The organism is Streptomyces sp. NBRC 110035 (genome assembly GCF_000829695.1).
Taxonomy (GTDB): domain Bacteria; phylum Actinomycetota; class Actinomycetes; order Streptomycetales; family Streptomycetaceae; genus Streptomyces.
Genome location: NZ_BBNN01000016.1, coordinates 228,926 through 341,951, shown reverse-complemented (window position 1 = coordinate 341,951; position 113,026 = coordinate 228,926). Strand labels below are relative to the sequence as shown.

103 protein-coding genes and 7 pseudogenes (2 of these 110 cut by a window edge) are annotated in these 113,026 nt (G+C 72.6%); 33 read left to right on the top strand and 77 right to left on the bottom strand.

All coding sequences use genetic code 11. The features are described from left to right. The 7 genes from ccrA to pssA all read left to right on the top strand — a co-directional run. A protein-coding gene (ccrA, locus tag TU30_RS04090; protein WP_042164829.1) for a crotonyl-CoA carboxylase/reductase crosses the window boundary here: on the top strand, positions 1–427 show its end. Its footprint begins 917 nt before the window's first position; the window shows 427 of its 1,344 coding nt (coding positions 918–1,344); its start codon lies beyond the left edge, outside the window; it ends in the stop codon at positions 425–427. An 8-nt stretch (positions 428–435) separates the two neighbouring features. Next, positions 436–2,487 (top strand): protein meaA, encoded by a 2,052-nt coding sequence (locus TU30_RS04085; RefSeq protein WP_042164573.1) that lies wholly within the window; start codon positions 436–438, stop codon positions 2,485–2,487. Then, complete coding sequence (locus TU30_RS04080; protein ID WP_042164571.1) at positions 2,484–3,458, top strand: CoA ester lyase; 975 nt, start codon at positions 2,484–2,486, stop codon at positions 3,456–3,458. Before TU30_RS04085 ends, TU30_RS04080 begins: the two co-directional genes overlap by 4 nt. Before the next feature lie 5 nt (positions 3,459–3,463). Beyond that, a complete protein-coding gene (locus TU30_RS04075; protein WP_042164568.1) occupies positions 3,464–4,033 on the top strand; it encodes a MaoC family dehydratase in 570 nt (189 codons plus the stop codon). A gap of 3 nt (positions 4,034–4,036) precedes the next feature. After that, positions 4,037–5,251 carry an acyl-CoA dehydrogenase family protein gene (locus TU30_RS04070; protein WP_042164566.1) on the top strand — a complete coding sequence of 405 codons (1,215 nt, stop codon included), beginning with the start codon at positions 4,037–4,039 and terminating at the stop codon, positions 5,249–5,251. A gap of 172 nt (positions 5,252–5,423) precedes the next feature. Next, positions 5,424–6,080 carry a phosphatidylserine decarboxylase gene (locus TU30_RS04065; RefSeq protein ID WP_042164564.1) on the top strand — a complete coding sequence of 219 codons (657 nt, stop codon included), beginning with the start codon at positions 5,424–5,426 and terminating at the stop codon, positions 6,078–6,080. A 25-nt stretch (positions 6,081–6,105) separates the two neighbouring features. Next, positions 6,106–6,921: a CDP-diacylglycerol--serine O-phosphatidyltransferase gene (gene pssA, locus TU30_RS04060; RefSeq protein ID WP_042164561.1), complete on the top strand. Its 816-nt coding sequence runs from the start codon at positions 6,106–6,108 to the stop codon at positions 6,919–6,921. 609 nt (positions 6,922–7,530) lie between these two features. Here pssA and TU30_RS04055 read toward each other — a convergent pair. Further along, positions 7,531–8,727, bottom strand: coding sequence for a glycerate kinase (locus tag TU30_RS04055; protein WP_370626551.1), 1,197 nt, complete (start codon positions 8,725–8,727; stop codon positions 7,531–7,533). A gap of 62 nt (positions 8,728–8,789) precedes the next feature. Then, positions 8,790–8,921 (bottom strand): hypothetical protein, encoded by a 132-nt coding sequence (locus TU30_RS37940; protein ID WP_256082243.1) that lies wholly within the window; start codon positions 8,919–8,921, stop codon positions 8,790–8,792. Between the two features lie 987 nt (positions 8,922–9,908). On the opposite strand from TU30_RS37940, the gene TU30_RS04045 reads away from it, so the two are divergent. Next, complete coding sequence (locus TU30_RS04045) at positions 9,909–10,742, top strand: MHYT domain-containing protein (RefSeq protein ID WP_042164554.1); 834 nt, start codon at positions 9,909–9,911, stop codon at positions 10,740–10,742. Here the strand turns inward: TU30_RS04045 and TU30_RS04040 are convergent. The 3 genes and pseudogenes from TU30_RS04040 to TU30_RS04030 all read right to left on the bottom strand — a co-directional run bounded on the left by TU30_RS04040 (position 10,721) and on the right by TU30_RS04030 (position 14,818). Continuing rightward, positions 10,721–11,259 (bottom strand): annotated as a pseudogene (locus TU30_RS04040) (methylated-DNA--[protein]-cysteine S-methyltransferase). The gene TU30_RS04045 and the pseudogene TU30_RS04040 overlap by 22 nt on opposite strands. A 6-nt stretch (positions 11,260–11,265) precedes the next feature. Next, positions 11,266–12,786 (bottom strand): AlkA N-terminal domain-containing protein, encoded by a 1,521-nt coding sequence (locus tag TU30_RS04035; RefSeq protein ID WP_078878093.1) that lies wholly within the window; start codon positions 12,784–12,786, stop codon positions 11,266–11,268. A gap of 55 nt (positions 12,787–12,841) precedes the next feature. Beyond that, positions 12,842–14,818: a heavy metal translocating P-type ATPase gene (locus tag TU30_RS04030; protein ID WP_176726142.1), complete on the bottom strand. Its 1,977-nt coding sequence runs from the start codon at positions 14,816–14,818 to the stop codon at positions 12,842–12,844. Positions 14,819–14,890: 72 nt separating this feature from the next. On the opposite strand from TU30_RS04030, the gene TU30_RS04025 reads away from it, so the two are divergent. Beyond that, entirely contained in the window at positions 14,891–15,253 is a 363-nt protein-coding gene (locus TU30_RS04025) for a metalloregulator ArsR/SmtB family transcription factor (protein WP_042164551.1), read from the top strand. A gap of 211 nt (positions 15,254–15,464) precedes the next feature. On the opposite strand, the gene TU30_RS04020 is transcribed toward TU30_RS04025, so the two are convergent. Then, a complete protein-coding gene (locus tag TU30_RS04020) occupies positions 15,465–16,124 on the bottom strand; it encodes a ScbR family autoregulator-binding transcription factor (RefSeq protein ID WP_267889324.1) in 660 nt (219 codons plus the stop codon). A gap of 558 nt (positions 16,125–16,682) precedes the next feature. Between TU30_RS04020 and TU30_RS04015 the strand changes: the two genes are divergently transcribed. Then, complete coding sequence (locus tag TU30_RS04015; protein ID WP_042164549.1) at positions 16,683–17,363, top strand: HAD family phosphatase; 681 nt, start codon at positions 16,683–16,685, stop codon at positions 17,361–17,363. 32 nt (positions 17,364–17,395) lie between these two features. Here the strand turns inward: TU30_RS04015 and dhaL are convergent, their stop codons facing one another. From dhaL to TU30_RS03985, 6 genes and pseudogenes are all read right to left on the bottom strand, one after another. Further along, positions 17,396–18,073 carry a dihydroxyacetone kinase subunit DhaL gene (dhaL, locus tag TU30_RS04010; RefSeq protein ID WP_042164548.1) on the bottom strand — a complete coding sequence of 226 codons (678 nt, stop codon included), beginning with the start codon at positions 18,071–18,073 and terminating at the stop codon, positions 17,396–17,398. Positions 18,074–18,135: 62 nt separating this feature from the next. After that, a complete protein-coding gene (locus TU30_RS04005) occupies positions 18,136–19,134 on the bottom strand; it encodes a dihydroxyacetone kinase subunit DhaK (protein ID WP_042164545.1) in 999 nt (332 codons plus the stop codon). 246 nt (positions 19,135–19,380) lie between these two features. Further along, positions 19,381–19,890 (bottom strand): O-acetyl-ADP-ribose deacetylase, encoded by a 510-nt coding sequence (locus tag TU30_RS04000; protein ID WP_042164543.1) that lies wholly within the window; start codon positions 19,888–19,890, stop codon positions 19,381–19,383. Then, the gene (locus tag TU30_RS03995) at positions 19,887–21,296 is read right to left on the bottom strand and encodes an NAD(P)/FAD-dependent oxidoreductase (protein WP_042164542.1); all 1,410 of its coding nucleotides are present in this window, start codon (positions 21,294–21,296) and stop codon (positions 19,887–19,889) included. Before TU30_RS03995 ends, TU30_RS04000 begins: the two co-directional genes overlap by 4 nt. A 181-nt stretch (positions 21,297–21,477) precedes the next feature. Beyond that, entirely contained in the window at positions 21,478–22,323 is an 846-nt protein-coding gene (locus tag TU30_RS03990; protein ID WP_042164821.1) for an inositol monophosphatase family protein, read from the bottom strand. A 91-nt stretch (positions 22,324–22,414) separates the two neighbouring features. Continuing rightward, positions 22,415–23,173, bottom strand: a pseudogene (locus TU30_RS03985) (gamma-glutamyltransferase); the annotation flags it as partial. A gap of 737 nt (positions 23,174–23,910) precedes the next feature. On the opposite strand from TU30_RS03985, the gene TU30_RS03980 reads away from it, so the two are divergent. The 3 genes from TU30_RS03980 (at position 23,911) to TU30_RS03970 (ending at position 26,465) form a co-directional block, all read left to right on the top strand. After that, complete coding sequence (locus TU30_RS03980; RefSeq protein WP_078878092.1) at positions 23,911–24,330, top strand: peptidase inhibitor family I36 protein; 420 nt, start codon at positions 23,911–23,913, stop codon at positions 24,328–24,330. Between the two features lie 465 nt (positions 24,331–24,795). Next, positions 24,796–24,933 (top strand): hypothetical protein, encoded by a 138-nt coding sequence (locus TU30_RS35900; RefSeq protein WP_158719299.1) that lies wholly within the window; start codon positions 24,796–24,798, stop codon positions 24,931–24,933. Positions 24,934–25,433: 500 nt separating this feature from the next. Next, a complete protein-coding gene (locus tag TU30_RS03970) occupies positions 25,434–26,465 on the top strand; it encodes an SDR family oxidoreductase (protein WP_042164536.1) in 1,032 nt (343 codons plus the stop codon). 76 nt (positions 26,466–26,541) lie between these two features. On the opposite strand, the gene TU30_RS03965 is transcribed toward TU30_RS03970, so the two are convergent. The 10 genes and pseudogenes from TU30_RS03965 to TU30_RS33615 form a co-directional block, all read right to left on the bottom strand. Beyond that, complete coding sequence (locus TU30_RS03965; RefSeq protein WP_042164534.1) at positions 26,542–26,826, bottom strand: gas vesicle protein K; 285 nt, start codon at positions 26,824–26,826, stop codon at positions 26,542–26,544. A 1-nt stretch (position 26,827) separates the two neighbouring features. Continuing rightward, a complete protein-coding gene (locus TU30_RS03960) occupies positions 26,828–27,010 on the bottom strand; it encodes a gas vesicle protein (protein ID WP_003972471.1) in 183 nt (60 codons plus the stop codon). Beyond that, positions 27,007–27,799, bottom strand: a pseudogene (locus TU30_RS03955) (GvpL/GvpF family gas vesicle protein). The gene TU30_RS03960 and the pseudogene TU30_RS03955 overlap by 4 nt, the downstream one beginning before the upstream one ends. Then, entirely contained in the window at positions 27,796–28,122 is a 327-nt protein-coding gene (locus TU30_RS03950) for a gas vesicle protein (RefSeq protein WP_042164529.1), read from the bottom strand. Before TU30_RS03950 ends, TU30_RS03955 begins: the two are co-directional and overlap by 4 nt. Continuing rightward, positions 28,119–29,279, bottom strand: coding sequence for an SRPBCC family protein (locus tag TU30_RS03945; RefSeq protein ID WP_042164526.1), 1,161 nt, complete (start codon positions 29,277–29,279; stop codon positions 28,119–28,121). The genes TU30_RS03950 and TU30_RS03945 overlap by 4 nt, the downstream gene beginning before the upstream one ends. Beyond that, on the bottom strand, positions 29,276–29,887 hold the full coding sequence (locus tag TU30_RS03940; RefSeq protein WP_042164523.1) for a hypothetical protein: 612 nt from the start codon (positions 29,885–29,887) through the stop codon (positions 29,276–29,278). Before TU30_RS03940 ends, TU30_RS03945 begins: the two co-directional genes overlap by 4 nt. Next, positions 29,884–30,147: a gas vesicle protein GvpG gene (locus TU30_RS03935; protein ID WP_042164520.1), complete on the bottom strand. Its 264-nt coding sequence runs from the start codon at positions 30,145–30,147 to the stop codon at positions 29,884–29,886. The genes TU30_RS03940 and TU30_RS03935 overlap by 4 nt, the downstream gene beginning before the upstream one ends. A gap of 4 nt (positions 30,148–30,151) precedes the next feature. Continuing rightward, on the bottom strand, positions 30,152–30,940 hold the full coding sequence (locus TU30_RS03930) for a GvpL/GvpF family gas vesicle protein (protein WP_042164518.1): 789 nt from the start codon (positions 30,938–30,940) through the stop codon (positions 30,152–30,154). Beyond that, positions 30,937–31,374 (bottom strand): gas vesicle structural protein GvpA, encoded by a 438-nt coding sequence (locus TU30_RS03925; RefSeq protein WP_042164515.1) that lies wholly within the window; start codon positions 31,372–31,374, stop codon positions 30,937–30,939. The genes TU30_RS03930 and TU30_RS03925 overlap by 4 nt, the downstream gene beginning before the upstream one ends. A gap of 169 nt (positions 31,375–31,543) precedes the next feature. After that, the gene (locus tag TU30_RS33615; protein ID WP_078878108.1) at positions 31,544–31,954 is read right to left on the bottom strand and encodes a gas vesicle protein; all 411 of its coding nucleotides are present in this window, start codon (positions 31,952–31,954) and stop codon (positions 31,544–31,546) included. A gap of 504 nt (positions 31,955–32,458) precedes the next feature. Between TU30_RS33615 and TU30_RS03915 the strand changes: the two genes are divergently transcribed. Then, positions 32,459–32,824 carry a hypothetical protein gene (locus TU30_RS03915; RefSeq protein ID WP_042164814.1) on the top strand — a complete coding sequence of 122 codons (366 nt, stop codon included), beginning with the start codon at positions 32,459–32,461 and terminating at the stop codon, positions 32,822–32,824. A gap of 75 nt (positions 32,825–32,899) precedes the next feature. Here the strand turns inward: TU30_RS03915 and TU30_RS03910 are convergent, their stop codons facing one another. From TU30_RS03910 to aztB, 11 genes and pseudogenes are all read right to left on the bottom strand, one after another. Then, positions 32,900–33,331 carry a hypothetical protein gene (locus TU30_RS03910; RefSeq protein WP_042164509.1) on the bottom strand — a complete coding sequence of 144 codons (432 nt, stop codon included), beginning with the start codon at positions 33,329–33,331 and terminating at the stop codon, positions 32,900–32,902. A gap of 88 nt (positions 33,332–33,419) precedes the next feature. Beyond that, positions 33,420–34,310, bottom strand: a complete 891-nt coding sequence (locus TU30_RS03905; protein WP_042164507.1) for a glucose 1-dehydrogenase — start codon at positions 34,308–34,310, stop codon at positions 33,420–33,422. Positions 34,311–34,406: 96 nt separating this feature from the next. After that, on the bottom strand, positions 34,407–35,009 hold the full coding sequence (locus TU30_RS03900; protein ID WP_042164505.1) for a flavodoxin family protein: 603 nt from the start codon (positions 35,007–35,009) through the stop codon (positions 34,407–34,409). A 163-nt stretch (positions 35,010–35,172) separates the two neighbouring features. Then, a pseudogene (locus TU30_RS38190) lies at positions 35,173–35,451 on the bottom strand (SRPBCC family protein); the annotation flags it as partial. A gap of 264 nt (positions 35,452–35,715) precedes the next feature. Beyond that, a complete protein-coding gene (locus tag TU30_RS03890) occupies positions 35,716–36,747 on the bottom strand; it encodes an iron-containing redox enzyme family protein (RefSeq protein ID WP_234307763.1) in 1,032 nt (343 codons plus the stop codon). Then, positions 36,744–37,052 carry a CDGSH iron-sulfur domain-containing protein gene (locus TU30_RS33605; protein ID WP_176726140.1) on the bottom strand — a complete coding sequence of 103 codons (309 nt, stop codon included), beginning with the start codon at positions 37,050–37,052 and terminating at the stop codon, positions 36,744–36,746. Before TU30_RS33605 ends, TU30_RS03890 begins: the two co-directional genes overlap by 4 nt. Before the next feature lie 13 nt (positions 37,053–37,065). After that, positions 37,066–37,752 carry a HemK2/MTQ2 family protein methyltransferase gene (locus TU30_RS03880; RefSeq protein WP_042164498.1) on the bottom strand — a complete coding sequence of 229 codons (687 nt, stop codon included), beginning with the start codon at positions 37,750–37,752 and terminating at the stop codon, positions 37,066–37,068. 218 nt (positions 37,753–37,970) lie between these two features. Next, positions 37,971–39,182, bottom strand: a complete 1,212-nt coding sequence (aztD, locus tag TU30_RS03875) for a zinc metallochaperone AztD (RefSeq protein ID WP_042164496.1) — start codon at positions 39,180–39,182, stop codon at positions 37,971–37,973. Between the two features lie 75 nt (positions 39,183–39,257). Then, a complete protein-coding gene (aztC, locus tag TU30_RS03870; RefSeq protein WP_042164495.1) occupies positions 39,258–40,214 on the bottom strand; it encodes a zinc ABC transporter substrate-binding protein AztC in 957 nt (318 codons plus the stop codon). After that, a complete protein-coding gene (locus tag TU30_RS03865; protein WP_042164494.1) occupies positions 40,211–41,470 on the bottom strand; it encodes a hypothetical protein in 1,260 nt (419 codons plus the stop codon). The genes aztC and TU30_RS03865 overlap by 4 nt, the downstream gene beginning before the upstream one ends. 43 nt (positions 41,471–41,513) lie before the next feature. Next, positions 41,514–42,359, bottom strand: a complete 846-nt coding sequence (gene aztB / locus TU30_RS03860) for a zinc ABC transporter permease AztB (protein ID WP_042164493.1) — start codon at positions 42,357–42,359, stop codon at positions 41,514–41,516. Positions 42,360–42,374: 15 nt separating this feature from the next. On the opposite strand from aztB, the gene aztA reads away from it, so the two are divergent. The 3 genes from aztA (at position 42,375) to TU30_RS03845 (ending at position 45,073) form a co-directional block, all read left to right on the top strand. Beyond that, on the top strand, positions 42,375–43,115 hold the full coding sequence (gene aztA, locus TU30_RS03855) for a zinc ABC transporter ATP-binding protein AztA (RefSeq protein WP_042164491.1): 741 nt from the start codon (positions 42,375–42,377) through the stop codon (positions 43,113–43,115). A gap of 229 nt (positions 43,116–43,344) precedes the next feature. Then, complete coding sequence (locus tag TU30_RS03850) at positions 43,345–44,160, top strand: SAM-dependent methyltransferase (protein ID WP_042164488.1); 816 nt, start codon at positions 43,345–43,347, stop codon at positions 44,158–44,160. A gap of 247 nt (positions 44,161–44,407) precedes the next feature. Further along, positions 44,408–45,073, top strand: coding sequence for a hypothetical protein (locus TU30_RS03845; protein ID WP_042164806.1), 666 nt, complete (start codon positions 44,408–44,410; stop codon positions 45,071–45,073). 40 nt (positions 45,074–45,113) lie between these two features. Here the strand turns inward: TU30_RS03845 and TU30_RS03840 are convergent, their stop codons facing one another. The 6 genes and pseudogenes from TU30_RS03840 to TU30_RS36850 all read right to left on the bottom strand — a co-directional run bounded on the left by TU30_RS03840 (position 45,114) and on the right by TU30_RS36850 (position 51,935). Further along, positions 45,114–46,136, bottom strand: coding sequence for a TIGR03842 family LLM class F420-dependent oxidoreductase (locus TU30_RS03840; RefSeq protein WP_042164485.1), 1,023 nt, complete (start codon positions 46,134–46,136; stop codon positions 45,114–45,116). An 11-nt stretch (positions 46,137–46,147) separates the two neighbouring features. Next, on the bottom strand, positions 46,148–47,563 hold the full coding sequence (gene hydA / locus TU30_RS03835; RefSeq protein WP_042164482.1) for a dihydropyrimidinase: 1,416 nt from the start codon (positions 47,561–47,563) through the stop codon (positions 46,148–46,150). Positions 47,564–47,716: 153 nt separating this feature from the next. After that, positions 47,717–49,003: an aspartate aminotransferase family protein gene (locus TU30_RS03830; protein ID WP_042164480.1), complete on the bottom strand. Its 1,287-nt coding sequence runs from the start codon at positions 49,001–49,003 to the stop codon at positions 47,717–47,719. After that, positions 49,000–49,842, bottom strand: a complete 843-nt coding sequence (locus TU30_RS03825) for a nitrilase-related carbon-nitrogen hydrolase (RefSeq protein WP_042164478.1) — start codon at positions 49,840–49,842, stop codon at positions 49,000–49,002. The genes TU30_RS03830 and TU30_RS03825 overlap by 4 nt, the downstream gene beginning before the upstream one ends. Before the next feature lie 186 nt (positions 49,843–50,028). Next, positions 50,029–51,477 carry a hypothetical protein gene (locus tag TU30_RS03820; protein WP_042164476.1) on the bottom strand — a complete coding sequence of 483 codons (1,449 nt, stop codon included), beginning with the start codon at positions 51,475–51,477 and terminating at the stop codon, positions 50,029–50,031. A gap of 180 nt (positions 51,478–51,657) precedes the next feature. Beyond that, positions 51,658–51,935: pseudogene (locus TU30_RS36850) on the bottom strand (XRE family transcriptional regulator). Positions 51,936–52,298: 363 nt separating this feature from the next. Here TU30_RS36850 and TU30_RS03810 point away from each other — a divergent pair. Continuing rightward, positions 52,299–54,920, top strand: a complete 2,622-nt coding sequence (locus tag TU30_RS03810; RefSeq protein WP_078878089.1) for an ATP-dependent Clp protease ATP-binding subunit — start codon at positions 52,299–52,301, stop codon at positions 54,918–54,920. A 67-nt stretch (positions 54,921–54,987) separates the two neighbouring features. On the opposite strand, the gene ggt is transcribed toward TU30_RS03810, so the two are convergent. Next, on the bottom strand, positions 54,988–56,814 hold the full coding sequence (gene ggt / locus TU30_RS03805; RefSeq protein WP_042164473.1) for a gamma-glutamyltransferase: 1,827 nt from the start codon (positions 56,812–56,814) through the stop codon (positions 54,988–54,990). Positions 56,815–56,979: 165 nt separating this feature from the next. Between ggt and TU30_RS03800 the strand changes: the two genes are divergently transcribed. After that, a complete protein-coding gene (locus TU30_RS03800) occupies positions 56,980–57,774 on the top strand; it encodes a hypothetical protein (RefSeq protein WP_042164471.1) in 795 nt (264 codons plus the stop codon). A gap of 420 nt (positions 57,775–58,194) precedes the next feature. Here TU30_RS03800 and TU30_RS03795 read toward each other — a convergent pair whose 3' ends face one another. The 4 genes from TU30_RS03795 to TU30_RS03780 form a co-directional block, all read right to left on the bottom strand. Continuing rightward, on the bottom strand, positions 58,195–58,605 hold the full coding sequence (locus TU30_RS03795) for a DUF6278 family protein (RefSeq protein WP_042164469.1): 411 nt from the start codon (positions 58,603–58,605) through the stop codon (positions 58,195–58,197). Between the two features lie 72 nt (positions 58,606–58,677). Further along, positions 58,678–59,457: an exodeoxyribonuclease III gene (locus tag TU30_RS03790; RefSeq protein WP_042164467.1), complete on the bottom strand. Its 780-nt coding sequence runs from the start codon at positions 59,455–59,457 to the stop codon at positions 58,678–58,680. 63 nt (positions 59,458–59,520) lie between these two features. Next, positions 59,521–60,156 carry an MBL fold metallo-hydrolase gene (locus tag TU30_RS03785; RefSeq protein ID WP_042164465.1) on the bottom strand — a complete coding sequence of 212 codons (636 nt, stop codon included), beginning with the start codon at positions 60,154–60,156 and terminating at the stop codon, positions 59,521–59,523. A gap of 49 nt (positions 60,157–60,205) precedes the next feature. Next, positions 60,206–61,504, bottom strand: a complete 1,299-nt coding sequence (locus TU30_RS03780; protein WP_042164463.1) for an alpha/beta fold hydrolase — start codon at positions 61,502–61,504, stop codon at positions 60,206–60,208. 313 nt (positions 61,505–61,817) lie between these two features. On the opposite strand from TU30_RS03780, the gene TU30_RS36375 reads away from it, so the two are divergent. Beyond that, the gene (locus tag TU30_RS36375; protein ID WP_042164461.1) at positions 61,818–61,976 is read left to right on the top strand and encodes a hypothetical protein; all 159 of its coding nucleotides are present in this window, start codon (positions 61,818–61,820) and stop codon (positions 61,974–61,976) included. A 50-nt stretch (positions 61,977–62,026) separates the two neighbouring features. After that, positions 62,027–62,500: a winged helix-turn-helix domain-containing protein gene (locus tag TU30_RS03770; RefSeq protein ID WP_107068364.1), complete on the top strand. Its 474-nt coding sequence runs from the start codon at positions 62,027–62,029 to the stop codon at positions 62,498–62,500. A 98-nt stretch (positions 62,501–62,598) separates the two neighbouring features. Here the strand turns inward: TU30_RS03770 and TU30_RS36835 are convergent, their stop codons facing one another. Both TU30_RS36835 and TU30_RS38185 read right to left on the bottom strand, forming a co-directional pair. Next, on the bottom strand, positions 62,599–62,718 hold the full coding sequence (locus tag TU30_RS36835; RefSeq protein WP_234307762.1) for an IS3 family transposase: 120 nt from the start codon (positions 62,716–62,718) through the stop codon (positions 62,599–62,601). Positions 62,719–62,856: 138 nt separating this feature from the next. Next, positions 62,857–63,003 (bottom strand): annotated as a pseudogene (locus tag TU30_RS38185) (IS3 family transposase); the annotation flags it as partial. Between the two features lie 186 nt (positions 63,004–63,189). Here TU30_RS38185 and TU30_RS03755 point away from each other — a divergent pair. Then, on the top strand, positions 63,190–63,528 hold the full coding sequence (locus TU30_RS03755; protein WP_234307761.1) for a hypothetical protein: 339 nt from the start codon (positions 63,190–63,192) through the stop codon (positions 63,526–63,528). Between the two features lie 31 nt (positions 63,529–63,559). Here TU30_RS03755 and TU30_RS36370 read toward each other — a convergent pair whose 3' ends face one another. Together TU30_RS36370 and TU30_RS03745 are read right to left on the bottom strand one after the other, a co-directional pair. Next, complete coding sequence (locus TU30_RS36370; protein WP_042164458.1) at positions 63,560–63,922, bottom strand: hypothetical protein; 363 nt, start codon at positions 63,920–63,922, stop codon at positions 63,560–63,562. 89 nt (positions 63,923–64,011) lie between these two features. Next, a complete protein-coding gene (locus TU30_RS03745; RefSeq protein WP_042164455.1) occupies positions 64,012–65,025 on the bottom strand; it encodes a LacI family DNA-binding transcriptional regulator in 1,014 nt (337 codons plus the stop codon). A gap of 372 nt (positions 65,026–65,397) precedes the next feature. On the opposite strand from TU30_RS03745, the gene TU30_RS03740 reads away from it, so the two are divergent. Continuing rightward, positions 65,398–66,363: a glycoside hydrolase family 6 protein gene (locus TU30_RS03740; protein WP_042164453.1), complete on the top strand. Its 966-nt coding sequence runs from the start codon at positions 65,398–65,400 to the stop codon at positions 66,361–66,363. A 362-nt stretch (positions 66,364–66,725) separates the two neighbouring features. On the opposite strand, the gene TU30_RS03735 is transcribed toward TU30_RS03740, so the two are convergent. The 17 genes from TU30_RS03735 to TU30_RS03650 form a co-directional block, all read right to left on the bottom strand. Next, positions 66,726–67,373 (bottom strand): hypothetical protein, encoded by a 648-nt coding sequence (locus TU30_RS03735; RefSeq protein ID WP_234307760.1) that lies wholly within the window; start codon positions 67,371–67,373, stop codon positions 66,726–66,728. An 81-nt stretch (positions 67,374–67,454) separates the two neighbouring features. Next, complete coding sequence (locus tag TU30_RS03730) at positions 67,455–67,760, bottom strand: hypothetical protein (RefSeq protein WP_042164450.1); 306 nt, start codon at positions 67,758–67,760, stop codon at positions 67,455–67,457. A 28-nt stretch (positions 67,761–67,788) separates the two neighbouring features. Beyond that, positions 67,789–69,996, bottom strand: a complete 2,208-nt coding sequence (locus tag TU30_RS03725) for a glycoside hydrolase domain-containing protein (RefSeq protein WP_042164448.1) — start codon at positions 69,994–69,996, stop codon at positions 67,789–67,791. Between the two features lie 749 nt (positions 69,997–70,745). Beyond that, positions 70,746–71,627, bottom strand: a complete 882-nt coding sequence (locus tag TU30_RS03715) for an endo alpha-1,4 polygalactosaminidase (RefSeq protein WP_042164441.1) — start codon at positions 71,625–71,627, stop codon at positions 70,746–70,748. Next, complete coding sequence (locus TU30_RS03710; RefSeq protein WP_042164792.1) at positions 71,624–72,298, bottom strand: spherulation-specific family 4 protein; 675 nt, start codon at positions 72,296–72,298, stop codon at positions 71,624–71,626. The genes TU30_RS03715 and TU30_RS03710 overlap by 4 nt, the downstream gene beginning before the upstream one ends. Beyond that, positions 72,295–73,293, bottom strand: coding sequence for an NAD(P)-dependent oxidoreductase (locus TU30_RS03705; RefSeq protein ID WP_042164439.1), 999 nt, complete (start codon positions 73,291–73,293; stop codon positions 72,295–72,297). The genes TU30_RS03710 and TU30_RS03705 overlap by 4 nt, the downstream gene beginning before the upstream one ends. A 6-nt stretch (positions 73,294–73,299) precedes the next feature. Continuing rightward, complete coding sequence (locus TU30_RS03700) at positions 73,300–74,013, bottom strand: sugar phosphate nucleotidyltransferase (protein ID WP_042164436.1); 714 nt, start codon at positions 74,011–74,013, stop codon at positions 73,300–73,302. A 121-nt stretch (positions 74,014–74,134) separates the two neighbouring features. Beyond that, positions 74,135–75,136 (bottom strand): GDP-mannose 4,6-dehydratase, encoded by a 1,002-nt coding sequence (locus TU30_RS03695; RefSeq protein ID WP_042164435.1) that lies wholly within the window; start codon positions 75,134–75,136, stop codon positions 74,135–74,137. An 88-nt stretch (positions 75,137–75,224) separates the two neighbouring features. Further along, positions 75,225–76,637, bottom strand: coding sequence for a hypothetical protein (locus TU30_RS03690; protein WP_042164430.1), 1,413 nt, complete (start codon positions 76,635–76,637; stop codon positions 75,225–75,227). After that, positions 76,634–78,229, bottom strand: a complete 1,596-nt coding sequence (gene pelF / locus TU30_RS03685) for a GT4 family glycosyltransferase PelF (RefSeq protein WP_042164427.1) — start codon at positions 78,227–78,229, stop codon at positions 76,634–76,636. The genes TU30_RS03690 and pelF overlap by 4 nt, the downstream gene beginning before the upstream one ends. Positions 78,230–78,348: 119 nt before the next feature. Next, positions 78,349–80,499: a DUF4402 domain-containing protein gene (locus TU30_RS03680; protein ID WP_042164424.1), complete on the bottom strand. Its 2,151-nt coding sequence runs from the start codon at positions 80,497–80,499 to the stop codon at positions 78,349–78,351. A 426-nt stretch (positions 80,500–80,925) separates the two neighbouring features. Continuing rightward, positions 80,926–81,450, bottom strand: coding sequence for a hypothetical protein (locus TU30_RS03675; RefSeq protein ID WP_042164419.1), 525 nt, complete (start codon positions 81,448–81,450; stop codon positions 80,926–80,928). 351 nt (positions 81,451–81,801) lie between these two features. After that, a complete protein-coding gene (locus tag TU30_RS03670) occupies positions 81,802–84,051 on the bottom strand; it encodes an SWIM zinc finger family protein (RefSeq protein ID WP_042164416.1) in 2,250 nt (749 codons plus the stop codon). Further along, positions 84,048–87,092, bottom strand: coding sequence for a DEAD/DEAH box helicase (locus tag TU30_RS03665; protein ID WP_234307759.1), 3,045 nt, complete (start codon positions 87,090–87,092; stop codon positions 84,048–84,050). The genes TU30_RS03670 and TU30_RS03665 overlap by 4 nt, the downstream gene beginning before the upstream one ends. Before the next feature lie 162 nt (positions 87,093–87,254). Next, the gene (locus TU30_RS03660) at positions 87,255–87,833 is read right to left on the bottom strand and encodes a hypothetical protein (protein WP_042164413.1); all 579 of its coding nucleotides are present in this window, start codon (positions 87,831–87,833) and stop codon (positions 87,255–87,257) included. After that, on the bottom strand, positions 87,830–89,005 hold the full coding sequence (locus tag TU30_RS03655) for an ROK family glucokinase (RefSeq protein ID WP_042164410.1): 1,176 nt from the start codon (positions 89,003–89,005) through the stop codon (positions 87,830–87,832). The genes TU30_RS03660 and TU30_RS03655 overlap by 4 nt, the downstream gene beginning before the upstream one ends. 303 nt (positions 89,006–89,308) lie before the next feature. Then, entirely contained in the window at positions 89,309–90,046 is a 738-nt protein-coding gene (locus TU30_RS03650) for a GntR family transcriptional regulator (protein ID WP_176726145.1), read from the bottom strand. Positions 90,047–90,174: 128 nt separating this feature from the next. On the opposite strand from TU30_RS03650, the gene TU30_RS03645 reads away from it, so the two are divergent. Continuing rightward, positions 90,175–91,197: a Gfo/Idh/MocA family oxidoreductase gene (locus tag TU30_RS03645; protein ID WP_042164405.1), complete on the top strand. Its 1,023-nt coding sequence runs from the start codon at positions 90,175–90,177 to the stop codon at positions 91,195–91,197. 316 nt (positions 91,198–91,513) lie between these two features. On the opposite strand, the gene TU30_RS03640 is transcribed toward TU30_RS03645, so the two are convergent. Both TU30_RS03640 and TU30_RS03635 read right to left on the bottom strand, forming a co-directional pair. Beyond that, positions 91,514–92,200, bottom strand: a complete 687-nt coding sequence (locus TU30_RS03640; protein WP_042164404.1) for a response regulator transcription factor — start codon at positions 92,198–92,200, stop codon at positions 91,514–91,516. Between the two features lie 73 nt (positions 92,201–92,273). Beyond that, positions 92,274–93,578: a histidine kinase gene (locus tag TU30_RS03635; RefSeq protein WP_042164788.1), complete on the bottom strand. Its 1,305-nt coding sequence runs from the start codon at positions 93,576–93,578 to the stop codon at positions 92,274–92,276. A gap of 182 nt (positions 93,579–93,760) precedes the next feature. Here TU30_RS03635 and TU30_RS03630 point away from each other — a divergent pair, with 182 nt between their 5' ends. After that, positions 93,761–93,961, top strand: coding sequence for a hypothetical protein (locus TU30_RS03630; protein WP_042164784.1), 201 nt, complete (start codon positions 93,761–93,763; stop codon positions 93,959–93,961). A gap of 237 nt (positions 93,962–94,198) precedes the next feature. Here TU30_RS03630 and alc read toward each other — a convergent pair whose 3' ends face one another. Both alc and allB read right to left on the bottom strand, forming a co-directional pair. Then, positions 94,199–95,356, bottom strand: a complete 1,158-nt coding sequence (alc, locus tag TU30_RS03625; RefSeq protein WP_042164403.1) for an allantoicase — start codon at positions 95,354–95,356, stop codon at positions 94,199–94,201. 203 nt (positions 95,357–95,559) lie between these two features. Continuing rightward, on the bottom strand, positions 95,560–96,900 hold the full coding sequence (allB, locus tag TU30_RS03620) for an allantoinase AllB (RefSeq protein WP_042164782.1): 1,341 nt from the start codon (positions 96,898–96,900) through the stop codon (positions 95,560–95,562). Positions 96,901–97,169: 269 nt separating this feature from the next. On the opposite strand from allB, the gene TU30_RS03615 reads away from it, so the two are divergent. Beyond that, positions 97,170–97,976, top strand: coding sequence for an IclR family transcriptional regulator (locus tag TU30_RS03615; protein ID WP_042164401.1), 807 nt, complete (start codon positions 97,170–97,172; stop codon positions 97,974–97,976). 84 nt (positions 97,977–98,060) lie between these two features. Here the strand turns inward: TU30_RS03615 and TU30_RS03610 are convergent, their stop codons facing one another. Beyond that, positions 98,061–98,321 (bottom strand): DUF5955 family protein, encoded by a 261-nt coding sequence (locus TU30_RS03610; RefSeq protein ID WP_176726139.1) that lies wholly within the window; start codon positions 98,319–98,321, stop codon positions 98,061–98,063. Between the two features lie 376 nt (positions 98,322–98,697). Between TU30_RS03610 and TU30_RS03605 the strand changes: the two genes are divergently transcribed. Further along, positions 98,698–99,351, top strand: coding sequence for an NTP transferase domain-containing protein (locus tag TU30_RS03605; RefSeq protein WP_042164397.1), 654 nt, complete (start codon positions 98,698–98,700; stop codon positions 99,349–99,351). A gap of 193 nt (positions 99,352–99,544) precedes the next feature. Then, positions 99,545–101,170, top strand: coding sequence for a malate synthase A (aceB, locus tag TU30_RS03600; protein WP_042164395.1), 1,626 nt, complete (start codon positions 99,545–99,547; stop codon positions 101,168–101,170). 75 nt (positions 101,171–101,245) lie between these two features. Here aceB and TU30_RS03595 read toward each other — a convergent pair whose 3' ends face one another. From TU30_RS03595 to TU30_RS03585, 3 genes are all read right to left on the bottom strand, one after another. Then, positions 101,246–102,157: a HipA family kinase gene (locus tag TU30_RS03595; RefSeq protein ID WP_042164394.1), complete on the bottom strand. Its 912-nt coding sequence runs from the start codon at positions 102,155–102,157 to the stop codon at positions 101,246–101,248. A gap of 146 nt (positions 102,158–102,303) precedes the next feature. Next, on the bottom strand, positions 102,304–103,329 hold the full coding sequence (locus tag TU30_RS03590) for a hemolysin family protein (protein ID WP_042164392.1): 1,026 nt from the start codon (positions 103,327–103,329) through the stop codon (positions 102,304–102,306). Continuing rightward, positions 103,326–104,660: a hemolysin family protein gene (locus TU30_RS03585; protein ID WP_042164390.1), complete on the bottom strand. Its 1,335-nt coding sequence runs from the start codon at positions 104,658–104,660 to the stop codon at positions 103,326–103,328. The genes TU30_RS03590 and TU30_RS03585 overlap by 4 nt, the downstream gene beginning before the upstream one ends. Positions 104,661–105,065: 405 nt before the next feature. Between TU30_RS03585 and TU30_RS03580 the strand changes: the two genes are divergently transcribed. Beyond that, a complete protein-coding gene (locus tag TU30_RS03580; RefSeq protein ID WP_042164389.1) occupies positions 105,066–105,284 on the top strand; it encodes a hypothetical protein in 219 nt (72 codons plus the stop codon). A 94-nt stretch (positions 105,285–105,378) separates the two neighbouring features. Here TU30_RS03580 and TU30_RS03575 read toward each other — a convergent pair whose 3' ends face one another. The 3 genes and pseudogenes from TU30_RS03575 to TU30_RS03570 all read right to left on the bottom strand — a co-directional run bounded on the left by TU30_RS03575 (position 105,379) and on the right by TU30_RS03570 (position 107,911). After that, positions 105,379–105,945 carry a DUF4383 domain-containing protein gene (locus tag TU30_RS03575; protein WP_042164387.1) on the bottom strand — a complete coding sequence of 189 codons (567 nt, stop codon included), beginning with the start codon at positions 105,943–105,945 and terminating at the stop codon, positions 105,379–105,381. Between the two features lie 159 nt (positions 105,946–106,104). Continuing rightward, a pseudogene (locus TU30_RS36830) lies at positions 106,105–106,215 on the bottom strand (PPOX class F420-dependent oxidoreductase); the annotation flags it as partial. 64 nt (positions 106,216–106,279) lie between these two features. Beyond that, positions 106,280–107,911 (bottom strand): IucA/IucC family protein, encoded by a 1,632-nt coding sequence (locus TU30_RS03570; RefSeq protein WP_042164385.1) that lies wholly within the window; start codon positions 107,909–107,911, stop codon positions 106,280–106,282. Between the two features lie 106 nt (positions 107,912–108,017). Between TU30_RS03570 and TU30_RS03565 the strand changes: the two genes are divergently transcribed. The 3 genes from TU30_RS03565 to TU30_RS03555 are packed head-to-tail and all read left to right on the top strand — an operon-like array spanning position 108,018 to position 111,727. Then, the gene (locus TU30_RS03565; protein ID WP_078878086.1) at positions 108,018–109,598 is read left to right on the top strand and encodes an IucA/IucC family protein; all 1,581 of its coding nucleotides are present in this window, start codon (positions 108,018–108,020) and stop codon (positions 109,596–109,598) included. 9 nt (positions 109,599–109,607) lie between these two features. Continuing rightward, positions 109,608–110,891, top strand: coding sequence for a VWA domain-containing protein (locus TU30_RS03560; RefSeq protein WP_042164384.1), 1,284 nt, complete (start codon positions 109,608–109,610; stop codon positions 110,889–110,891). After that, positions 110,891–111,727 (top strand): hypothetical protein, encoded by an 837-nt coding sequence (locus TU30_RS03555; RefSeq protein ID WP_042164382.1) that lies wholly within the window; start codon positions 110,891–110,893, stop codon positions 111,725–111,727. The genes TU30_RS03560 and TU30_RS03555 overlap by 1 nt, the downstream gene beginning before the upstream one ends. 86 nt (positions 111,728–111,813) lie before the next feature. Here TU30_RS03555 and TU30_RS03550 read toward each other — a convergent pair whose 3' ends face one another. Next, entirely contained in the window at positions 111,814–112,509 is a 696-nt protein-coding gene (locus TU30_RS03550) for a helix-turn-helix domain-containing protein (protein WP_042164380.1), read from the bottom strand. 91 nt (positions 112,510–112,600) lie between these two features. Here TU30_RS03550 and TU30_RS03545 point away from each other — a divergent pair, with 91 nt between their 5' ends. Further along, positions 112,601–113,026, top strand: the beginning of a protein-coding gene (locus TU30_RS03545; RefSeq protein ID WP_042164378.1) for a pyridoxal phosphate-dependent aminotransferase. 783 nt of this gene lie beyond the right edge of the window; 426 of the gene's 1,209 nt are visible here — the first part of the coding sequence; its start codon is at positions 112,601–112,603; the stop codon falls past the right edge of the window.

The following is a 113,026-nucleotide window of genomic DNA, read 5'->3' as shown; positions in this document are numbered from 1 at the left end:
ACTCACCGGCGGCGAGGACGTCGACATCGTCTTCGAGCACCCGGGCCGCGAGACCTTCGGCGCCTCGGTGTACGTCACCCGCAAGGGCGGCACCATCGTCACTTGCGCCTCCACCTCGGGCTACCACCACGAGTACGACAACCGCTACCTGTGGATGTCCCTGAAGAAGATCGTCGGCTCGCACTTCGCCAACTACCGCGAGGCCTGGGAGGCCAACCGCCTCGTCGCCAAGGGTAAGATCCACCCCACCCTGTCGAAGGTGTACTCCCTCGAGGACACCGGCCAGGCCGCCTACGACGTGCACCGCAACCTCCACCAGGGCAAGGTCGGCGTGCTGTGTCTGGCCCCCGAGGAGGGCCTGGGCGTCCGCGACCACGTCAAGCGCGCGCGGCACGTGGACGCCATCAACCGCTTCCGGAACATCTGAGGGATCACATGAGTGAGCGTCAGGGCGCGCCGCGGGCGCGAGGGGAACGGGACCGGCCGTGGCTCATGCGGACCTACGCCGGCCACTCCACGGCAGAGGCGTCGAACGAGCTGTACCGGCGCAATCTCGCCAAGGGCCAGACCGGCCTGTCGGTGGCGTTCGACCTGCCCACGCAGACCGGTTACGACCCCGACCACGTCCTCGCCCGCGGTGAGGTCGGCCGGGTCGGGGTACCGGTCTCGCACATCGGCGACATGCGCAGGCTGTTCCAGGACATCCCCCTGGAGCAGATGAACACCTCGATGACGATCAACGCCACCGCCATGTGGCTGCTGGCGCTCTACCAGGTCGTCGCCGAGGAGCAGGGCGCGGACATCACCCGGCTCCAGGGGACGACCCAGAACGACATCGTCAAGGAGTACCTCTCGCGCGGCACGCACGTGTTCCCGCCGGGACCGAGCCTGCGCCTGACGACGGACATGATCGCGTACACCGTCTCCCGCATGCCGAAGTGGAACCCGATCAACATCTGCAGCTACCACCTGCAGGAGGCGGGCGCCACGCCGGTCCAGGAGATCGCGTACGCGATGTCCACGGCGGTCTCGGTGCTCGACGCCGTGCGCGACAGCGGCCAGGTGCCGCCGGAGCGCATGGGCGACGTCGTCGGCCGTATCTCGTTCTTCGTGAACGCGGGCGTCCGCTTCGTCGAGGAGATGTGCAAGATGCGTGCCTTCGGCCGGATCTGGGACCGCGTCACGCGCGAGCGGTACGGCATCGAGGACCCCAGGCACCGACGCTTCCGCTACGGCGTCCAGGTCAACTCCCTCGGCCTGACCGAGGCGCAGCCGGAGAACAACGTCCAGCGGATCGTGCTGGAGATGCTGGCCGTGACCCTCTCCAAGGACGCCCGTGCGCGTGCCGTCCAGCTGCCGGCCTGGAACGAGGCGCTGGGCCTGCCCCGCCCCTGGGACCAGCAGTGGTCGCTGCGCATCCAGCAGGTGCTCGCCTACGAGAGCGACCTGCTGGAGTACGGGGACCTCTTCGAGGGCTCCAAGGTGGTCGAGGCGAAGGTGGAGGAGCTGGTCGAGGCGTCGCTGGCCGAGATGGGGCGGATCGAGGAGATGGGCGGCGCGATGGCCGCCGTCGAATCCGGCTATCTGAAGTCCCAGCTGGTCTCCTCGCACGCCGCACGCCGGGCCCGGATCGAGTCGGGCGAGGAGAAGATCATCGGTGTCAACTCCTTCGAGGGCACCGAGCCCAACCCGCTGACCGCCGACCTCGACACCGCGATCCACACGGTCGACCCGGCGGTCGAGGCCCGGGTCGTGGCGGCGCTGCGGAACTGGCGCGGCACGCGCTACCAGCCGCCGTTCAACCACCCGCGCCCCTGCAAGGCGCTGGAGGCGCTGAAGGAGGCCGCAAAGGGCGACGGCAACCTGATGGAGGCGACCCTGGAGTGCGCCCGCGCGGGGGCCACCACCGGCGAGTGGGCCGGCGCCCTGCGCGAGGTGTTCGGCGAGTACCGCGCCCCGACCGGGGTGTCCTCCGCGCCGGTCGCCGTCCCCGTCGCGGAGGGCTCGGCGCTCGCCGACGTCCGCCGCACGGTGGAGGTGACGGCGCGTGACCTCGGCGTCGGCAAGCTGCGCTTCCTGGTCGGCAAGCCGGGCCTGGACGGCCACTCCAACGGCGCCGAGCAGATCGCGGTGCGGGCCCGCGACGCCGGGTTCGAGGTGGTCTACCAGGGCATCCGGCTCACGCCGGAGCAGATCGTGGACGCCGCCCTCGCGGAGGACGTGCACGCGGTGGGCCTGTCCATCCTCTCCGGTTCCCACGCCCAGCTGGTGCCGGACGTGCTGGAGCGGCTGCGCGAGGCCGGTGCGGCCGACATTCCGGTGATCGCGGGCGGGATCATCCCGAACGCCGACGCCGAGCAGCTCAGGGCCGCCGGAGTGGCCGCCGTCTTCACCCCGAAGGACTTCGACATCACCGGGATCATCGGCCGTATCGTCGACGAGATCCGCACCGCGAACAAGCTCGACCCCCTGGAGGTCCCCGCATGACGACTCCCTCGCCCCAGGTCAACCGGCTTCGCCCCCGGCGCTCCTGTCTGGCGGTGCCGGGCTCGAACCCGCGTTTCCTGGAGAAGGCCCAGGGGCTCCCGGCGGACCAGGTCTTCCTCGACCTGGAGGACGCCTGTGCCCCGCTCGCCAAGCCCGAGGCGCGGCACACCGTCGTCACGTTCCTCAACGAGGGCGACTGGACCGGCAAGACGCGTGTGGTCCGGGTCAACGACTGGACGACCGAGTGGACGTACCGCGACGTCGTGACCGTCGTCGAGGGCGCCGGCCCGAACCTCGACTGCATCATGCTGCCGAAGGTCCAGGACGCCCGGCAGGTGGCCGCCCTGGACCTCCTGCTGACCCAGATCGAGAAGACCATGGGCTTCGAGGTCGGCCGCATCGGCATCGAGGCGCAGATCGAGAACGCCCGGGGCCTGAACAACGTCAACGAGATCGCGCAGGCCTCCCCGCGCGTCGAGACGATCATCTTCGGCCCGGCCGACTTCATGGCGTCGATCAACATGAAGTCGCTGGTCGTGGGCGAGCAGCCGCCCGGCTACCCGGCGGACGCCTACCACTACATCCTGATGAAGATCCTGATGGCCGCCCGCGCCAACAGCCTCCAGGCGATCGACGGCCCCTACCTGCAGATCCGCAACGTCGACGGCTACCGCGCGGTCGCGCGGCGGGCCGCGGCCCTCGGCTTCGACGGCAAGTGGGTGCTGCACCCGGGCCAGGTCGAGGCGTCCAACGAGATCTTCTCGCCCTCCCAGGAGGACTACGACCACGCCGAGCTGATCCTGGACGCGTACGACTACCACACGTCCGAGGCGGGCGGCAGGAAGGGCTCGGCGATGCTCGGCGACGAGATGATCGACGAGGCCAGCCGCAAGATGGCCCTGGTCGTCTCCGGCAAGGGCCGCGCCGCCGGCATGCGGCGCACCAGCACGTTCGAGATCCCGGAGGCCTGAGCGGCATGCAGTTCGGACGCACCTACGAGGAGTTCGAGGTCGGCGCGGTCTACAAGCACTGGCCCGGGAAGACGGTCACGGAGTACGACGACCACCTCTTCTGCCTCCTCACCATGAACCACCATCCCCTCCACATGGACGCCCACTACGCGGAGAGGGCGACGGACTTCGGCAAGAACGTCGTCGTGGGGAACTACGTCTACTCGCTGCTGCTCGGCATGTCGGTACCGGACGTCTCCGGGAAGGCGATCGCCAACCTGGAGATCGAGTCGCTGAAGCACGTGGCGCCGACCTTCCACGGCGACACGGTCTACGGCGAGACGACCGTGCTCGACAAGTGGCCGTCCAGGTCGAAGGACGACCGCGGCATCGTGCACGTCGAGACCAGGGGGTACAAGCAGGACGGCACCCTGGTGTGCGTGTTCCGCCGCAAGGTGATGGTGCCGACCCGGACGTACATCGAGGAGCGCGGCGGCGAGCAGCCCGGCCGGCCGTCCGTCTCCCACCACCGCCCTCGGACGACGCCCCTGCGGGGCGACACCCCTGGATCCGAACTCGAACAGCAGGAGAAGTGAGAGATGAGCCGTCTCGCCCAGACCCACGGCCTCACGGACGTCCAGCGGGAGATCCTGTCCACCGTCCGGGACTTCGTGGACAAGGAGATCATCCCGGTCGCGACCGGCCTGGAGCACCGCGACGAGTACCCGCAGCAGATCGTCAACGGCCTGAAGGAACTCGGCCTGTTCGGCCTGATGATCCCCGAGGAGTACGGGGGTCTGGGTGAGTCGCTCCTCACCTACGCCCTGTGCGTGGAGGAGATCGCGCGCGGCTGGATGTCGGTGTCCGGCATCATCAACACGCACTTCATCGTGGCGTACATGATCAAGCAGCACGGTACGGACGAGCAGAAGGACCACTTCCTGCCGCGCATGGCGGCCGGCGACGTCCGGGGCGCGTTCTCCATGTCGGAGCCGGCGCTGGGTTCCGACGTGTCGGCGATCTCCTCGAAGGCGGTGAGGGACGGCGACGAGTACGTCCTGGACGGCCAGAAGATGTGGCTGACGAACGGCGGCACGTCGTCCCTGGTGGCCGTCCTGGTCAGGAGTGACGAAGGACACTCCCCTTCGGAGACGGCTGCGGCGCCGCACAGGTCGATGACGACCTTCCTGGTGGAGAAGGAGCCCGGATTCGGCGAGGTCCGGCCCGGACTGACCATCCCGGGCAAGATCGACAAGATGGGCTACAAGGGCGTCGACACGACCGAGCTCATCATGGACGGCCTGCGCGTTCCGGCGGACCGCGTGCTCGGCGGGGCCACCGGCCGCGGTTTTTACCAAATGATGGACGGCGTCGAGGTCGGCCGGGTCAATGTGGCGGCACGCGGCTGCGGTGTCGCCCAGCGCGCCTTCGAGCTCGGCGTCCGCTACGCCCAGCAGCGACACACCTTCGGCAAGCAGATCGCCCAGCACCAGGCCATTCAGTTCAAGCTCGCGGAGATGGCTACCAAGGTGGAGGCGGCGCATGCGATGATGGTGAACGCCGCACGCAAAAAGGACTCCGGAAAACGAAACGACCTTGAAGCAGGGATGGCCAAGTACCTCGCGTCCGAGTACTGCAAGGAGGTCGTGGAGGACGCCTTCCGGATCCACGGCGGCTACGGCTTTTCCAAGGAGTACGAGATCGAGCGCCTCTACCGCGAGGCGCCGATGCTGCTGATCGGCGAGGGCACCGCCGAGATCCAGAAAATGATCATCGGCCGCAGACTGCTCGAAGAGTATCGATTCCAGGGCTGAATGTCCGGATACGGGGTATTTTCGTGGGCTACAGGATCACACCCCGTCAGCACCCTCCGGCCATCGACTCGACTGGCTGGCTTACCCAGTTGCCGCCCGGAGCCGCTACGATCGCCGGAAAGCCGCCGTCCCCCGTCCATGTGCGCGGCACTATCCGCTACGAAGGTCATCCATGCCCCACAGCCAAACCTCTGCATCTCGCGACAGCCTCGCCGGCGTGCGCCTCGCGCGCGGAGCATCGCCGTGGCTCCTGCCGACCGTCGCCACCGCAGCCGTCAGCCTGGTCCGCGCCCGCCGCTCGGGTGCCGCCAAGGCCGTAGCCGTCCCCGCCACCGCTCTCGCGGCGGGGATGCTGTGGTTCTTCCGCGACCCCGAGCGCGAGATCACCCGGGGCCGGGTCATCTCTCCCGCCGACGGCGTGGTGCAGAGCATCATGCCGTGGAAGGACGGCCGGACCCGCGTCGCGATCTTCATGAGCCCGCTCAATGTTCACGTCAACCGCGCGCCGCTGGCCGGCACGGTGACGTCGGTCGAGCACATCCCCGGTGGATTCGTTCCCGCCTTCAACAAGGAGAGCGAGAACAACGAGCGCGTCGTCTGGCACTTCGACACCGAGCTCGGTGACATCGAGATGATCCAGATCGCCGGCGCGGTCGCCCGCCGCATCGTGCCGTACCTGCCCGAGGGCACCAAGGTCGAGCAGGGCGAGCGGATCGGTCTCATCCGGTTCGGCTCCCGCGTCGACCTCTACCTGCCCGAGGGCGTGGAGATCGACGTCGAGGTGGGCCAGAAGACCGTGGCTGGGGTGACTCGCATTGACCGTGATTGATCCGGAGAAGACCAGTTCCGGCTGGGTGCCCGGCGCCGAGGAGGCGGACGACGAGGAGGAGATGCCCCTCTCTCTCCGCCTGTCGATAGCCGACACCCTCACCCTCGGCAACGCCACCTGCGGCTTCATGGCCGTGTACTTCACCACCACCGGCATCCTGATCCCGCACCTCACGGGCAGCCAGGAGACCGGGATGGCCCGGCACAGCGCGGCCACCGCCGTGATCCTCATGCTGTGCGCGGCGGTCTTCGACCTGTTCGACGGCCTGGTGGCCCGCAAGCTGCGCTCCTCCCCCATGGGCGCGGAGCTCGACAACCTCTCGGACCTGATCAGCTTCGGTCTGGCCCCGGCGTACTTCGTCCTCGTCTACGGCATGGTCGCGGACGACGCGCACCAGAAGGTGGCCGCGGTCGGGGCGATCGTGGTGCTGCTGGCGGTGGTGCTGAGGCTTGCGCGGTTCTCCTGCGTCACCGTCAAGGACGGCACCTTCCAGGGCATGCCGTCCCCGTTCGGCGCGCTGACCGTCGTCTCGATCGTGCTCCTGGAGCTGCCGTTCGTGGCGACGGTGCTGGCAGTGCTGGGCACCGCCTGGCTGATGGTGAGCCGGGTCGAGTACCCGAAGCCCCGGGGCCCTCTCGCGGTCGCGATGCTCTCCTGGATCGTGCTGGCCATGGGGCTGCTGGCGGCCTGGGCGTTCGACGCCCCGAGCGGCCAGCTGCTCCTGCAGACCGGCTGCGCGCTGCAGCTGGTGCTGGGCGCGGTGATCCCGCTGTTCGCGACGGCTCGCCGGGTGAACAACTTCCGCGACAACCGGCGCGAGGCACGGGCGGCGCAGCCGTAACGCCCGCCGCTCCGGGCTCCGGACCCTGTGGGGTCCGGAGCCCTTTGTCGTGCGGGCCGACTTTGCTGCTCAATTCGGGGGATGGTCACGCACCGCATCCCAGAGGGGCCGGCCGGGGCCGGACCGCCTCCTCGCGAGACCCGTTGCCTGCGCCCCGCCGACAGGCCGGCGTCCCTCTCCGCATTGGAGTAACAGAGTCCGGGCTCTGCCGAGTGCTCCGCCCCGGACCTTCTCCCGGCCCACCCCCGGCTCGGCGGGTCGGGAGAACAGCCTGCCGGCCCGGCCGCTCTGCCCGTGTTTTTCCCCTGGACCGGGGCCTGCTGCGAGAGGGGCGCGTGCCGCGCGACGCCCGGCAGGCACTCCCGCCGCACCGCCCGCAAGCCCGGGTGAACCACCCGCCCGGTACGAGGGCTTCCGGACGGCACGCCCAGAGCACGCTCCCCCGAGCTCCCGGCTTCGCTCGAGCAGGAGGGGGAGGACCCCCATGACACCGCGCGAACGCTCTGCGGACGACGACGCCCTTGCGCCACGGGCCGCAAGTCGGGGTCGGGGCACAGGCCCGGGGCCAGGAGGGGACAGGACCCTCTGGTACGGCGCGGCCGGGCGGCCTCAGCTCAGGAGATCCCGGGCGATCCGCTCCGCGGTGCGTTCCAGGAGCGGGCCCGCCTGCGCGACGCACGTCGCCACGTCCGGCTCGAGATCGGTCAGCGCGTACGCCCGCCGGATCCCCGCCCTCCCCAGCGCCTCCGGCGGCAGCGCGAGCCGCCCGCACACCGCGACGACCTCCTTGCCGGCTTTGCGGGCCGCCGCGGCCACCCCCGCCGGGGCCTTGCCGTGCAGGGTCTGCTCGTCCAGCGAGCCCTCCCCGGTGATCACGAGGTCGGCACGCTCCACCGCGGGCGCGAAGCCGAGGACGTCCAGCATGACCTCGATACCGGGCCGGAACCGGGCTCCGAGGAGGAGCGCGCCGTACCCGATGCCGCCGGCCGCGCCGGCCCCCGGCGCGGCGGCGAGTTCCGTGGCCCTGGCCCCGGCCGGCTCCTCCAGCACCTTCACGAAGTGCGCGAGCGCCGCGTCCAGCCGCTGCACGTCCTCGGGGGAGGCGCCCTTCTGCGGGCCGTAGACCGCCGCGGCGCCCTTCGGGCCGGTCAGCGGGTTGTCGACATCGCTGGCGAGTACGAACCCGACCTCGCCGAGGCGCGGGTCCAGGCCCGACAGGTCCGCCGAGGCCAGTTCGGCGAGAGCTGCGCCGCCCGGCGTCACCGGCTCGCCGTCGGCCTTCAGGAAGCGGGCGCCCAGCGCGGCCAGCATGCCGCTGCCACCGTCCGTGCTGGAACTGCCTCCCACTCCGAACACCAGGGTGCGCGCGCCCGCGTCCAGCGCTGCCGTCAGCAGCTCCCCGGATCCGTACGTGGACGCCGTCAGCGGTGCGAGGACGCCGCCCGGCAGCCGCGCGAGTCCGCAGGCCTCCGCCATCTCCACCACGGCGGTGTCGCCGCGCAGCGCGAACGTCGCGGTGACCTCGTCGCCGAGAGGACCGGCGACCCGTACCTCCCGCCGTTCGAATCCGGCCGCGATCGCCGCGGCCACCGTGCCGTCGCCTCCGTCGGCGACGGGCAGCGCCTCGACCTCGAGGCCGGGTACCACCCCGCGCAGCCCGGCGGTCACCCGCTCGGCGACCTCCACGGCCGTCAGCGATCCCTTGAACTTGTCCGCGGCGACGAGTACCCGCCGCACCGACGCTTCGGACTGTGCCGTCCCTGCCGACCGCGCCGATCGGGTACCGCTCACTGCAGCCTCCGCCACTTCCGCCATCCCTTGCTCGCCGGGCCCGTACGCATACCGGGTCAGCCGCGCCACCACCGACCCTAGTCCTCGGCACCCCGGACCGTCATGCCCCTGCCCAGCCCGTGGACGGCGTCGAGCGCGGGATCCGCGGGTGCTGCCGTGCGCCCTGGCCCGCCGAGCTTCCAGCCACGGTGGGTGCCGTTCGCCGCCACCGTCCTTTCCCCATGACCGCCCCACAGGACACTCAGGACAGAACGGCCCGCACTGTCCTGCCTCCTGGATCCGGGGGTGCGTCGGGGAACAGCTCACGGACGTCGAAACGCCGCTTCACTCCGTGGCCCTGCAGGACGGCCGGCCCTGCCGGCTCTGCCGCTCGATTCGGGGGAGGGTCACGCACCGCATCCGAGCGGGGCCGGCCGGGGCGCCGGACCGCCTCCCCGCGAGGCCCGTTGCCTGCGCCCCGTCGACAGGCCGGCGTCACTCTCCGCAATTGAGCAACAGAGTCCCTACCAAGTCCAAAACACCGGAGCTGCTCCCGACGCACCCGCGCCGGCACCGGCGCTCTCTGCCGAGCCGCCGCGGGGAGCGGGCGCCGCCCGACGGCACGACCGGGCCGGACGGGGGTACGACCTCCGACGACAGAAGGCGCGGGGCGGCCGAGGGACCGGGCTCGACCGTGAGCTCGGACGGCTTCCCGTCACGGACCCGGGCAGCCGCCGATGATGGCGCGCCTGCATGACGGCGGAGCCTTCGACGTGGAAACCCTCACGTCGATCCGACTCCGAAGGTTCGAACTGCTGTCCTGCTGGATCGTATCGCGCAGCATGTCCGCCGATCACCCCTCCCCCCTGGGGCACCCGGCACAGGCTGCCCCTCCGCCCTTCCGGGTCACCCCGTGCCGACTGCCACGGACACCCTCCCCCGCCAGCTCGGGCAGCGTGGAGCCGAAGGAGGACACGGGGTGAACGGGGACAGTCCGCTCCTGGGTGCGGCAGGCCCGAAGCCGGCCGGACACCCCGCCGAACACGCTACGGATCCAGGGGGACGCCTCGCGTGACGGACAACACAGCACCCCGCGGTAGGCGTCGTAGATCGATGTGTGAATAAATCAGCCACCTGGCTCGATTGCGACATCACTCCATCCTGCTGCACACACCCACTCGCTCCGGGCGAACACTGCCCGCGAAAGGTGCTTTCCCGTGAACGCCACGCTGACCGACTTCCACTACGGGGCGGTGACACCTGTCACCGCCTATCTGATGGCCTGCCTGGGATCTGCCCTCGGCCTGCGCTGCACCGTGCGGTCCATGCGCCGCGGGGCACAGCGCAAGCGGATCGGCTGGCTCAGCCTGGCGACCGTGTCCATCGGCTGCGGCATCTGGACGATGCACTTCATCGCGATGATCGGCTTCAGCGTCAACGGCGCGGCCGTCGAGTACAACACCCGACTGACCCTGCTGAGCCTCGCGGTCGCGATCGTCGTCGTCGCCGTCGGTGTCTTCCTGGTCGGCTACCTCGGCGCCAGACCGACCGTCCTGGGCACTGCCGGTCTCGTCATGGGGCTGGGCGTGGCGGCCATGCATTACATCGGCATGGCCGCCATGGACATCAGCGGCACCATCCGCTACGAGACGTTCACCGTGCTGCTGTCCGTACTGGTCGCCGTGGTCGCGGCCACGGCGGCACTGTGGGCCGCGGTCTCCATCCAGGGGTTCTGGGCGAGCCTGGGTGCGAGTCTCGTGATGGGCATCGCCGTTACCGGCATGCATTACACGGGGATGGCTGCCGTCAGCGTGCACATCGATCACGCCGGAACGTCCCCCCCGTCCTCGGTCACCATCATGTCCTTCCTCCTGGCCATGATCGCCGGCCCGGTGACGGTCCTCGTCCTGGCCGCGGTGATCGTCATGTTCGACCCCGAGCTGATGCTCGGAAACGACGAGGTTTCCCCCGAGCCGCGACCCGCGGTGGGCGGTGCGTTCACCGCCGGGCGGTCCTCTTCGCCCGTGCCCTACGGGCACCAGGGCCCGTGACGAGGCGCCGGGGAGCGGGTGACCGCTGGAACAAGGCCCCGGGCCCGATCGAACCCCGGCCGTCGCTGCTCGCACTGCAGGCCGCCCCCGTGTCTGGTGAGGCCGCTGCTCACGCCGACGACCCGGTGGCGGAGGGGACGACGATGCCGGTCGGGTTGCGGCCGTTGGCCGGTCCGACCGTCCTGGGCACCTTCGGACTGCAGAGGTTCTCGGCCAGTTCGCCGTAGGTGCGGGTCTCGCCGTAGGGGATGCCCGTCAGCAGGTCCCAGACGCGGCGCTGGAACGGGGTGCCGTGCGGGCTCAGTTTCCGGGTGCACTCCTTCAGCGCGACCGCGAAGTAGACCTCCGGTGGTTCCTCGGCCTCGGCAAAGGCCCCCGCGCCGTCGGCGCGGTCGCCGAAACTCTCCTCCGCGGGGCGGTGGCGATGGTCGGTCATGTAGAGGCCGCACAGGTCGCCGCCGTCGGCGACGGGCGTCAGCCGACCGTATGAGCTGTCGATCACGGTGCACTGCTTCATGCGTCCTCATCTCGGCAGGATGTTGATCGGATGACTGTCCGCCGCCCAGAGGTACTGCACCGCATACGCCCGCCAGGGCCGCCAGGCCGCCGCGTACGCGGTGAGCGCGGCAGGGGTGGAGGGCAGGCCGAGTTCCCGGGCGGCGCGGCGGATGCCGAGGTCGGTGGGGAGGAAGGCGTCGGGGTCACCGAGGGCGCGCATGGCGATGACGTCGGCGGTCCAGGGCCCGAGGCCCGGGAGGGCGAGGAGTTCCGCACGGATCTCGGACCAGTCGCTCCCGGCGCCCAGGCGCAGACTGCCGTCCACGAGTGCGTGCACCAGGGTGGCGAAGGTGGCACGGCGGGCGCGGGGCAGGGCCAGGGACCCGGGGTCCAGGTCCGCGAGTGCCCCGGGGGACGGGAAGAGATGGGTGAGTCCGCCCTCCGGGTCCGGGTCGTCCACCGGTTCGCCGTACGCGGTGACCAGGCGGGCCGCGTGGGTGCGGGCAGCCGCGGTGGAGACCTGCTGTCCGAGCACGGCCCGGACGGCGAACTCCGCCTCGTCGACCGTACGCGGGACCCGGCGTCCGGGTGCTTTGTCCACGAGGGGTGCGAGAACCGGGTCGGTGCGCAGCCGGTCGTCGACGGCCACCGGGTCGGCGTCCAGGTCGAGGAGGCGGCGGCAGCGGCTGATGGCGACGGTGAGGTCGCGCGGGTCGGTGAGGGTGAGGCGGCAGGCGATGTGGTCGGGCCGCGGGGACAGGGCCACGAAGCCGTGCCCGTGCGGCAGCCGCAGGGTGCGCCGGTAGGCGCCGTCCCGCCATTCCTCCACACCGGGTACGGCGGTGGCGGCGAGGTGGCCGAAGAGGTTGTCGGGGGTGAGCGGGGCCCGGAACGGCAGGCGCAGCGACAGAGCGGCGGGGGTGCCGGGGGCCGCTGGGGTGCCGGGGGCCGAGGCAGGGCCGGGCGTCCGCTTCGGCGCGCGGGCGCGCAGGTCGCTCGGGGCGAGGGCGAAGACCTCGCGCACGGTGTCGTTGAAGGTGCAGACGGAGGAGAAGCCTGCGGCGAAGGCGATCTCCGCCATCGGCAGGGTCGTCGTCTCGATGAGCAGTCGCGCCGTCTGCGCGCGCTGGGCCCGCGCGAGGGCGAGGGGCCCGGCGCCCAGCTCGGCGAGCAGTTGGCGTTCGACCTGCCGGGTGCTGTAGCCGAGCCGGGCGGCGAGCCCGGGCACGCCCTCCCGGTCCACGGTCCCGTCGGCGATCAGCCGCATGGCGCGGGCCACGGCGTCGGCCCGCTGGTTCCACTCCGGTGAGCCGGGGCTGGTGTCGGGACGGCACCGCTTGCAGGCCCGGAACCCCGCCTGCTGGCAGGCCGCCGTGCTCGGGTGGAAGACCATGTTCTCGGGCGTGGGCGGTACCACCGGGCAGCTGGGCCTGCAGTAGATGCCGGTGGTCAGGACCGCGGTGAAGAACCAGCCGTCGAACCGCGCGTCCTTGGACCGGACGGCGCGGACGCAGCGTTCGGTGTCGGTGTGCATCCCCTTCTGCATGGGTCCAGCATCGGGCACGGGCCGGGCCCGGTCTCGCGGGAATCCGACATGAACCTCAGCCGGTCTGCGCCGCCCCGGTCCGCCACGCCGACTCGCGCAGCAGCCGCAGCCCGTTGAGGCCGACCAGGACGGTCGAGCCCTCGTGGCCGGCGACGCCGAGCGGGAGCGGAAGGTGACCGATCAGGTCCCACAGGACCAGGACGGTGATGGCCGTGCCGGCGACGACGAGGTTCTGCACGACCAGCCGGCGGGCGGTCCGCGACAGCCGTACGACCGCGGGCACGGCGGCGAGTTCGTCCCGTACGACGACGGCGTCCGCGGTCTCCAGGGCCAGGTCGGAGCCCGCGCGGCCCATGGCGATGCCCGCGTGGGCGGCGGCGAGGGCGGGCGCGTCGTTGACACCGTCACCGACGAACAGGACCTTGCGGCCGGCGTCCTGGAGGTCCCTCACGGCATGCGCCTTGTCCTCGGGCAGGAGGCCGGCACGGACGTCCGTGAGGCCGGTGGCGTCGGCCACCCGGGCGGCGGCGCGCGCGTTGTCACCGGTCAGCAGGACGGGCGCGGTGCCGGTGAGGTCGGTCAGCCCGGCGGTCGCCACGGCGGCACCGGGGCGGAGGCGGTCGGTGAGGGCGAGGGTGCCGACGGGCACACCGTCGCGGGTGACGTGGACGAGGGTCTCACCGCCGTCAGGGCCGAGCGGCCGTTCGGCCCTCTCGACGGCCCTGCGGTCCGCACCGGCTGCCGCTTCCGCGCGGCCGACGGTCACGACGTGCCCGGCGACGGTGGCGGTGACGCCCCGGCCGGGGGTGGCCGAGAAGTCCGTGGCGGGGGTGAGGGGCAGGGCGCGGGCGCGGGCGGCGGCCACCACGGCGCGGGCCAGCGGGTGCTCGCTGGCGTGCTCGGCGGAAGCGGTCAGGGCGACCAGGGCGTCCTCGTCGAGGCCGGAGCCGGGCAGCGGACGTACGGCGGTCACCTCGGGGGTGCCTTCGGTGAGGGTGCCGGTCTTGTCGAGGGCCGTCGTGTCGATCTCGCCGAGGCGTTCCATCGCGACGGCCGACTTGACCAGGACGCCGTGCCGTCCGGCGTTGGCGATGGCGGACAGCAGGGGCGGCATCGTGGCGAGCACGATCGCACAGGGCGAGGCGACGATCATGAAGGTCATCGCCCGCAGCAGGGCGTCGGTGAGGTTCTCGCCGAAGGCGAGCGGGATGCCGAACACCGCGAGGGTGGCCGCCACCACGCCGACCGCGTACCGCTGCTCGATCTTCTCGATGAACAGCTGGGTGGGCGCCTTGGTCCGGGACGCCTCCTCGACCAGGGCGACGATGCGGGCGATCACCGAGTCCGCCGGGTCGCGTCCGACCCGCACCCGCAGGACGCCGGTGCCGTTGAGGGTGCCGGCGAAGACCTCGTCGCCGGGGCGTTTGACGACCGGCAGCGGCTCGCCGGTGATGGTGGCCTGGTCGGCCTCGCTGACGCCGTCCAGGACGGTGCCGTCGGCGCCGATGCGCTCACCGGGGCGGACCAGCAGGACGTCGCCGAGGGCGAGGTCGGCGGTGGGCACGGACTCCTCGCCGGTGCCGGTCAGCCGGGTCGCCGTGGCGGGCGCGAGGTCGAGCAGTCCGCGTACGGAGTCGGCGGTGCGGGCGGTGGCCAGGGCTTCCAGGGCGCCGGAGGTGGCGAAGATGACGATGAGCAGGGCGCCGTCGAGGACCTGGCCGATGGCGGCGGCGCCGAGCGCGGCGACGATCATCAGGAGGTCGACGTCGAGGGTCTTCCCGCGCAGCGCGCGGAGCCCTTCGAGGGCCGGTTCCCAGCCTCCGCACACGTAGGCGAGCGCGAAGGGGACACCGCTCGCCCAGCCCGGCGCCCCGCCGAGGTCCAGTGCGAGACCGGCCAGGAAGGCGACGAGCGAGGCGAGCGCCCACCGCGCCTCCGGGAGGGCGAGCACGCGGGTGCGGCGGCGCCCCGCCGGGACCTCGGTGGACGGCAGGGGTGCGGGAGCGAGAGTCGTGGACACGGCTGCCACCATACAGGAACACATGAAGAATGATTCATTTATTCATTAATTCGGGTGTTCGTGACCGGTGGGTAGGATGCCCGTATGGGTCATGGAGCCGTCATCCCCGCACAGGACGACGCCGAGCGCGTCCGCCTCGACGCGGACAATGCCGCGAAGGTCGCCACCACGCTCCAGGCCCTGTCCACCCCGTCCCGGTTGCTGATCCTCGCCCGGCTGCGCGAAGGGCCTCTGCCGGCCACGGAGTTGGCGGCGGAGGTGGGCATGGAGCAGTCGGCCTGCTCGCACCAGCTGCGGCTGCTGCGCAACCTGGGCCTGGTGGTGGGCGAACGCCGGGGCCGTTCCGTGGTGTACGCGCTGCACGACCACCATGTCGCCGAGCTGCTGGACCAGGCCGTGTACCACGTGGAGCATCTGCGGCTCGGGATCACCGACGCGGCCGAGTGACCGGGCCGCTCCCGCGGGCGCCGCTCGCCGCGCACCGCCCGGGCCGGGCTCGCATCCCGCTGCGGGCATGCCGTCCGTGAACAGCGGGCGCGGGGACCGCGGACCGCGGCTGCCGACGGGGAAAGCCGGCGGAGCGGGCCACGGTCGCGTGGGCCCGCCCCGCGACCACCGCGCGGAATCCCGGCCTACGGAGCCGAGCGGTCCGGCTCCGTCAGGCAGGGCACGGAGCGGGGTCCTCCCGCTGTGCGGGCACTGCCGCCCGTGCCCGGGCGAGCAGAGCGGCCGGGTCGGGATCCGCCTGCAGGAACCGCAGTACCAGCATCCACCACTGGTCGAGCCGCTCCCTCCAGTTCCGCCCGCCCGGCATCTCGTCGGTCAGGGTGCAGAGCCCGAAGAACGCGCACACGAGCGTCACGGCCGCGGCCGACGGCTCGACCCCCTCCGCGAGTTCGCCTCTGGTGCGGGCCTGCGCGAGAAGCCGGGTGGCGGCCACCGACCAGGCGTCGAACGGCGTGGGTACGTCGGCCTCGATGGTGTGGCGTTCCGCCCACAGCCGTGCACCGGCACGCGCGACGACGTCCTCGCTGAGGGACTGTGCGACCCGGAAGCTGAGACCGACCAGCTTCTCCAGCGGAGGAACGCCGGGCCCGGCGTACACGGCGTCGAGCTGCGGCCAGGTGGCGAACCGCTCGCGGACCACGGCCAGCGCCAGCTTCTCCTTGCTGGAGTAATGGAAATAGATCGCCCCACTGGTTCTCCCCGAGTGATCGCTTATGTCATTGACACTCGTTCCCGCATATCCCCGTTCGACGAATAGATGTGCCGCCGACTCCAACAGCACTTTACGGGTCGCACGCGCCCTGTCCTGCACTCCAGTTCCACCTTCGCTCACACGCGCCAACGCTGGGACGGGAAAATTAGGCACCACTCATAGAGGCACATACGCAGCGCGCGAAGATCTTATTATTCTTCGGCCATGCGCGGGAACGGGCCGCAACGCAAACCGAGTTCACCCCGTCGAACAGAATCGTTTCAGCTGAGCGCGAGAGCCGCGCCCCGGCCGACGCCACGGTGCCCCGGGAACAGCTTTCACCAGGCACGTCGGCTGCCCTCCAAGCGTTCCTCCTCCTTTCCCCACCCCGCACGCGAGAGGCCGGCACCCCTCGGCCGGGACATTCCCATGCACTCGAATTGGTGATTGCGGAAATCACAGAAGCGAAATTAACGTAATGACCACGATGTTTTTGGGGCTCGCCCGAGAACGACGACCCGCGTCCGTCACCGCGCGCTCCCTCACGCTCGCACGACCGCGGCAGCCGTACGGCATCCCCACCACCGCTCGTGTCCACGAGCGGATCACTCACCTCCCGACACCCGCCTGCGCCCCGGCACCGAACCGGTCGGCGCGGCCTTGGAGAACGGCAGTTGCATGACAGCTCATCGCATCCTTTCCTGGTCCCCCGCCGCCATCGTCTTCGACTGCGACGGCACCCTGATGGACACGGAACAACACTGGCAGGAGGCCCGGAGCATCACCTTCCGGGCGTTCAGCCTCAAACCGCCGGCCGGGTTCGCCGACCGGGCGAAGGGCATGCACTACACCGAGTGCGGCGCGCTCATGGCCGAGGAGACCGGGAAACCGGACCTCGTGGAGGACCTGACCAGCACACTCCTCGACACCTTCACCACACTCGTCGACCAGGACCCCGTCACCATGCCGGGCGCCACCGCCCTGGTCCGGCTGGCCGCCCGCCACCTCCCCCTCGCCGTGGCGAGCAACTGCCCCCGCGAGGTGGTGGAGTCGTGTCTGGACCGGGCCGGGCTTCTCAGCTGCTTCGGCCACGTCGTGGTCGCCGGCGAGAACGTACGGCCGAAGCCGCAGCCCGACGTCTACCAGGTGGCCGCCCGGCTGTGCGGCGTGCCGCCCGAGGAGGCACTGGCCGTGGAGGACTCGTTGACCGGCATGGAGTCCGCCCGCCGGGCGGGACTGCGCGTCCTCGGTCTCGGGCCGTGCCCGCCGGGGCCGGAAGCGGAGAAGGCCGACCTGTGGGTCACGAGCCTCGCCGACGGTGAACTGCTGTCGTGGGTCCACAGCCGGATCGGCGTGTAGAAGGCACCGGCCCGGGCGGGGGGGACGACCGTTCAGCCGGTGGAGAGACGAGGCGCCAGGGTGTGCACGGTCGCGGCGGCGGAGGCGAAGAACAGGGCGACGCCCACCGCTCCGGGGTCCGGGATGTCTGTCACCCGGTCACCCAGGTAGCTCGCCCGGCCCCTGCGCGCCGTCAGGGACGCGGTGTCCCGCACCCCCTGCCATGCGCCGTCCGCTGCCGCGGCCAGAGCCGCAGCCGGCGGAGTGCCTTCCGCCGCCCGCAACGCGGCGGCGGCCGGGGTCAGCGCATCGACCAGTGTCTTGTCCCCGGGCACGGCATCTCCCACACGGCGGATGGCGGCCAGGCCCTGGGCGGTGCCCTCGGCGAGCGCACCCGTGGTCAACCCGCCGCCGGGATCGGCGGCGGAATCGGCGGCGGCCCTGCTCAACGCCTGGAACAGCAGACCGAACAGAGGGCCGCTGGTACCACCGATCTCGTCGAGGAAGGCGGTGGCCATGGCTCCCAGTTCCTTCGCGGAGTCGGCCGGACCTCCCGTCCGGTCGAGCAGCAGCCCGGCGGCCCGGACCCCCGCGGCGAGATTGGTCCCGAAGTCGCCGTCTCCCACCTTCTGGTCCAGTTCGGTCAGCTCGGCCTCGGTGGCGTACACCGATTCGGCGAAGCGGCGCATCCAGTCACGGGTCTGTGTGGTGTCGAAAGCGGTGGTCGTCATGATGCCGTCCTCCTGCTCCTGTCACGGGCCGCCGGGAGCCGGACCCTTCGGCCACCGGCCACTCACCATCGCCACTCCGGGGTGTGGACCGGCGCGTCGTAGAAGTCCAGCACCGTGCGGTCGGCGACCATGAGGGTCAGGGAGAAGCCCCGCATGTCGAGTGCCGTGACGTAGTCGCCGACGAGGTGCCGGACGAGCCTGACCCGCCGGGCGTCGAGGACGCGGCCCAGCTCACCGAAGATGCCGTACAGCTCGAGCGACGTGACCGAGCCCAGTCCGTTGACCAGGGCTACGACCGGATCGTCGGGGCCGGGGCACAGCGCGTCCAGCAGCACCCCCGTCATGTCCTCCACCAGCACGCCGACCTGTTTCTGGCTCCGGGTGTGGTCGGCGCGTTCCCCATGGATGCCGACGCCGTACTCCAGTTCGCCGGACGGCAGCTCGAAGGCCGGCTCACCGGTGACCGGTGCGTGGTGGGCGGCGGAGGCGACGGCAAGCGTCCGGCACCGGCCTGCCACGGAGGTGCCGAGGTCCACCAGTGCGTCGAGCCCCATTCCGGTGTCCGCGGCGCCGCCCAGGACCTTCTCCACCAGGACCGTGGCGCCCGTGCCACGGCGCCCGGCGGCGACGGCCTCGGAGTCGGAGGCGAGGTCGTCGTCGACGAGAACCCTCCCGCAGGCGATCCCCGCGTCGGCGAGCCGCTCGGCCGCGATACCGAAGTTGATCCGGTCGCCCGTGTAGTTCTTCACGATGTGCAGTACGCCGTCCGGCCCTGCCACCGCGCGGGAGGCCCGGAAGATCTGCCGGTTGTGCGGAGAGGCGAAGACCCTCCCGGGGCAGGCGGCGTCGAGCATGCCCGCACCGACGTATCCGGCGTGCAGGGGTTCGTGTCCCGAACCGCCGCCCGAGAGGAGCCCCACGGTCCGTGTCGGTGCGGGGTGCCGGGCGGTGACGTATCCGTCCGCGAGGTCGTAGTCCACGAGGTCCTGGTGGGCGCGGGCGAACCCGGCCAGCGCGTCGGGGACGAGTTCACCGGTGCCGTTCTCGAAGTACCTGGTCATGTACGGCGCCCCTTCCGTCCCCGGCGGCGAGGCCGGACGAGTCGGCCTCCGGACGAGACCTCCATGGTGTGGGTGACGAGGTGTGTACGGCAACTCGCGCAGCGTACCGGCCGGGAAAGCGGGCCCTGGATGTCGGCCGATCGGGTCACGGAGGCCGCACGCCGGCCGGTTGCCCCCACGCTCCCGAGCAGGGCATCCCGACGGGGGCGAAAGCGTCGTCGGCGCCCGCTGATCCGCCGGTGGGGGTCAGCCGACCCGCGCGGCGAACGCCTCGTGGGCCCGGGCGTCGAAGAGAACGAACCTGACCTCCTCGACAGCCGTGTCAGCCGCCCGCACGGCCTCCACCGCGACACGTGCGGCGTCCTCCGGCGGCCAGCCGTACACACCGGTGGAGATGGCCGGGAAGGCCACGGTCCGCGCTCCGAGCGCGTCGGCGACGCGCAGTGCCTCGCGGTGGCAGGACGCCAGCAGGTGCGAGCGGTCCTCGGTCGCGCTGAAGACGGGGCCGACGGTGTGGATCACCCAGCGGGCGTCCAGCCGGCCCGCCGTGGTGGCGACGGCCTGGCCGGTGGCGAGGCCCTTGCCGTACCGGGAGGCGCGCAGGCGGCGGCACTCCTGAAGGACCTCCGGACCGCCACGGCGATGGATCGCGCCGTCCACGCCGCCTCCGCCGAGCAGGGAGGAGTTGGCCGCGTTGACGATGGCGTCGGCGCGTTCGCGGGTGATGTCGCCCTGGACGAGGGTGAGGGCGGTCATGACTGCCGCAGCCTCCTCCAGACGGCCTTCGCCGCGTTGTGCCCGGACATGCCGTGCACACCGGGGCCGGGCGGGGTGGCCGACGAGCAGATGAACACGGCCGGGTGCGGGGTGGCGTAGGGGAACAGGGACGGGCGGGGCCGCAGCAGGAGCTGGAGTCCGGAGGCGGCGCCGGAGCCGATGTCGCCGCCGACGTAGTTGGCGTTGCGGGCGGCGATTTCGGGCGGGCCGGCGGTGGCACGGGCCAGCACGCGGTCGCGGAACCCGGGGGCGAAGCGCTCCAGTTGGCGTTCCACGGCGTCGGTCAGGTCGCCGGACCAGCCGCTCGGGACGTGCCCGTAGGCCCAGAAGACCTGCTTGCCGGCCGGGGCACGGGTGGGGTCGGCGACGCCGGGCTGCACGGTGATGAGGAACGGCGGGTCGGGGGCGCGGCCCTCCCGGGAGGCGGCGCGCAGGGCGGCTCCGATCTCGGCGCGGTCCGCGCCGATCTGCACGGTGGTGGCCCTGCGGGCCTCGGACGCGGTCCACGGCACCGGGCCGTCCAGCGCGTAGTCGATCTTGAAGACGCCGGGGCCGTAGCGGTAGTTCGCGTAGTGGTTGCCGAGGCCGGCGATGCGGGCGAGGGCGGTGGGCGAGGTGTCGAAGACGTACGCGCGGGCCGGCGGCAGGTCGTCGAGGCGCTTGACGTCGTAGTCGGTGTGGACGGCGCCGCCGAGGTCCACCAGGTAGGCGGCGAGGGCGTCCGAGACGGCCTGGGAGCCACCGCGGGCGACGGGCCAGCCGCGGGCGTGCGCGGCGAGGGCGAAGACCAGGCCGACGGCGCCGGTGGCGAAGCCGCCGAGGGGCGCCATCACATGGGCGACGAGCCCGGCGAACAGGGCCCTGGCCCGCTCGTCGCGGAAGCGGCGCATCAACCAGGTGGAGGGCTGCAGTCCGACCAGGCCGAAGCGGGCCAGGCCGACCGGGTCGCGGGGCAGCGCGGTGAGCGGCAGGGACATGAAGTCGCGGACCAGGGTGTCCCACCGGGGCAGGAAGGGCTGGACCAGGCGGCGGTACGCTCCGGCGTCGCGCGGACCGAAACTGGCGGCCGTCTCGCCGACCGACCGTGACAGCACGGCCGCCGTGCCGTCGCGGAAGGGGTGGGCCATCGGCAGGTCCGCGTGCAGCCACTGGAGGCCGTAACGCTCCAGTGGGAGGGCCCGGAACGCGGGCGAGTTGACGCCCAGCGGGTGGGCCGCGGAGCACGGGTCGTGCCGGAAGCCGGGCAGGGTCAGTTCCTCGGTGCGGGCGCCGCCGCCGACGGTGTCCTTCGCCTCGAACAGGGCCACGGAGAAGTCGCGCCGGGCCAGCTCCACGGCGGCGGTCAGCCCGTTCGGCCCCGCGCCCACCACAACCACATCGAGCATCGACACCACCTTCGGAACCCCTTCGTCGGCCGACGGCAACCGGAGGCGACCAGAGCGATCGGGGGCCACCGGGAGACTCGGGATCAGGATATGCCGGAGCACCGACGCTCCCTGGGCCCCGCCCCAGGGCGGCATCCGCCCGGTGACACCGTGCCCGGTGCCGACGCGGCGGACCCGGAGGTCAGGCTCCGGCCGACAGCAGTCCCACCACCCGGCGGGCCGTGGCCTCGTCGCGGGCCGCGGTGAAGGGGAGGTCGTTGCCGCCGGTGATGCGGAAGGGTTCGCCGGCACGGGTCAGGTGGGCGCCGCCCGCCTCCTCGACGAGGAGCAGACCCGCCGCGTGGTCCCAGGCCGCTTCCCAGGTGAAGGCGGTGGCGTCGGATTCACCGCGGGCGACGGCCAGGTACTCCAGTCCGGCCGAACCGCAGGCGCGCGGGGCCACGCCGTCCATCCCGAGGGCGATCAGGGAGCGCTTCTGGTCGTCCGTCGTGAAGTCCGGGTGGGACGTGGCCACGCGCAGGTCACGGCCGGTCTCCGGGGAGCCCGCGTGCAGCCGTGCGCCGTCGAGGAAGGCGCCCTGTCCTCGTACGGCCGTGGCAAGCTGGTCGAGGGCCGGGGCGAACGTCCAGGAGGCGTGGACGACTCCGTCCAGCGCGAGGGCGACCAGGGTGCAGAATCCGGCGTCGCCGTGCACGAACTGCCGGGTGCCGTCGACCGGGTCGACGATCCACACCGGCGCCCCGCCGCGTATACCCTCGTACGACGCCGGGTGGGTGTGCACCGCTTCCTCGCCCACCACGACCGAGCCGGGCAGCAGGGCGGGCAGCACCTCGGTGAGGTACAGCTCGGCCTGCCGGTCGGCGTCGGTCACCAGATCGTGCGGGCCGGACTTGCGGTCGACCTCGTGGTCGGCGAGCCGGCGCCAGCGCGGCATGATTTCCTGGGCGGCGGCCTTGCGGACGGCTTCCTCCACGTCGACGGCGCGTCCGGCGAGAAACTCTTCGATGGTTTCGTTGTGCTCGATCATGCCCTCCATGAGACCACGTGCCACTGACAAGTCCCGCCCGTCCGGTGCACTCCCGGCGATGTCCGCATGAACAAGGGGCTCCGGGGCGAGGTCAGCGGCCCACCGCGCAGCCCTGCATGCCGCGCGGGTTCGCCGCCGCCGAGAGCACGCCCGTGGCCGGGTCCCGCGCGACCGCGCACAGCCTGCCCTCCGACCACGCCTCGCCGACCGTCACCGCGTGCCCCCGGCGCCGCAGTTCCCGCACCACCGCCGGGTCCGTGCGGGACTCCACGGTGACGCTGCCGGGACGCATGCCGCGCGGGTGGAAGGAGCCGGGAAAGCTGTCGTTGTGCCGGTTCGGGGCGTCGATCGCGCCCTGGAGGTCGAGCCCGCCGCGTACCGGGCCGCGCAGCGCGACGGCGAGGAAGAAGTGCAGCTGCCACTGGTCCTGCTGGTCCCCGCCGGGCGTGCCGAACGCCATCACCGGCACCCCGTCGCGCAGGGCGACGGACGGGGTGAGGGTGGTCCGGGGCCGGCGTCCCGGCGTGAGGGTGTTGGGCAGCCCGTCCTCCAGCCAGGTCATCTGGAGCCGGGTGCCGAGGAGGAAGCCGAGTTCGGGCACGACCGGTTTGGACTGGAGCCGGCCGCCGCTCGGGGTGGCCGCGACCATGTTGCCCCAGCGGTCGACGACGTCCAGATGGCAGGTGTCGCCGCGGGTGGCCCCGTCGCCGAGGACCTCCGGTTCGCCCGGCGCGGGGGACGCGGGGTACTCGGCGACCGTCGGCTCGCCGGCCCCGGGCGCGCCGGCCCCCCTCTCAGAGCCCGGGATCCCCGGCCGTACCCGGACACCGCCCGTACGTCCGCCGCGGCGGACCGGGCTCCAGCGCGAACCCTCACTGTTCGTGGACGACTGCGTGGGCGTCGAGCGACTCCGGGCGGCCGGGGTGACGGTGGTGGAGCTGCCCGAACTCGCCGTGGACGCGAAGGCGGCCAACACGCATCTACTCGGCACTGGCTGACCGCGGGACCCCGGCCATGCCGCACCCACCGGTTCGCGGACACCGGCCGTATCCGTCGTCGGTGTTTTCCGGAGGTGAGCCTCGGGGCCGGGGCCGAACCCGGTGCGGGCCGCGCCGCGGCGCAGTGCTCGGAGTCGTCAATCGGCCAACCACGTAAGCACACGCCTTTTCTTAACCCACAAGCGAAACATGCGGGTCGCCGTGTCTGGCCTGGGCTGCGACGACACGGCCGGACTTCCTCGGCCCGCAGGGCGCGACCACCTGGCCACCGAGCCCGCCGGAAGCCACCCCAAAACGAAGAAGAGGAAGATCCTGCCCCCAGGCTCCAGGGCGGGAAAGTCGCTGTTCCCGGCCCGCCTCCGCGATCTACGTTGGCGGTCGTGCCGGGGTGAAGGACACCTCGCTGCCGCACCGCTCACCTCCCGCGGAAGTGAGCACGAGGAGCTCACCCGTCACCCGCCGTGTCCCGCTCTGCGGACACGAGTCTCTCCGGACCCATCGGTTCAACGGTCACGGCTGCCACGGAGCCATGGCCGTCATCACCGGCAACAACGACCATTGATCGCCTAACGACGAAGGACTTCACGAGATGAACAAGCTCGCCGCAGGCAACCGCACGTCCGCTCGCCCCTCCCGAACGCGCCTGGCAGCCACTGGAATCGTGTCGGTGGCCGCGTTGGGCATGCTCGCCCTGCCCCCTGCCACGGCCCACGCCGCCCAGTCGGCCGACTGCCCCTCCAGTGCTCTGTGCCTGTACTCCGGGCAGAACTTCGGAGGCGAACTCCTGACGTTCTCCTCGCTGACCAGCAGCGGCACCTGCGTCAGCCTCGTCGACCACGGGTGGGCCGGACGGGTCAAGTCCGTGACCAACACCCACACCACCAGTGCGGCCCTCTTCCCGAGCGACGACTGCCTGGGCGGCCCGAGCCGCATCGACGCGGGGGCGAGCATCGGGGACCTCGGCTCCTTCGTCCCGCTGAGCGCCTGGGTACCCGGCCGGACGAACTGACCGGCGCCCTGAGTAGCTGCCCCGTCGTCCTGGTCCCGAGGGACGGGCGGCGGCCGGGAGGCTCGACCGGGTGATCACTGCCGGCCGCGGGCAGGGAGACAGGACTTCCTGGCAGCTCGGGGTGGTGAAACCGCAGTTCGGGGTGGTGAAACCGTCCGAGATCCAGGAGGCCCTGTCGCCGCGGCTGTCCTTGATCGCCCTTCGAGAACGTGCGAGTGATCTGGTGGTGCGCGAACCCGGTCTCCGCGTCGGCACGGCACCCGCCTGCGCAAGGTGCTGTCCACCGTCGCGCACGTGAACCCCGACAACTACTGGGATCTGAAGGCCAAGGCAGCCAAGACCCGTCACACCATTGATCTCGAAGGGATACTCCCGTGATGTGTCGCCCTGGCCGACCTCATCCGCCGAATCGGCCTGAGCGCCGCCCCCCGCGTCAAGCCGGCCTCCCTGACCGCGTACGCGGCGGTGCGGCTCTACGACGAGACCCGGAACATCGAGAACGTGGCCCGCCGGCTCGGGCTCCGCTCCCTTGACCGCGCCGCCAACCTGATCGGCCTCGACTGGACCGCCCCTGCGCCGGAAGCAGGAGCCGACGATGCCTGACGACATCTTCCAGGACGCCCTTCCACCAGCCCACCCACACCAGCGCCCGCCCGAGCCGCGATCCGGTAGCCTGCGGATCGAGCGTCCCGGCGGGCGCCTCCAGGACGCTCAGGGCTTGCCAGACAGACCTGGCCACGGGCACTCCGGCCGAGTTCCGTGCAAGGTTTCGGTCAAGCCCGGCCCTGAAGGGTGGGGCGGGCGGTGAACATACGACCTCTCACCTCGCTGTTCGCACGCGTCGGCCGGTGTCGACGCGGCCCGGAAGGGGCCCCGGGAAGAATCCGGGAGTCCGGTACGGCCCCCTTCGCCACCCCGCTCCCCCGGGAGGCTGTCGGTCGTCCTGTGTCCCCGGGCGTCCGTACCGGGCGAGGGAGGTGAAGGTCCCCTCACCCGTGGGCGGCCTCCTCGGCCTCTGCGGACCGGGGCCCGCCGGGAGCGTGCGGGTTTCCGGCGACCGGGTACTCGGCGGGCGTCACAACCGTCGCTGAGAGGAGCTGCCGATGACCGGCCCAGTGGACAGCAGGGTGGTGGTCACGGGCGCGACCGGCAACGTGGGGACGAGCCTCGTGCGTCTTCTGTCCGAGGACCCGCAGGTCGAGTGGGTACGGGGCGTCGCCCGGCGGAAACCCGGTCTGATCCTGCCGAAGACCGAGTGGCACAGCGTCGATCTGGCGTCCGACCGGGCCGACCCGACGGAGGTGTTCCGCGGGGCGACCGCCGTGGTGCATCTGGCGTGGGCGTTCCAGCCCACGCACGATCCGGCGAGCACCTGGCGGACCAACGTGCTCGGCAGCATGAAGGTGTTCGAGGCGGTCGCCGCGGCGGGGGTGCCGACGCTCCTGCACGCCTCCTCGGTGGGCGCCTACTCCCCCGGCCCCAAGGACCGGGCCGTCGACGAGTCCTGGCCGACACATGGCTGGCCGGACGCCGCCTACTGCCGTGAGAAGGCATATCTGGAACGGGCCCTGGACGTCTTCACCCGCGATCACACCGACGTGCGGGTCGTGCGCATGCGCCCGGCGTTCCTGTTCAAGCGGGAGTCGGCGAGCGAGCAGCGCCGCATCTTCGGCGGGCGCTTCCTCCCCGGCCCGGCGGTCCGCCCCGGCCTGCTGCCCTTCCTCCCGGACATCCCCGGCCTGACCGTGCAGGTCCTGCACACGGACGACGCCGCCCGGGCCTACCGGCTGGCCGTGCACTCGGATCAGGCCCGCGGCGCCTTCAACCTCGCGGCCGATCCCGTGGTCGACAGCGACCTCCTCGCCGAGATGCTCGGCGTGCGCCCGCTCCGGCTGCCCCGTACCGCGGCCCGGTCCGTCATCGCCGCCGGGTGGGGACTCCGTCTCCTTCCCGCCTCGCCCCACCTCTTCGACGCGGTCCTGCGGCTGCCCCTGATGGACTGCTCCCGTGCCCGCACGGAGCTGGGCTGGCGACCGGAACACGCCGCCACGGAGGTACTGCGGGAGTTCCTGGACGGGTTGCGGCACGGCGCGGGCGCCGACACCGCACCCCTGCGGGGGCACGAGGTCGGCTGAAGGGACGCGGGGCGTCCCGTCCTGGGCGAGGGAATCCCGTTCTGGGCGAGGGAACGGGGCTGCTGCCCCGGGAGGCTCACTCCCGGGGCAGCAGCGGTCCCAGCGGCCCGAGGTCGAGGTTCAGGTCCTCGGGCCGCAGGCCGTACCGGTCGCGCAGCTCGGCCATGCGGTCGTCGAGGAGCATCAGGGTGAGCCCGATCCGCTCCTCCTGTTCCTCGCTCAGGTCTCCCTCGTCGACGCGGCGCAGGGCCTGGCGCTCCATGAGCTGACGCAGCAGCTCCACCACGGTCAGCACCAGCTTGATCAGGTCCCGCTCGACCGTGTCGGGTTCGAGGTCGAGGCTCTTGCGGCGGTCGGTCACGTCAATCCCCAAACGGCGACGGAACATTGCGGTTGACCGAGCTGATCAACGCGTTGAGGTCGATGCGGACCAGGTCGACGTCCGCGATGCGCAGCGTGACGTCGCCGGTGATGACGACCCCGCCGGCCAGCAGCCGGTCGAGCAGGTCCACGAGGGCGATCTCACGGCGTTCGACGACCGTCACAGGCCCTCCCCCGGGGTGTCCGCGTCGGCGGTTTCGTCACCGGCGAAGGAATACGCCGCCCACGGGCCGGTGAGTTCCGCACGCATTCCGGGTCCGTCGTCCTTCGTACGGTCCACCAGGTCCACGAACTCCTCGGAGACCTCCCGCCGCACCAGGTAGGCGGCGTTGAGGACGTTCTGGCCGGAGGCTCCGGAGAGGCCGGGGTTCTGCGGCGCGTGCAGCCGCGCGTCGTCGGCCCGGGAGGACAGCGTCCCGTGCAGGCCTGTCGCGAACTGTTCGGCCCTGGACCACAGGTCCTCCTTCGCCCGTGTCCGCATGCGCCGCTGCCGCAGGTAGTCCCGGCCCGTGGCGGGCTTTCCCGCAGGCTCCGCCGGGGCCGCCGGCCGCTCGGGCTCCGTCTCGGCGTACACCTTGACGCCCCACTCCACGCGCCCGTCCAGCCTGTCCAGCGTGCGCCGGAAGGCTTCCGTGCGCTCCTCCATCATCGCCCGTACACCGTCGTCGTCCCGGAAGACGGTCGCCAGCCGGAGCGGCAGGGGGGGTGGCGGTGGTCAGCGCGGCGACGACCTCCTGGTGGGCCCGCGCGGTCCCGGCGAGCCAGTCCAGGTCCTCCAGGCGGGCCCGCAGCACCTCCTCGGAGAAGTCGTCCTCGGACACCTGACCGACCACGGCGACCAGGTCGTGGTGGTTCAGCAGCCGGGGCGGGTCACCCACGACCCCGGCCGGCAGGGCCGGGAGGGGCGCGTCGCCGGGGCGGCAGACCGCGTAGACGTAGCGCAGCCCTGTCATGGTGCCTCCCTCGGTACGCGCCCCGCGTCCAGTTCGCGCAGGCGTTCACGCAACTCGGCGTTCTCACGGGTCAGTTCGTCCTGCCTGGCACGCGAGGAGAGCGCGGGGTCGCTCTCCCACCAGTCGATGCCCATTTCCTTGGCCTTGTCGACGGAGGCGACGATGAGCCGCAGCTTGATGGTGAGCAGCTCGATGTCGAGCAGGTTGATCCGGATGTCGCCCGCGATGACGACTCCCTTGTCGAGCACCCGTTCCAGGATGTCGGCGAGGTTGGCGCCCTGTCCCTGGCCATAGGAGTCGGGCAGTCGGCTGGGGGTGGTCATCGACGGCTCCCGCGGCCGGCGTCCACGTACTCGTCACGGGGCGCGTCCTCGTCCTCGCGGGCTTCCTCGCCCTCCTCGTACTCGGCCTCCGGCTCGCCCTCAAGCTCCTCCTCGTACTCGCCCTCGGGCTCCTCCTGGTACTCGGGCTCGGGCTCCTCCTCGGGGTCGCCCTCAAGCTCCTCCTCGTACTCGGCCTCCGCATCGCCCTCCTCCTCGGCGTACGGAGCTTCCTCGTCGTCCTCGTGCGCCCCTTCCGCCTCCCGCTCCTCGCTCTCCTGCTCCTCCGCGACGGCGTCCTCGTGGCTGCGGGCGACCTCGCCGTCGCGGATCTCGCCGCGCCAGCCGTCGTCGGCCTCGCCCTTGAGGGTGATGTGGCGGACGTAGTTCTTCAGGTCGAGGCGGGCCCGGCGGCCCTGGGCGCGCCAGAGGTTGCCGGTCTTCTCGAACAGGCCCTTGGGGTAGTACTCGATGACCAGGACCACGCGGGTGAGGTTGTCGGCGAGCCGGTGGAAGCTGACGACGCCCTTGGTCGTGCCCTTGGCTCCCTCCGACGTCCAGGAGATCCGGTCGTCGGGTACCTGCTCGGTGGTCTTCGCCTTCCAGCTGCGGTTGGACCAGAAGACCTTCATCTGCCAGTCGGAGGACGTGTCGTCGGCGTGGCTCGCGCTCTTGACGCCCTTGGCAAAGGTGCTGAAGTCCTGGTACTGGGTCCACTGGTCGTAGGCCGTGCGCAGCGGTACGCCGACGTCGGCGTACTCGATGATGACGGTCGGCTTCTGGCCCCCGCCGCCCTTGCGCCTGCCCTTGCCGCCGCCGAGGTTCTTGACGGCGCCGACCACGTTGTCCTTCACCTTGGAGGCGCCGACCTCGAACGCGGCCCGCACCGGGCTCTTGCCCTCGGTGAGCTTGCGTCCGCTGTCGAGGGCGAGCTTCGCGAAACCGGGGCTGTTGCCCTCAGCCATGTCGTTGAGCTTGCCGGTGGTCTCGCCGAGCTTGCGGCCGGCGCCGGTCAGCAACCGCTGGGCCTGGGCGGCGAGGTAGTCCTGGACCTCCGACTTGAGACGGTCGGCGGCCTCGCTCCCGGCCACGTCGGTGAGCGGGTTCTTCTTCGCCGCGCTGCCCGCCGTGGAGGCCGCGGAACCGAGCGTGCCGCTCATCGCTCACCACCGCCCTTCGACTGCCGGGCTCCGGCCGCTCGGGCGGCGCTCCTGGTCCCGGCCGTCTTCTTGGCCGCCGCCTTCTTCGCGGGTGCCTTCTTCGCGGGTGCTCGCGCCGCGGTCTTCTCCGCGGCCCGCTCACCTCTCGGCTCGCGTCGTTCCCCGCGCCGCTCGTCGCGGCCGCCCTGCTCCTCCGCCTGCTCGTCCTCGTACTCCGCGCGCGACTCCGAGTCCTCCGAGGCCTCGGAGTCACGGGAGCGGCCGGACCCCGCGCCCCGCACCTGGGACGTCACGCCGGAGAGCTGGTCGCGCACCTGGGCGGTGCGCCCGTGCAGACGGTCGGCGAGCGCGTCGATCTGCCGCTCGACCAGGGCGCCCGAGGCCGCCTTGCCCACGCCCCGGAAATCCGTGCGCAGCTGATCCCCGATCTCCTTGAACTGCGGGTTGTTCTGCAGCTGCGTGGTGACCAGTTCCGCTATGCCCTTCGGGGTCAGGTTCATCTTCTTGCCGGCCACCATCGCGCCCACGGCGACCGCGAGTTTCAGTTTCTTCGTACGTCCCAGCAGATAGCCGGCCCCTACCGCGAGGCCAAGTCCCACTCGATTCATGGTGCCGTACCGTTGCCCAATCCCGCGCTGCTGCGCGAAGCGATCTCCAGCCGGTCCAACAGCTCGTCCTCCAGCCGGTCGAACTCCTCCTCGGTGATCTCCCCCGCCTCCAACCGCTTTTCCAGAGCAGACAGTTCGGCCCGGACGGTAGCGGGGTCGTAGTAGATCCGCTCGGCCTCGTCCACCACCTGTCCGATGACCCAGGCGCTGGCGCGCACCGGGGCGAACGGCAGCATCAGGACCTCCGTGATCAGTCCCACGTGGTCACCCCGAGCCGGCGTCCGTACCACCGGCCATCGTGCCCGCGGGCTCGGACGGACCGGGTTCGACGAAGCTGTACGGCGGCAGCGGGCCGTTCACCCGCACCTCCAGGTGCGGCATCTCCTCGCGCACCCGGTCCACGGCGGTGAGGAACTCCTGGGCCGCCTCCCGGTCCACCAGGTACGACACGTTGGCCAGCCAGCCGGTGGACTCGGGACCCACGCTCACCGCGTGGGCGGTCGGCTCCAGGGCGCGCTCCAGTGCGGTGGCGTCCTGGGCCTCCTGGCCCTTGACGGCGGTGGCGACCATCTCGCCGAGCTGGATCTTGCTCTCGTAACTTCCGCCGTCCGCCTGCCGGTTGGCCTCCATCAGGGCACGGAGTTCCGGGCTGTCGGCCATCACGCGATGCCGTCTCGCGTTCGGAGTCGTTCTCGTCCTGGGCCTCCTGGCCTTGACGTTGTACTCGACCCGGCCGTCCAGCTCCCTCAGGCGCTCCTTGTAGTGCTCGGCGCGCTCCGCGAGCACGTCGGTGACCGCCTTGTCGTCGGTGGCGACGCTGCCGAAGCGCATGGGCAGCACGCAGCCGGCCGCGCCCACCTCGCTCAGCACGTGCTGATGGGCGAGCAGTTCCTTGCGCTTGGGGCGCAGCCCCTCGGGCGCGTCACTGACGACGGCCGCCAGCCCGCTCTCCTCGAGGATCCGCACCTCGCCCGGCGGGTCGCCCACACCGCCCAGGCCCTCGGGGAGCGAGGGGTGCGCGTCGGCGACGATGCCGTAGATGTACGTACTCACTCCTGCTCCTCCTTACGACGCGAGGGGGCGGCCTTGCGGGCACGCGGACGCGATGCCGTCTCGCGTTCGGAGTCGTTCTCGTCCCGGGCCTGCTTGAACGCGTCGGAGATGGTCTCGGCGGCGCCGGACAGCGCCCCCTTGGACTTGCCGCGAGCGCCGGACTCGGTCATCTCCCCGACCAGGTCGGGCAGGCCCGGGTCCTTGCGGGGCCCGGCCTCCAGGTCGAGCCGGTTGCACGCCTCGGCGAAGCGCAGGCAGGTGTCCACGCTGGCGACGACGACGCGGACGTCGATCTTCAGGATCTCGATGCCGACCAGGGAGACACGCACGAATGCGTCGATGACGAGCCCCCTGTCCAGAACGAGCTCGAGCACGTCGTAGAGGCCGCTGCTGCCGCCTCCACCGCTGGTCTGTTGTGCCGGTACGACAGTCATGCCCGGTGTTCCTCCATCGTGTTCGTCGGTGTGGTTGCTTCTCCGGTCGAGTGGCCCAGGGCCTGTCGCGGAAGTGGCGTCGTCGCCCGGAGGGCGGCCGCGCGGCGTCCGGTGCGGCGAGAGCGCGTGCCGGGCGTCGCACGGCAGGCGCCGCTTCCGCACCGGGCCCCTAGCGGCCGCCGGAACCGCGCACGTCGGCCCGGCCCCTCTCATAGCGCCTGACGCGCCGGTAACCTGCGAGCTGCCCCTGGGAGTCGATCTCCACCTGGTAACTCGCCAGCAGGCTCATCGTGTCGGGCACCCGCTCGAGCTCGAGAACCTCGACCTCCAGCGTCCAGCCCGCCTCCGTCTGTCCGAAGGACGACACGGATTCGACGGTCAGGCCGGTGAGCTCCGCGAACTGGTCGCGCGCCTGACGCAGCACCTCCATCGGACTCGGCCGACGCTCCTTCGCAGGGGTGTCGCCCGTCTGCTTGCTGTCGCCCTCGGTCGAGTTCCGAGAACTTCGTGACGAATTCTGCGACTTCCGTGAACTCTGTTGTGAATTTTGCGATTCGGACGTGTTCTTCGTATTCGACATGGCCACCTCGTCCTCCGTGTGGCCGCAGGATCGTTCGCCAAGCCTCCACGATCGCCTGCGCGTGCCACACGCCGACCGCCGTGGTGCTGGGTCGCGGCCCAAGTCGCCTGCGTCAGAGGCATGCTGATGGTTATTCAGAGAAGCCCCGGGAAGCCGGGAGAACGCACCCGAGCACCGTCCAGTACGCGGGCAGCCGGCGGAGGGCCTCCACGCCCCGGCACCGCGGCCCGGCCGCTCGCCCCCCGGCACACGCCTCCTGCCCGCCGTCGCGCACCCGGGAAGCGGCCCGGGGGAAGCGCTCCGGGGGAAGGGCATGCTCACCACAGGCCGGCGCGAGTCCCATGACAGGCCGGACGCCCGCCGCCTCACTCACGCGCCCGGCCGAACACCGGTCCGCACGTGCGACGGGCCCGGACGGATGCCACATACACCTAGCGCCTGAAGGTGGACAATTCTCCCATGGGGCGGCGCAAAGGCATCGCCCTCGCCGAAGGCAGGTCGGTCATGGCGAAGAAACCACCCGCGTCCGAGCCACCCCGGGGGAAGGGCCCGAGCCGTCACCAGGGGACCTCGCAGCACGGCTGGTCTCCCGACGTGGACGAGACGCACCAGCAGGAGAACCCCAGTGCCCGCCGCTCCTTCCGCACAGCCGAGCACGGCGGCGGGAAGGGGCCGGGACGGACCAGGTCCGAGGAAGAGACGAAGTCCGTGCCGGGCGAGACGGTGAAGAGCGACAGCGCACGCGGCGAGGAGCACGCCCGCAACGACGAGAAGGGCCGGCGGGACACGGGGCCCAGGGGCCGCTCCCAGCGCCCCAGCGGCACCACGGACGCCTCCGCGAGGACCGGCGTCGATCCACAGGGCCCGTGAACCCGGCTCCCCCTCCCGCCGGCACCACCGGCACCACCGGAGGGCCGGTACTCCGGTCCTATGCCCGCCGTGCGCTCACGGGGTCTGCCCGGGGGTGCGGCGGGCTTCCTTCATCTCCGCCTCGTACACGTGCTCGCGCCCCTCGAGAAGTTCGCTCCGGATGCGGGCCTCGGCCTCTGCGAAGGGCCGGTAGTAGTGGGTGTTGTACTCCTCGACGATCTCGAAGGTCCAGTGCCCGGGAATGACGTTCCGGCCCACGATGTCGTGCTGCAGCCGGTCGGCCTGGGCATGGTGACCCCCGGCGCGCAGGTGCTCCAGCGCCTCGTCCAGCTTCAGGTCCGCACCACCGGTCAGCTGGTGGAAGGCGTAGAGGCTGCCCCGGGCCCGTTCCACGGTCTCCAGCGCCTCCGAGAGCGCGCCCAGGGCCTTCACCGTGGTGTCGGTGGCGCCGTCGGGCCGGCGGTGGAACGGGTCGGGGCTTCGGGGTCCGTCCGGGTTCTCGTTCATGGTTCTCCTGTCCTGCCGGCGGGCGAGCGGCCCGCCGCCCTGGTACGCATGCCTCGGACACCGCCGCGCCCGTGCTCGTACCGGTCCGTCACGGCAGCGGGGTGCCGCCGGTCGCGTTGACGATCTCGCCGGTGATGTAGCTCGCCTGCGGGGAGGCCAGGAAGACGTAGGCGGGCGCCATCTCGGCCGGCTGGGCGGGCCGGCCGAGCGGTGACTGCTTCCCGAACTCCTGGGTGTCCGGGAGCGTCGCGGGAATCAGCGGTGTCCAGACGGGCCCGGGTGCGACCGCGTTGACGCGGATGCCGTCCTTGGCCAGCATCTGCGCGAGCCCCTGGGTGAAGGTGACGATCGCGCCCTTCGTCATGGCGTAGTCCAGCAGGTGGGGGCTGGGCTTGTAGCCCTGGACGGAGGCCGAGTTGATGATGCTGCCACCGGCCGGAATGTGCGGGAGGGCCATTTTGGAGAGCCAGAACATGCCGTACAGATTGGTGCGCACCACCCGGTCGAACTGTTCGGTGCTGATGGCCGCGATGCCTTCGGGCTGGGACATCTGGTAGGCGGCGTTGTTGACGAGGATGTCGATGCGGCCGAATTCCTCGACGGCCCGGTCGACGAGGCTCCGGCACGCCTCCTCCACGCGGATGTCGCATTCGACCGCGACGGCGCGCCGGCCGGCGTCCTCGACCAGTCCGACGGTCGTGCGGGCCTCGTCCTGTTCCTCGGGCAGATACGTGAGAAGGACGTCCGCGCCCTCACGGGCGTAGGCGAGGGCGACCGCCCGGCCGATGCCGGAGTCCCCGCCGGTGATCAGCGCCCTGCGCCCGGTCAGGACGCCGGAACCGCGGTACGTCTCCTCGCCGTGGTCCGGCGGCGGATCCATCGGCCCGGTCCAGCCGGGGTGGGCCTGGTCCTGCTGGGCGAACTCGGGCTGCGGGTGCTGCTCGGCGGGGTGGGGCGTGGGCGGCTCGTTCTGGGCCATGGACTGCTTCTCCTGTCTGTCGCCACGGTTCTGTCTGTTACTGCGGTTCTGTCCGTCGCCGCGGCCTCCCGGTACCGGACCGGTGCCCACGAGGGCTCAACTCGGGGGGTAGGGCGCTTCCTCGAGGAGTTTCGCCAGGTGCACGGCGTTGGCTGCCAGGGCCTTGGTGGTGGCGGCCACGGCGTCGGGGGTCGCCTCCAGGTCCTGGTAGTCCGTGCCCTGCTGGGCTTCACCGACCCAGTAGGTCACCGCACCCGGCGACAGCGAGAACCCGAGGTCGTTGAGCCCTTGGAAGAGATCCGCGCTCACCTTGTGCGCACCGTCCTCGTTGCCCACGACGGCGACCAGGCCGACCTTGCCGCCGAACAGCCGGCGCCCCTGCTCGTCGGTCTCCGAGATGTCGGCGTTCAGGCGTTCCAGGACGCGCTGGCAGAGGCTGGAGGGGTGGCCGAGCCAGATCGGGGTGGCCAGGAGCACGATGTCGGCGGCCATCACCTTCTCCCACAGCCCGGGCCAGTCGTCTCCGTCGCCCATGTCGCGGGCGACCCCCGGCCGGATGTCGTGGTCGGCGACGCGGACCGTCTCGCCCTCCACACCGAGGCCGGCGAGTTCCGACATCACCTGCCCGGCGAGGTGGTGACTGCTGGAAGGGGCGGGTGAGGGGGTGAGTGTGCAGACGAGTGCGACAGCGCGGGTCATGGATCCTCCTGGTCGTGCGGGATCGCCGCGGAAAGCACCGCGGGGGCGTGGACGGGGGCAGCCGCCGGGGTAAGATCACGGCGGAGGGCCGCCGCGGGGAGTGCTCGACGACGTCGGCCAGCCGGGCGAGCATGCTGCGGTGGCGCAGTTGGACGAGGGCGTCGACGAGCGTGTTGTGGAGCATCCCGCCCGGTCCGCGCAGGGGATGCTCGTTGATGGTGACCAGTGTGTTCTCGCCCCAGGGCCGTACCTCGAGAGCGATCCGCGCGGTGCCGAGCCATCCGCTGTCGGCTTCCATCTCCAGGATGAAGGGCGCTTCGCACCGACGGACGACGGTGCTCCCCGACACCGACCACGGCGCCAGATGAACGGTGTACGCGATGCTGGAGCCGACGCGGGGCCACACGCCGGCCTCGGGCCGTGTCCCGGACGTGCCGACCACCCAGTCGCCGTAGCGCGTGCCGTCGGCGAGCACCGCCCAGACGTCAGCGGGCGTTCGATCAGCCGGTGCCGTTCAGCCATGGATCCTCCAGGGTCACGGTGGGCTCACTGGTGGTAGTCCTGGTGCCCAGCCTGTCGCGGCTCATCCCCCTGTTCCTCCACTTTTGCACGCATCCCGGGGATCCGCCGCCTGTCGGACGCGGGCCGGCCGTCCTCGCAACGGGTGACGTGTCCGGGACCGGGGCGCCCCGGACCGCCGGACGGGTCAGAGCGGTCCGCGCAGACTGGTACGTCCGTCGTGCCAGGCGGTGAGTGTCTTCTCGGCCAGGCGCGCGTCCAGCAGATCGGTGGCGTGGATGCCGAACGCCACGTCCGCCTCCAGCCACGGCTCCTCCTCCAGGAGCCCGCCCACCACGTCGCGGCGGACGACCTGTTCGTGGACGGCGTCGGCCTCCACGTGCTCGGCGTAGAAGTGCACGGCCGCCTCGCCGGCACCCGTGCGGCGCATCGCCTCGGCCAGCCGGCGGGAGGCCGGCGACGAGGTGACCTCGACGGCGGCGAAGTGTCCCACCAGCGCGCCGCGCAGAGCGCGGTGCAGGCCGAACACCGACATCAGGTTGACGATCGCCAGCATCTCCGCCGTCGCCACGTCGACGTACCGGCCGTACGTCGTGTCCAGGTCCAGGTCCCTCATGAGGTCCGCGAAGAGCCGTGAGTGCATCCGTGCCGCCTGCCCGGCACCGAACTCGTCGAACTCGACAGCGACCATGGCCGCCTTCGCCCTGCCCCGCAGCCGGGGTATCACCCAGGCGTGCGGATCGGCTTCCTTGAGGTGGTAGAGCGAGCGCTGGGCCGCGTACTCACGCAGCTGCCACAGTTCCCCTTCGTCCCGGAGGCGGCCCGAAAGACCACCGGCCTCCACGGGCTCGACGAGGATCCCGGCGAACGCGTCCTCGAGGCCGGTGCCGCGCCCGGTGCCGCGCCCGGTGTCCGCGCGCAGCGCGTCCAGGAAGCGGCGTTCCAGACCGGCGCGCAGCCCGAGCAGTCCCGGATTCCACTCCCAGGCGGAATCGACGTCGTGGAATCCGCGGTAGTGCAGTTCGTAGCAGAGGTAGAGCGCGAGGTGGAGGTCCTCTCCGTACGGGTCGGCCTCGTCGGCCGCCCCGCGTGACGGCAGGCGGATCTCGTCGCCGGGGTCGCTGCGCAGCGCACGGACGACTCCGTGGCTGAGGTCGCCACGGCCCGCCGGCAGGGCGGGTCCGGTCAGCGGGGCATGGGGCTCCTGGACTGTCTTCACTCTGCGGCCTCACCACTCGGGTCGGCGATCCTGGCAGCGGTCTCGTCGGCGGTGCGTCCGGCGTCCGGACCGGCACGTCGTGCCGACTCGTCCTGGCCGGCCGCGGGGCGCCCGGTGTGCGGGCCCCGGCCGGCGGAGTCCCTGACCCTGCGGCGGTGGCTGGTGTCGCACCACGGGTAGGTCCTGCTGCGCCGGCAGGCGCACAGGGCCACCACGAAACGGTCCGACGTGACCGTGCTCCCGTCGTCGAGGGTCACTTCGACCGGCCCCTCCAGGAGTACCGGTCCGTCCTTCGTCGGCGTCACGCGGTGCGGCCTGTCACCGGATGCGGTCGGCACGGATGATCACCAGCTCTTCCTTCTCGTCGTCGGGCGCGATCAGACCGCGGCCCGTCAGCCACTTCCTGCGTGCCGACAGCACCGGGCCGAAGGGCACGCGGCGCCGATCGGTCACCTCGGCCCGCAGGCCTGACCGCTCCAGACGCTCCAGGGTGGCGGAGACCCCGCACAGGGCCGAGTGCACCAGCAGCACGGCCCCGCGGGGCCGCAGCAGGTCCGCCGCTCCGTCGCACAGACGGTCGACGAGGAGGCGGCCGTCGTGACCGGCGTCCCAGGCTCTGGCCGAGCCCCGCCGGGGTGGTGCGGCGTCCGGAGCGGGCACGTACGGCGGATTGCTGAGGATGAGGTCGAAGCGCCGTCCGGCGGCGGGGGTCAGGAGATCCCCCCGGACGACGTCGACCCTCAGTCCGGCGATCGCCGCGTTCACGCGGGTGGTGAGCACGGCGCGGCGGGTGCGGTCGACCGCCGACACGCGTGCTCCCCGCCGTGCTGCGGCGAGGGCGAGCACACCCGATCCCGTTCCGACGTCCAGGACCTCCGTGCCGGGGCCGACCGCCTCACGTTCCAGAGCCTCCCGCAGCAGCAGCGTGTCCTCCTGAGGCGCGTAGACGCCTCGCGGCGCCATCATCCGACCGCCCAGGTTGTACGTTCCCAGCAGACCTGGCATCGGCTCACCTCACGCATCCGGTTGAAGCGCACCCTGCACGCTGTTCTCACGAGGACTCAGGACCCAGTGCCCCTGGAGGAAACGTTTAATCAACGCCTCTGTCCCGTTACCGGCGGTGCCCGGGTGCGGCCGGGCACCGCGCGGCCGAAACCGTGGAGGCCCCGGCGGGCCGGCGCGCCGGGCGCGCGGTGGCCCGCCGGGGGCGACCGGCCGGGAGGTCAGTGACCCGCGACGACGCCGGAGAGTTCGTTGGTGCTCTTCGGCAGGGTCATGGAGGCGACCTTCTCGCCCGTTTCGATGTCCACGGCGTGCAGTTCGCGCGTGCCCGGTTCGGAGACGTACGCGGTGTGGTCGCGGACGAAGAGGGTGGGCCTCGGCTGCTGCCAGTCGAGCGGCTCCTGCCACGCGCCCACGACGGGGATCTTCTTCCCGACCTTGCCCGTCTCCGGGTCGATCACGCGCAGGGCGCCGTCCGTACCGAGGACGAGCGCCTCGCCGTGGGGTCCCCGGCCCAGCGAACGGAAGGAGTAGCTGGTGCCGAGGTCGACCAGGCGCAGTTCCGCCGTCCCGGTGTCGATCAGGGACACGCGCGTCGGCCGCTCCAGCTCGGCGTCCGGGTCGGTCTTGTAGTCGCCCAGCAGGACCGGGGAGGCGTCGCTGCCGGCCTGGTTGCCGATGCGGCCGTAGTCGTCGGGGGCGTCGACCTTGGTGAACTCGCCGTCCTTGTAGATCAGGATGCCGTCCTCGCAGCCGACGGCGACGGCCTCGCCCTGGGCGGCGGCCTCGCCGTGGACGCCGGGGCACTTCTCGTTGCGCGCGATCTCCTTGTCGTTCCGGTCGAGGACGAGGGCGCCGGTGCGCTTCTCCTCGGTGCCCACGGTGGTGAGGAGTTCGCCGTTGCCCAGCTCGATGGCGACGCCGTGGTGCGGTTCGGCGGAGGTGTACCTACGGCCCTCGGGCTTCTCGCCGCCGGCGAGGCCCGCGGGGTCGAGGACGTTGACCTCGCCCGTGCCGTCGGTGAACAGGACCGTCTTGCCGGCATGCCGTACGACGTGTCCCGGCTCGGCGCCCTCGTACGTGATGTCGGTGAGGGTCTGCCCGGCGGCATCGAGGACCCGGAAGCCGGAGTCGGTGGAGACGAAGACATGGGAGTCGTCACCGGCGGGGTTGACGCGGTTGAAGCCGGGCAGCTCGATCGTCGAGGCGAGCTTCAGGGTCTCGCCGTCCAGGATGTACAGGCCGCCGTCGAAGGTGGCGACCAGCGGATCCTCGACCGTGGCGGCCCCGGCGCCCGGGGTGCCCTTCGACGCCTTCTCCGTCTTCGCGTCGGACGAGGAGCTCTGGCCGCCTCCGCAGGCGGTCAGGACGGCGGAGACCGCCAGGGCGAGGGCCGTCCCCGCGAGGGCTCCGGCGCGTGTCGACTTGCTCACTGTGCGTGTTCCTTTCCGGCCGCGCGGGCGCGGCTTCGGGGTGGGGTGTTCGAAAACGAGGGCTGGTGCGCGGGGTCAGCCGGCGGTCAGGCCGTCCGTCATGGCGGTGGTGTTGGCGCGCATCATCTGCAGGTAGGTGCCGGCGCCCTTGCCCTTCTCGGTCAGCGACTCGGAGTGCAGCGCGACGACCCGGACCCGGCCGCCCAGTTCCGTGCGCAGGACCTCGGCCAGCCGGGTGGGCTGGGAGGAGTCCGTGAAGACGGTCCGCACTCCGGCCTCGCGCATGGCCTCGGTGAGCGAGCGCAGGTCCGAGGAGCTGGGCGAGGCCAGCGTCGTACCGCTCGGTACGACCGCGCCGACCGTCCTGAAGCCGAAGCGTTCGGCGAGGTAGCCGAAGACGTGGTGGTTGGTCACCAGCGCGCGCCGCTGCTCGGGTATGCGGTCGAAGGAGCGTTCCATCCAGGCGGTCAGGTCGGCGAGTCGTCCGTCGTAGCGGTCGGCGTTGGCGCGGATCGCCTCCTCGTCCACTCCCTCCACGTGCTCGACGACCCGGTCGGCGATCAGGCCGGCGGCCGTGCGCACCCGGTCGGGGTCGGTCCAGAAGTGCGGGTCGGGCTGCCCGGCGTCCGCCTGGGGGCCGCCGTCGGCCGGCGCCCGGAAGACGAGCGGGTCCACCGCCCTGCCGGCCTCGAGCGTGGCGGTTCCCGCCTCCCGGGCGGCCTCCACGTGCCGCAGTACGTTCTCCTCCAGGCCCAGCCCGTTGAAGACCACGAGGTCGGCCCGCTCCAGCTCGGCGGCCTGCACGGCCGACAGCCCGAAGGAGTGCGGGTCGGCGTTCGGTTTCATCAGCACCGTGACGTCGGCCTCGTCGCCGACGATCTCCCGGGTGATGTCGCCGAGGATGTTCGTCGTCACCACGACCCGGGGCCGGTCGTCGCCGGTCGCGCACGCGGTGGCCGTGCCGGCGAGGGCGAGCAGGGTGAGGAGCAGGCGGCGCAGCCGCAGGACGGCGCGCTTCGGTGTCGTCGTCATCGGCCGGTCTCCACCATCAGGGCCGGTTCGATGTCGAGGTCGAAGGTGCGCGCGATGCGCAGGTCGTCGTTGTAGTCGATCTCGTACACGCGCTTGCCCGCCGGGTCGTTGAGGTAGGCGCGGCTGCGGTCGACCTCGATGACGGGCCGGGGCGTCGTCGCGTCCGGTCCGGTGCCGGGTACGTCCTTCAGCAGCGGCTTCGTCCGGGACACCTGCTCGCCGGTGGCGATGTCGTAGCCGTACAGGACCCCGTCGGTGCGAAGGACGAGCAGGGGTGAGCCCTCGCCCGCGGTGTTGGCGGCGACGGCGGGGCCGGTCTCCACCCGGGTCCAGGTGCGCTCCGTGACGTCCAGGACCCATACGGCCCGGTCTCCGGCCGGCGCCGTGAGCGTGTCGCTGCCGGCCCGGTGGCGGAAGTCCGTGGCCCGTTCCCGCTCGGGAACGCCCGCACCGTACGGGATCCTCTCCGCGGTGAACGTGCCGTCGTCCGCGCGGACCAGCAGGGCTCCGTCGACGCAGCCGAGGACGGCTCCCCGCCGGGTGACGGCGTCGCCCCGCGGTTCTTCGCACGTGGCGTCCGGTGCCGCGACGCGCTCGCCCTCGCGGTCGTACACCGCGACCTTCGGGGTGCCCTCCGTGTCGTCGGTGAGGGTCAGCAGGTGTTCCTCGTACGGCACGACGGCGCCGGTGTGCGTCCCGGGCAGCGGGCGGGGGGTGCCGAGGGTCCCCGCCTCCAGGTCGGCCCTGCGGTGGATCTCGGCCCGGCCGTCGCCGTGGGTCACGACGGTCACGGCGGCGTCGCTGCGGACGCGGGTGCGGGGGCCGTCGGAGAGGCGGCCCACGCCGCGTATCGCCGTGCGGTAGTAGTGCACGTGGTCGCCGTGGTCCACCGTCCAGGCACCGGTGTCCAGGACGCGCGTGCCGTCCGCGCCGTGGAGGTGGCCGAACCGGCCGTCCGTGGTGAGGGCCGAGGTGTCCGGCGCCCGGGAGACCTCGTGCGACTCTCCGGTGATCAGGTCGAGGACGCGGGTGTCACCGCCGCTCGGGTCGTTGAGGAGCAGCCTGGTCTGCTGCTCGGCCTTCTCCTGCGCCCCTTCGACGTATCCGTGCGGGGTGGTGGCCGACGGGCTCGCCGGCGGGGCGGAGGCGGCGCCGTCCCGGCCGTCCGAGCAGCCTGTGGCGAGCAGCGCGAGGGCCAGGAGCGCGGACACCCCGGCAGTGACGTTTCCTCGGAGGGGCAAGGGGATCGACTCCATCGGGTTTCTGGATCGGGTCTTGGATTCGGGCCGGGGCTTCGGGTCAGGTCTGCGGCTCGGGGCGGCGGCGTTGCCGCCGGTGGCGGAGGCCCGATGCGAGGTGGGAGAGGAAGAACAGGCCCACCGCGAGGGCCGAGACGGTCGCGCCGGCCGCGGTGCTCAGGTGCCAGGAGAGCAGCAGGCCGAAGAAGGTGGCGGCCGCGCCGAGCAGTGCCGCGATCGCCATCACCGCCCGCACACTGCGCCCCCACGGCAGTGCCGCCGCCGGCGGGGCGATGAGCAGGCCCAGGACCAGCAGCGTCCCCACGATGTGGAAGGAGGCGACGATGGCCAGCGCCAGCAGGCCCAGCAGCACGGCGTGGGCGACGCGCGGACGCAGACCGAGGGTGCGGGCCTTGCGCGGGTCGAACGCCAGGACGAGGAAGGCGCGGTGGCCGAGAGCCGAGACCGTCAGCGCCAGCAGCAGTGCCCCTCCCAGCAGGACCAGGTCCTGTTCCCGGACGGCGAGGACGTCGCCGAAGAGGAACCCGGTCAGGTCCACAGCGAAGGACTGCGAGCGCGAGACGATGATGACGCCGAGCGACAGCATCCCGACGAAGAGCAGGCCGATCCCGGTGTCCTGGGACAGTCGTGGGGTACGCCCGAGGGCCGTGACGCCGGCCGTCATCACGGCCGCGCTCAGCAGCGCCCCCACCAGCAGGTTGCCGCCCAGGAGCGCGGCGAGCGCGACTCCGGGCAGCAGTCCGTGCGACATGGCGTCGCCGAGGAAGGCCATGCCTCTGAGCACCACCCAGGTGCCCGCCAGGGCGCAGATCGCCGACACCAGCATCCCGCCCCACAGGGCCCTTTGCACGAAGGTCACCTCGAAAGGGCCTGTCAACCACTCCATGGCGAGCACACTACAATGACAACCATGTTCAATAAAGCCGTCTCCCCCGTCGCCGAGGGCCGGACACCGCCCCGCGTCCGCTTCACCGGACTCTCCGCGGGCTACCCCGGCCACCCCGTGCTCGACCAACTCGACGGCGCGATACCAGCGTTGGCTGTCACCGCACTGATCGGCCCGAACGGCAGCGGGAAGTCCACACTGCTCGGAGTGCTGGCCGGAGTGATCCGCCCCACAGCGGGAGAGGTCCGGCACGCCGGGACCCGGCCCCCGGCGTTCGTCCCGCAGCGCGGGGCCGTCGGTGACACGCTTCCGCTGACGGTCCGGCAGACCGTGGAGATGGGCCGCTGGGGCGAGCGGGGACCGTGGCGCCGGCTCACGCGGCGCGACCGGACTGTGGTGGACGAGGCGATGGAGCGGCTCGGCATCACGGCGCTCGCTGCCCGCCAGCTCGGCGAGCTCTCCGGCGGGCAGCGGCAGCGCACGCTCATGGCGCAGGGCCTGGCCCAGGAGTCGGACCTGCTCCTGCTGGACGAGCCGACCACCGGCCTCGACCCCGAGGCCAGGGAGCGCACGGCGGCCCTGCTGACGGAGCTGGTGGCCGACGGAGTGACCCTCGTCCACGCCACCCACGACCTGGACGCGGCGCGCTCGGCGGACACCTGCCTGCTGCTCCGCGACGGCCGCCTGGCCGGCCAGGGACCGCCGGACCGGCTCCTCACCCCGACGGCACTCGCCCGCATGTGGCAGCCGGCCTGAGGTCCGCGACGGCCGCGCGGGCCTCGTCCCGTCCGGGCCCGGTGCGGCTCGGGCGGGCGGATTCCGCCGTGGCGCGGGCGGGCGGATTCCGCGCCACGCCCGCACCCCTTCGGACAAACGGCCGGAGAAACGAACTGAACTGCGCAACAACACCGTTGGGACGTAAGTTGTGGTGTGACACACCTGCCGGCTGACCACGCCTGCCTCGGCTGAGAGACGGACCGTACCCATGAGCGACCCCGAGACGACACCCGGAACCGCCGCACACCAGAAGATCGACTCCTCGGTGCCGCATTCGGCCCGGATCTGGAACTACTGGCTGGGCGGCAAGGACAACTATCCCGTCGACGAGGAGGCCGGCGACGCGTACACCGCCGTCTTCCCCGGCATCGTGACCATCGCCCGCAGCAGCCGGGCCTTCCTGCGGCGCACCATCACGTACCTGGTCACCGAGGCCGGCATCCGGCAGTTCCTGGACATCGGGACGGGTCTGCCGACCGCCGACAACACACACGAGGTCGCCCAGCGCCTCGCCCCGGAGAGCAGGATCGTCTACGTCGACAACGACCCGATGGTCCTGGCGCACGCCCGCGCCCTGCTCTACTCCACCCCCGAGGGGGCGACCGCCTACGTCGACTCCAACGTGCTGACCCCGGAGCGCGTCCTGGAAGCCGCCGCCCGGACGCTGGACTTCTCCCGCCCCACCGCCCTCATCCTCAGCAACATCCTGGGCCACATCGCCGACCACGACGAGGCGCGCTCCGTCGTCACGCGGCTGATGGACGCGCTGCCGTCCGGCAGCCACCTGTCCGTCAACGACGGCTCACGGGGCATCGACCCGGGCTTCGAGCAGGCCCAGGACGGCTACAACGAGAGCGGCGCCGTGCCGTACAACCTGCGCACCGTCGACGAGATCACCTCGTTCTTCGACGGCCTGGAGCTCCTGGAGCCCGGCGTCGTCCCGGTCACCCGGTGGCGTCCGGACGCCGACGCGGCCGACGCGCCGGTCATCGCCGAGCACGGCGGCCTCGCCCGCAAGCCGTGACCCTCCGACGGGCCGCGGGCCCTCGTGGCCCGCGGTCTCCGGCTCCCACCCGACGACCGACGACAGGGCGCCGCACAACACCCGAATCCAGGGGAAGTACGGCAAAGCGCCACCCGTGGTGGTGCTCCCCGTCACCCCGCACCTACGGAGCGAGTTCGCGCTTCCGCCCCACAGGGAAGCATGTGAGACTGGCGTCCCGTCCGCAGTGCGGGCCCTCTTCCGCACCGACCCCCACGAGAAGTGCGACGTGCGTTCCATTCCTCTGCCGATAGCCCTGACCGCGCGCCTGTCCCCGGTGGTCGTCCTCGCCGCGGCGGGCTGGGCCCTGTCGTCCGGCCCGTCGTCCGAACCGGAGGCCGCCGAGAAGAAGCCGACCGGGGCGACGGGATCGCAGTCCGCCTCCGCCCCGCCGACGACGACCGCGCCGAAGACGTACACCGCCGCCCCCGCGCCCTGCGACAGCATCGCCGAGAAGACCGTCAAGTCCCTTGTGCCGAAGGCGAAGGCGGCCGGCAAGGAGATCAGGTCCACCGACTCCGAGCTGCGCCGCACCTGTTCGTGGAACGCGCTCGACGGCTACGAGTACCGCTGGCTCGACGTCTCCTTCGAGGTCCTCCCGTCGGACGACGCGGCCGAGGAGTCGTACCGGGGGCGGCTGAAGGACCGGAGCGGCGGAGGCGAGGTCCCCGGGCTCGGTGACGCCGGGTACTCGGTCGTGGACCTCACCACCGAGGACGAGCAGCAGACCCGTGAGGGCGTGGTGGTGGCCCGCGCCTCCAACGCGCTGGTGGTCGTGACGTACAACGGCAGCGACTTCGAGTCGAAGAAGGCGCCCTCCACGGACGAGATCAACAAGGGCGCCATCAAGGCCGCCAAGGAGGCGGTGGCGGCACTGCTCGACGGCAGGGCCTGACCCGGCCCGCGCGGGCCGGGTCGGGTCGGGCGGGCCCGGGTCAGGCGTTGACCGCCGGGATCACGTGGGTCCCGTACACGTCGATCACGGTTTCCGGGGCATCGTGCATGTCGTAGACGGCGAACTGGTCGACCCCCAGGGCGCGGAGCGCCTTCAGCTTCCCGACGTGCTGCTCCACCGTGCCGATCAGGCAGAACCGGTCCACGATCCGGTCGGGCACGAACGCGGTGTCGGGGTTGCCGCTGCGGCCGTGGTGGGCGTAGTCGTACTCCTGGCGGGAGGCGATGTAGTCGGTCAGCTCGTGCGGGACGACGCCGCTGTCGGCACCGTACCGGGTGACCAGGTCGGCGACGTGGTTGCCGACCATCCCGCCGAACCAGCGGCACTGTTCACGCGCGTGGGCGAGGGCCTCGGAGGAGTCGTCCTCGGTGACGTAGGCCGGTGCGGCGACGCAGACGGTCACTTCGGCGGGGTCGCGCCCGGCGGCGACGGCGGCGTCCTTGACGGCCTTGACCATGGTCTCGGTGAGGTAGGGGTCGGCGAGCTGGAGGATGAACCCGTCGGCCTCCTCCCCGGCCGTCCTCAGCGCCTTCGGCCCGTACGCGGCCATCCACACGGGGAGGCGGGAGCCCTCCCCGATCCAGGGGAAGCGGACGACGGTGCCGCCGCCGAGGTCGGCCTCCCCGCCCTCGGCGAGGGTGCGGATGACCTTCATGGCCTCGCTCACGCGGGCCAGGGTGTTGGGTGCGCGGCCGGCGACCCGCATCGCGGAGTCGCCCCGGCCGATGCCGCAGACGGTGCGGTTGCCGAACATGTCGTTGAGGGTGGCGAAGGTGGAGGCGGTGACCTCCCAGGCACGGGTGCCCGGGTTGGTGACCATCGGGCCGACGGTGAGCGTCGTCGTGTGGGCGAGGATCTGGCTGTGGATGACAAAGGGCTCCTGCCAGAGCACGGCGGAGTCGAAGGTCCAGCCGTGGGTGAAGCCGGCCTGTTCGGCGCGCTTCATCAGGTCGACGACCCGCGAGGCCGGCGGGTCGGTCTGCAGAACGAGTCCGAAGTCCATTCGCACTGCTCCTAGGTGAGGTACTGACAGGTGGACCGCGGGGTGTAGACGCCGTGGCCCGCGCGGCCGGTGTACTCCCGCTCGGTGATGACGGGTTCACCTCGCGAGAGGACGGTCTCGACGCGGCCGGTGACGCGCCTGCCCTCGTAGGCCGAGTAGTCGACGTTCATGTGGTGGGTCCCGGCGGAGATGACCTGCTCGGCGTGCGGGTCGTAGATCACGACGTCGGCGTCGGCGCCGGGTGCGATGGTGCCCTTCTTCGGGTACAGGCCGAACATGCGGGCCGGGGTGGCGCAGGCGATCTCGATCCAGCGACGGCGGGTGAGGTGCCCGTCGACAACTGCCTGGTGGAGCAGGTCCATTCGGTTCTCGACGCCCGGCAGACCGTTGGGGATCCTGGAGAAGTCGCCGCGGCCGAGGTCCTTCTGGCCGGTGAAGCAGAACGGGCAGTGGTCGGTGGAGACCACCTGGAGGTCGTTGGTGCGCAGGCCCCGCCACAGCGCGGCCTGGTGCTCCTTCGGCCGCAGGGGCGTGCTGCACACGTACTTGGCGCCCTCGAAGTCCGGCTCGGCGAGGTTGTCGGCGGACAGGAACAGGTACTGCGGGCAGGTCTCGCCGAAGACGTTCAGGCCCTCGTCGCGGGCGCGTGCCAGTTCGGCGACCGCCTCCGTCGCGGAGACGTGGACGACGTACAGCGGGGCACCGGCGACCTGGGCGAGGCGGATGGCGCGATGGGTGGCCTCGGCCTCCAGCAGGGCCTTGCGGACCTCGCCGTGGTGGCGGGGGTCCGTCTCGCCGCGGGCCAGGGCCTGCTCGACGAGGACGTCGATCGCGATGCCGTTCTCGGCGTGCATCATGATCAGACCGCCGTTCTCCGCGGAGCGCTGCATGGCGCGCAGGATCTGTCCGTCGTCGCTGTAGAAGACGCCGGGGTAGGCCATGAACTGCTTGAAGGAGGTGACGCCCTCCTCGACCAGCCGGTCCATCTCCCCGAGGGTGCCCGGGTTCACGTCGGAGACGATCATGTGGAAGCCGTAGTCGACGGCGCAGTTGCCCTCGGCCTTGGCGTGCCAGGTGTCCAGTCCCTCGCGCAGGGAGTGGCCGACGCTCTGCACGGCGAAGTCGACGACGGTCGTCGTACCGCCCCAGGCGGCGGCCCGGGTACCGGTCTCGAAGGTGTCGGAGGCGAAGGTGCCGCCGAACGGCAGCTCCATGTGGGTGTGGGCGTCGACGCCGCCCGGCAGGACGTACTTCCCGGTGGCGTCGAGGGTCCGGTCCGCGGTGAACGTCGGGGCGGTGAAGGCCTCGGCGGCCGGGGTGCCCGAGGCGGCGAGGGCCGTGATGCGGCCGTCCTCGATCAGGATGTCGGCGTGGAGTTCGTCGGAGGCGGTGATGACGAGGCCACCACGGATGACGGTACGGCTCATGCGTGCACGCTCCGCTGGGTCGTGGTCGAAAGGTGCGGGTCGTCGGTGGCTGGTCGCGCCCGTGCGGCGGTGGCCGCACGTCGATCCCGGCCCCGCGCCCCTCGAGGGCTTCGCCCCCGCGGGGACGCGGGCGGCCGGGGCGGGCGTCGGCCGCTACCGCAGGCTCCGCAGAGCCTGTTCGAGGATGGCGGCGCCCTCCTCGGCCTCCGCGACGGTGAGGGACAGGGGCGGGGCGATGCGCAGGACGCTGGTGTTGTGGCCGCCGCCCTTGCCGAGGAGCAGTCCGCCCCGGCGGGCGGCCTCCAGCACGGCGGAGGCGGTCCGGGGGTCGGCCTCGTCGGTGCCCGGTACGGTCAGCTCGACGCCGATCATCAGCCCGCGCCCGCGGACCTCGCGGACGGCGGGCACCTGGGCGGCGACGGCCCGCAGGCGTTCGATGAGCAGGCCGCCGACCCGCCGGGCGTTGCCCTGGAGGTCGTGTTCGAGGAGGTAGGTGAGGTTGGCCAGGCCGGCGGCCATGGTGACCTGGGTGCCGCCGAACGTCGAAATACTCTGGGAGTCCAGGCAGTTCATGATCTCGGCGCGGGCGACGACGCCGCCGATGGACATGCCGTTGCCGATGCCCTTGGCGAAGGTCACGATGTCGGGCGGGCCGCTTCGGGCGTGCGCCTGCCAGCCCCAGAAGTGTTCGCCGGTGCGGCCCCAGCCGGTCTGCACCTCGTCGGAGATCCACAGCACCCCGTGCGCGTGCAGGACTTCGCGGAACGCCGCGTACAGTCCGTCGGGCGGTGAGGTGAAGCCGCCGACGCCCTGGATCGGCTCGGCGATCAGGGCCGCGGGCGGACGCGTGTGGCCGAGCAGGTCCTTGAGGTCGTCGACGCAGGCCGCGACGAACTCGTCGTCGCCGAGCGTGGCGTACGGGCCGCGGGTGCGCACGCCTCCGTGCACGTACAGGGTCTGCAGCGGGGACAGTCCGGTCGGGGACCATCCGCGGTTGCCGGTGACGCCGACGGCGCCGAAGGAGCGGCCGTGGTAGCTGTTGCGCATCGCCAGGACGGTGTTGCTGCGCCGGTGGGCGGTGGCGAGCAGCAGGGCGGTGTCGTTGGCCTCGGTGCCGGAGGTGGTGAAGAAGACGCGGGCGTCCGGGATGCCGCTCAACCGGGCGACGCGTTCCGCGAGTTCCACCATGTGCCGGTTGAGGTAGAGGGTGGAGGAGTGGATGATCCGCCCGGCCTGCTCGGCGACCGCCTTCGTCACCTCGGGCAGGGCGTGGGCGGTCATGGTGGTGAGGATGCCGCCGAAGAAGTCGAGGTACCGGTTGCCCTCGGAGTCCCAGACGTGGCGGCCCTCGCCGTGGGTGATCTCGATCGGCTCCTCGTAGTAGAGGGCGAGCCAGTCGGGGAGCACGGAGCGGTGGCGGCCCAGGAGGTCGTCGGTCACGGCCGCACCAGCCCTTCGTAGGCGTCGGGCCGGCGGTCGCGGTAGAAGGCCCACTGCTGCCGCACCTCCTCGACGAGGCCGAGGTCGAGGTCGCGGACCACGAGTTCCTCCTCGCTGTCGCTGGCGACGTCGCCGACGAACTGTCCACGGGGGTCGACGAAGTACGAGGTGCCGTAGAAGTCGTTGTCCCCGTACTCCTCCCGGCCCACGCGGTTGATCGCGGCGACGAAGTACTCGTTGGCGACGGCCGCGGCCGGCTGTTCCAGCTGCCACAGGTGGGACGAGAGTCCGCGGTGCGTGGCGGACGGGTTGTAGACCAACTGGGCTCCGTTGAGGCCGAGTTGGCGCCACCCTTCCGGGAAGTGACGGTCGTAGCAGATGGAGACGCCGACCTTGCCGACGGCGGTGTCGAAGACGGGCCAGCCGAGGTTGCCGGGCTTGAAGTAGAACTTCTCCCAGAACCCCTTGACCTGCGGGATGTGGTGCTTGCGGTACTTGCCGAGGACGGTGCCGTCGGCGTCGATCACGGCGGCGGTGTTGTAGTAGAACCCCGACTGCTCGACCTCGAACACCGGCGCGACGACCACCATGCCGGTCTCACGGGCCAGTTCCCGCATCCGGGTGACGGTCGGCCCGTCGGGCACGCGCTCGGCCCAGCGGTAGTGCTCGGCGTCCTGGACCTGGCAGAAGTAGGGGGAGTTGAAGACCTCCTGGAACCCGATGATCCTCGCGCCCCGCCGGGCCGCCTCGCGGGCGTGCTCCTCGTGTTTCGCCAGCATGGACTCGGTGTCGCCGGTCCAGGTGGCCTGGACCAGGGCGGCACGTACGACGTTGGCCATGAGCTGCTCCTTCGACGCGACGTCAGCGCCTCTACGCCCGTAGAAGCGGTCGTAGAGGGACGAACGTAAGCCCCTCGGAGGGCCTTGCCAAGAGCATCGTCGTGAAGCCGCGGAGTCGATCGTGTTTCGCACTCCGGTGGGTGAGTCCCCGCGGCGGCCGGCCGGGGCCTGTCCGGCGGGGCCCGGTCAGGTGGTGAATCCGGCGACGCGCAGGGCGTGCAGCAGGTCCCAGTACCGCTCGTCGGAGACGCCCCGGGCGGCACCGAGGAGCAGAGGGACGAGCCGCTCGGGCCCGGGGGCGGCGCTGCGGGCCGCCTCCGCGGGAGTGCGCATCCTGACGTGGGCGTCGAGGAGCGTGCGCACCTCGCGGTGGCGGTGCTCGGCGTCCAGCGCGAGGACCGCCCGGCCGGTTTCCTCGGCGGGCCGTACGACGCCCTGGCGCAGGATCTGCTCGCCGTCGTCCGCGTGCCCCGCCGCGGTCAGCGCGTCGGCCGCGGCGACCAGCCGGTCGGCGGGCAGGGAGGCGGCCTCCCACAGCAGCGTCGTCCAGTCGGCGCCCAGTCCCGCGCTCCGCATCCCCTCCGCGAGCAGCGGGAGGCGGTCGGCGGGCCACGACGCGGCCTCGGCGAGCAGGGCGTGCGCCTCGCCGCTGCGCCCGTCGCGGCGCAGCCGCGCGAGGGTGCCGACGAGGCGGTCGGCCTCCTGCCGCTGGGCTTCGTCGACGGGATCCCCGGCCGCCCACGACGCACCGCGCGCGCCGGGACGCGCCCGCTCCTCCCCCGCGTCGTCGGCGACCCCCGCGAAGCGTGCGCCGCGCGGGGTGCGGGCGGCACGGGCGACGGGGGCGGGCTCCGGGGCGGGGGCGGGTCCCGGCCGGGGCACGGGCTCGGGCGGGGCGGCGGAGGCCGGTACGACGACGGGGGCCGCCTCCTCGTCCGCCGCACCGGCGAAGCGGGCGCTGCCGCGACGCCGTTTGCGCTGCCCGGGCACGGGGGCGGGCCGGTCGGCGGGGGCGTCGCGACGGGCGGTCTCCCGGTCGGGGCCCGCGCCGGGTGCGGGCGCCGGACCCGGTACAGGTGCGAGTGCCGGACCCGGTACGGATACCGGGCCGGGGGGCGTCTGCCGTAGCCGTCGGTCCAGGGCGGCCGCGCGGTCCCGGAGTTCCGCGCACCGCGCGGTGGCCCGGTCGTGGTCGTCGCGGGCCCAGGCGAGGTCGACGCCGAGCGCGTCGGCCTCCGCCCGGGTGGCGGCCCGGGTGAGGGCAGCGCTCAGGTGCGCGTGCCGCTCCGCCGCGTACTTCTGCTCGCGGAGCATCACGTCGATCCGGTCACCGAGCGCCTCCCGGGCGCCGGGCCGGGCGTCGCACGCGGCGAGGGCGGCGGCGTGCAGGCCGCGGGCCTTCGGCTCCTCGGACTCGGCGGCACCTGCGCCGTGGACGGTGCGCAGGTCCTGGAGCAGCGCCTCCACCACGTCCCAGGGCGGCACCTCACGCCCGTCGAGACACGCCCGCATGCCGTCGGGGTCCCGGTGCCAGAACACCGCGCACCAGCCGTCGGACGGGTCCAGCCGGGCCAGCAGCCCGTGCAGGTAGTCCGCGAACTCCCGGATCCGGACCGGGAGCTTCTCCACTGCCATAGCCAACTCCCGCTGTAACCGGAGGACTTCGCCCCGTAGGCAACACCCCTCGTGTTACGGGTGCGCTACAGGGAGTTTTCCGGGAGTGGGCAAGGTGCGCCTGCGGGGCCCGGCAGGGGCCCGCAGGGGCCCGCAGGCGCCCGGCAGGCGCCCGGCAGGCGCCCGCCCGGGGCCTTCGGCTCAGGGGGCGGCCGCCGGTGGCGCGACCGGCGCGCACCGGCCCACCGGCGCGACCGTCGACAGGCCGGGGGTGCGGGTGCGGGCGGTCACCGTGAAGAAGGCCGGAGCGGGAGCCCGCCCGGTCCCGATCCTCCGGAGGGTCTCCGGGGAGATGCCGGCGCTCGCGGCGACCTGCGTCGTGCCGCGGTCGCCGCGCACCTCACGCCTCACGCCTCGCGCAGCAGCCGGCCGAGCCGCTCGCCGCGTTCGGGTTCCCGTTCTCCGGGGGTGAGAGGCACGCACCATGCCCCCCTCGCGCCGGTATATCAATTGGCGCGGTGGAGTTGAGGCCGAGCCCTCCCGCACGGGCCCTCCCGCGCAAGCCCTCCGGAGCGTGCCCCACCCGGTGACGTGGTTCCGAGGTGCTGCCCCCGAGCGATCGTGCGAGGGTGTTCTACGAGCGCGCCGCGCCCACCACACGTCAGGCAGCACGTCGAAGGCGGCACTCGCACCGCGGGGTCACTCATGTGTGCGACCGGGAGGCGGCCGGGCACCCGCGTCCGGACCGTACGTCGAGCAGTGAGCGCGCCCCGGGCCTCCTTCAGGTTCCCGGGTCCGCCCGGCCCTGGGGGATCCCGCAGGGGCGGGCGGAACGGATGTCCATGAGCAGCGGGTTCACGGGTCCGGAGGGCTACGGCTCGGACCCCTTCGGAGAGTTCCTCGCACGTTTCTTCGGCGGGCCGCGCCCCCGGCAGGTCGACATCGGCCGGCTGCTGAGCCAACCGGCCAGGGACCTGGTGCGCGGTGCCGCGCAGTACGCCGCCGAGCACGGCAGCCGCGACCTGGACACCCAGCACCTGCTGCGCGCCGCGCTGGCCACCGAGCCGACCCGCGGCCTGCTCAGCCGGGCGGGCGCGGACCCCGACTCGATGGCGTCGCAGATCGACGAACGGTCCGGGCCCGTCCAGTACGGCCCGGACGACGCCCCGCCGCCGACGTCGCTCTCGCTCACCCCCGCCGTCAAGCGGGCCCTGCTGGACGCGCACGAGATGGCCCGGTCGACCGGGGCCGGGTACATCGGCCCCGAGCATGTGCTCAGCGCCCTGGCGGCCAACCCCGACTCTGCCGCCGGGCACATCCTGGACGCGGCCCGGTACGCCGCCGCCGGAGGGCCGCCCGACGCACCGGACCCCGCGCCGCCCCGCCCCGAGCGGCCCCGCACCGCCACGGGCACGCCGACGCTGGACCAGTACGGCCGTGACCTCACCGAGCTGGCCCGTGAGGGCCGCATCGACCCGGTGATCGGGCGGGAGGAGGAGATCGAGCAGACCATCGAGGTGCTCTCCCGGCGCGGCAAGAACAACCCGGTGCTGATCGGTGACGCGGGCGTCGGCAAGACCGCCGTGGTGGAGGGGCTGGCGCAGCGGATCGCGGACGGGGACGTGCCCGACCTGCTGATGACCCGGCGGGTGGTCGCGCTGGACCTGACGGCCGTGGTCGCCGGGACCCGGTACCGGGGCGACTTCGAGGAGCGGATGACCACCATCGTCGACGAGATCCGTACCCACTCCGACCGGCTGATCGTCTTCATCGACGAGCTGCACACCGTCGTGGGCGCCGGAGGCGGCGGCGAGGGCGGTTCGATGGACGCCGGCAACATCCTCAAGCCGGCGCTGGCCCGCGGCGAGCTGCACGTCGTGGGCGCGACCACGCTGGAGGAGTACCGCCGGATCGAGAAGGACGCGGCGCTGGCCCGCCGCTTCCAGCCGATCATGGTGCCGGAGCCCACACCGTCCGACGCGATCGCCGTCCTGCGCGGTCTGCGGGACCGGTACGAGGCCCACCACCAGGTCCGTTACACCGACGAGGCGCTGGTGGCGGCCGTCGAGCTGTCCGACCGCTATCTCAGCGACCGCCGTCTGCCGGACAAGGCGATCGACCTGATCGACCAGGCCGGCGCCCGGGTGCGGCTGCGGTCCCGGACCAAGGGCACGGACGTGCGCGCCCTGGAGCAGGAGCTGGAGCAGCTGACCTGCGACAAGGACCAGGCGGTCGCCGACGAGCGGTACGAGCAGGCGACACAGCTGCGGGACCGCATCGGCGAGCTGAGGGAACGGATCACCGAGGTCGGTGGCGAGGGCCGGGTCGACGAGGGCCAGAGTCTGGTGGTGGACGCCGAGGCGATCGCGGAGGTGGTGTCCCGGCAGACCGGCATTCCGGTCAGCCGTCTCACCGAGGAGGAGAAGGACCGGCTGCTGGGTCTCGAGGAGCACCTGCACCAGCGGGTCGTCGGCCAGGACGAGGCGGTGCGGGTGGTCGCGGACGCGGTGCTGCGCTCGCGGGCCGGGCTCGCCAGCCCCGACCGGCCGATCGGCGGTTTCCTGTTCCTCGGGCCGACCGGCGTCGGCAAGACGGAACTGGCACGGGCGCTGGCCGAGGCCCTGTTCGGCAGCGAGGACCGCATGGTCCGCCTCGACATGAGCGAGTACCAGGAGCGGCACACCGTCAGCCGGCTGGTGGGCGCCCCGCCCGGGTACGTCGGCCACGAGGAGGCTGGTCAGCTGACCGAGGTGGTGCGCAGGCATCCGTACTCGCTGCTGCTGCTCGACGAGATGGAGAAGGCGCATCCGGACGTCTTCAACATCCTGCTCCAGGTTCTCGACGACGGCCGGCTGACCGACTCCCAGGGCAGGACGGTGGACTTCGGCAACACCGTGATCGTGATGACGAGCAACCTCGGTTCCGAGGCCATCACGCGGCGCGGCGGGGCGCCGGGCTTCTCCGCCGGCGGCGCGGACGCGGACGAGGAGGCGCGGCGGGAGCAGGTCCTGCGGCCGCTGCGGGAGCACTTCCGGCCCGAGTTCCTCAACCGGATCGACGAGGTGGTGGTGTTCCGTGAGCTGACCGCCACGGAGCTGCGGCGGATCACGGACCTGCTGCTGGAGGCGACGCGGCGCGGGCTGCGGGGGCAGGGTGTCGCGGTCGAGTTCACCGAGGCGGCCGTGGACTGGCTGGCGCGGCGCGGCCACCAGCCCGAGTACGGGGCGCGGCCGCTGCGCCGCACCATCCAGCGGGAGGTCGACAACCAGCTCTCCCGGCTGCTGCTGGACGGCACGGTCAGCGGCGGCGACCGGGTGACGGTGGACGCGGCGGACGGAAATCTCACGTTCCGGACGCAGGCGGGGACCGGCACCGCGGCCGGCGGCGGGTCGACGGCCGGCACCGGCACCGGCACCGGCACCGGCCGTGAGGAGCCTCCAGCACCCGCGCCGCCCGAACGGTGAGCGCGCGGGCGCCCCTTCCCACCGGGGGCGCGGGCGCCTTCGCCTTCCCGCCGACCGGGCCTGCGGCCTACCGCGCCGGGCGCACCACCATCGCCGAGCCGCCTCCCCGGCGGGTCTTCTCCGCCGCGGCGACCCACCGGCCGTCCGGCAGCCGCTGCACCGCGGTGGTCGCGCCGATCTCCGGGTTGGGCTGGAAGGAGTGTCCGACGGCCTCCAGCTTCTGTCGTACGGCGCTGTCGTACAGGCCGGGTTCGAGGTCGGTGCGGGCCGTGTTGCGCTGGCTGGCGCGCGGCGCGGCGATCGCGTCGACCAGCGGCAGACCGCGGTCGAGGAAACCGGTGAGGGTCTGCAGCACGGTGGTGATGATGGTCGAGCCGCCGGGCGAACCGAGCGCCACGACCGGCCGGCCGTGGCCGTCGAGCACGATCGTCGGGGCCATCGAGGACCGGGGCCGCTTGCCGGGACCCGGCAGGTTCGGGTCGTGGACGGCCGGGTTCGCCGGGGCGAAGGAGAAGTCGGTCAGCTCGTTGTTGAGCAGGAACCCGCGGCCGGGCACGGTGATGCCGCTGCCGCCGGTCTGCTCGATGGTGAGGGTGTAGGAGACGACGTTGCCCCAGCGGTCGGCGGTGGTGAGGTGCGTGGTGCTCTCACCCTCGTACGTCGTCGGGGCCGCGGGGCCGCCGGTCGCGCAGGGCGCGGGGTCTCGCGGGTCGCCGGGGGCGAGCGGGCTGGTGAGGACGGCGTCGTCCTGGATGAGGCACGCGCGGGAGTCGGCGTACCGCTGGGAGAGCAGTTCCTTCGTCGGTACGTCCTCGAAGGCGGGGTCGCCGACCCAGCGGCCCCGGTCGGCGAACGCGATGCGGCTGGCTTCGATGAGGCGGTGCAGGTAGCGGGCGTCGTCGGCCCGGGAGAGGTCGGTGCGCTCCAGGATGTTGAGGGCCTCGCCGACGGTGGTGCCGCCGGAGGAGGAGGGCGCCATGGCGTAGACGTCCAGGCCGCGGTACGACGTCCTGGTGGGCGGCTGGGTCGTGGCCCGGTACGCCGCGAGGTCCCGGGCCGAGAGGTCGCCGGGGCGGGCGTTCCAGCCGGAGTCGGGGTCCACGGGCGGCTCGTTGACCGTGTCCACGATGTCCCGGCCGATGGCGCCCCGGTACAGCGCGTCGACGCCCTTCCGGCTCAGCTCCGCGTAGGTGCGGGCGAGGTCGGGGTTCTTGAAGGTGGTGCCGACGACCGGGAGTCCGCCACCGGGAAGGAACAGCTCGGCGGTGTCGGGGAAGTGGCGGAAGCGGGCCTCGTTGGCGGCGGTCTGGGCGCGGAAGGTGCTGTCGACGGTGAACCCGTCGCGGGCCAGCTTCTCGGCGGGTCTCAGGACCGTCCGCAGGGGTTTGCTCCCCCACTTCTCGAGCGCCCGCTGCCAGGTGGCCGGGGTGCCCGGGGTGCCGACGCCGAGGCCGCTGCTGACGGCTTCGGCGAAGGGGACGGGAGTGCCGTTCTCCAGGAAGAGGCCGGAGTCGGCGGTCAGCGGTGCGGTCTCGCGTCCGTCGATCGTCCGCACGGTGCGGGAGCCGGCGTCGTAGTGGACGAAGTAGCCGCCTCCGCCGATACCGGCCGAGTAGGGCTCGGTGACGCCGAGGGCGGCGGCGGTGGCGACGGCCGCGTCGACGGCGTTCCCGCCCCTTCTGAGGATCTCGATGCCGGCCGCGGAGGCGTCGGCATCGACGCTGGAGACCGCTCCGCCGTGGCCGACGGCCACCGGGGTCTTGGCAGGCGGCGGGGCAGGGGTCCGGCCGGGCCCGCCCTGCGTGCCGGTCGTCGGGGGCGCTGCCGCTCCCGCCGAGACCACCACGGCGGTGACCGCCAGAACCGTCAGCTTCCGTCCGACACGATGACGCATCCGCACCTCCGTTGAAGGGCCGTTCCCGCAGCCTAATTCATCGCCATGCCCACATCAGGTACGTCGTGGGACACACCGTGGGGCGTGCCGTCGCGGTTTCCCCGGACGCCCTTCCCCCGGACGTCTCGAACACGGGTTTGCCCAAGCCCGCTAGCATGCGCGCCCATGAGTGACGACGTACGCAACATTGTTCTGGGTGTGGTCGCCTCCGGCCTCTTCGCCGCGCTGGGCTGGATCGCCCGTACCTACCTGTGGAAGCGCAGGCTCCGGCGCAAGCAGGCCTTCTTCGGACTGCCGGACCACTCCGAGTCGCTCCTCGTCGTCAACCGTGATCCGGCCACGGCGGAACCGGCCGTGCACCGCTTCGACGTGTTCTCGCTGCTGGAGCTCTCGGCGCTGATCAAGGACTGCGGGGCGCACGTCCAGGTGGTCACGCAGGACATGGTCCATCAGGGTTTCGGCGAGCGCACGGAGTTCTGCGTGGGGGGTCCCGCGTCGAACCGGCGGATGGTGGCCCACATGGCGGCGATGCTGCCGGGGGTGCGCGTCAACATAGACCCCGAACCGGGCCCGGACCGGGCCGCCTTCCGGATCGGCACCGAGCTCTACCGGATGGAGCCGGGGGTCAGGGAGTACGTCCTGCTCGCCCGGCTCACCGCCGGTGAACGGCCCGACACCCGGCCCGTGTTCCTGTTCTGCGGCCAGCGCGCGATCACCAACCAGGCCGCCACCCGCTACCTCGCCCGCCATCACGAACGGCTGGCACGCAAGCACGGTTCCCATTCCTTCGTCCTGCTGCTGAGGGTCGTCAACTCGCAGGCGTACGGTCCTGATGTCGTCGAGGTGGTCGGGGACGTGACCCGCGCCGCGCAGACCCCGCTGCCGGTCCCCGCCGAGTCCTCCGCCGACCCGGCACCCGCTCCCGCGCCCGCCTCGCGGAGGAAGCAGCAGAAGCCCTGAGCCTCCCGCAGGGCGCGCGGGCGGGTGACGACCGGGCGCCACCCGTCCGGCGCGCAGCTGACCTTCTGCCCGCCGGCGAACGACCCGTGGCACGGGCCGTCTTCGCCACGCGGGCAGTGATCTCCGGCTGCCGCCGGGCGGGACTGGCCGTTGTGAACCGCCGCCCCTCGGATGTGGGACGGTGGGCCCCTCCCGGCGGCGGTGTCCCCGCTTTGACCGCGAAGTCACCTTCCTCACCGGGACGGAGAAAACATCGTAGTCGAGGCCGGGGGCGGACGTCCCCGCGAGCCCCCCGCCCACTGCTCGAGAATCCTGGAGCGGACCTGGAGAGGAGGTGCCCGGCCCGGCCGCTGTCCGGTGCGCGCCGGCGGAGTGCGGGAGCGGTCGGGGGCGGTCGGGACCGGAGTGCCGGCCGGTGTCTCAGGCCTCCGCGACCTCGGCGTACAGCTGGGACAGTTCGGGCACCCCGCCGGCGGCCCAGGCGTGCCCAAATTCCACGACGTCGAACTCCCGCCCGGAGGCGAGCCGTACGACGGGCTGACCGTCGGGGCGGATCTCCCAGACGGCTCCTGGAACAGTGCGCACGACGACCGTGCCCAGATACAGCCCCACGTCGTTGCCCAGCCAGGTCAGGGTGTCCTCGTCGTCCCGCCAGCTTCCCGGGACCATCTGGTCCAGCGCCTCCAGCGAGGCCGGGGAGTCGTCCAGCCGGACACCGGCCCGCGCCACCTGGGAACGCAGCAGTTCGCACTCGGCGAGGAGTTCCGCGAGGCCTTCGGGGTCGCGGACTTGGAGATTCCGGCGCCGGTTGCCCAGGAAGGGGATGTTCATCCCTCCAGGGTGACATTCGTACCGCCGTCCGCACCACAGGGCGCGCGGGCAACTGCCGCCGGGGGCGGGTGATCACACGTCCAGGTCGACCACGACCGGCGCGTGGTCCGAGGCGCCCTTGCCCTTGCGCTCCTCACGGTCGACGTAGGCGTCGGAAACGGCCTTGGCGAACGGCTCGTTGCCGTACACCAGGTCGATGCGCATGCCGCGGTTCTTGGGGAAGCCGAGCTGGCGGTAGTCCCAGTACGTGAAGGGGTGGTCGTACTTCAGCGGGCGCGGGACGACGTCGGTCAGGCCGGTCTCGCGCAGGGCCGCGAGGGCGGCGCGCTCGGCCGGGGTGACATGGGTGGAGCCCTCGAAGGCGGCGCGGTCGTACACGTCGTCGTCGGTCGGCGCCACGTTGTAGTCGCCGAGTACCGCGAAGGGGCGGCTGCCCGCCGCGTCACCGGCCACGGCGGCCTTCAGCGCCTCGAACCACCGGAGCTTGTACGCGTAGTGCGCGTGGTCGACCTCACGGCCGTTGGGCACGTACACCGACCAGACGCGGACCGGGCCGCAGGTCGCACGGACGGCACGGGGCTCCGACGAGCCGTCGTAGCCCGGGTCGCCGGGCAGGCCCTTGACGACGTCCTCGAGGCCCACGCGGGAGAGCACCGCCACGCCGTTCCACCGGCCGGTGGCGTGCACCGCCGACTCGTAACCCAGCTCGCGCAGTTGCTCCACCGGGAACTGCTCCTCGGCGACCTTGGCCTCCTGGAGGCACAGCACGTCCGTGCCGCTGCTCTCCAGCCAGGCCAGGAGCCTCGGCAGACGGGCGGTGATCGAGTTCACGTTCCAGGTCGCGATGCGCATGTCCCACAACCTACCGGGCACCTCGGACGATGTCCGGCCGGCGGCCACCGGCCGCGGCCCGGCTCACAGCTCGGCCGTCGCCCCCGGGGCCAGCCGCAGGTGCGGAGCACCGCCGAGGGCGCCGATCTGGCGGTCGTAGATCGGCCGGGCCAGGTCGGTGAGCAGGGCGTCGTGGATGTCGTAGGCGCGCTCCGGCCGGACCTCGCGGACGTAGTCGATGACCTCCGAGATCTTGTTCCAGGGGGCCATGACGGGGAGCATCAGCGTCCGGACCGGGTGGTCGGGGACGGTGAGGGCGTCGCCGGGGTGGAAGAGGGCACCGCCGTCGACGAGGTAACCGACGTTGGTGACCCGCAGGATGTCCGGGTGGATCACGGCGTGCAGTTCGCCGTGCACCTGCACCTCGAAGCCCGCGGCGGTGAACGTGTCGCCGTGGCCGACGGTGTGCACCCGGCCGGGGAACGCGGCCGAGAGCTGGTCCGCGACAGACTTCAGGGTCCAGACCCCGGCGGCCGGGTCGGCCTCCAGGGCGGCCCTGAGCCTGCCCTCGTCGAAGTGGTCGGGGTGCTCGTGAGTGACGAGGAGGGCGTCCGCGCCGAGCGCGGCGTCCTCCTCGCTGAACCCTCCGGGGTCGACGACGAGGGTACGGCCGTCCTTCTCCAGGCGGACGCAGGAGTGCGACTTCTTCGTGAGCCTCATACGTCCATCCTGCCTCCACCGGCCCCCTCCGGCACGAGGCACCCGGGTCTCACTCCTGGGGTGTGGTCTCCTCACGGACGACCTGCTGGGCCACGCGGAACGCGCTGTTCGCCGCGGGGACACCGCAGTAGACGGCCGTCTGGAGCAGGACCTCCTTGATCTCCGCGGGGGTGAGGCCGTTGCGCAGGGCCGCCCGGGTGTGGACGGCGAGGTCCTCCAGGTGGCCGCCGGCGACCAGGGCGGTGAGGGTGACGCAGCTGCGGGTGCGCCGGTCCAGGCCGGGCCGGTCCCAGACCTCGCCCCAGACGGAGCGGGTGACGTACCCCTGGAAGTCGCCCGAGAAGTCGTCGCTGTGGGCCAGCACCTGGTCGACGTGCGCGTCGCCCAGCACCTCCCGGCGGGCCTTCATCCCCGCTTCGTACGCGTCGGTCCCGCCGTCCTGGGCCTGCTGCGGGACGGCGGCGGCGATCTCCGCGACGGGCCCGGCCTGCTGCGGCACGACCACCTGCCCCGCCCTGACCTGGACGGCGGGCAGGGCGACGTGTCCGGTGACGGACTCGAAGGCGGGCTGCCAGGCCGTGGAGAAGTGCCGGACCAACAGGTCGGTGACGGCTGCGGGCTGCTCCACCGGCACGAGATGGGAGGCACCGGGCACGACGGCCAGCCGGGCGTCCGGCACCCCGGCGACCAGCGTACGGGCCTCGGCGGGGCCGGTGACCTGGTCGTCCGAGCCGACCAGCACCAGGGTCGGCACGCCGACGCTGGCGAGTTCGGCCCGTACGTCGAACGAGGCGAGGGCCTCGCAGGCGGCGATGTAGCAGCCCGGGTCCGTGGTGCGCACCATCTGCACGGCCCACTCGGTGATCGCCGGCTGCGCGGCCGCGAAACCGCTGGTGAACCAGCGGTCGGGCGAGGTACGGGCGATCGGGTCGAGCCCGTTCGTCCGGACGACCACCCCGCGCTGGCGGAACTCGTCGGCGGTGCCGAACCGCGGCGAGGCGGCGATCAGGGCGAGGGAGGCGAGGCGTCCGGGATGCCGCAGGGCCAGTTCGAGGCCGATCGCGCCGCCGAGCGCGCAGCCCGCGTAGCCGAAGCGCTGCACGCCGAGGCCGTCGAGGGTGGCGAGCAGCCGTGCGGTGAGATCGCCGACCGATCCCCCTGGGTGGGCGGGGGCGCCTCCGTGTCCGGGCAGATCGAACCGGAACACACGCCACTGCTTGGTCAGTTCGGGGATCTGCCGGTCCCACATGTGCCATGTGGTACCCAGTGAGGGCCCCAGGATCAGAACCGGAGCGTCTTCCGGCCCGTCAAAGCGGTATTGCAGGGTGTTCGGTGGTGTCTCGCTCACGCCCCAGACCCTCTCACGTCTCACGAAATCTCACACAGCCCGAGGAAGCCGGCGGCCCGATGCCCCCGCGGCTCGACTCGTCGGGCACTGCCGACGGCCTCGTCGATCGAGTCCTAGCCTTTCGGCGTGTACGCGCGCCCCTGACGCAGCGCGGCCTGCCGACCGCACTCTCGCCCGGTCCCCCGTCGACGCACTGCTTCCTCCATCAGCACAGCTGCCAGCTGTTCCGAGTTTGCAGCAAAGCATGTGGCGCCGCCCCGATGAATGGGACGACGTAGCGGGAAACCTTTCGAGCCACTCCGGCCAGCACCCGATGACCACCCTCTACGCCCACGTCCGACCCCGCCTCCAGCGAGACGTCATCGACACCCTCAGCACCGCCCTCGACAGCCCGGTGACCGCCGAGACAGTCGGTGCCGACGGCGGCGAACCGCCGCCCTGCACCACAGTCGTCCGTCAGCGTTGCCGCTGAGGTTGAAAGGGTGGGGTGACAGCGGGCGTTGGCGGTGCTGCATCCTCATCGTGCGGTATGCGGATGGCGGTGTTCTGACCGCCGCGGGGCGGGTGAAGCGTGAAGCAGTGCGTTTCGAGGCCGCGGAGATGTTCGGGCAAGGGGTGCGGCCGCCGGGGGTGGCCCGCAGGTTACGGGTGTCGCGGAAGTCGGCGTACGCCTGGCACGCCGTCTGGCGCGACGGCGACAGGTCGGCCCTGGTCTCCGAGGGGCCTGGCGGCTTTCCCTGTCAGCTCAACGATGCCCGGGCGGCGCGGCTGCAGGCCGCCCCGGCGGCGCACGGCTGGAGGGAGGACCAGCGGTGGAACTTGGCGAGGGTCGCGGAGCTGATCCATCGGCTGTTCGGGCACCGGTACACGCCACGAGGGGTGTCGCATCTGCTGCACCGGCTGGGCTGGTCGCCGCAGGTCCCCGCACATCGGGTGGTCGGGCGGAACGAGCAGGCCGTTGAGTTGTGGCGGATTGAACCGTTCCGGGTTCGGTAGAGATCTCAGACGTTGGGTGTGACCTGGGGTTTCGTAGTTGCGAGGTAGTGGTTGTTCTCGTATTCGACCGGTGGGACGTGGCCTATCTCACCGTGGAGTCACCGGTGGTTGTACCAGTCGACGTACTCGGCGGTGGCGAGCTCGACGTCGGACAGCGTCCTCCACGGCCGCCTGGGCTTGATCAGTTCGGTCTTGAACAGGCCGATCGTGCTCTCCATCAGTCGTAGGCGTCGCCCACCGATCCGATGGAAGCGGCAATGCCGGCGGTCTCCAGATGGTCGACGAGCCGGAAACTCGCGTACCTGCGACCCGGCATCCGAGCGGTGTATCAACTCGCCCGGCCGAAGGGGGTGCTGGTCGCGGTCGCGTTGCCGCAGCGCCATCTCCGGGGCGTCCAGCACGAAGACCGTTTCCTTCACGGTGGCCGCGGACCAGCCGACGACCCGGCGGGAGAAGGTGTCCACGACGAAGGCGACGCAGACGACACCTGCCCAGGTCCTCACGTGGGTGAAGTCCGCGACCCGGCACCGGTTCGGGGCACCGGTGCCGGGTCGCGGTCAACGAGGTCCGGGGCCCGGTCGGCCTGACCGCCGGGCAGCGTGGTGATCACGCGCCGGCCGCCCGAACCCGGAACGGTTCAGCTGTTGCATCAGCGCGGCTGGAGGACGGCGTTCACGGTCGCTGAAAAGGTGAACGCGTGGGCCGCCCTGGTGAGCGCCATCGAGCGCGGCTACGGCGACGACATCCACGAGTACACCAACGACCTCTACTGCCGGAACTGGCTGCACGAGGCGTGGCTCCTGCCGGACGAACACGTCGTCCAGCTCTGGACCCCGCGGATCAAAGCCTTGGACGCGCGGTGCAAGGCCGCGACCATCGGCGACGACGGCCAAGCACTCGATCAGTTCCACAGGCTGCCCGGCCCCGACCTGTGGTGGTGGCGGCGCCACCCCCGCATCCTCACCGGAGACCTTGGGCGTTCGCTTCGCTCGGCCGGTGCCATCGGCGCCGCCCCGGACACGGCATGACCCTCAGCCTCGTGGGGTTACGGGACAGCGCTTACGATCGGGTGAGCCGAAGAACCACGGCGACGATGCGGCCGATGTCGCGTACTGCGATGAACTGCATGGCCTGGTCCGGGCGCATCAGGAAGGACAGGTGTCCTCGGTCGGGGCCCGTTTCGGGGATCACCGGGAGCTCCATGAACGCGGCCGGCCGAATGATGGCGCCGGCGACGTCCAGATTCCGGACATGGGCTTCGATGTCGACGGCGGGGGTGGTGCGGTCGAGCCGGCGGGGCGGGTGCCGGGCGCGACGGCCGAGCAGCGCCATGGCGGCCGGTACCGGGGTCATGCGGACCACGAACGCATCGATGACGCCGGGCTGCTCGCCGGCAGCGACGCCTTCCTGTACGTGGCGCACGGGAAAACCACCGTCGGCGCGGCCCGCTCCTGTCCCTCCCGGACGGCAAGCCGGCCTCCGCGTCGACAGCCGAGGCCGGGTCACGGCCGTCAGGCGCTGGAGCGGACGACCAGGCGGGTCGGAAGGATCAGCGGGGTGGGGTCCCGCCCGTTGACGAGCGCGACGAGCATGCGCGCCATCTCCCGTCCGAAGGCCTCTATGGGCTGGTGGACGGTGGTGAGCGGTGGATCGGCGATCCGGGCGACCGTCAGGTCGTCGAAGCCGACCACGGCGACGTCGGCGGGGACCCGTCGGCCGGCTTCCCGCAACGTGCGCAGCGCTCCCGCCGCCATGTTGTCGTTGGCGGCGAACACCCCGTCCACCTCGGGACGGCTCGCCAGCAGTGCGGCCATGGCGGCGGCTCCGCTGGGTTCGGTGAAGTCGCCCTCCCGCGGAGGGAACGGATCGAGGCCGGCGCCCAGCATGGCGTCCCGGTAGCCGCGGTACCGGGCGCGCCCGGCCTCGGTGTCCAGACGCCCGCAGATCGCGGCCACGCGCCGGCGGCCGCGCGAGACCAGGTGCTCGGTCGCCTCGCGCGCTCCGCCGACGTTGTCGACGTCCACGTACCACCGGGGAGTCGAACCGACCGGGCAACCACCGAACACGACGGGCATCTGCGCCTCGTCGGCCATACGGGCCAGCGGATCGTCCTCGCGCAGCGCCATCAGCATGACCCCGTCCGCGCCCCTGGACCGAAGGAGTTCCTCGACCCGTTTGCGGCCCCGGTCGGAGGCGGCCAGACAGAGCATCAGATGCAGGTCGGCCTCCTCCAGGGCGGCCGACGCCCCCACGATCACCTGGGCGAAGAACGGATCGGCGAAGATCGACGGGTCCTCTCCCGAGACGACCAGGGCGGCCGCTCCCGTCCGGCGCGTGGCCAGAGCGCGGGCGGTCGGATTGGGTACGTACCCGAGTTGCCGGGCGGCCCGTTCCACCGCCTCGCGCTTGGCGCGGCTGACGTGCGGAGCGTTGTTGAGGGCGCGGGAGGCCACGGAGCGGGAGACACCGGCGCGTTCGGCCACCTCGTCGAGCGTCGGCTGCCGACGCGGCGCATCCTCTGCCATGAAGCACGAGCCCTTCCCCCTCGACCGGACGGGCAGCGTCTCACCTCGGCCCATGCCACTGCCACCCGCCCGGTGGACGACAGGGGACCAGCGAGGATCCTCAGCGGCCGGCCAACTGGAAGCGCTTCCAGTTTCAGCCCCGCCAGACCTCCGGGCATGCACGTCGGTGAAGATGCTTGCGCATTGACCCTTGACAGCTCAGCTGCCCCGTCCCACCATACCGACCACACCCCAACGGTTTCGCCGCGCTATTGGGAGCGCTTCCAGTGGGAGCGCTCCCAGAAATGATCGTGCCACCGCACTTCTTCAGCGCGTCGCAGGCTCGGGACGAGAGCGTGCGACGCATCCCTGCCAGGAGAACGAGGTTCAGTCATGCGCCGTAGACTCCGCGCCTTGGCCGCAGCGCTCTTCGCTCTGCCGCTGGCGTTCACCGCCGCACCGTCCGCCCACGCGGCCGACCCGACCACCATGACCAGTGGGTTCTACGTGGACCCCGACTCCAGTGCGAAGAGGTGGGCGGCCTCCCACCCCGGCGACGGCCGGGCCGCCGCGATCAACGCGTCCATCGCCAACACGCCGATGGCCCGTTGGTTCGGTTCCTGGAGCGGCGCCATCGGCACCGTCACGGGTGCCTACGTCGGAGCGGCGGACCACCAGGACAAGCTGCCCGTCCTCGTCGCGTACAACATCTACCACCGCGACCACTGCGGCGGGCACTCCGCCGGCGGAGCCGCTTCGCCGTCCGCCTACGCCGACTGGATCGCCCAGTTCGCCGGCGGGATCGGCAACCGCCCGGCCCTCGTCGTCCTCGAACCGGATTCCCTCGGGGACTACGGCTGCATGACCCAGGCTCAGATCGACGAACGCGAGGGCATGCTCACCGGCGCCCTCGCCCAGTTCAACCGCCAGGCTCCCAACACCTGGGTCTACATGGACGCCGGCAACCCGCGCTGGGCCGACGCGGCGACCATGGCCCGGCGCCTCCACGAAGCCGGCCTCCGCCAGGCCCACGGCTTCTCGCTCAACGTCTCCAACTACATCACCACCGCGGAGAACACCTCCTACGGCAACGCCGTCAACAGCGAACTCAGCGCCCGCTTCGGCTACACCAAGCCGTTCGTCGTGGACACCAGCCGCAACGGCAACGGCTCCGACGGACAGTGGTGCAACCCCTCGGGCCGCCGCATCGGCACGCCCACCCGGACGGGCGGAGGAGCCGAGATGCTCCTGTGGATCAAAACCCCGGGCGAGTCGGACGGCAACTGCGGCGTCGGAGCCGGCTCCGCGGCCGGACAGTTCCTCCCCGAGGTCGCCTACAAGATGATCTACGGCTACTGATCGAGGGCTCCCGCCGCCTGCCCCTGCGATCGGCAGTCCGCCGGGGTGGCGGGCGGGCGGCGGGCAGCGCCTCGGCGTGGAGCTTTTCCGCTGCGGGTCAGCGGCAGTTCGGTCCGGTGCACGAGAGCGGCGGGCCGCATGCACTCCGGCAGCAGGGCGGCCAGGTGGGCGCGGAGCGCGTGCGGTGGTGCCGGGCTGCGGCTCGGCGGTCGGCAGGGCGGGCGGGGGCGCGGAGCGCGTCCTCGTCGGGAGTCCGGTCCGCGCCGTGGTGGCCGGGGAGGCTGGACAGCGCTCCACCGGGAGACGCCGTCCTTCGGGGGCGGACCGAACGATCCGCCCCCGGGCGCGTGTTCTTACGGGCCTCAGTTCGCGCGCTGCTCCTTCACCAGCCGCTTCGCGCGGTCGCGACGGGACGGGGCCAGCACGTCCACCGTCACGCCGGCGCCCTCACCGGGCGTGGCCTCGGCCAGACGCAGCCGGTCGGCGAGCCCTCGGACCGACGCGTCGTCCGGGCCGCGGTCGATGTAGAACAGCGACTCGTCGACCGGGTCGTCGTCGCCGCCCCAGCGCACGACGCCCTCGCAGTCGGCGAGGATGTCGCGCACCGTCAGCACCTGGAGCGGGAAGAGGCTGCCGCTCGCGCCGGCGCCCGGGCGGATCCGCACCGCGGTGCCCGAGGCGAGGTTGGACACCGGCTTGTCCTTCTGCAGGCCGTCGATCCGCTGCCAGCCCGCCAGGTCCACGCGGGGCAGCCGCTCGACCTCGTAGTGGAATCGGCGGACGACATGAAGCAGGATCGCCTCCACGTCGCCGATCCTGATGTCGACCTCCAGGCCGGTGCCCGGGACGGAGCGCGTCCAGACGGTGGAGACGTGGTTGGCCTCCTTCTCCAAGGTCCAGCCGTTGGCTGAGGTGAGGGCCTTCTTCGGCGCGTTCACGGGGGCGGCCGCGGGGGCGGCCGTCGCGGTGACGGGGGCGAGGGAGCCGGTCGCCGCGGCGGCCGTGATCACGCCGGCGGTCCTCACCAGGGTTCGTCTCGATATCCCGTTCACGCTGCCGCGCCTGTCGGTGTGCACGTCTTGGTTCCCTTCTTAGGGTGAGTAGATGATCAGCGCCGTGGTCGGCAGGAAGGTGGCCAGGGCGCTGAGCCACCAGTAGGTGCGCGGGGTGAGCGAATTCCGGCGCGCGAGGGAGCGGTTCACGGACAGCCAGAGCATGGCGTAGGGGACGACGACAATGGCCGCGATCGGCAGCCAGAGCACCATGGGGTCGTTGTCCGTCGGCTCGGGGCCGCTGATCCAGCTCGCTGCGAGGAACCACAGGATCCAGATCGGTATCACGCCCGGGACACCGAGAAGCACGTTCGCCCCCAGGGCCGCCTGCCACCGTCCGGTCATTGGTCCCGTCTTCCTTCGTTCGCAGGTGTCACTGGGCGCGCGACAACGCGTTGTACTGCTCCAGGACGTTGTACAGGCCCATCAGCTCTCGTCCGTACTGCTCGGCGTCCGAGTTGGTGCCGTTGTACCGGCCGAGGACCGCCTCCGTGACATGGACGTCGCCGCTCAGGTCCGGCCGGTCGATACCGAGCAGCTCCGAGTTCCAGAGCAGCACGTACGCGACGGTGCGGACGTTGTACTCCTCGTCGTGGTGGAGCTTGTCCCAGACGTCCCGGAGGTCGGTCGTGGAATCGTGGTCCAGTGGCTCGCCGTTGATGATCCCTTCGCCGATGCAGTAGTTGCGGGCCTTGATGGCGGTCTTGGCGAAGATCTGTCCCCACCCGGTGCTGCAGTCGTCCAGCTGACCCGCCTTGACCGCTGTGTCGGAGGCGAAGTCGAGCGGGTTGAGCTTACGCAGCTCCCACAGGACCGGGGCCTGGATGAGAGCCTTGCGCATCCGCAGCGTTCGGGCCAGTGAGGTGAAGAGCCAGTCCGCGTCCACCACCGCGTTGAACGCCTCCGTGTTGGAGATGCCCCCGAGGCTGGCCCAGTCCTTGTCGGTCCAGCCGTCGCCGCCGGTCTCGGGGACGCCGATCGACTCCAGGTAGGTCTTCACGTCCTGGAGCATCAGGTTCCGGTACGCGGTCTCGTCCAGTCGCGTGTCCAGTCCACCGAGGTCGGCGCCGGCGTTGAAGTCGCTCTGGCCGTAGTCGCGTCCGGAGACGATGTTGTTGTCGATCTCGATCAACCCGGCGCCGGAGCCGACCTTGATGGTCGAGATCTGGTCGAACGCCCAGTTGGTCGGCAGTGGGTAGCCGAGGTTGCCGGAGAAGCCGCTGGACATGTCGGACACGAAGCTCGCCGCGGCGTACCCGGCGTCCGCGACGCGCTGGCAGACGTTGCGGGGGCCGTAGACGCCCACGCCGTAGCCGGAGTTCTCGCCGATCGTGCGCATGACCCCGCGGAAGTGCGGGAGGACGTAGTCCGTGACCTCGCCGTCCATGGCGTCGTAGTCGACGGCGAAGTAGATGATGGTGCCGGGCTTGAAGCCGTGGTACTTGGCCCACTCGATCGCGCGGAACGCGTCGGCGGCGCCCTGACTCGGGCTGAAGTAGTCGGCGGACCGGCTCCACGTCTGGAAGATCGGGAAGCAGCTGAGCCCGTACTCCTTGATGGTGGCCAGCTCGCCGGGCTGGATCTGCTTCTCCGGCAGGTCCGTGGAGGAGGGGTTGAAGAGGTAGCGGCCGATGTACCTGTAGCCGGCGTCCTTCAGGGCCTGCGCCCGCGCAGGGGTGATCATGGTGACGCCGTCGCAGGCCGTTCCCTTGCGGGACTGGTCGCCGTAGGAGACGAGCAGCGAGGCCCAGGTCTGGAAGTCGCCCTTGCCGGTGACCGGGAGCTTGCTGAAGGACTGGAAGGTCTCCACGCCGGACTGCACCGTGGCGGTGAAGGTGCCGAAGGGGACGTTTCGCTTGTTGAGGATCATGGCCGCGGTGAAGAGCTGGGCCCAGACCCCGGTGCTGCCGGTCGAGACGGTGTGGCTCCTGAGGCCGGACTGGGTGCCAGGTCCGAACACGCCGTTGGCGACGCCGTCCGCCATGCCCAGCTCGTACTGGATCGCGAACAGCATCGACTTGGCGACGTCGCGGGAGTGGTGGCCGTCGCAGGGGATGATGTAGAAGTCCTTGCGCAGGACGTACTTGCCGTTCAGCCACTGCTGGATGGAACGAATGCTGTCCGAGCCGTTGTTGACGGTGACATAGGCGTCCATGGTGAACAGGCCCTTGACCACCTTCGGCCACAAGGAACTGCCCGGGTAGGTGCCGGAGACGCCCATGTTCTGGTTGAGCTTCACGACCGCGTCCTTGACCCGGTCGTTGTACTGACCGTCGATCTCGCCGCCGTCGTAGCCCTTGCAGTACAGGGCGGACTGGATGATGCGGCAGAAGTCGGCCGACGGGACGGTCGTCTCGTCGAGCTTTCCGTACAGCTCGCCCAGCTTCCCGAGGGTGGTCGGGCCGAAGGAGTTGGACAGGGCGGTGATGCCCATCTCGTACTGGAGCGCGCGGGTCAGCGCGTACATCACGGGCCAGCCGGTCCGACCGTTCTCCTCCAGCTTGGATATGCCCAGCGTCGCGCCGTTGCCGTAGGTCGTGTTGATGAATCTCTGGGCGCGCTGCACCATCTCGTCTGCCATGGGCTTCCTCCTGCTCGTCCGGAAAATGAGGCGGGGAGGAAAACGCTGTCGTCGCGGCGCGTTTGAGGGTCGCGCCGACGTCTCCGCGCATGGGACGGCACCCCCCGTCGGGGGCCATGCCGAAAAACCCCCCTCGTCGCGTACTGCGGGCGCATGGGTCACGGTGTGCAAAGCGACGTGGCGTGATCTTCCGTCGTGTCGCGGGAGACGTCAAGTTCTTTCTGTGGAGAGGGTGTTGATCTGTCGATGGCCAACTCGGCCTTGTGACGCATCCGTGATGCACGCGGCGGGGAAATCGCGCACAGCCTTCGGGCGGGTTCGTCAGTCCGGGCACCCGCCCCTGCGCGCCGCCGCACTCCGGTGACCGGAGGGGGCGCCCGGCCGGTGGGCCGGGTGCCCGTGGCCCGGGGCGTCGAGGAGCGTCAAGCCGGTCTGCGTGCCCGGGGTGGGCGGCCCGTGCGTGATCCGTCCGGTGCCGAGGCCGAGGTGCTGACCGGTCATACCGGGCCCGACCCGCCGAAGGTCTCCGAGAAGGTCGGGGCGGGAGGGCCGTTCGCCGGCCCCGGCCAGGGCACGAAGCCCGCCCGGGCAAAGTACGACGGGAGGAAGCCGGAGACGGGCGGCTGTACCGGCCGGTCCGAGGAGCAGCTCGGCGTGCAGGAAGCCGGCCCGATCGTCGTGGCGGCGCACCGCGCATCCACCCTTGTCCGCGTCCTCGGGTCACAGCCCTGTACAGGTCGTCCCGCGGGTCAGCACGGGTCCCGCCACACCCCCAGGTCCGGCTTCTTGCGCATGGACGACAGCTTCAGCTCGCGGGACTCGGCACAGAACTCACCGGTCGGCTCGGCGTACTCCACGTGGAAGACCGCCTTGCCCGCCTCGATGAACGGAGTGAGCTCGGCGCATTCGCCGTACTGCGCGCACTCCTCGTTGACGGCGAAGTCGAAGTCGTCCACGAGCTGCGGGATCTGCGGCAGGTCGTTCTTGAGGCCCACCGACAGGCCGCGTTCGTGCGCGATGTCCGCGATCATGCGGTTGTAGCGGAGCTGGTCGGCGGCGGTGAGCGGGAACCCGGTGTCGTGGTCGTAGCCCTCCACCAGGTCCGGTTCCACCGCGTCGAAGCCCTTGTCCCGGCACATGTCGAACCGCCGCTCCATGATCGGCTTCAGTACGGTGATCCGGCGGATGTCCAGCCAGCGTTCGCCCTGCCAGCCGTTGGTGCTGCCGAGGACGGAGGGCGGGAACGCGTCCCGGTCGGGCCGGAAGTCCTCCCAGGCTCCGACGTTGATGTAGCAGATCGCCTTGCGGCCGTCGCGGTGGAGGCGGGCCACGTCCGCGGCGGTGTTCTCGAAGCCGTCGATGTCGTAGACGGGCACCTCGGCCGACGGGTCGGCCCTGCCGTCGAGCTGCCACTGCCAGGCGAGCCCGGGGCGTGGGCGCCAGGGCGCCCGGTCGGGGGTGCGGGAGGGGCCGGGCGGGGCCGGGGAGGTGCGGGACGGCGGTGCGGACCGGGTGTCCGCGTCCCCGGCGCCGTCCGGGCCGGAGCACCCGGTCAGGGCCGCGGCGGCCAGCAGGGCCAGCACGGCCGGCACCGTCGGCGCGGGCGCGAAGAACGGAGGCTTCCTGCTCATGTCCGTCCCTCGGTTTCGGTCACGGTCAGGGCAGGGGTCAACGCGGCCCAGGGGTTGGGAAGTTCACCCGTCACCGGGCCGCAGATCCCGGCGCCGCGGTCCTGCGCGGTGCGTACGGCCAGGGGCACGAGTGCTTCGGGCACACCGTAGACGAGGTGGCAGAGCCGTTCCGGCGGGTGCGGCTTCGCCCGGGCGGAGCGGCTGAACGCGGCGACGTAGGTGGACCAGTGCCCCTCGAAGGTGACGGTCAGGTCGGCGAGGCGGACGTAACCGGGCGCCGGGTCCACGCCGGGGTTGAGCACGACGGTCCGCGCCCCGGTCCGGCGCAGGGACCGGACCAGCCTGCGGCAGCCCGGCAGGCCGTCCGGCCCCGCGGTCACCCGGTCCAGGAAGCAGCCGTCGACCGCGTACCACTCCCGGTGCCGGCGCGCCTCGGCGGTGACCGCGGACGGGTCCCGCGCGCCGTAGTCGGTGTCGACGTAGCCGAGGAGCCGGGCACCGGCCGCCCGCAGCGCGTCCGCGACCGCCGTGAACGCCTGGTCCGGTCCGGCCCCGGGGCCGTTCGCGGGGTTGAGCACGACGGCGTAGGTACGGTCGGCGGCCGTGATCAGCCGGTGCCAGGCGCCCGGGTCCTCGGCCGGGTGGACGTACAGGGGGATCAGCAGGCTCACGGCGCGCGGCCGCCTTCCGTACCGGTGCTCCCCGTCTCGTCGGCGCCCGTGCCGCCGGCCGCCCACAGCGCGGCCAGCGACTCCTCGAGGGTGTACGCGGGATGCCAGCCGAGTGCCCCGCCCGCCGCCGTGATGTCGGAGCACTGCCACGACACCGCCGCCGAGCGGGCCGAGCCTCCCGCGGCTCCCCTGTCCTCCTCGATCCGGCCCCCGAAACCGGCCCGGCGGGCCAGCAGGTGCACCAGGTCGCGCACCCGGACCGCCTCGCCGCCGCCGATGTTGAGGACGGGCGGGAGCGGCCCGGCCGCCGTGACGGCGAGCACCGCCGCGCGCGCGACGTCGCGTACGTCGACGAAGTCGCGGTACGCGGACAGGTCACCGAGCCGCAGCACCGCCCCGGCGCCTGCCTCCGCCCCGGTCCCTGTTCCCGCCTCCGTTCCCGTCGGCGCGCCGGCCTCGCGCAGAAGGGCGGCGACCCTGCCGGGCAGCCCGGTGGGCGGGGCACCCGGTCCCACCGGATTGCCCACCCGCAGCACCACCGCGTCCAGGCCGGAGGCCGTCACCGCCGCCGTGCCCGCGAGTTTGGTCGCGCCGTACGGTCCGAGCGGGCGGGTCGCCGCCGTCTCCGCCACCTTGGTGCCGGGTTCCCCCGGGCCGTATTCGGCGGCCGAGCCCAGGTGGACCAGGCGTGCCCGGGGGGCGGCCTGCCCCAGCGCGGCGCACAGGGCGGCGGGGCCGCGGGCATTGACCTCGGCCAGGGTGACCGGGTCGCCGCCGGTCGCGCCCGCGCAGTTGATCACGGCGTCGGGTGCCGCCTCCGCCAAGGTCTTGGCGAGCCGGTCCGGGGAGTCGGCGGCCAGGTCGACGCGCAGGCCTGCGCCGGCCCCCGCGGACGAGCGGCCGGCCTCGGACAGCTGGGTGTCCGGCAGACCGCGCAGGTGGGCGACGACATGACGGCCCAGGTAGCCGGTGCGGCCCAGGACGAGAACGCGCATGGGTGCTCAGGCTCCCTTGAGCAGCAGGGACTTGCGGGTGGTGAACTCCGCGTTGGCCCGGTCGTAGTCGTCCGGGCGTCCGATGTCCAGCCAGTATCCGTCGAACTCGTAGGCGTGCGGCGGGCGCTGGGCGGCGAGGAGGTCCAGGACGAGTTCGTCGAAGCCCAGTGGGAGACCGGGCGTGTAGTTCTCGAGCGTCGAGCGGGACAGCCCGTAGACGCCCATGGAGACGCGGTAGTCCATGCTGGGCTTCTCGGTGAAGGCGACGACCCGGCTCGCCTGTGTGGTCAGCACGCCGAAGTCGATGTGGACCTTGCGGGCGTAGGTCGCGATGGTCAGCGGGGCACCGGACTCCCGGTGCCGGTTCAGGACGTCGGCGTAGTCGAGGTCGGTCAGGACGTCGCCGTTCATCACCAGGAAGGTCTCGGGCAGCCGCTCGCGCAGCGTGAGCAGGGGACCCATGGTGCCCAGCGGGCTCTCCTCGGTGGCGTAGTCGATGTCCATGCCCCACTGGGAGCCGTCGCCGACGTAGGCGCGGATGATCTCGCCGAGGTGGCCGATGGCGATGGTGCAGTGGGTGAAGCCGGACGTGGCGAGCTGGCGCAGCACGATCTCCAGGATGGCGTGCTGGTCGCCGATGGGAACGAGCGGCTTGGGGAGGGCTGTGGTGTAGGGCCGCAGCCGGACGCCCTTGCCTCCTGCCAGTATCACTGCGTGCATGGGGCTTCTCCTTCGGATTCTTCGTGTTCCCCGGGGACGTGCCGGACGCAGATCGGGTGGTGCGGATCGGATGGTGCGAGTCGGGTGGTGCGGGCCGGTGGTGCGGGCCGGACGGGGCGGGTCAGACGTTGTAGATGCCGGTCTTGTAGCGGGCCAGGTTGGCCGGGTCGCGGAAGAACTCCACGGTCCGGGCGAGTCCTTGCTCCAGCGTGTGGGCGGGCTTCCAGCCGGTGGCGTCGGCGAGCCGGGTGGCGTCGGCGACCAGCCGCATCACCTCCGAGTTGGCGGGCCGCAGCCGTGCCGTGTCCTCCCGTACGTCGAGGGCGCTGTCCATGACCTTGCCGATCAGCGCGACGAGGTCGCCGACCGAGATCTCGCCGCCGGTGCCGGCGTTGAAGGTGCGGCCCACGACCTGCTCGGCGGGTGCGGTGCCGACGGCGAGGAAGGCCTGCGCGGTGTCCTCGACGTAGGTGAAGTCCCGCGTGGGCCGCAGGTCGCCGAGGGTGATGGTGCGCTCACCCGCCGCGACCTGGCCGATGACGGTGGGGATCACCGCACGCATCGACTGGCGCGGCCCGAAGGTGTTGAACGGCCGCAGCGTCACCACCGGCGTGTCGAAACTCGCGTGGTAGCTGTCGGCCAGCCGGTCCCCGCCCGCCTTCGAAGCGGCGTACGGGGACTGGGTGTTGATGGGGTGGTCCTCGGTGATCGGCACGGTCCGCGCGGTGCCGTAGGTCTCGCTCGTGGAGGTGTGCACCAGCCTCGGCGTACCCAACTGGCGCACGGCTTCGAGCACGTTGAGGGTACCGGTGACGTTGGTGTCCACGTAACTGTGCGGCGCCCGGTACGAGTACGGGATCGCGATGAGCGCGGCCAGGTGGTAGGCGCGGTCGGCCCCTTCGAGCAGGCCGCGTACGGATCCGGGGTCCCGGACGTCGCCGAGGACGATCTCCACCTGGTCCAGGACGTCCGGGGACAGGGTCTCCAGCCATCCGTAGGAGGAGAAGGAGTTGTACTGGGCCATGGCCCGGACGCGATGGCCGGCAGCGACCAGCGCTTCGGTGAGGTGCGAGCCGATGAAGCCTTCGGCCCCGGTGACGGCGGCGAGCGGTGCGGAGGTCAACTCGGTTGTCCTTCCAGTGGTGTGAACGGGTGGGGTGCGACGGCGGCGCCGTAGGGGCGCGGGTGGTGGTGACGTGCGCGCACGGGGGTCAGGCGTGCACCGCCGGCCGGCCGAGCAGCCGCAGCACGCACACCGACAGGCACAGGGCCGCGGCGCCGCAGCACAGCGGCAGGACGGCCGGCCCCGGTGGCAGGCGCAGCAGGGTGACCGCGGCGGCGCAGCCCGCGGCGGTCAGGCAGATCAGGGCGGAGGGCCAGGCGACGCCGAACGCCTGGAGCAGCAGGGCCGTCCACAGTGTCGCGGCGAGGAGCAGCAGGGCGGCCGGGTCGGCTCCGGTCAGGAGTGCCGCGGGCGTCAACGGGAGGAGATAGACCAGCAGGCAGAGGCCGAGGAGGCCGGCCGACCTCAGGAGGAAGGCGGCGGGCGTGGCGGTCGCCCGCAGCGCCGCGACCGACCAGCCGCGGTAGCGGTACAGCAGCCACTCGGCCGGTCCCATGCTCACGGTCAGCACGATCATGGCGTACGGATGCTGTCGGCCCTCCAGCAGGACCAGCGACGCCGCGGCGAGGCCGAAGAGTCCGTAGGGCAGGGAGACCGGCAGCGGTGGCCGGCGCGCGCCGGGGACGGGCGGGACGCCGAGCACGCCGCGCAGCGACCAGCCGGCGGCGGCGAGCGTGGCCGCCAGCGCCAGCAGGGGCAGACCGAGCCTGAGGACGGGGCCGGGCTCCCACCACGGCAGCAGTACGGCGCCGGCGACCAGGGGGGTCAGGGCTGCCAGCAGCAGCCGTTCCCGGGCGAGGACCAGCAGCGTCGAGGCGGCGGCCAGGTACAGCGACTGTGCGGCGGCGGCCAGGGTGACCGGTCCGCCGCCGGCGGCCGCCGCCGCGGTGGCCGTGGCCAGGGCCGCGCCGAGGGCGGCCCCGGTCAGCAGGGTGCGGCCCGCCTCGTGGCGCCCCGTCGCCAGGCGCAGGTGGGCGCGGTGCCCCAGTGCCTGGCCCCAGGCCCAGGAGACGACACCGGCCGCGATGAGGGCGGGGGCGTACCGCGCGGACTGCCCCAGCGGTGCGGCGAGCAGGTAGGCGAGGCCCGGCAGGGCGAACAGCACGCCGCGCAGCAGGCAGCGCGCGGTGTCGGGACGCCAGGGGTCGGGGGCGGGTGGAAGCTCGGGGAACGTTCTGGGGACGCGCTCGTACAGCGCGGAAGCCAGGGAGAACAGGTTCGGATGGCCGTACTGCCGCCGGACGGCGTCCGCGGACAGGCCTTCCGCCTCCAGCAGCGCGGCCACCTCGTAGGGGTGGACGGCGGGGCCGATGCGGTCGGCCAGGCCGGCGGCCAGCCGGTCCACCTCCTCCTGGTCCGGAACGGGCCGCGGTAATCGCACGACGAGGGTGGGCTCGTCGGCCGGGAGGGGCCGCGGCAGCCGCGGGACGGCTGTGACCGGCCGGAGGGCGAGGGTGTCCTGTTCGCCTCCGCCCGGCTCCAGTGCCATGGGGCCGCTCATACGGCCACGCTCCTTGTCGCCATGGGTGAGGGGACCTGTGTGCGCGCGTCCGGGGGCGGTGCGGCAGGGCCGGCCGGCCGCTGTGCGTACGTCCCCGTGCCGTCCCGTGTCTGCGCGCCGTCCCGTGTTCCCGCCTCGGCCGGCTGCCGCCGGGTGCCGGACAGCTCCAGGTAGATGGCGCGGAAGGTGTCGACGGTCCGGCGCAGGGTGAACTGTTCGATCACCCGGAGCCGGGCCGCCTCCCCCATGGCCGCGCGCCGCGCGGGATCGCCGAGCAGCTCCAGCGCGGCGGCGGCCATCGCTGCGGGGTCCCGGGGCGGTACGACGAGACCCGTGTCCCCCACGGCCTCGCGGACTCCGCCGACATCGGTGGACACGGTCGCCCGCCCGCAGGACATGGCCTCGATCAGCGTGAAGGGGAAGCCCTCGCTGATGCTGGAGAGCATCACGACGTTGCCGGCGGCGTACGCGTCCTTGATGTCGTCGACGCGGCCCTCGAAGGTGACGGCGTCGCCGTGACCGAGTTCGGCGGCGAGGGCCTCGCACCGTTCCCGGTAGGCCTCCCCGCCCCGGGGAGTCCCGCCGAACAGCCGCAGCCGGGCGTCGGGGCGTTCCGCCCTGACCAGGGCGGTGGCCCGGATGAGGGTCTCCAGATCCTTGATCGGGTCGACGCGGCCGGCCCAGCTGAGCGTCGGCGTGTCCGGTTCGGGTCCGGCCGGCGGGAAGGCTTCCGGGTCCACCCCGTTGTAGACCGTGCGGATCGACGCCGGGTCGGCCCCGCCCTCCTCCTCCCACAGCCGGTTGTAGCGGTTGCCCGGCGTGATCAGGGCGGCCCTGCGGTAGCTCTCCTCGGCCAGCAGCCGGAAGAAGCCCAGGACGAGCGCCTTGACCGGCCAGCGGTAGGGGCCGGTGCGGTAGCCGAGGTAGCGCTCGCGGAGGTAGACGCCGTGCTCGGTGAGGAGCAGGGGGACACCGTGCTGCTCCAGGGCGGCCAGTCCGGGCAGGACGGCGACACCCCCGCTGACCGCGTGGGCGACCCCGTCCTCGGGCAGCGGCGCGGCCAGCGGGCGCAGGGCGTGCTCGAGCAGTCCGGTGGCGGTGACCGCGTCGTGCAGGGTGGGGCGGGCCTCACGGACCACCAGGCCCCGGCGGTTCCACACGGCGGTCAGTACGGCGATCGCCCGGTCGCCGCGCAGGAACGGGCCGAGTGTTCCGTCGGCGGCGGCCCGCGCCATGGTGTGCAGGGCCGGGGCGAACCCTCTCTCCGCGCACGGGTCGAGCAGTGCCGTCAGGAACTGCTCGTAGGCACCGGCCAGGACTTCGCGCGGACGCCGCCCGGGCGGGCGGCCCCCGGGCGGGGTCCCCCACATCGGGACGGTCAGGACGTTCGAGACGTGCGCGGGCAGGTCCCACACGACGGGTTCACGGCCGGTGCCGGTGACGGCGAGGACGTCGAAGTCGATGTCGGGCATGCCGCGGACGAGTTGGTCGCACCAGACGCTCACACCGCCGTGACTGTGCGGATAGGTGCCTTCGGTGAGCAGGGTGACGCGCGTCGCGCGGGGGCGGCGCGCGCCGTGGTGAACGTACATCGGTGGGCTCCCGGCCGGGTGCGGGGTGGGGTGCGGGGAGGGGCGTGCAGGGCCGGGTCCCGGCACCCGGTCACGCGTCGGTGACCGGGTCCGGTACCTCGGGTCGTTCGGTGCGCCGTTCAGCTCCGCGGGGTGTACGGGACGTGGTCCCGCACGCCGGCGGGGATCCGGGTCTCCGGGGCCGGCTCGGCGGCCGGGGCCTTCGCGTCCGGGGCCGGCCCGTTGCCGTCGGTGGCGGCACCGTCCGTGGCGGACGCCGGCAGGGTGAAGGAGAGGGCGCTCTGGCCCGCCGTCTGCGTCCAGCCGGACACCCGGCCCGCGTAGCCTTCGCCGAACGTATCGCCCGCGAGGGTGGTTCCGGTGGGCAGGGTGACGGTGGCGGCCGTGCCGTCCGGTGCCTCGACGGTCACCGTGCCGCCGGTGCGGTGGGCGGTGACCTGGCCGTCCCGCAGGGCGTCGGCCCAGGCGGCGCGGCGCTGGAGTTCGACGCCGATGTCCTTCATCCGCAGGTTCACCACGGGGGTGTTGTCGGCGAACAGGGCGTCGTAACCGTCGAGTACGCCGTCCAGGACCGGGTAGGCGATGCGGTCCTCGGCCAGGTTGGACTGGTGGATGAAGTGCGGCTTGGGATCGTTGGCGAGGACGTGGCCGAGCGCGATCCGGGTCTCCAGGGGGACGATGTGGTCGGTGTATCCCGTCGCGGTGTCCAGCGGAGCCGGCAGGCACGTCGTGGTGGCCGGGTTGTCCTCGCAGATGCCGCTTCCGCCCTGGGCGCGGCTGGTGTAGATCCAGTTGTACTCGTCGACCTGCTCGGCGGCCCGCCCGGCGTTGTAGAAGACGTTCATCGGGTAACGGGACACGGTCGTGGCCGGGCCGACCCGACGCTGCGCGGGGTCACGGGAGTTGTCCGAGGCGAGCCAGGCGATGTCGTTGTCGGCGAGGGCGGGGGCGAGGTTCGGGTTGTCGTCGGGCTGCTGCGGCAGCACCTTGAGTCCGGAGTGCTCGCCGGTCACCAGCTCGTCGTCGTGCAGGGGGAGTCCGGCGGTCTGTCCCCAGACGCGGTTGGTGGCGATCTCGTCGGAGATGGTGTCGCGTTCGACCCACCTGGTGCTGCCGTCGGCGTTGGTGGCGCACCGCCAGGGAACCACCGTGGTGTCCTGCTCGCAGCCGAGGAAGGCGTGCGTGTAGGTGTGGTTGATCCAGCGGAACCGGTCGCGCTCGGCGATCAGCCTGTCCGCCAGCGCGTCGGCTCCGCCGTTGTCCTCGCGGTGATCGACGCTGCCGGCGGCGTTGTAGGCGAAGTCGAGGGTGAAGTCCTGCCCGCTCTGCCAGGAGGTGGCGTGGTCCACGTCGGCGGGGAGCATGCGGATCGGGTCGGGGGTGCCTTCGCCCTCGGGGCAGTCGACGTCGCCGGGGGTGCAGTTCAGCTCCGTGTCCCAGCGGTCGTCGGCGGCGAGGACGTCGTCGACGTGCACGGCGAAGTAGTTCCTGGAGGCGCCCAGGTGCACGCCGCCGGTCATCCAGTCCACGATGCCGCGGGCCAGGAGTCTGAACTGCTGCTGGTACTGGTTGTAGACGAAGGTGACGACGAGTTGCCGCCGCCCGTCGTGCCGGTACTCCCCCACCAGCGAGCCCCGCTCGGCCCGGCCCGGGATCGCGGCCTCGACGTACGGGGTGAAGTCCGCGCCGGCCACGGGTGTCGACAGATAGGCGTAGCTCTCGCCCACAGTGGGCGAGTTGTCCTCGAAGGGGACCTGGCCGTCCAGGTAGCCGAAGGGGCCCGCCCGGCCCGCGGCGGTCACCTCGGCCCGCACCCCGTCGATGCTGCCGGCGTAGCCGCCGTCGAGCGGGTACTCCAGGCCCGTCTCCGGACGCGCGTAGGTGTAGGCGTCGACCTGCGGGATGTCGTAGGTCCGCTCGTAGTCGGCGAGTGCCGCCATTTCGGGCGAGTTCGCGGGGAACGGGTTGTCGTCGGGCAGGACCACCGCCTGGTACTTGGCGCGTGGTCGCCCGTCCACGGTGTCGGCGAGGAAGCCCGCGTCGATGGCGGGGCGGTCGGACCGGGTGAGGTCCACTTCGGTGTACGGCGTGCCGGCGGTCTCCAGTTCGGCCGCGATCGCGTCCACGGCCGGACCTCCGTCGCTGACGACCAGGACGCGCAGGTCGACGCGGGGTAAGTCGTCGGCGGCGTGTGCGGTCGCGCTCGGCACGCCGAGGGCAGCGATGAGTGCGCCCACCGTGAGCACGGCGGTGCGTGTGATCCGCTTCATGCGGTGCAGTCCCCTCCCACGGGCAGGGGTGGACACCGCTCCGCCGGAGCCGACGCACCCCCTTGCGTGACGCCGGCATCCCCCTCAGAGGCCAGTCGTCGACGCATCCGTCCTGTCACATGGTGATGCCTTTGTGTGGTTCTTGTGGGCCGGTCGTGAAACCTGACGGAAAAGCGCGGGTGACCATCAGGGCACCCGCGGTCCGAAGCGACGGGTGCGGCACCCCGGCACGCGGGAGGCCGCAGCGGGCGCGTGGAACACCTGAGCAGGTCAAAGAGCGAACGAAGCACCGGCGGGCCGCAGCGGCCCGCCGGTGGCACTGCCGGAGCTCCGGACCTCTCGGCCGGTGCGGCGCCGGACCGGATTCGGTCAATGACGCCGGGGACCGGCCGGACCGTCGGGGACCTGGCAGGTCCGCGGAGCCCGTCAGGCGCAGAGCACCCGCGTCTCGGGCGTGTACACCGGGCCGCCGCCGGCGTTCTGGGTGTCGCTGAACTCGGCGTAGTAGTACGAGTAGAAGCCGATGTCGCCGTTGCAGCCGGAGTCGGGCGCGACCTGCAGGGTCAGCGTGACGGTCCGGCTCTGCCCGGGCGGGACGGTGGTGCCGTAGTTGGCGCCGAGATCGGCGGGCCCGGTCCCCGCGCAGGGGGTGCTGCCGGCCGCGGTGGCCAGGGCGCACCCGGTGAAGCTGTACTTCAGGTCGGGGCGCTGGGTGGTGAGCCACGTGGGGTCGATCGTCTGGTACACGAACCAGATGTCGTACGTCCTGTTGTTGGTGAGGGTCATCGACAGCTGGACCGTGCCGCCGGGCGTGGTGGTGGCGGTGTCGGTGGTGAACGTCAGCTCGGCGGGGCCGGGTTCGGCCGCGGCGGCCTGGGGGGCCATACCGAACAGGGCGAGGACGAAGGCGAGGACGGCGGCGGGTCCGAGGCGTCTCAGTGGTGATCTCATGGGCCGGGAGGCTAGGCACGCACCCCGGCGACCGTCTCCCCCACGAACGGCCTTGCGCCCGCCCGTCGACCGAAAGTGCACCTGCCGTGAAGGAGTTGTGCGCGCTTCGTGACGCCGGGCGGTCGGCGGCATCGCCGCACCCCACGGGCGGTCCCGACGGAGCGGCCGGGACGACGGACGGGACGCGGCGTCGGCACTGCCGCGCCCGGGAGCATTGGCGCGTACCGTTCGGGTGACAACCGGTGGCCCACGGTGACGACCGGTGGTGGTCGGCGTGGGCGCCCTCGCTCCGCTGTGCCGGGGCGGGCGCGCCCGGCGGCCGCCGGCCGGGAACCGCCCCGGCACCTCGCATCAGCGGGTGCCCGGGGCGTCCAGGCCGGTGAGGGCGCCCACCGGGTCCGGGTCGGGGGTGCCCCGGGGCCACCAGTCGTCGTGGCCGGGCTCGGACTCGTACGCGTACCAGAGGTGGTCGCGGCCGAGGCGGAGCTGGAGGTGTCCCCGGGGGTGGGTGAGGTGGTTGTGCCAGGGGCGGAAGGCGGGCAGGTCGGCGGCGAGGAGGAGGGGGCGGGCGCGGTCGAAGCGGCCGGCCGGCGGGTCCCAGGGATCCTCCAGGACCTCGAGCCCGGCCGGGCCTCCCTGGCGCCAGGCGGCGACCGCGCGGGCCAGCTCGGCCGGGGTGCGCCCGACCGCGCGGGCGAGGGAGGAGTACAGCCCGCGGGTGGCGGCGGTGAGTCCGGAGCCGGGGCGGGCGGCGGCGAGCCGCACGGCGTCCTGCCACAGTGTGAGCCGGCCGACGGGGTCGCGGCCGGTGGTGAGCAGGGCGTGGGCGCGGGCTGCGGCGTCGGTGGCGAGCTGGTCGAGCGCGAACGGGTCCGGGCCGCCCGGGGCCGCCGGGTAGACGGGCGGCTGCTCCGGGTGCGGGGGTGGTGACAGCGGTGCCGGAAGGGGCGGGAGGGCGCGCGGGGCGATGGCCTCACGTGCCCGCACCCCGGGGAGGGGTTCCGGCTCCCTGTCCCGGGTGGCGCGGGCCGTGCGGGCGGCGCTGAGCCGGGACAGGTTGTCGATCACGTCGCGCTCGCCCCGGCCGCGCAGCAGGAGCAGCACGAACGGGTCGGCGTCGAGCAGCCGGGCGGTCTGGTAGCAGAGGGCCGCGGCGTGCTTGCAGGGGTGGCCGGAATCGGGGCAGCTGCACCGCGGGTCGAGGTCACCGGGGCGGGGCAGCAGCGGGACCCCGCAGTCGGCGAGGGACTGGGGCATCTCCTTGTCCAGCAGGGCCGCGATGTGGCCGGGCCGGTCGGCGGCCGCCTCCAGGAACCGCTCCCATTCGGCATCCTCGAAGGTGCGCAGCCGTACCTGCACGCGGTACGGGCGGGGACGGCTTCCCTGGACGTACGCGAGGACGAGACCGGGGGTGACGGTGACGGCGTCGACGCGCCCCCGCTCGGCGTACCGGCGTCCACGGACCAGCCGCGCGGCATCGAGCGCGCCCTCCTCCAGCGCCGTGACCCATGCGTCACCCCACCAGGTGTCGGCGAACCCCGTGCCGTCCGGGGTGCGGGACGGGAACGCGGGGAAGGTGCGGCGCAACTCGCCGTCCCGGGTGGGGGCGGCCATGGAGCGGGGCGTTCGGGGGGTGGCGGGGGACGGATGGGGAGACGGGTGTACCGGGGGCGCCGGGGGCGCCGGGGGTTCGTGGGCGGTCGGCGGCCTGTGAGGCCGGCCGTCGGGTTCCGGGGGCGGCTCGGCCGCGTCGGGGGGCGGGGGCGGGAGCGGGGGGACGACGTCGGTGAGCAGGTTCCGTACCGCGGGTACTCCCACCTCCTCGGCCGGCGTCCCGGCCGTCCGGACACCGGCGGCGCGGTCGCCCCGGGTGGTACGGGGGACGCGCGGAACACGGGGAGCGGTGCCCGACGGAGCTCGGCCGGTGTGGGGGCCGGTGACGGTCGCTCGCCCGTCGCTCCCCCGGTCGTCGGTCGCACGGTCGTCGGAGACCCGCTCGTTGGAGAACCTGCCGCCGGAAGTCCGGTCGCCAGAGGACCGGTCGCCGGTCGCACGGTCGCCGGAAGTCCGGTCGTCGGTCTCCGTTCGCGCGCGCAGTGCTTCCTGACGGGCCGAACGCAGTGCCTCCCGCGCGATGTCGGCGGGGCGCCGGGCGGACCGCGGCGCCGGATGGTCCAGACCGTCCGGACGGCTCCGGGTGCCGTCGGCAACGGACGGCAGGGCAACGGCAGCCGGCTCCCCTGCGGGCCCTTCCCCTTGCGCGCCGGTGTCGGTGGCGGCGTCCCCGGTCACCACCGGCCCCCCGTGTCCCGTCTCTGCCTCCGCTTCCGCGCCCGGGTCGTCCTTCGCGTCACCGGCCCCGTACCCGTCTCCGTCTCCGTCCCTGTTTCCGTCCGCCACCGTCTCCGGGCTTCCCGCGTCCGCCGCACGGCGAGCCCGTACCGCTCTGCGGAGGGCCTCACGGGCCACGTCACCGGGACGTTGGCCCGGGGTGCCCGCGGGATTCCCGGGTTCCCCCGCGTCCGGCGCCGGATCGGCGTCCGCGCGCCTGCGGGCCTCCCTCAGGGCCTCCCGGGCCTCGTCGGACGGACGGGGCGTCATGACGTCCTCCGCAGGGAGACCAGGTCGGACAGCTCGCGGTCGGTCAGTTCCGTGAGGGCGGACTCGCCGGAGCCGAGGATCGCGTCGGCGAGGGCCCGCTTGGCCTCGAGCATCTCGGCGATGCGGTCCTCGATCGTGCCCTCGGTGATCAGGCGGTGGACCTGGACCGGCTGGGTCTGGCCGATGCGGTAGGCGCGGTCGGTGGCCTGTTCCTCGACCGCCGGGTTCCACCAGCGGTCGAAGTGGACGACATGCCCCGCGCGGGTGAGGTTCAGGCCGGTGCCGGCCGCCTTCAGGGAGAGGACCAGGACGGGCGTCGCACCGCTCTGGAAGCGGTCCACCATGCGCTCCCGCTCCGGGACCGGCGTACCGCCGTGCAGGAGGTCGACCGGCACCGCGCGCTCGGTCAGGTGTGCGGTGATCAGCCGGGCCATGCCGACGTACTGCGTGAAGACCAGGGCCGACCCGTCCTCGGCGAGCACGGTGTCGAGGAGTTCGTCCAGCAGGGCGAGCTTGCCGGAGCGGGCCGCGAGGCGGTCGCCGCCGGCCCGTGCGTGCCCGGACCGGGCGGGCTCGTCCTTGAGGTAGAGCGCCGGGTGGTCACAGATCTGTTTGAGCGCGGTCAGCAGTTTCAGCACCAGGCCCCGGCGGCCCATGCCCTGGGCCGTCTCGATGGCGAGCATCGACTCGCGCACCACCGCCTCGTAGAGCGCGGCCTGTTCGCGGGTGAGCGGGACGGGGTGGTCCGTCTCCGTCTTGGGGGGCAGCTCCGGGACGATGCCGGGGTCGGACTTCTTGCGCCGCAGGAGGAAGGGCCGCACCAGGCGGGAGAGGCGCTCGACGGCCTCGTCGTCCTCGCCGGCCTCCACCGCGCGGGCGTGCCGGGCGCGGAAGGACGTGAGAGGGCCGAGGAGTCCGGGGGTCGTCCAGTCGAGGAGGGCCCACAGCTCGGAGAGGTTGTTCTCGACGGGGGTGCCGGTGAGAGCCACGCGCGCGGGCGTCGGGATGGTGCGCAGGGCCTTCGCCGTGGCCGAATGCGGGTTCTTGACGTGCTGCGCCTCGTCGGCGACGACCATGCCCCACCGCTGTGCGGCCAGTGTCGGGGCGGCCGAGCGCATGGTGCCGTAGGTGGTGAGGACGAAGCCGCCGGTCAGGTCGTCCAGGGTCCGGTCCGGGCCGTGGAAGCGGCGCACGGGGACGCCGGGGGCGAACCGGGCGATCTCCCGCTGCCAGTTGCCGAGCAGCGAGGCGGGGCAGACGACCAGGGTCGGTTCGGCGCGGTTCCGTTTCAGATGCAGCGCGATGAGGGTGATCGTCTTGCCGAGGCCCATGTCGTCGGCGAGGCAGCCGCCCAGGCCGAGGGAGGTCATCAGGTCGAGCCAGGCCAGGCCCCGCAGCTGGTAGTCGCGCAGGGTGGCGTCGAGTCCGGGGGGCGGGTCGGCCGGCCGGACGCCGGTGGTGAGGCGGTCGCGGAGGACGGCGAGAGCGCCGACGGGGACGGCCTCGACGGTCTCGCCGTCGGCCTCCGCGGTGCCGGTGAGGGCGACGGACAGCGCGTCGACGGGATCGAGCAGGCCCAGCTCCCGTTTGCGGGCCTTGCGGACGAGGGCGGGGTCGACCAGCACCCACTGGTCGCGCAGCCGGACGACGGGACGGTGGGCCTCGGCCAGGGCGTCCATCTCGGTGTCGGTGAGCGGGTCGCCGCCGAGCGCGATCTGCCAGCCGAACCGCAACAGGTCCTCGCTCTCGAAGAAGCCGCTCCCGTCGGTCGCCGATCCGGGGGCCGGCCGGACCACCGCCGTCGCGGTCAGGTCCTGGGCCAGGTCCCGCGGCCAGTGCACGGCGACGCCGGCCGCGGCGAGGCGGGTGGCGGCGACGCCGAGCAGGTCGTTCAGCTCGTCCTCGGACAGGGGCAGTACGTCGGGGACGTCCTGGACGGAGAGCCGGTCCAGCGGGGGCCAGACGCGGGCGGCCCGGCGGACGGCGAGGGCGGCGTCCACGCGCGCGCGGGGGCCGAACGCGCTGTCCGCCGTCCCCGCCCACAGGGCTGCCGCGTCGGCGACGAGGGTGGGGTCGGCGAGGCTGTGCACCTGGACGACCGCCGCGCCCGCACCGCGCGCGCCGGTGCCCCCCGCGCCTTCTTCGGAGCCGTCGAACAGGTCGTACGCACAGAGGTCGAGGCGGAGCGAGACGCGCACACCGGCATCCATGCCGGCGGCGACCTCGGCGGCCCAGTCGTGGGCGCCGGGCAGCCGCTGGGCCGTGCGGGCGGCGAACGGCAGCCCCGAGGCGTACGGCGCGGCCGGGGTGCGGGGAAGGGTGTCCGCGACCGCGTCCAGGAAGGCGCGGACCAGGGCTTCCGGCTGCGGCAGCCGGAGCGGGCCGGGGCCGGGCAGCGCGACGGCGTGACCCTCGAAGGGCATGGCCGCGGCCACCGCGCGCAGGTGTGCCACGTCGTCCGGTTCGAGAGGGCCGGCCCGCCAGGCGTCGTGGCCGGTGGCCGTCAGGCCGGGCAGCAGCCGGCCGCGTGCCGTGAGCCGCAGGGCGTGCAGGGCGGCGGCGCCCCAGCAGGCGGTGGCGGGGTGCGCCGCGGGGGCGTGCCGGGCGCGGACCAGCAGGGGCAGGGCCTCGTCGAGGGGGAGGGAGAGCGCGCCGACCGTCCGCCGCCGGATCCCGTCGCCGTGCGGGCGGATGACGGTGAGCCGCGTACCCGGAGCATGCGCCGACGGCGCGGGTACGGAGTCGGCGGACCGGGGACCACCGGCGCCGCCCACGACCGGCCGGGCGGGTTCGGGCCCGGCGGGTTCCGGCGTGGCTTCGGGCGCGGCTTCGGCGGGGCCGCTCGCCGGGTCGTAGAAGGCGACGCGTCCGTCGCGCGGCAGGGCCGACGGCAGGAAGACGGCGGCGAGCCCGACGGAGAACTCGGGAATCCCGGAGATCCCGGAGGTCTCTCCGGCGGCGACGTCCGCGGGCGCCGCGTCCCCCACGCCCGTGCGCGTCCCTGCCGTGTACCGGTCGGCCGTCGCGGTCGCCTCGTTCATGCGCCCTGTCACCGCCCGCCCGTCCCCGTTGCCGTCCATGCCCACCCGTGTCGTCCGCCTCTTCGCCCTCGACTCTACGGGCGGGCACTGACAGTCGGTGACGGCGGCCGGGCCCGGCCGGAGCGGACACCCCCGGTCACGGGACGGGAGCGGCGGTGCGGATCAGGGAACCGTCCGGGAGACGACGTACACCCTGGGGAAGCCCGGCTTGCCCTCGTTGACGACGACATCGTGCGTGGGCGCGGGATTCTTCTGTTCGTTGACGAGACCGGACCAGATGCCGGGGCGGTCGAACTTCCAGCCGGTGACCTCCCGGTCGCGTTCGCCGATGGTGATGCTGTCCGGTTCCAGGTCGTCCTGCTGGACGCCCATGCCGGTGAGGAAGGCGCTCAGGCCGGCGTCGGTGGTCTCGAACTCGACGTACAGGCGGCTGGTCTTCCAGTTGTTCGTCTCGTAGGTGGCCACCCACCAGGCGGGGTGCGGGACCGGCACCTGGTAGAGGCGGCGCTGCACCTTCGACGGCCAGCCCTGGGTCAGGCCGTTCGCCGAGTACCTGGCCTCCTTGTCCTTGCCGCTGGCCCGGCTCTGGTTCGCGGAGATCATCAGGTATCCGGCGGGGACGCCGATGAGCAGCACGATGATCAGGAGGGTGAGCGCCCTGCGCCGGACCATGTGCCCGCGGCCCTCGGGCGGCCGGGGCCCGCCGGAACGGGCGGACCGGTGGGGATCCCCGCTCGTCACGGCGCCTCCTGGGCGGCTCGGCCGACCTCCGCGTACCGCTCGTACCGCTCGACCCTGCGGCGCTTGGCGCGGCGGAAGCGGCGGGCGACCAGGCGGGCGAGGTCGGCGGCGCCGACCATGCCGGCCTCGGGGCCGAGCTGGGCGCGGACGATGCGGGCCTCGGGGCGGTAGCCGCGGCCGGTGAGCTGCCGCTTGAACGCGTCCCGCGCGGGTCCGATCAGCAGGTCGTCGGCGGCCGAGACCCCGCCGCCGATGACGAAGCAGGAGGGGTCGAGGGCGGCGGCGAGGTTGGCGATGCCGACGCCGAGCCACTGGCCGATGTCCTGGAGGAGCTCGATGCACATGGCGTCGCCCTCGCGGGCCAGCTCGGTGATCATCGGTCCGCTGATCTCGGCGATGTTGCCCTTGACGTGCTCGATGATCCCGTAGGCGACCGGCGAGTCGGCGGCGGCCAGCTCGCGCGCCTCGCGGACCAGTGCGTTGCCGGAGCTGTACTGCTCCCAGCAGCCGCGGTTGCCGCAGGGGCAGCGGTGGCCGCCGGGGACGACCTGCATGTGGCCGAACTCGCCGGCGACGCCGTACTTGCCGCGCTGGACCTGGCCGTCCTGGAGGATCGCGCCGCCGATGCCGGTGCCCAGCGTGATCATGACGAGGTGGTCCTCGCCGCGTCCGGCGCCGAAGCGCCATTCGGCCCAGGCGGCGGAGTTGGCGTCGTTGTCGACCAGGACGGGGACGGCGAGGCGGCCGGCGAGCCGGTCGCGCAGCGGCTCGTTGCGCCACGAGAGGTGGGGGGCGAACAGCACGCGGTTGCGGTCGGCGTCGACCCAGCCGGCGGCGCCGATGCCGACCGCGTGCACGTCGTGCCGGTCGGACAGGTCAAGCACCAGTTCGACGATGGTGTCCTCGACGACTTTCGGGCTCTTGGACTTGTCCGGGGTCTCCGTGCGGAGCCGCTCCAGGATGTTGCCGTCGGCGTCGACGACGCCCGCCATCACCTTCGTGCCGCCGATGTCGATGCCGACGGTCGGCACGCGCGGTGCCGTCAGGTGCGAGCGGCGTTCCCGGGTGCCGACCGTGCGGAGCACGGGAGCACGGCGGGAACCGATCGGGGCGGCGCCCGCCCGGGCGGAACTCAGCGCCCTGGGGAGTGTGAGGTCGCGGTAGGTGCTCATCGTCGCCGATTCTGCCTCACGGTGCCCCCGGGTGGCGTACCCGGGAGGAGAGGGACCGCGTGACGCGCGTCGCCCGCGGGACGCTCCCGGCGGCTTTCCGACGGCCCTCGAACAGCCTCCCGAGAGCTTCCCGGTGCGTTACGGCGGGCGCGCCCGCCGGGACGACCCTCGCATTTCGACACCTCGCTCCACGATCCGGTCACATTGTCCGGACAATGCGACGAAGATCAGTCCAAGTCGCCCGCGCCACCTGGACTTCACCGGAACTTCAGGTCCCGTGCGCGGGCTCCGGGTCCAGGACCGTCACGACCGTACGAGCAGCTGGAACTCGAACGAGTAGCGGTCGGGCCGGTAGGTGTGGGTGCCGAACTCCACGGCGCGGCCGGTGTCGTCGAAGGTTACGCGCTGCATGGTGAGGAGCGGGGCACCCAGCTCCTCACCGAGCCGCTCGGCCTCGGTGGCCCCGGCGGCGCGGGCGCCGATGGTCTGGCGGGCGCTGTGCAGGGTGATCCCGGCCGCCCGCATCAGCCGGTACAGACCGGTGGCCTCCAGCTGCCGGGTGTCCAGGTCGAGCAGCCCGGGGGGCAGGTAGTTGCACAGGTACGCCATCGGCTCCCCGTGCGCGAGCCGCAGCCGCTCGATGCGGTGCACCTCGCCCGCCTCGGCCACCCCGAGGACCGCGGCGACCTCGGGAGGCGCCGGGACGACCGTGTTGACCAGGACTTTCGTGGCGGGTCGATGGCCGGCCGCCTCAAGGTCGTCGTAGAGGCTGCTGAGCTCCAGGGGCCGCTTGACCTGGCTGTGCACCACCTGGGTGCCGACTCCGCGCCGCCGTACGAGCAGGCCCTTGTCGACGAGGGACTGGATGGCCTGGCGGACGGTGGGCCGGGACAGGCCGAGGCGCCCGGCCAGCTCGATCTCATTGCCCAGCAGGCTCCCGGGGGTCAGCCTGCCGTGCTCGATGGCGGCCTCCAGTTGCTGGGACAGCTGGAAGTACAGCGGCACGGGGGAGCCGCGGTCCACGCTCAGTTCCAGCTGCACGGTCGGGTCCACTCCTGGTTTGGGCACGGCCCGAGCGTAGTCCCGTGCGTGGTGGACGGGAAGTGGCGTGGTTCGATTGTCCGGACATACGGATTGACAGGGAGGGACGCGGGCCGCAGGTTGTTCCCATGCGCATCGGGGTCATCGGTACGGGCCGTATCGGCACCATTCACGCCCACACACTCAGCAGGCATCGCGACGTGGGATCCCTGATCCTCACGGACGCCGACCCGGCTCGGGCACAGGCTCTCGCACACCGGCTGGGTGAGACGGCGGCGCCCGGGGTGGACGAGATCTACACCTGGGGGGTGGACGCCCTGGTGATCACCACGGCCACGTCCGCCCACGCCGAACTCATCGGCCGGGCAGCCCGCTCCGGGCTGCCGGTGTTCTGCGAGAAGCCCATCGCCCTCGACCTCGCGGGCACGTTGCAGGCGGTCGCGGAGGTGGAGGCGGCCGGGACGGTCCTGCAGATGGGCTTCCAGCGCCGGTTCGACCCCGGCCACAGGGGCGCGCGTGAGGCGGTGCGTTCGGGCCGGCTCGGCCGGCTGCACACCTTACGGGCGATGAGCAGTGACCCGGAGCCGCCGCCGGCCGGGTATCTGCCGCAGTCCGGCGGGCTGTACCGGGACACGCTGATCCACGACTTCGACATCGTGCGCTGGGTGACCGGCCGGGAGATCGTGGACGTCTATGCCGCCGGGTCCGACGCGGGTCCCGCGATGTTCCGGGAGGCGGACGACGTGGACACCGGCGCGGCGCTCCTCACCCTCGAGGGCGGCACGCTCGCCGTCCTCACCGCGACGCGGATGAACGGCGCGGGTTACGACGTGCGCATGGAGCTCGCCGGGGAGCGGGACCAGATCGTGGTCGGCCTGGACGACCGTACGCCGATCGCGTCCACCGAGCCGACCGGGCCGCCGGCCGCGGACAGGCCGTGGACGGGCTTCCTGGAGCGTTTCGGGCCCGCGTACGAGGCGGAACTGAACGGGTTCGTCGAGGTGGTGCGGGGCGAGCGGGCCAATCCCTGCGACGGACGCGAGGCCCTCCAGGCACTGCGCGTCGCGGAGGCGTGCGAGCTGTCCCGGCGGGAGCGCAGACCGGTGCGGCTGATGGAGATCGCGGGCGGGGCGGCCTCGGTCCACGCCTGAGCGGCGCCCTGCGGAGGACGGGGACGCTCGGACGTCGAGGCCGCTCTGGCGACGGGCGACGGGCGGCAGTGGCTCAGGGCGCAAAGACCGGCAGGACCGCGCTCCGGGCGACGGCGCACCGGGCCGCGGTGCCGTCGTCGAGGGTTGGCAACTGCTGGGGCTTGGCTGAGCACGAGTGTGTCGGGGCGTGCGCAGGTGAGCGCCAGGTGGTGGTCGTGGGGTGGGTTCCATCATGTTCGGGGTATCGGGATGGCGCAGTACCGGGGCACCGGGATGCTGGGACGCATCGGGAGGCCCGCTGCCGGCCCTGTGCGGGTCAGGCCTCCTGGGTGTCCTCCAGGAGGCCTGCGTCGTGGACGAGCAGGGCGATCTGCACACGGTTGTCGAGGTCCAGTTTGGCCAGGACACGGGAGACATGGGTCTTGACGGTGGCCACGCTCATGTGAAGCTCGGCGGCGATCGCTGCGTTGGCGTGCCCCCGGCCGACCTCGACGGCGACCTCGCGCTCGCGGTCGTTGAGGGCAGCGAGCCGTGCACGCGCGCGTGCGTGCCGGGTGCGGGCAGCGCTGCCGGCCGTGGTGCCGGCCGCATGCGCCATGAGCTGCCTGGTGACCGTCGGCGACAGGACGGGGTCGCCGGCCGCGACCCGGCGGACCGCGTCGACGATCTCGGCGGGCGCGGTGTCCTTGAGGACGAAGCCCGCGGCGCCCGCGCGCAGGGCCCGCAGCACCTGCTCGTCGGCGTGGAAGGTGGTGAGCAGCACGATGTGCGGGGTGTTGTCGCGCCGGCGCAGCAGTTCGGTGGCGGCGAGGCCGTCCACCGACGGCATCCGGATGTCCATGAGGACGACGTCCGGGCGGGTGCGGTCGACGAGTTCCTCGACCTCGTCGCCGTCGGCGGCCTCGCCGACGATCTCGATATCGTCGGCGCCGCCCAGCATCAGGGACAGTCCGGCCCGCACCAGCGGATCGTCGTCGACGAGGAGCAGTCTGATCGCAGTCATGGGCCTTCGGGCGTCGGGACGGGCGGTGGCGACGACGGGACGGCGGTCGTGATGAGGCTTCGCCTGTCTCCGTTCAGCCCCATGGCAACCGGGCCCGGACCTCGAACCCGCCGTCGGGCGTGGGGCCGTGCTCCAGGGTGCCGCCCGCCAGGGTGGCCCGTTCGGTCAGGCCGATCAGTCCTTGTCCGGCGCCGGGTACGGGCCGTGCCTCCCCGGCCGGACCGGGGTTGCGTACGGACACGGCGAGGTCCTCCCCAGGGCCGCCCGTGACGGCGACGGCGACCTCGACCCCGGGGGCGTGCTTGCGGGCGTTCGTGAGCGCCTCCTGGACGATCCGGTAGGCGGCGCGGCCCACGGAGGCGGGGACGGCGGCGCCGGAGTCGGTGACCCGGTGATCGAGGACGACCTTCGTCCCGGCCTCCCTCGACTCGGCGACCAGCCGACCCAGTGCCGCGAGCGTCTGCTGCGGCCGCCCCGCGTCGTCGGACTCGCCGGTCCGCAGCACGCCGATGATCTCCCGCAGATCCTGCAGTGCCTCGTGCGCGCTCTCCCTGATCACCCCGGCTGCCCGCGTGATCTCCTCGCGGGGCGCGTCGGGGCGGAACTCCAGTGCGCCCGCGTGCACGCTGAGCAGCGTCAGCCGGTGCGCCAGCACGTCGTGCATCTCCCGTGCGATGGCCTCGCGGGCGAGCCGCTGCGCCTGCTCGGCCCGCAGCCGTGCCTCCGTCTCGGCCCGGCGGGCCCGGTCCCTCAGGCTCAGCAGCAACTGCCGCTTGGACCGGACGAACATGCCCCAGCCGACGCACACGCCCGTCAGCAGCACGGTGAGGGCAACCGCCGCGGCATAGGGCAGTTCGGGGTCGGGGCGCCACCAGTAGTAGAGCGGGGCCGCCACGAGATGGGCGCAGGCGACCCCGATCATGTACCTGAAGGGACGGTGCACCGCGAGGCCGAACAGGGCGATCAGGGCCACGCCGCCGGACGTCTCCGAGATCTGGCTGACGGGCACCATCACCGCGGCCAGGCCGACCGGCCAGCGGCGGCGCAGCCAGAGCGCGGCGCAGGACAGCGCGCCGAGCACCTGGTCCCCGCGAACCAGCGCGCGCGGAACGTCGGGATTCGCCACCAGGGACTCGAGGCCCGCCAGGCCCACGAGCACGGCCAGCAGGAAGCAGGCGAAGTCGACCACCCAGTCCCGCGCGGTGCGCCGGGGACGTCGGGGGCGCCGCGCGGAACGGGCGGGCTCGGAAGCGACGTCGAGGTCGGGGACTCGGTCTGCGTCGGGGTCCCGGTCGAGTTCGTGGAGGAGGGCTGATGGACGGAGCCATCGTGCTCCCGTGAACACCGAGGCCGTCCGCACCGTCTTGTCGGCTCTGATCACGGTCGTCAAACCTATGCAGAGGCCGCCCGGTCCGTCCTGCTCCGGCCCGGATCGGCTACCGAAGTCGTACGGCCGCAGACCTTCGGCGTGTTCCGCGTACGAAAACACAGACCTTCGCCACCGGGCTCGCACCCGGTGGCCGATGCACACGCGTGCGGTGCTCGGCGATCGTCGGCCCCATGAAGAGACTGCTGGAGATTCTTGGATTCATCGCCCTGCTGCAGGGCGCCGCGAGCCTGGTGAACGAGTTCACCGGCTGGAACCCGGGTGTGGTGAGGCGGCTGGACTTCCTGGAGGGTTTCGAGCTCTACGCCGGCATCACCCTCCTGGTCCTGGGCATCGCCCTGCTCTCCGCGGCGGAGAGCGGGAAATCCGGCTGAGGACGACCCGTGAACGTTCCGGTACCGGCATGAAACCGGCGGACGGTCCCCACGCCTCCGCTCGGGCGGCGACGACCGCCGTCGGCCGCTTCGGCACGGCCGACGAGGTGGCCGCCACGATCGTCCACCTGGCCGGTGCCGCGTACGTCACCGGCGCGGAAGTTCGCGGTGGACGGCGGCCCCGCGCCCTGACCGGCGTGACCCACCGCCTGCCCGCTGCCGGGCGGCCCCGGCGGGTCAGCCGCCCAGTTCCCGGTGGCGGGCGGCCAGGGTGGCCGAGCCCTGCTCGGTCAGTGATCCGAACAGGCGCAGCCGGGAGATGCCCCCGTCGGGGAAGACGTCCACCCGCGCATGCGTGCCGATCACCGGGGCGGAAAGGACGAAGCGGTGGTTGGTGTCGGGCTGGAGACGGGTCCGGGGCAGGATCTCCCGCCAGCCGCCGCCCCCACCCTGTCCTTCGGCTCTGCCGTGCTCCGTGTCCCGTACCGAGACCGACGCCCAGCCGGCGCTGTTGCCCTTCAGGTACGCGGTGTCGATCTCGAGGGCGCGGATCTGCGCCTGGCCCGCGAGCCGGTAGCGGATCCAGTCGTGTCCCTGGTCGCGGCGGCGCCGGGTCTCCCAGCCGTGGTCCATCCGGTGGGAGCGGCCGGGCCCGATGGTGTTCGCGGGCGGTGAGTAGAAGCGGTCGGACGCGTCCTCGACCCGGCCGCCGTTCTCCAGGGCGACGACGTCGAAGGTGCCCAGGGCCTCCAGCCACACCGGGTCCGGGGCGACCTCGCCGTACACGCGCAGGCGCGCGATGCCTCCGTCGGGGTGCTGGGACAGGCGCAGGTGGGTGAAGCGCCGGCCGGCCGGTACGGCGAAGCCGTTGGCCGCGTGGCCGCCCACCGGGGTGCGCGGCAGCAGCGTCGTCCACGCCACCTCGTCCGACAGCAGTTCTTCCGGTGCCGGGGAGCCGGGCACCGAGGCACCCTCGACCGACACGGCCCGGGGGTGGTTGCCGCGGAAGTGGGCGGTGTCGACGACGATGCCATGGACGACTCCGGGCACGCCGAGGCGGATCAGCGCCCAGTCGTGGTCCTCCGCCGCCGGCCAGGGGTGCCCGGCGCGGGAGCCGCGGCGGCGCCGGGTCTCCCAGCCGTCCATGATCTTGCCCTTGTGTCCGAAGAGTTCGGGGTCGAACACGGCACGACCGGGCAGCAGCAGGTTCTCGCGCTCGGCGAAGAACTCGTCGTTGGCGGCGACGACACCGGCGCCGAGCCGGCGGTCGGCGAGGTCGGTGAGCTGCGTGAAGGGGAAGTCGGCGGTGCGGTAGTCCGCGTACGGGTCACCGCCGCCGTAGGGGCGCGCGTCGCCGGTGAAGCGGGCCGCGGGGGATGCGTGCTGCGCGGTCACGGTGATCCGGTCCTTCCTTTCGGGGATCGGGGTCGGGGATCGGAAGCCGAGGGCCAGGGGTCGGGGGTCGGTAGCCGGTAGTCGGTAGCCGGAGGCCAGAGGCCGGGAATCGGAGGCCGGGGGGTCGGAGGCCGGAGGCCGGTAGCCGGAGGCCAGAGGCCGGGAATCGGAGGCCGGGGGACGGAGGCCGGGGGACACCCGGGTCAGGGGACGCGGGTCAGCAGCCGGCCCTGCGGTGCGGTGAACTCGCCGTCGGCCATGATGCGCCGGCCGCGCAGCCAGGTGGACTTCACGACACCGTGCAGGGTCCTGCCCGCGTACGCCGTCACGCGGTTGCGGTGCTGGAGCCCCGCCGGGTCGACGGTGAAGGTGTCGTCGGGGGCCAGGACGGCGAAGTCGGCGTCGCGGCCGGGCGCGATGGCGCCCTTGCGGTCGTCGAGGCCGGCGAGTCCCGCCGTACGCGCCGACATCCAGCGCACGACGTCCTCCAGGCCGTGTCCCCGTTCGCGGGCCTCGGTCCAGACGGCGGGCAGGCTGAGCTGGAGGCCGGAGATGCCGCCCCATGCGGTGGCGAAGTCGGCCGTCTTGAGGTCGGCGGTGGACGGGGAGTGGTCGGTGACCACGCAGTCGATGACGCCGTCCGCCAGCGCCTGCCAGAGCGGCCCCTGGTTGGCGGCTTCGCGGATGGGCGGGCAGCACTTGAACTCGCTGGCGCCGTCCGGGACCTCCTCGGCGGTGAGGGTCAGGTAGTGGGGGCAGGTCTCGACGGTGACGCGCACCCCGTCGGACTTGGCCTCCGCGATCAGCGGCAGCGCGTCGCTGGAGGACAGGTGCAGGATGTGCACGCGCGCGTCGAGGCGTTTCGCCTGCGCCAGGAGCCGGGCGATGGCGGTGTCCTCGGCCTGGCTCGGGCGGGAGGCGAGGAAGTCGGCGTATTTCGGGCCGCCGTGCCGGGGGGCCGCGTCGAGGCGGCCGGGGTCCTCGGCGTGCACGATCAGCAGCCCGTCGAAGGCGGCGGTCTCCGCCAGGGTGCGGGCCAGCTGGTCCTGTCCGAGGTGCGGGAACTCGTCGACGCCGGACGGCGACAGGAACGCCTTGAAGCCGAGGACGCCGGCCTCGTGCAGCGGGCGCAGGTCCTCGACGTTGCCGGGCAGGGCGCCGCCCCAGAAGCCGACGTCGACATGGGTCCGGCCGGCGGCGGCCTGCCGCTTGGTACGCAGATGGCCGGTTGTCGTCGTCGGCGGGAGGGAGTTGAGCGGCATGTCGACGAGCGTGGTGACGCCCCCGGCCGCCGCCGCGCGGGTGGCGGTCCAGAAGCCCTCCCACTCGCTGCGGCCCGGGTCGTTGACGTGCACGTGGGTGTCGACCAGGCCGGGCAGCAGGACGTCGTCGCCGAGGTCCGTCAGGCGGGCCGCCCCGGGGACGGGTGCCTCGTACGGCAGGACGGCCGCGATCGTGCCGCCGGCCACGGCGACCGACGCGGCGCGCGTCCCCTCGGGAGTGATGACGCGCGTCGAGCGCAGTACCAGTTCGACGTCGGACACCCGCACCCTCCCGAGCCTCCGTGGCTGAGTCTCCGCGGCCACTGTTTCAACGTTCTGTTGAAGGAGTGTTCACTCCCGCTTCGACGCCGTCAAGGGCACACCGCCCGCACGGGTACCGACGGTCGACCTCTGGACTGTCCCATGAAGCGGAATTAACGTTTTGTTGACCGGAATGCGTGAATGCGGGGGATGCGTGAACGCGCAGACAGGCAGTCGGTCGACCGCCGGGTAGGCTTCGGCCCTTCCCGCCAGCCCGAAAGGAACGCGCCGTGCCGACGTCCAGCGCCCGCACCCACGACTCCGCCCGGTCCGCCCCGGGCGGCGGCGTGCAGTCCCTCGAGCGCGCCTTCGACCTTCTCGAGCGGATGGCGGACGCGGGCGGCGAGGTCGGCCTCAGCGAACTGTCGTCGAGCAGCGGGCTGCCCCTGCCGACCATCCACCGCCTGATGCGCACCCTGGTCACGTGCGGTTACGTACGCCAGCAGCCCAACCGCCGGTACGCGCTCGGCCCGCGCCTGATCCGGCTCGGCGAGTCCTCCTCCCGGCTGCTGGGCACCTGGGCGCGCCCGCACCTGGCCCGCCTGGTGGAGGAGACCGGCGAGACGGCCAACATGGCACTGCTCGACGGGGACGAGGTCGTGTACGTCGCGCAGGTGCCGTCCAAGCACTCCATGCGGATGTTCACCGAGGTCGGCCGCCGCGTCCTGCCGCACTCCACCGGCGTCGGCAAGGCCCTGCTGGCCGGCTTCCCGCCCCAGGACGTGCGGGCCCTGCTCGCCCGTACCGGGATGCCCGCGGCGACGGACAGGACCATCACCACACCGGAGGGCTTCCTGGCCGCGCTCGAGGAGGTGCGCCGCCAGGGCTACGCCGTCGACGACAACGAGCAGGAGATCGGCGTGCGCTGCCTCGCCGTCTCCGTGCCCGACTCCCCCACCCCGGCCGCCCTCTCGATCTCCGGTCCCGCGGGACGGGTCACGGAGGCGGCGACGGAGCGGATCGTGCCGGTGCTCCAGCAGGTGGCGACGGAACTCTCCGAGGTGCTCACCACCCCGGGCGGCGGCCCGGCGGTCTGACCCGGCCCGGCTCGAACCGGTCGCCCACCGCGACCACGGCGCCCGCGCACGCCCCCTTCCGAGAGGCGTGCGCACAGGCGTGCGTCAAGCCCGGGGTGGCGGCCCGAACAGATCCACCGCGTCCCGCACTTCGCCGAGCCCCCGCCCCAGCGCGCTCACCGAGCCGATCGCGCCGGCGATCAGCAGCAGGGAACGGCGTAACCGGGGAATCTCGGGACGGCCGCCGGCCGCGAGGGCGTCCAGTGCGGCGAGTTCGTCCTCCGCGATGCCCCGGTCGGGGAACTCCGCCGGATGGGCTGCCAGTTGACGGCGCAGCCGGGCCACGGCGGAGCGCAGCTCCGTCACCCGTGGATCGTCCTCTCGACTGCCGGCCGCATGCCGCTGCTCTACGCTCCGCACCCCAGCCCTCCCCCTCGCACGCGGTGGTGCGCCTCCCCGTCGGCCCCACCGCCCCGTCGCCCGGTGCGCGCCAGTAAACGCCACCCCACCCCCTCCGCGCCAGTCCGCTACGTCATCGTCCTGCTCCACAGCGTGACACCGCCGGCCGGATGCGCCCCCTCCCCGCTCCCCGCATCCGTCCCGTTTCCACCCCCTTCTTCCCTCTTCCTCCCTGCCGTCCACCCCGCCCCCTCCCCTGCACCCGTCGCGCCGCCCCGCGCCACCCACCGTGTCCCTCCGGTGTCCGGCGGTGGTCCGCGGGGCGTTGAGGTATGCAGAAACCATGACGACACGTCGGACGAGCCCGGACTCGGGACGGGCCACGGGACAGGTGGCGGGGCTGCTGCTCGCGGCGGGGGGCGGCCGGCGGCTGGGCGGCCGCCCCAAGGCGCTGCTGACGCACCGGGGACGGCCACTGGTGGAACACGCGGTACGGGCGTTGCGCGCGGGCGGCTGCGAGCGCGTGCACGTGGTGCTCGGCGCACGGGCGGACGAGGTACGCGCACGCGCCGAGCTGGCGGACTGCGTGCTCGTCGACAACCCGGACTGGGAGCAGGGCATGGGCTCGTCCCTGCGGGCCGGGCTCGCCTCGCTGGCCGGTACGCAGGTGCGGGCCGCCCTGGTCCTGCTGGTCGACCAGCCCGGCATCGGTCCGCAGGCGGTCGCGCGGGTACTCGCCGCGCACGCGGCACGGGAGGCACGCGACGCTCCCCTCCAGGACGCCGCCCTGCTCTCGGCGGCCTATGCCGGCGTGCGCGGCCACCCCGTCCTGTTCGGGGCCGCGCACTGGGCCGGCGTGGCCGCGGCCGCGACCGGCGACCGGGGGGCACGCGCCTACCTGAAGGAGCACGCGGACGCGATCTCCCTCGTCGAGTGCGGGGACGTGGCCGAGGCCTACGACATCGACACGGAGGGGGATCTGGGTCACCTCGAGTGAGCGGCTGCCACCTGCCCGGCCCGGGGCGCCCCGGCATCGGCAAACCATTGAAGTTCCACGATAAGGAAACTAATATCCATCACCCTGTCCGCACGTCGGAGCGCCCTTCGGCCCCGCCCCTCCCCCGGGCGCTCCCCGCCGCACCCGGGCCGACCGGCGCCCGGTGCCTGCCCGCCGAAGGAAGTGACAGCTGATGTCCGCACCAGCGCCGCACCCGCCGGCCGTCGTCGACGCCGAGCCCCTGCCCCGGCAGGAGGAGGTCCTCACCGAGGCGGCCCTCGCCTTCGTGGCCGAGCTGCACCGGCGGTTCACGCCTCGGCGGGACGAACTCCTCGCCCGCCGCACGGAGCGCCGTGCCGAGATCGCCCGTACGGGCACGCTCGACTTCCTCCCCGGGACGGCCGCCGTCCGCGCGGACGACTCCTGGAAGGTGGCTCCGGCCCCCGAGGCCCTGAACGACCGCCGGGTCGAGATCACCGGCCCCACCGACCGCAGGATGACCGTCAACGCCCTCAACTCGGGCGCGAAGGTGTGGCTCGCGGACTTCGAGGACGCCTCCGCGCCCACCTGGGAGAACGTGGTCCTCGGCCAGCTCAACCTGATCGACGCCTACGCCCGGACCATCGACTTCACCGACGCGTCGTCCGGCAGGTCCTACGCCCTGCGCCCGGACGGGGAACTGGCGACGGTCGTCATGCGCCCGCGCGGCTGGCACCTGGACGAGCGCCACCTCACCGACATCGACGGCACCCGGGTGCCCGGTGCCCTGGTCGACTTCGGGCTGTACTTCTTCCACAACGCCCGGCGTCTGATCGACCTCGGCAAGGGCCCGTACTTCTACCTCCCGAAGACGGAGTCCCACCTCGAAGCCCGCCTGTGGAACGACGTGTTCGTCTTCGCACAGGACTGTGCGGGCATCCCCCGGGGCACCGTGCGCGCCACCGTCCTCATCGAGACGATCACGGCCGCGTACGAGATGGAGGAGATCCTCTACGAACTGCGCGACCACGCCTCCGGGCTGAACGCCGGGCGCTGGGACTACCTGTTCTCCATCGTCAAGAACTTCCGTGACGGCGGCGCGAGGTTCGTCCTGCCGGACCGCAACGCGGTCACCATGACGGCACCGTTCATGCGGGCGTACACCGAACTCCTCGTGCGCACCTGCCACAGGCGGGGCGCACACGCGATCGGCGGCATGGCGGCCTTCATCCCGTCCCGCCGGGATCCGGAGGTCAACAAGGTCGCGTTCGAGAAGGTGCGCGCCGACAAGGACCGTGAGGCGAACGACGGGTTCGACGGCTCCTGGGTCGCCCACCCGGACCTGGTCCCGATCGCCCTGGAGTCCTTCGACCGGGTGCTCGGCGACCGGCCGAACCAGAAGGACCGGCTGCGCGAGGACGTCGACGTCAGGGCCGCCGACCTGATCGCGATCGATTCCCTGGAGGCGACGCCGACGTACGCGGGTCTGGTCAACGCCGTGCAGGTGGGCGTCCGTTACATCGAGGCATGGCTGCGCGGCCTCGGCGCGGTGGCCATCTTCAACCTGATGGAGGACGCGGCCACCGCCGAGATCTCCCGGTCGCAGATCTGGCAGTGGATCAACGCCGGTGTCGTCCTCGACAACGGCGAGCCGGTCACCGCGGAGCTGGTCCGCGGGGTCGCGGCCGCAGAGCTGTCGGACATCCGCGCAGAGCTGGGCGAGGAGGCCTTCGCGGCGGGCCACTGGCAGCAGGCCCACGACCTGCTGCTGACGGTCGCCCTGGACGAGGACTACGCCGACTTCCTCACCCTGCCGGCCTACGAGCACCTCAAGGGCTGACACGTACGGCACCCGCCCGGTGACCGAGGGCCCGGGGCACGCCCCGCCGCAGCGGGGCGTGCCCCGGGCCCTCGGTCACCCCAGGTGCGCCGACCGGTCCTGCTCCGCCGCGGGCCTGCCGTGCAGATCGGGAACGTTCTTGAGCCAGGCCGGGCGTCCCTGCCGGGAGCGGGCGGCACGGCGGGCGTTCTCCGCGGCCAGTTCCTCCGCACCGGGAAAGTCGGTCGGCAGCCAGGCCGCCGAGGCCCGTACCCGCGCCCCCAGATACCTCACGTACGCCTCGCGGGCCGCGCCGGGCGTCGCGAAGTCGGGGTCACCGGCGAGCCAGGCGTCAGGGACCCCGGCCGTGAGGGAACGCAGCAGTTCCTCGGTCACCCGGGGTGCGAGCTCGGCGTCGGCGGCGCGGACGTCGGGCCCGTGGCCGCCGAGGGCATGGTGGCGGAAGTCGTACGCCTTCGCCGGGTCGGAGGCGTCCCAGCGGTGATGGAAGACGAGCGCGGCCCCGTGGTCGATGAGCCACAGCCGGGGCTCCGCGACGCCGAGCGTCGGCCAGACCATCAGGTTGGAGGAGTGCACGGTCCGGTCCACGTTCACCGTGAGGGCGTCGAGCCAGACGATCCGCCCGGCCTCCACCGGGTCGACGGGAAACGCCTCGGCGACCTCGGGGGTGAAGTCCCGCGCCCCCGGCAGGTAGTCCATGCCGAGGTTGGTCCCGGCACTGGCCTCGTGCAGCTCCCGCACCTCCTGGTGCGGCTCGCTGCCGGCGATCACCGGATCGAAGTCCACCAGCACCAGCTCCGGGAACCGCAGTCCCAGCGCACGTGCCAGCTCCCCGACGATCACCTCGGCCACCAGCGCCTTGCGCCCCTGCGCGGACCCCGTGAACTTCACGACGTACGTCCCGCAGTCGTCGGCCTCGACGATGCCGGGGACGGAGCCGCCGGAGTGCAGGGGGGCGATGTAGCGGGTCGCGGTCACCTTCCTCATCGTGTTCCCGGGCCGCTCGACCCGACAGCCTCATGATCCATGGAAAACTCCCGGCGCTCGGCCAGCATCGGTCCTGGTGCCTTCGGTAGGAAGTGAGCATGGTAACCGAGCGTCACGTCCGGCGACCGGGCCGGGGCGGGGCGGGGTCACGGGGCGGCCGGAGCCGCCGGTCCGACCAGCTCCGACAGGACGTCCTCCATCGTGACGACGCCGATCACCTTGTCGCCCTCGCCGAGGACGGCGGCGAGGTGACTGCCGTCGGCGCGCAGGGCGGTGAGGGTGTCGTCCAGCGGTGTGTCGATGCGGACCCGGGTGACCGGGTGGAACGCACCGCGCGGGAAGGGCCGGTCGCGGTCGGTGGGGCCGAGGGTGTCCTTGATGTGCAGGTACCCCAGGAGACCGCCGTCCTGGCCCGTGACCGGGAACCGGGAGTAGCCCGCCTCCGCCGCCACCCGCTCCAGCCGCGCCGGGGTGATGGTGTGCTCGACGGTGTGCATCCGCCGGGCCGGGACGAGGATCTCGCCCACCGGCCGGGTGCCCAGCTCCAGCGCGTCGCGCAGCCGTTCGCCGTCGGCGGGTGAGAGCAGGCCGGCCTCGCTGGAGTCGACGACCATGCGGGCCAGCTGGTCGTCGGTGAAGACGGACGCGACCTCGTCCTTCGGTTCGACGCGCAGCAGTTTCAGCAGGACGTTGGCGAAGGCGTTGATGCCGAAGACGACCGGCTTGAGCGCCCGGGTGAGGGCCACCAGCGGCGGCCCCAGCAGCAGCGCGGTGGCGGCCGGGGCGGCCAGCGCGATGTTCTTCGGGACCATCTCGCCGATCAGCATGTGCAGGTACGTCGCCAGGCCGAGCGCGATGACGAACGCGATCGGGTGCACCAGGCCGTCCGGTATGCGGGCCGCCTCGAAGCCGGGCTCGAGCAGGTGCGCGATGGCCGGTTCGGCGACCGCGCCCAGTACCAGCGAGGACGCGGTGATGCCGAGCTGGGCGGTGGCCATCATCGGGGACAGGTGTTCCAGACCCCACAGGGTCATCCGCGCCCGTTTGTTGCCCGCGTGGGCGCGGGGCTCGATCTGACTGCGGCGCACCGAGATCAGGGCGAACTCGGCGCCGACGAAGAAGGCGTTGACCAGCACCATCAGGACGCCGATGGCGAGCTGGAGGGCGGTCATCGGGACTCCTCCCGCGGCCGCGCCGGGACGCGGACCGGTTGGGTGATGCGGACCCGGTCGGCGCGGTGGTGCTCCAGCTCCAGGACGTCCAGCCGCCAGCCGTCGAGGTCGAGGGCGTCGCCCTCGGCGGGGATACGGGCCAGGCGGGTGGCGATCAGCCCGGCCACGGTCTCGTAGGGACCCTCGGGCGGGGTGAGCCCTATGCCGGCCAGCTGGTCGATGCGTACGCTGCCGTCCGCCTCCCACACCGCACGGCCGTCCCCGGTGGCGGGCGCGGGCACCAGGTCGGGTGTCTCGAAGGGGTCGTGCTCGTCGCGTACCTCGCCCACGACCTCCTCGACGATGTCCTCGACCGTCGCCACGCCCGCCGTACCGCCGTACTCGTCGATGACCACGGCCATGGTGCGGGTCACCCGGAGCCGTTCCAGCAGCCGGTCGGCCGTGAGGCTGTCGGGCACCAGCAGGGGCGCGGTGGCCAGCTCGGTGACCGGCGTGACGGCGCGCCGCTCCGGTTCCAGGGCGAGGACGTCGCGGATGTGGACGGTGCCGACGACCTCGTCCAGGCTGTTGCGGTAGACGGGGAAGCGGGAGAGACCGGTGGCGTGGGTGAGGTTGGCGGCGTCCGCGGCCGTGGCGTGCACCTCCAGTGCCTTGACGTCGACGCGCGGTGTCATCACGTTCTCCGCGGTCAGCTCACTCAGGTGGAGCGTACGGACGAACAGCTCGGCCGCGTCCTCCTCCAGTGCCCCCTCGGCGGCCGAATGCCGGGCGAGCGCGACCAGTTCCTCGGAGCTGCGGGCGGAGGCCAGCTCCTCGGTGGGCTCCATCCCGATGCGGCGTACGACACGGTTCGCGGTGCTGTTCAGGTGCCGGATGAACGGACCGAACGCGGCGGTGAAGCCGCGCTGCGGTCCGGCCACCACCTTGGCGACCGCCAGCGGCCGGGAGATCGCCCAGTTCTTGGGCACCAGCTCGCCGACGACCATCAGCACGACGGTGGACACCCCCACGCCGAGCACGGTCGCCACCGGCGAGGCGGCGGCGCCCAGACCGATCTCCCGGAGCGGACCGCGCAGCAGCGCCGCGAGCGAAGGCTCGGCGAGCATGCCGATCACCAGGGAGGTCACGGTGATGCCGAGCTGGGCGCCCGACAGCTGGAGGGTCAGGCTGCGTACGGCCTTCAGCGCGCCCTCCGCGCCGCGCTCGCCGGCCTCACCGGCGCGTTCCAGATCGCTCCGCTCGACTGTGGTCAGGGAGAACTCGGCCGCGACGAACACCGCGCAGGCCAGGGTCAGCAGGAGGGCCAGCAGAAGCAACAGGACCTCGGTCATCGCGCCTCCCCCGGTGCCGCGCTCACGGACGGCGGACGGGGCAGGGCACGGGCGGTGCCAGGGGGCTCACCCATCAGGGGAACGCCGCTCCTTCTCACAGCGCGCGGACCACCCGTGACGACGGTGGCCGGAAGCAGGCTTGTCCGCCTCTCACTCCACTGTAAAGGAGGTGCAAAAAAGCCGCCCGGCGCCTTCCCCGGCCCGCGGGCGGGACACCGAGCGGCGCCGAGGGACGACGGCAGGCGGCCGGGGCACGAAGTCGGCCAGCCCAAGAGCCCGGTTTCGGCCTTTCTTGGCACGCCCGCCCGGAGCAGGCCCTTTCCCGCACAGACCCGCCCTATGGTTCTACATGTTTGTAGAAGTTCCGCGCGTACAGCGGATCCCACGTTCTGGAGGATGTCACACATGGCTTCGATCGACCTGGACAAGGTGCTGGACAAGGCATGGGCGGACAAGAGCCTGCCCGAGATCATGACCGCCCCGGTGGCCGCGCTGAAGGGGGTCTCCGACCGTGACGGCGAGCTGCTCCAGGAGGCGTTCGGGGTGAAGACCGTGGCGGACCTCGCCGAGCTGAAGTACGTCCGCTGGGCGCAGGCGCTCGCCGCCCTCGACGGGGCCAGGTAACCGGCCCCGAACCGCCGTGGTGCCGCCTGCCCCCCGCAGGGGCGACGGCACCCCCTCGGCGAGGCACGCGCCCCGCGCCGGCTCGTCCACGGCGTCACCGGAGCGAGGTGCGTCCGCCCCGGGGGTCCCGGCTCCCGGCCCGGGGCAGTGACTGCTGCCCCGCGTCCCGCGGTGCGGCAGCCTGCGCCTCCCGGGCCGCCCGGTCGGAGTGCCTGCGCTGCCAGTAGGGGTTGTCGTGGGACAGCTTGCTGGAGACCCGGCCGTACATGCCGAACGTCGCGATGAGCAGCCCCATGACGTAGCTGAAGATCACGTTGCTCATGCCGAAGTCCAGGATGTTGGCGGGGCGGCCCAGCACGAAGGTGTGGGCGAAGCCGCTCAGCACGAACAGCCCGCCCACCGTCATGTTGAGGGTGGAGGCGAAGTTGCCGCCGATGGCGGCGCCGACGAGCAGCGCCAGCCCCACCACGGTGGAGATGACACTGAGCGCGACGTTGCTGGTCATGCCGGCGATCGTGTTTCCCGACGTGCTGAAGGGACTGAGCGCGTCGGCGAAGCCGAGCCCGGCGAAGGCGAGCAGGACGAGGCCGCAGAAGGCGGCACCGTAGCGGTAGACGGTCGCCAGGTGGTGGTCGACTGGAAGTTCGTCTTGCAGCTTCATGTCCGCTTTTCGACGGTAACCGTCCTGCTGGATGCAGATCGTTCAGATTTTCCGCTTTTGGTCTCGGAGCCCTCGGCCCGGAACAGCTCGGGGACGGCCTGCTCGTCGGCCGTACCGCCGACGCGGCGCGAGGGCCGGTTTCCCCGGCCCGTCCGCCTGTCCGGTGATGTCGAGCGCCGTCCCGTACAGCCGCTCCGCCTTCAGGCGGACGACCACCCGGCGTTCGGCGGCCAGTTGCTCCAGGAACGCGGCCTCGTCCTGTGGCTTCGCGGCATGCGCGTCCGGTCGGGCGCAGGGAAAGGACCCCTTGCGCCGGCGTACGAACCGCCGGCGCCTACGGCTCCGCCAGGGGGTTGGGGACCGGCACGTAGCGGGCCGAGGCTCCGTCGGCGTGGGTCCAGCGCAGCAGGAGGTTGGTTTTGGCGGGGAGGGTGGGGGCGGTGAGGAGGGCCCGGGTCTCCGGGAGTAGGTGGCGGGAGAGTTCCCGGCGGGCCGCGGGCCACGGGGCGAGGCCCGGGTGGTGTTCGGTCAGGGCGGACGCGATGTCCGTCAGGTGGTTGACGATCAGGCAGTAGACGAGGCGCTCCCAGCCCGCTTCCCTCGTCACCTCCGGGAGCAGTTTCACGCCTTCCGCGTCCCGGTACAGGGCCTGTACGGGCATGCCGTCGGTGCCGACGGCGATCAGGGTGTTCTGCAGGTGGGCCTCGACCACGACGCCGTGCCGGGCGAAGGCCCGCAGCACCGGGGGGACGACCTGGGCCAGGTAGGCCTTCCACCAGGCGGCGGGGGTGGGGGTGGTGGCCAGCGGGTTGCCCGCGTAGTCCTCCGGCAGGGCTGCGGCCAGGTGCGGGGTCGTGCCGGGGAGCAGGTGGGCGTGCAGACCGTCGCGGACCAGTACGGCCAGTTCCTCGAAGGCGAAGTCCGCGGTGCGGTAGCCGCGGTCGCTGAGCCAGGCCGCGGGGGCGTCGGCCGTGGCCGAGGCGGCGAAGGCCTCGCTCGTGGCCCGGTCGGTCCTGCTCAGCCTCAGCAGGTCGTGGCGCCACAGACGGCGGACGTCGTTGGTGATGCGCACGTCCAGGCTGAACTTCAGGAACAGGTCCCGCGCGGGCGCGTACACGGTGCGGATCGCGGCGGTGGGCCATACCGGGAACGCGGTCGTGCCCAGCCGGATCAGGCGGCCGTCGGCGAACGCGGGGGCCAGGCTCCCGGCCGTCAGCTCCAGTTGCCAGGGGTGGGCGGGCAGGAGGCGGTAGCCGGGCGGGGCGGTGCCCAGGTGGTCCAGGGACGTCGTGTCGCCCTCCTCCACGACCGTGTCCTCACGCACGCCGAGCAGCGTCAGCGGGAAACGCGCGTACGCCTCCGGTGCGTACGGCAGCCAGCTCGCCGCGGGGCCCGCGCCGCGGGCCTTGGGGGCGGGGTGGTGGGTGTGGCCGGTGAGCAGGGACTGCTCGGAGCGCAGGTAGGGGTCGGCGGGCGGGACGGCGCCTGCCCGTGCGGTGAGCAGCGCGGCCACCGTGTCGCGGCTGTCGGTCATCTCGGCCGCCAGTTCCCGGTTGGGCACGCCGGTGTGCCGGCGCAGCTCCTCGGCGACCAGGTCGACCAGTTCCGGATGGCCGAGGCGGTGCCAGGTGCCGTCCTGCGCGCGGACCTCGGGGGCGGTGGGGCTGCGGCGGGTGCCGTGGACGCGCAGCAGGCGGTGGGTGCCCGGCAGACGGTACGTCCGGGGGGTGCCCGGCAGGCGGTGTGTCCGGGGGGCGCCCGGCTCTCGGCCCCGGCCCCGGTCCGTGTCCTCGTCCCTGTCCTCGTCCTCGCCGTCCGGCAGCGGTTGTGCGACCTCGCGCAGGAGGCAGTTCAGGAGCGGGGCGGCGGCGTACGCGTCGGCGCGGGCGGCCGGCCGGCCGGTTTCGTGGGCGCGGGGTGCCGCGTCGTCGTCTGCGGGTGGGGGCATGAGGTCCACGCGTTCCACTGTTTCCCTACGGTCGGTCCGGACGGAGGCGATCAGTATCTCCGCACGTCCGTCACGGACCGGCCGGTTCGTTCCGCAACGCCTTTCGTACCCGAGGAGCCCGCCTGTGCACCGTCCCTTCGCCGTCGAGACCGAAACCGCCGACGAGTTGGCCGTCGTACGGCCCGCGCTGGTACCCCGGTACGCGGCGGCGCTGCCAGGGGCCCGCGCGGCCGTGCTGACCCGGTTGTGGCGCGGCCTCGCGCACGACCCGCTGCCGTGGGTCGTGCGCCGGGAGCCGGACGGTGACGGGCTCACCCTGCGGCTGGCGGACGGCCGTCGGCTGCGCGGCCCGCGCCCGGACCCGTATGCGACCGCCGCGTACGTCACCGTCGTACGGCTGGACGGGGTGGCGTACGACGATCCCGCGCGGTTGACGGGGGAGCTCGCCGTGCCGCGTTCGGCCGCCTTCGCCGCCGAACTCGCTCACAGTGTGGCTTCGTTGGCGCTGTCCCGGGCGGGGTCTTCGGAGGAGGACGGGGAGGGCGTGGGTGCCTGGGGCGGGAGGTCCGACTGGGAGTGGGAGCAGCGGGTGGTCGACGGTCATCCGTTTCATCCCAACTGCCGTTCCCGCCCAGGTTTTTCGGTGGCCGAGCAGCTGGCGTACGGGCCCGAGCACCGGCCTCTCGTGGAGTTGGGGCTGGTTGCGGTGCCGGCCGGGGACTGTCTGGTGACGGGGAGTTGGCCCCGGTGGCTGCGGGACGGAGGGCGGGTGGTGATCCCGGTGCATCCCTGGCAGGCGGCGCATGTGCTCGAGCGGGAGCCCGCGGAGCGGATGGCGGCGCGTCCGCTGATGGCGCTGCGCACGCTCGCACTGCCCGACGGGCCGCATGTGAAGACGGCGTTGAGCGCGCGGCTGACGTCGTCGGTGCGGGACATCTCGCTCGGTTCGGTCGCCGCGTCCGCGGTGCTGTCGGAGTTCGGGGAGTCGGTGGCGGCGCGGACCGGCGGGCTGTTGCACATCACCCGCACCCTGGGGGCCGCGGCGGCCGGTTCCCCCGATCTGGCGGCCGTGGTGCGCGAGTCGCCGCAGGAGTACGCGGCGGCCGGGGAGCGGGTGGTGCCGGTGGCGGCCCTGGCGGCGACCGGACTGCCCCGCTCCCCGGGCTGGACGGCCCGGTTCGCGCGGCTCGCCCTGACGGTCGGGCTGCAACTCCTCGATGTGGGCGTTGCGTTGGAGGCCCACGGCCAGAACCTGCTGGTGGTGCTGGCGTCGGACGGGGAGCCGGTGCGGCTGGTCTACCGCGATCTGGCCGATCTGCGGATCAGCCCCGCGCGACTCGCCCGCCACGGCGTCCGCGCGCCCGGGCTGCCCGCCCGCATGGTGACGGACGACGAACGGGCTCTGCGGCGCAAGCTGTTCGGTTCGCTGGTGGCGGGCGCGCTGGCCGGCACGACCGGCTCCGGCCCGGCGTTGCGCGCTGCGTTGGAGAGTGCCGTACGGGATCTGCCGCGCACCCCGGACCTCGCGGCACTGTGCGGCGAACCGCTGCCCGCCAAGGCGCTGACGCTGATGCGGCTTTCGCCGGGGACGACCGGGGACGACTGGGCACAACTGCCCAGTCCACTGCTCGATCCCCTTCAGGGCGAGGCCGTGCAGGGCCGGCCCCGGAGCCCCGCTTTGAAACACGGCGTCCCTGATCAATAGGATCCGCCGATGATCAGAAGAAAATGGCCGGCCGCAGGCGTCGGTGTCCTGCTCGCCGCTCTGTCGGCGGGGCTCGCCTTCCCGTCCACGGCGGCCGCCGGTGAACCCACGGGCCGGGACGCTCCCCAGGTCGACCTCGTTCTCGACGTGAGCGGCTCGATGCGGACCCGGGACATCGACGGGCAGTCCCGGATGGCCGCGGCGAAGCAGGCGTTCAACGAGGTGCTGGACGCGACGCCGGAGGAGGTCGAGCTGGGGATCCGCACCCTCGGTGCCGACTACCCCGGCGACGACAGGAAGGAGGGCTGCAAGGACACCGCGCAGCTCTATCCGGTCGGCCCGCTGGACCGCACCGAGGCCAAGACGGCGGTGGCCACGCTGAGCCCGACCGGCTGGACCCCGATCGGCCCCGCCCTGCTGGAGGCGGCCGGCGACTTCAAGGGCGGCGACGGTTCCCGGCGCATCGTGCTGATCAGCGACGGTGAGGACACCTGCGCCCCGCTCGACCCGTGCGAGGTCGCCCGGGAGATCGCGGCCAAGGGGATCGGCCTGACCATCGACACGCTGGGCCTGGTGCCGAACGCCGAACTGAGCCGGCAGCTCAGCTGCATCGCCGAGGCGACCGGCGGCACCTACACCTCGGTCGAGCACCAGGACGAACTCGCCGACCGTGTGAACGAGCTGGTGGACCGCGCGGCCGAGCCGGTGGTGACACCGGTCGCGACCGAGGGCGGCGCCTCGTGCGCGAAGGCGCCGACGCTGGAGTCCGGGCTGTTCACGGACCGTGAGGAGTTCGGGCAGCAGCGCTGGTACCGCGTGGACGTACTGCCGGGCCAGGAACTGCGCGCCTCGGTGAGCGTGGCGGCCGACCGGGCGGTGAACCCCGACTACGGCGTGCTGCTGCGGGCCGTCACGGTGCACAGCCGGGAGATCGTCCGCGGCGAGGCCACGGGCAACGGCCGCACGGACGTCCTGTCCGCCGGCCTGCGCTACCCGAAGCCCGAACGGGACGACGACGGTGGTGACGACGAGGGCAAACCCGCCGCCGAGACGGTGTGCCTGGCGGTGACCCACTCGTTCTCGCCGGGCTCCGGCGTGAAGACCACGCCCGGCCTGCCGCTGGAACTGACCATCGACGTCGTCGACGGCCCGAGCGGGTCGAGCGACGTGGCCTCCTTCGGCCTGGGCCGGGGCTGGTGGCTGCTCGGCGCACTGGTCCTCACGGGCTTCCTCGCCGGTCTCGTCTGGGGCCGGCTGTCACGCTGGCGGCTCGCGGTCTGGAGGACCAGCTGATGCGCATCACCCGCTTCACCCGCTTGTTGGGCGCCGCTCTGCTGGCGTCCGGACTCGCCGCCGCTGCCGTGGCCCCCGCGGCAGCCGACTCCACCCCCTCACCCAGCGCGTCCGAGGACGCCGCCGGGCCGACCCGTGCGGGCACCTCGTTCCGTACCGCGACGGAGTTCGAGCAGGGGCAGACCGCCACGGCGCGTGCCTCCGTCGGCGACTACCTGTACTGGTCGTTCCCGGCGGACGCGGGGCAACGTCCCACCGTCGACGCGACGGTGAAGCTGCCCGAGACGCACGCCGCCGGGACCTGGCGGGTCGACGTGTACGACGGCCTGCGCCGCCGGCAGGCCTGCCAGTACGGCGCCCAGACCCGCACCGCGGCGGCCGACGCGGCCTCCGTGGAGCTGAAGTGCGTGCTGCGCACGGTCCGCGCCTGGGCGGAGCCGTGGGCCGACGACCCGCTGCCGGGCACGTACTACGTCCGGCTCACGGCGGTGAACCTCGCGGCGTCCGACCTGGGCCAGCCGGTGGACGCCGAAGTCCGTGCCGGCTCCAAGGAGATGGGTGGCGCGGCGGCGGTCGACGGCTCGCTCGCGGAGCCGCTGGTGCCGGGTGTCGCACTGCGGAACGAGACCGACGACGGCGAGGAGGGCGACGGGGACGACTCGCCGACCGCCGTGCTGGCCGACCTCGAGCCCGAGGACGGCTGGACCTCCGGCTGGTGGTCCGACCGGTGGGTATGGACCGCGGTGGGCGGTGCGCTGGCCGCCCTGGCCGGAGTCGCCGGCCACCGGCTGACCCGGGGTACGGGACGGCCGTCCCGGGTACCGCCGGGCGCGTGAAACCACGCGGGTGATGTGCCCTCAGGAGGCCCGCCCCGTGCGGGCCTCCTCCCCTTCGACGGCCGTTCTCGCCGTCCCGCTTCCCGTCACGCCTCCCTGAGCGCCTTGGCCAGCGTGCCGTCGCCGCTCACCGCCACCCGTCCGTCCCGTACGGCCTCGGCGACGGTCGACTCGCCGCGGCTGATCGCCGTACAGGTGCCGGTGTCGAGGACCAGGGTGACGTCCGGCACGCCGGGAGCGGGTCCGTCACCGTAGACCGACCCGTTCCCGTGGACCGGTCCGCTCCCGTGAACCGCCTCGTTCCCGGCGCCGACCCGCAGGTGGAACCGCCCTTCCTCCAGGCGGACTTCGACCAGGCCGCCCTCCCCCTCGCCCGTGCCCTCACCGGCGCCCACTCCTTCCAGGGCACGCAGCAGGGGCAGCGCGAACCAGTGCGCCCGTACCGCGTCGGTGGGCCGCCGCTCCCCCAGCGCCGCCTGCCCCCACGCGCCGAGCGCGTGCAGCACGGGCAGCAACCCGCTTCCACGGCTCGTGAGTTCGTACACGTAGGCCGCACCGGGCGGGGGCAGCCGCCGCCGGGTGGCCAGCCCGTCGCGCTCCATGTCCTTCAGTCGCGAGGCCAGTACGTCCGTGCTGACGCCGGGAAGGTCCGCGTGCAGGTCGGTGTAGCGCCGCGGGCCGGCGAGGAGCTCGCGGACGATCAGCAGGGTCCAGCGGTCGCCGACGGCGTCGAGCGCGCGGGCGGCGGAACAGTACTGGTCGTAGCTTCGGCGAGGTGACATGCGACGCAGTGTAGACAAGTTGTTGGACTTTCCAAGCGGTCACTTGGTAAAACCAAGCAGGAAGCACGGGATACCCGAGGGGAAGCGGCGCATGGAGTTCCGGCAGTCGAGCAAGCTCAGCGAGGTCTGTTACGAGATCCGCGGCCCGGTCATCGAACACGCGAACGCGCTGGAGGAGGCGGGGCACAGCGTGCTGCGCCTGAACACCGGGAATCCGGCCCTGTTCGGCTTCGAGGCGCCGGAGGAGATCCTCCAGGACATGATCAGGATGCTGCCGCAGGCGCACGGCTACACCGACTCGCGGGGCGTCCTCTCCGCCCGCCGCGCGGTGGTCCAGCGCTACCAGACCCTGGGCGTGGAGGTCGACGTCGACGACGTCTTCCTCGGCAACGGCGTCTCCGAGCTGGTGTCGATGGCCGTCACGGCGCTGCTGGAGGACGGCGACGAAGTCCTCATCCCCGCGCCCGACTTCCCCCTCTGGACGGCGGTGACCACCCTCGCGGGCGGCAAGGCCGTC

Coding starts and splice junctions, on each gene's coding strand:
- TU30_RS04085 (WP_042164573.1), top strand. CDS start 436: ATGAGTGAGCGTCAGGGCGCGCCGCGGGCGCGAGGGGAACGGGACCGG.
- TU30_RS04080 (WP_042164571.1), top strand. CDS start 2,484: ATGACGACTCCCTCGCCCCAGGTCAACCGGCTTCGCCCCCGGCGCTCC.
- TU30_RS04075 (WP_042164568.1), top strand. CDS start 3,464: ATGCAGTTCGGACGCACCTACGAGGAGTTCGAGGTCGGCGCGGTCTAC.
- TU30_RS04070 (WP_042164566.1), top strand. CDS start 4,037: ATGAGCCGTCTCGCCCAGACCCACGGCCTCACGGACGTCCAGCGGGAG.
- TU30_RS04065 (WP_042164564.1), top strand. CDS start 5,424: ATGCCCCACAGCCAAACCTCTGCATCTCGCGACAGCCTCGCCGGCGTG.
- TU30_RS04035 (WP_078878093.1), bottom strand. CDS start 12,786: ATGCAGAAGGGGATGCACACCGACACCGAACGCTGCGTCCGCGCCGTC.
- TU30_RS04030 (WP_176726142.1), bottom strand. CDS start 14,818: ATGGTGGCAGCCGTGTCCACGACTCTCGCTCCCGCACCCCTGCCGTCC.
- TU30_RS04025 (WP_042164551.1), top strand. CDS start 14,891: ATGGGTCATGGAGCCGTCATCCCCGCACAGGACGACGCCGAGCGCGTC.
- TU30_RS04015 (WP_042164549.1), top strand. CDS start 16,683: ATGACAGCTCATCGCATCCTTTCCTGGTCCCCCGCCGCCATCGTCTTC.
- dhaL (WP_042164548.1), bottom strand. CDS start 18,073: ATGACGACCACCGCTTTCGACACCACACAGACCCGTGACTGGATGCGC.
- TU30_RS04005 (WP_042164545.1), bottom strand. CDS start 19,134: ATGACCAGGTACTTCGAGAACGGCACCGGTGAACTCGTCCCCGACGCG.
- TU30_RS04000 (WP_042164543.1), bottom strand. CDS start 19,890: ATGACCGCCCTCACCCTCGTCCAGGGCGACATCACCCGCGAACGCGCC.
- TU30_RS03995 (WP_042164542.1), bottom strand. CDS start 21,296: ATGCTCGATGTGGTTGTGGTGGGCGCGGGGCCGAACGGGCTGACCGCC.
- TU30_RS03990 (WP_042164821.1), bottom strand. CDS start 22,323: ATGATCGAGCACAACGAAACCATCGAAGAGTTTCTCGCCGGACGCGCC.
- TU30_RS03980 (WP_078878092.1), top strand. CDS start 23,911: ATGAACAAGCTCGCCGCAGGCAACCGCACGTCCGCTCGCCCCTCCCGA.
- TU30_RS03970 (WP_042164536.1), top strand. CDS start 25,434: ATGACCGGCCCAGTGGACAGCAGGGTGGTGGTCACGGGCGCGACCGGC.
- TU30_RS03950 (WP_042164529.1), bottom strand. CDS start 28,122: ATGACCACCCCCAGCCGACTGCCCGACTCCTATGGCCAGGGACAGGGC.
- TU30_RS03945 (WP_042164526.1), bottom strand. CDS start 29,279: ATGAGCGGCACGCTCGGTTCCGCGGCCTCCACGGCGGGCAGCGCGGCG.
- TU30_RS03940 (WP_042164523.1), bottom strand. CDS start 29,887: ATGAATCGAGTGGGACTTGGCCTCGCGGTAGGGGCCGGCTATCTGCTG.
- TU30_RS03925 (WP_042164515.1), bottom strand. CDS start 31,374: ATGACTGTCGTACCGGCACAACAGACCAGCGGTGGAGGCGGCAGCAGC.
- TU30_RS33615 (WP_078878108.1), bottom strand. CDS start 31,954: ATGTCGAATACGAAGAACACGTCCGAATCGCAAAATTCACAACAGAGT.
- TU30_RS03915 (WP_042164814.1), top strand. CDS start 32,459: ATGGCGAAGAAACCACCCGCGTCCGAGCCACCCCGGGGGAAGGGCCCG.
- TU30_RS03910 (WP_042164509.1), bottom strand. CDS start 33,331: ATGAACGAGAACCCGGACGGACCCCGAAGCCCCGACCCGTTCCACCGC.
- TU30_RS03905 (WP_042164507.1), bottom strand. CDS start 34,310: ATGGCCCAGAACGAGCCGCCCACGCCCCACCCCGCCGAGCAGCACCCG.
- TU30_RS03900 (WP_042164505.1), bottom strand. CDS start 35,009: ATGACCCGCGCTGTCGCACTCGTCTGCACACTCACCCCCTCACCCGCC.
- TU30_RS03880 (WP_042164498.1), bottom strand. CDS start 37,752: ATGCCAGGTCTGCTGGGAACGTACAACCTGGGCGGTCGGATGATGGCG.
- aztC (WP_042164495.1), bottom strand. CDS start 40,214: ATGACGACGACACCGAAGCGCGCCGTCCTGCGGCTGCGCCGCCTGCTC.
- TU30_RS03865 (WP_042164494.1), bottom strand. CDS start 41,470: ATGGAGTCGATCCCCTTGCCCCTCCGAGGAAACGTCACTGCCGGGGTG.
- aztB (WP_042164493.1), bottom strand. CDS start 42,359: ATGGAGTGGTTGACAGGCCCTTTCGAGGTGACCTTCGTGCAAAGGGCC.
- aztA (WP_042164491.1), top strand. CDS start 42,375: ATGACAACCATGTTCAATAAAGCCGTCTCCCCCGTCGCCGAGGGCCGG.
- TU30_RS03850 (WP_042164488.1), top strand. CDS start 43,345: ATGAGCGACCCCGAGACGACACCCGGAACCGCCGCACACCAGAAGATC.
- TU30_RS03840 (WP_042164485.1), bottom strand. CDS start 46,136: ATGGACTTCGGACTCGTTCTGCAGACCGACCCGCCGGCCTCGCGGGTC.
- hydA (WP_042164482.1), bottom strand. CDS start 47,563: ATGAGCCGTACCGTCATCCGTGGTGGCCTCGTCATCACCGCCTCCGAC.
- TU30_RS03825 (WP_042164478.1), bottom strand. CDS start 49,842: ATGGCCAACGTCGTACGTGCCGCCCTGGTCCAGGCCACCTGGACCGGC.
- TU30_RS03820 (WP_042164476.1), bottom strand. CDS start 51,477: ATGGCAGTGGAGAAGCTCCCGGTCCGGATCCGGGAGTTCGCGGACTAC.
- TU30_RS03810 (WP_078878089.1), top strand. CDS start 52,299: ATGAGCAGCGGGTTCACGGGTCCGGAGGGCTACGGCTCGGACCCCTTC.
- ggt (WP_042164473.1), bottom strand. CDS start 56,814: ATGCGTCATCGTGTCGGACGGAAGCTGACGGTTCTGGCGGTCACCGCC.
- TU30_RS03800 (WP_042164471.1), top strand. CDS start 56,980: ATGAGTGACGACGTACGCAACATTGTTCTGGGTGTGGTCGCCTCCGGC.
- TU30_RS03795 (WP_042164469.1), bottom strand. CDS start 58,605: ATGAACATCCCCTTCCTGGGCAACCGGCGCCGGAATCTCCAAGTCCGC.
- TU30_RS03790 (WP_042164467.1), bottom strand. CDS start 59,457: ATGCGCATCGCGACCTGGAACGTGAACTCGATCACCGCCCGTCTGCCG.
- TU30_RS03785 (WP_042164465.1), bottom strand. CDS start 60,156: ATGAGGCTCACGAAGAAGTCGCACTCCTGCGTCCGCCTGGAGAAGGAC.
- TU30_RS36375 (WP_042164461.1), top strand. CDS start 61,818: ATGACCACCCTCTACGCCCACGTCCGACCCCGCCTCCAGCGAGACGTC.
- TU30_RS36835 (WP_234307762.1), bottom strand. CDS start 62,718: ATGGAGAGCACGATCGGCCTGTTCAAGACCGAACTGATCAAGCCCAGG.
- TU30_RS03745 (WP_042164455.1), bottom strand. CDS start 65,025: ATGGCAGAGGATGCGCCGCGTCGGCAGCCGACGCTCGACGAGGTGGCC.
- TU30_RS03740 (WP_042164453.1), top strand. CDS start 65,398: ATGCGCCGTAGACTCCGCGCCTTGGCCGCAGCGCTCTTCGCTCTGCCG.
- TU30_RS03730 (WP_042164450.1), bottom strand. CDS start 67,760: ATGACCGGACGGTGGCAGGCGGCCCTGGGGGCGAACGTGCTTCTCGGT.
- TU30_RS03725 (WP_042164448.1), bottom strand. CDS start 69,996: ATGGCAGACGAGATGGTGCAGCGCGCCCAGAGATTCATCAACACGACC.
- TU30_RS03715 (WP_042164441.1), bottom strand. CDS start 71,627: ATGAGCAGGAAGCCTCCGTTCTTCGCGCCCGCGCCGACGGTGCCGGCC.
- TU30_RS03705 (WP_042164439.1), bottom strand. CDS start 73,293: ATGCGCGTTCTCGTCCTGGGCCGCACCGGCTACCTGGGCCGTCATGTC.
- TU30_RS03700 (WP_042164436.1), bottom strand. CDS start 74,013: ATGCACGCAGTGATACTGGCAGGAGGCAAGGGCGTCCGGCTGCGGCCC.
- TU30_RS03690 (WP_042164430.1), bottom strand. CDS start 76,637: ATGAGCGGCCCCATGGCACTGGAGCCGGGCGGAGGCGAACAGGACACC.
- pelF (WP_042164427.1), bottom strand. CDS start 78,229: ATGTACGTTCACCACGGCGCGCGCCGCCCCCGCGCGACGCGCGTCACC.
- TU30_RS03680 (WP_042164424.1), bottom strand. CDS start 80,499: ATGAAGCGGATCACACGCACCGCCGTGCTCACGGTGGGCGCACTCATC.
- TU30_RS03675 (WP_042164419.1), bottom strand. CDS start 81,450: ATGAGATCACCACTGAGACGCCTCGGACCCGCCGCCGTCCTCGCCTTC.
- TU30_RS03670 (WP_042164416.1), bottom strand. CDS start 84,051: ATGACGCCCCGTCCGTCCGACGAGGCCCGGGAGGCCCTGAGGGAGGCC.
- TU30_RS03665 (WP_234307759.1), bottom strand. CDS start 87,092: ATGAACGAGGCGACCGCGACGGCCGACCGGTACACGGCAGGGACGCGC.
- TU30_RS03655 (WP_042164410.1), bottom strand. CDS start 89,005: ATGAGCACCTACCGCGACCTCACACTCCCCAGGGCGCTGAGTTCCGCC.
- TU30_RS03645 (WP_042164405.1), top strand. CDS start 90,175: ATGCGCATCGGGGTCATCGGTACGGGCCGTATCGGCACCATTCACGCC.
- TU30_RS03640 (WP_042164404.1), bottom strand. CDS start 92,200: ATGACTGCGATCAGACTGCTCCTCGTCGACGACGATCCGCTGGTGCGG.
- TU30_RS03630 (WP_042164784.1), top strand. CDS start 93,761: ATGAAGAGACTGCTGGAGATTCTTGGATTCATCGCCCTGCTGCAGGGC.
- TU30_RS03605 (WP_042164397.1), top strand. CDS start 98,698: ATGACGACACGTCGGACGAGCCCGGACTCGGGACGGGCCACGGGACAG.
- aceB (WP_042164395.1), top strand. CDS start 99,545: ATGTCCGCACCAGCGCCGCACCCGCCGGCCGTCGTCGACGCCGAGCCC.
- TU30_RS03595 (WP_042164394.1), bottom strand. CDS start 102,157: ATGAGGAAGGTGACCGCGACCCGCTACATCGCCCCCCTGCACTCCGGC.
- TU30_RS03590 (WP_042164392.1), bottom strand. CDS start 103,329: ATGACCGCCCTCCAGCTCGCCATCGGCGTCCTGATGGTGCTGGTCAAC.
- TU30_RS03585 (WP_042164390.1), bottom strand. CDS start 104,660: ATGACCGAGGTCCTGTTGCTTCTGCTGGCCCTCCTGCTGACCCTGGCC.
- TU30_RS03580 (WP_042164389.1), top strand. CDS start 105,066: ATGGCTTCGATCGACCTGGACAAGGTGCTGGACAAGGCATGGGCGGAC.
- TU30_RS03575 (WP_042164387.1), bottom strand. CDS start 105,945: ATGAAGCTGCAAGACGAACTTCCAGTCGACCACCACCTGGCGACCGTC.
- TU30_RS03560 (WP_042164384.1), top strand. CDS start 109,608: ATGATCAGAAGAAAATGGCCGGCCGCAGGCGTCGGTGTCCTGCTCGCC.
- TU30_RS03555 (WP_042164382.1), top strand. CDS start 110,891: ATGCGCATCACCCGCTTCACCCGCTTGTTGGGCGCCGCTCTGCTGGCG.
- TU30_RS03550 (WP_042164380.1), bottom strand. CDS start 112,509: ATGTCACCTCGCCGAAGCTACGACCAGTACTGTTCCGCCGCCCGCGCG.